Genomic DNA, 112,729 nt, shown 5'->3' with positions numbered 1-112,729 from the left:
TCGGCTGGACCGTCGGCTTCGGGCTGCTCGGCCTGGTGCTCGGCGGGGCGGCGGACGCGGCGGGCGACGCCGTGCAGGGCAACCGGCAGATCGCCGAGATCCTGGCTCGGCTCGGCGGCAGCTCCGCGCTGGCCGAGGCGTACCTCGGTGGGACGCTGAGCCTGACCGCGTTGGCGGCTGCCGGGTACGGCATCCAGGCCGCGCTGCGGGCGCGGACGGAGGAGAAGGCCGGGCGGGCCGAGCCAATCCTGGCCACGGCCGTGAGCCGGTCGCGGTGGCTGGCGGCACACCTGGCCTTCGCGCTGCTCGGCCCGGCGGTGGTGCTGGCGGTGACTGGTCTCGCCGCCGGGCTGGCGTACGGCCTGAGCGTCGGTGACGTCGGTGGCGAGCTGCCCCGGCTGTTCGGCGCAGCCCTGGCCCAGGTGCCGGCGACCTGGGTGCTGGCCGCGCTGGCGGCGCTACTGGTCGGCTGGCTGCCCCGGTTCTCGGCCGGCGCGTGGGTGGTGCTCGCCGGGTGCCTGCTGCTCGGTCAGTTAGGCGCGGTGCTGAAGCTGAACCATTGGGCGCTGGACCTCTCCCCGTTCACCCACACACCTGAGGTCCTGGCCCGAACCTGGACCCCAACCCCCCTGGTCGCCCTCACAACCCTGGCCGCCGCCCAACTAACCCTGGCCCTCAAGACCCTCCAAGCCCGCAACCTCCCCACCGCCTGACCCCCCGCCGGAGGGGGGTCAGCCGGTGGGTTGGTCGTTGCGGATCATCAGGGCGCTGCGGAGGCCGGTGATGTCCAGGACGCGGATGAGGAAGTCGCCCACGTGGGTGAGCATCAGCAGGCTCTGCGCGTGGCTGGCTTTGCGGCTGAGCACGACCAGGGTGCCCAGGCCCTGCGAGTCGCAGAAGGTGACACCGCCCAGGTCGAGCACGATCTTCGGGGGCGGGTCGGCCAGCACCTCGTTGACGACCGTGGAGAGCTGGGCGGCCGTGAGCATGTCGATCTCACCGGCCAGGCGCAGCACTGCTTCGTCGCCCGTTCGGTGTAGCGTGATGGACAGTTCGGCACGATCCACCCGGTCAGCCTATCGCGATCCGGGCGGCCCGGCCTGTCGAGGTCGCGAGCCGCCTGCCGGTGCCGCTGCCGGGCACCCGAGGCGCGTGAGCCGGGTAACCCCGGCCCGGGGTGGCTGCGGCCTGACCGGCCGGCGCTGACACAATGGTGGCATCGTGACCGACACCTTTCCCGCCGGATCTGGCCGTTACCCGGCCGACGCGCCGGCCTCCGAGGCCCTGTTCGACCGCGCCCGCGCTCTCGTGCCGGGCGGGGTGAACTCCCCCGTGCGCGCCTTCCAGGCGGTTGGTGGCACCCCGCGTTTCATGGTCCGGGGCGAGGGCCCGTGGCTGTACGACGCCGACGGTCGCCGCTACGTCGACCTGGTCTGCTCCTGGGGTCCCCTGATCCTCGGGCACGCCCACCCGGAGGTGGTGGACGCCGTGCAGGCCGCCGCCGCCCGGGGCACCAGCTTCGGCACCCCCACCCCCGCCGAGGTGGAGCTGGCCGCCGAGATCGTCGACCGGACGCCGGTGGAGCAGGTCCGCCTGGTCAACTCGGGCACCGAGGCGACCATGTCGGCGATCCGGTTGGCCCGTGGCTTCACCGGCCGCTCCAAGATCGTCAAGTTCGCCGGCTGCTACCACGGGCACGTCGACGCGCTGCTCGCCTCCGCCGGCTCCGGCGTGGCCACCCTGGGCCTGCCCGACTCGCCCGGCGTCACCGGCGCGGCTGCCAGCGAGACGATCGTGCTGCCCTACAACGACATCACGGCGGTCGAGGAGGCCTTCGCCGCCGAGGGTCCGCACATCGCCGCGGTGATCACCGAGGCCGCCGCCGGAAACATGGGCGTGGTCGCCCCGCGGAACGACTTCAACTCCCAGCTCGCCCGGATCGCGCACGCGCACGGCGCGCTGCTCGTCGTGGACGAGGTGATGACCGGGTTCCGGGTCTCCCGCGCCGGCTGGCACGGCCTCGACGCGTCCGATGCCGACCTGTGGACGTACGGCAAGGTCATGGGTGGTGGCCTGCCCGCCGCGGCCTTCGGCGGGCGTGCCGAGATCATGGCGCGGCTGGCCCCGGCCGGCCCGGTCTACCAGGCCGGCACGCTCTCCGGTAACCCGCTCGCCTGCGCCGCCGGCCTGGCCACCCTGCGGCTGGCCGACGACGCGCTGTACCGCCGGCTCGACGAGACGGCCGCCGTGGTGGGCAAGCTCGCCGCCGACGCGCTGGCCGCCGCCGGCGTCCCGCACCGGCTGTCGTACGCGGGAAACATGTTCTCGATCTTCTTCACCGACGCCGACGTGGTCGACTACGACAGCGCCCGCACCCAGCAGGTGCCGGCGTTCAAGGCGTTCTTCCACGCGATGCTCGCCGCCGGCGTGTACCTGCCGCCGAGCGCGTTCGAGTCGTGGTTCGTGTCGGCGGCGATCGACGACGCCGCTCTGGAGCACATCGCCGCCGCGCTGCCGACGGCGGCGAACGCGGCGGCGGCGGCTGGTCACGGGGGGTAGTGGTGAGCGCGAGGAGTGAGCCGGTTCTGCGAGCCCCGCAGTCGCGAACGAAGGGGGTGCGGCGGTGAGCAAGACGGTGGTCCACGTGCTGCGGCACGGCGAGGTGCACAACCCCGACCGGATCCTCTACGGTCGGCTGCCCGGTTTCCGCCTGTCCGAGCTTGGCGTGCAGATGGCCAAGGCCGCCGCTCAGGGGCTGGCCGAGCGGGAGGTCGTGCACGTGGTGGCCAGCCCGCTGGAGCGCGCCCAGCAGACCGCGGAGCCGATCGCCGCCCAGTTCGGGCTGCCGGTCGGGGTGGACGAGCGGCTGATCGAGAGCGCCAACTGGTTCGAGGGCAAGAAGGTGTCCCCGGGTGACGGGTCGTTCCGCGACCCGCGCAACTGGTGGGTGCTGCGCGACCCGGTGACCCCGTCGTGGGGTGAGGCCTACCAGGCCATCGCCGAGCGGATGTTCGCCGCCGTGCACGCCGCCCGGGTCGCCGCCGAGGGGCGTGAGGCGGTGCTGGTCTCGCACCAGTTGCCGATCTGGACGCTGCGCCGCTACGTCGAACGCAAGCGTCTCTGGCACGACCCGCGCAAGCGGCAGTGCGGGTTGGCCAGCCTCACCTCGCTGCACTTCGACGGCGCCAAGGTGGTCGGCATCGGTTACAGCGAACCGGCCGCGCACCTGATCGCCCTCTCCGCGACCGCCCGGACGGCCAAGGGGGCCTGACATGAACTCCCGGAGGTGGACCGCGGGTCTGCTCGCCACCGTCGCCGCGGTGGCGCTGGTCGGCTGCACGTCGCAGGGCCGGGAGAAGACCTGCACGACCACCTCCGACGGGGTCATCGAATGCGCACCGGATGAGCGCTCGGCACCCCCGAAGCTCGCCGGGGAGCTGCTCGCCGGCGGCAGCTACGACGTCAGCCAGGCGCGCGGTCAGGTGGTGGTGCTCAACTTCTGGGCCTCCTGGTGCGCGCCGTGCCGCGCCGAGGCGGACGACCTGGAGGCCGTCTACCAGGCCACCAAGGGCTCCGGGGTGACCTTCCTCGGTGCCAACATCCAGGATCAGCGGGACAAGGCCGAGGCGTTCGAGGAGGGCCGGGTCACCTATCCGAGCCTCTTCGACCCGCCGAGCAAGCTGGCGCTGGCCCTGGACATCCCACCGAACAGCATCCCGGCGACGGTGGTGCTCGACCGGGAGGGCCGGATCGCCGCGGTGATCCGGGCCGCGGTCAAGCAGGAGGGTCTGCAACCGATCGTCGAGCGGATCGCCGCCGAGCAACCGGCGTCCCGCTGATGGGCGAGACCTTCCGGGAGCTGGCCCTGAGCGGGCCGCTGCTGCTCGCCATCGGCGCGGCGGCGCTCGCCGGCCTGGTGAGCTTCCTGTCCCCGTGCGTGCTCCCGCTGGTGCCCGGCTACCTCTCGTACGTGACCGGCCTCGCCGGCGCCGACCTGGACGGCAGGCGGCCGGTGGACGATCCCGCGCCGGGCGGCGCCACCGGCGGTGTCGCGGTTCGGAATCGGGTCGCGCGGGTCGGCGCGGTCAAGGGACGGGTGCTCGCCGGGACGCTGCTCTTCATCGCCGGCTTCACCGTCGTCTTCGTGGCCACCGCGATCCTGTTCGCCAGCGTCGGCCGGGTCTTCTTCGACTACGAGCGGCAGCTGGAAATCGTGATCGGCGTGTTGATCATCGTGCTCGGTCTGGGCTATCTCGGGATGATCCCCGCCCTGCAACGGGAGTTCCGGATCTCCCGGCTGCCGTCGGCCGGTCTGCTCGGCGCACCGGTCGTCGGCGCGGTCTTCGCGCTCAGTTGGGTGCCCTGCACCGGTCCCACCCTCGGCGCGGTGATGGGCATGGCCACCGCGTCCGGTCAGAGCGACCGCGCCGTGGTGCTCGCCGTGGCGTACTGCCTCGGGTTGGGGATACCGTTCGTCGTCTTCGGGCTGGGCTTCCAGCGCCTGCTCGGGGTCTTCCGCGCCGTTCGGCGTAACAGCCGCTGGGTCACCCGGGTCGGCGGCGCCCTGCTTCTCCTGATCGGCCTCGCGCTGGTCACCGGCGGGTGGCAGAGCTTCGTGATCTGGTTGCAGACCACCGTCGGAGTGGGCGAGGTGAGCATCTGATGACGGTCCTGGACGACCGACCGGAGACCACGGCACCCGCGCCCCGGCGCCGGCCCAACCGGCTGCTGGCCCTGTTGCGCAACTCGTGGCGGCAGCTCACCAGCATGCGTACGGCGCTGATCCTGCTCTTCCTGCTGGCGGTCGCCGCGATCCCCGGCTCGGTGCTGCCGCAGCGTGGGATCAGCCCGGAGAGGGTCAACGAGTACTTCGTCAACCACCCGGACCTGGCCCCTCGGCTGGACTCGATCGGGGCGTTCGAGGTCTTCGGCTCGGTCTGGTTCTCCGCGATCTACCTGCTGCTGTTCAGCTCCCTGATCGGCTGCATCACGCCCCGGCTGCGCGACCACTTCCGGGCACTGCGGTCCCGGCCGCCGGCCGCGCCGAAGCGGCTGGAGCGGCTGCCACAGCACGCCGTGCTGCCCGCGCCGGTCGGTGGCGCGTCGGCGATCGCCGAGGTGCTGCGCAAGCGGCGCTGGCGGGTGGAGGTCCGCGGCGACGAGGTCTCCGCCGAGAAGGGGTACCTCAAGGAGACCGGCAACCTGCTGTTCCACCTCTCGCTGATCGCCGTGCTGATCGGCGTCGCGCTCGGCTCCTGGTACGGCTGGAGCGGCAACCGCCTGCTGGTGGCTGGCGCTGACAACACCTTCTGCAACACCCGTCAGCAGTTCGCCGAGGCGAAGCTCGGCCCGCGGGTGGACAGCGCGGACCTGCCCCGCTTCTGCCTGCGGCTGGACGATTTCCAGGCCCGGTTCCTGCCGTCGGGCCAACCGGAGTTCTTCAAGGCCACGGTGACCGTCGACGGCCCCGACGAGCCGACCCGCAGCGCCGACTTCTCGGTCAACTCGCCGCTGCGGCTGAACGGGGCGAGCGTCTACCTGCTCGGCCACGGGTACGCGCCGGTGATCCGTTACACCGACCGCTTCGGCAACAGTCAGGTCAGCGACGAGCCGTTCCTCACCACCGGCGACATGGGCCTGACCAGCGAGGGTCTGGCCGCCTTCCCGGACGCGAACATGGACCCGGCCACCGGCCAGCGCGCACCGAACGAGCAGATGGCGTTCACCGGCATCTACCTGCCCACCGCGCCGCAACAGGGGCCGTTCGCCCGCTCCGAGTACCCGACCGAGCGGAACCCGGCGCTGAACCTGGTCGCCTACCGGGGCAACCTCGGCCTGGACGCCGGCATCCCCGGCTCGATCTACCAGCTCGACCAGCGGCAGGTGCGGACCGGCAAGGTCAAGGATGTCGGCACCAAGCTGCTCCGTAAGGGCGAGACCTGGACGTTGGACGACGGCAGCAAGGTCGAGTTCCTCGGCACCGAGCGGTACGTCACCCTCTCCGTCCGACACGATCCCGGCTCGACGATCCTGCTGATCAGCTGCGGGTTCCTGCTGGTCGGGCTGATGGGCTCGCTGTTCGGGCGGCGCCGACGGATCTTCTTCCGGGTGCTGCCGACCGACCCCGCGGAAGGATCTCCGACGGGCGGTAGTAGCTTGGTGGAGGTTGGTGGCCTGCCGCGTACCGACTATCCAGGGTTCGCCGACGAGTTCGCCCAGCTCGTAGCCGCCGTTCGTGGCGAGGAACGGGCGGTCAGTGACCGGGGCGGCGCGCGAGAAGGGACCGAGTGATGTCCGCACTCTCCGACAATCTGGTGCTCTTCGCGACCCTGGTGTACCTGGTCGCGATGATCAGCCACGCCGTGGAGTACGCGCTCGGCAACGCCCGTACCCGGGTTGCCGCGCCTCCCGTCCGTGAGCTGGTGGGCGCCGGTGGCGGCGCCATTCCGGCACCGCCCGCGCCGGTCGTGTCGACGGTCGAGGCTGAGCGCCCCGCGCACCGGGCCCGGCTCGCCGGCCTGATCGCGGTGGGCGCCACCGCGCTCGCCGCCGGGCTGCACCTCGCGGCGCTGGTCACCCGCGGTCTCGCCGCCGACCGGATGCCCTGGGGCAACATGTACGAGTTCGTGCTCACGGTGACGTTCATCGGGGTCGCGGCCTGGCTCGTGGTGCTCTGGAAGCGGCCCTCGCTGCGCAAGCTCGGGCTGTTCCTCACCCTGGTGATGGTGCTGCTGGTCGCCACCGCCGAGCTGGTGCTCTACGTGCCGATCGTTCCGCTGGTGCCGGCCCTGAACTCGTACTGGTTCGTCATCCACGTCTCGACCATCGTGTTCGCGTCCGGCATCTTCCTGCTCGGTGCGGTGCCGGCGGTCGGCTACCTGATGCGCGCCGGGTACGAGCGAGGCAAGCGGAGCTTCCCGTACACCCTGGCCAAGCGGCTGCCGGCGGCGGTCAGCCTGGAGCGGCTGACCTTCGCGCTGCACGCCTTCGCCTTCCCGATCTTCACCTTCGCGGTGATCGCCGGGGCGATCTGGGCCGAGGCGGCCTGGGGGCGGCCGTGGGGCTGGGACCCGAAGGAGACCTGGGCGTTCATCTCCTGGGTGGTGTACGCGGGCTACCTGCACGCCCGCGCCACTCCCACCGTGAAGCGCAACGTGGCCACCTGGCTCGCCGTGCTCGGCTTCCTGACCATGCTGATGAACCTGTTCGGCGTGAACATCTTCTTCACCGGCCTGCACTCGTACGGCGGCCTCGACTGACCCTCGCCTGGCGGAATGCTCAGGCCGCCCCGAGGAAGTCGCGCAGCAGGGCGAGCATCTCGTCCGGGCGCTCCTCGTACAGCCAGTGCCCGCAGTCCTCGACCACCTCGCCGCGGACCGAGTCGGCGTACCGGCGAACCTGTTCGGCGACCTGCCCACCGAGGCTGGCCGCCGCACCGACGGCCAGCACCGGCATCGTCAGCTTCGTGGCCCGGTACGTCGCGTTGTCGGCGAGGTCCCGATCGAACGCGCGAAAGTAGGCGAAGCTGGCCCGCAGATGCGCCGGGTCGCGCAGGTGGCTGGCGAACTCCTCGATGTCGGGCGCGGCGATGCTGCCCTTGCGCACCATCAGGGCGTCGGTGAACCGGTCGACCCAGAGCGACTCCCGCCCACTGACCAACTCCTCCGGAAGCCCGTTGCCGATGGAGAAGAAGCCGAAGTTCCACACCCCCGGCCCGGCCGAGGTGAGCGCGGGAAACGTGTAGACGCTCTCGTCGGGGATCGGGGCCTCGCTGAGCACCAACCGGCTCACCCGCTGCGGATGGGCGGCGGCGTACGCGTACGCCACCATGGTCCCCAGGTCGTGCCCGACGATCCGGAGGTCACTGGCCAGGCCGAGCTGGTCGAGCAGCCCGTGCAGATCGGCGGCGACCGTCTTCTTGTCGTACCCGCCGGCCGGAGCGTCGCTGTCCCCGAAGCCCCGCAGGTCGGGCGCGACCACGTCGAAGGAGCGGCCCAACTCCGGCAGCAGGTGCCGCCACATGTGCCAGCACTGCGGATACCCGTGCAGCAGTACCAGTGGCGGACCGCTGCCGCCACGGACGTAGTTCATCGCGATCTGGCCGACCCGCGCTCGTTGCTCGGTGAAACCCGCCGGAACCCGCTGCCCGCCCATCGGCGCCTCCGTCCGCAGGCTGCCCGGGTACCCACTCAACCGTTCGCCACGCCCGCCGGATGGAGGGCACTGCCTCCCACGCCGGCCCCGGCCATCGCGGGCGTCACACCACCCGGCCTGGGTCACCCGGGACCCGGTGCGGGAGACTGGGCGACATGGCGGCTCGTGGCTTCCCGTACACCGATCTCAAGGACTTCCTCGCGGCGCTGGAGCGCGCGGGGGAGCTGCGCCGCGTCGACGTGCCGGTCGACCCCACCCTGGAGATCAGCGAGGTGGTCACCCGCACGGTCCGCGCCGACGGGCCGGCGCTGCTCTTCGAGCGTCCGACCCGGGGCGAGATGCCGATCGCGATCAACCTGTTCGGCACCGAGAAGCGGATGGCGATGGCCCTCGGCGTCGACTCGCTCGACGAGATCGGTGCCCGGATCGGCGCGCTGATCAAGCCGGAGCTGCCGGTCGGCTGGTCCGGCATCCGCGAGGGCCTGGGCAAGGTCATGCAGCTCAGGTCGGTGCCGCCGCGCAAGGTGAAGACCGCGCCCTGCCAGGAAGTGGTCTACCGGGGCGAGGACGTCGACCTGAATCGGCTGCCCGGCCTGCAGGTCTGGCCCGGCGACGGCGGGATCTTCCACAATTACGGGCTGACCCACACCAAGCACCCGGAGACCGGCAAGCGCAACCTCGGCCTGTACCGGCTCCAGCAGCACGGCCGCAACACCCTGGGCATGCACTGGCAGATCCACAAGGACTCGACGGCCCACCACGCGGTCGCCGAGCGGCTCGGGCAGCGCCTGCCGGTCGCGGTCGCGATCGGCTGCGACCCGGTCGTCTCGTACGCGGCCAGCGCTCCCCTGCCCAGTGACATCGACGAGTACCTGTTCGCCGGATTCCTGCGTGGTGAGCGGGTCGAGATGGTCGACTGCCTGACCGTGCCGTTGCAGGTGCCGGCGCACGCGCAGATCGTGCTGGAGGGCTATCTGGAGCCCGGCGAGCGGCTGCCCGAGGGGCCGTTCGGAGACCACACCGGTTTCTACACGCCGGTCGAGCCGTTCCCGGTGCTGCACATCGAGGCGATGACCATGCAGCGCAAGCCGGTGTACCACTCGATCATCACCTCCAAGCCGCCGCAGGAGGACCACGGCCTCGGCAAGGCCACCGAGCGGATCTTCCAGCCGCTGCTCAAGCTGCTGATCCCGGACATCGTCGACTACGACCTGCCGGCCGCAGGCGTCTTCCACAACTGCGCGATCGTGTCGATCCGCAAGCGCTACCCCAAGCACGCGCAGAAGGTGATGAACGCGATCTGGGGCGCGCACCTCATGTCGCTGACCAAGCTGATCGTGATCGTCGATGAGGACTGCGATGTGCACGACTACAACGAGGTCGCGTTCCGCGCCTTCGGCAACGTCGACTACGCGCGCGACCTGCTGCTCACCGAGGGTCCGGTGGACCACCTCGACCACTCGTCCTACCAGCAGTTCTGGGGCGGCAAGGTGGGCGTCGACGCGACCCGCAAGCTGGTGGGCGAGGGCTACACCCGCGGTTGGCCGGAGGAGATGACCATGGCGCCCGAGGTGGTTTCGCTGGTCGACAAGCGTTGGAAGGAGTACGGCATCTGATGGCGGTCATCGACGCGCCGGCCGAGAATCCGGGCCGGGTGAAGTCCTTCCTCAAGCTGGTGGCGATCGAGCACTCGGTGTTCGCGCTGCCCTTCGCGTACCTGTCGGCGCTGACCGCGATGCAGGTCAACGGCGGGCGGGTGCGCTGGCTCGACCTGCTGCTGATCACCGTCGCGATGGTCGGTGCGCGGACGTTCGCGATGGCCGCCAACCGGATCCTCGACCGGCGCATCGACGCGCGGAATCCGCGTACCGCGGGCCGGGAACTGGTCACCGGGGCGGTGAGCGTGCGGACGGCCTGGACCGGCGCGGCCGTCGCGCTGGTGGTCTTCCTGGCCGCCGCCGCCCTGCTCAACCCGCTCTGCCTGGTGCTGGCGCCGCTGGCCGTGGTGCCGTTGGTGGTCTACCCGTACGCCAAGAGGTTCACCAACTGGCCGCACGCCATCCTCGGGGTGGCCCAGGCGGTCGGGCCGGTCGGCGCCTGGCTCGCCGTCACCGGCACCCTGCACGGCTCCTGGCCGGCCTGGCTGCTGGGCGCGGCCGTCGGGCTGTGGATCGGCGGCTTCGACCTGATCTACGCCTGTCAGGACTCGGAGATCGACCAGGAGATCGGCGTGCACAGCGTGCCGGCCCGGTACGGTCGACGCTTCGCGTTGCACGCCTCCACCGTGGCGCACGTGGTGACCTTCGGGCTCTTCGTCTGGTTCGGGGCGCTGGTCGGGTTCGGCTGGCTCTGGTGGGTGGGCCTGGCGCTGACCGCCGTCGCGTTCGGCTACCAGCACCTGGTGGTCACCCCGACCGACCTGAGCAAGGTCAACCGGGCCTTCTTCACCGCCAACGGCTTCGTCGGCATCGCGTTGTTCGTCTTCGCCCTGCTCGACCTGGTGATCCGCCTCGACCTGCGACCCTGACCGGTCCGCTTCGCGCCGATCTCCGCTCCGACCCGTCTGCGTAGCCCGACCCGCGTCCTGACCCGCCCGTTGCGGCGCGGTCAGGGCCGGGACGTGCCGGCGGGCTCGGGACGCCCGGTGGGGTAGCGGCCACTCTCCAACGTCCACTCGATGGTGCCGCGTACCGCGTTGGCCACCCCGTCGAGATGCTCGGTGACCGCCGCGTCCAACGTCGGGCCGAACGACGGCACCGCGGCCCGCGCTTCGACGAAGTGGCCCATCGACTCCCGCCAGCGCTCCGCCACCCGGTCGACCGCCGTCGCGGGCGACAGGCCCCACTCGTCCTGCACGGCCAGCACCACGTTGTGCCCGCCCGCGGTGGCCCGGTCCCGATCCAGCGAGGCCAGGTCGTTGTACCAGGAGAGCAGGTCGTTGCCGGTGCTGGCCACCTCGCGCAGCAGCGGATGGTGGTAGACCGGATCGGGCAACGGCCGGCCGCTGACGAACTCGACGAGCGGATAGGACACGTCGGCCGCTGACGTGGCGCGACGCAGCTCGATGTACTCCGTGACGCCGGGTCGGTGGCCGGCCTCCTTGTTGACCGCCTCACGCCAGGTGCCGTCGAGATGCCGGGCCACCGCCTCGGCGAAGCGCATCCGCCACCGGACCGGCATGCGGCGGCGCGGTTCCCGCCAGGCCAGCACCAGCAACCGTCGCAGCGGACCGGTCAGCCCGGTGTGCCGTGCCCGGGGGCCGTCGTGCAGCAGGGCCAGCGTGCCGTTGCGCAGCGCCCGGATCTGGTCCGGGGCGAGCCGGTCCGGCCCGTCGCAGGCGTCGTCGACCAGGAAGAACCAGGTGAACAGGGCGGTCAGCACCCGCAGGTCGGCCTCGTCCGCGCCCGGGTAGAGGCGGCCCGCGTACCGCGCGAAGCCCGCCCTGGCCAGCCGCTGCAGGGCGGCGTCGTCCAGTGGCAGGCCCAGCTCGGGCAGCAGGCCGAGCAACCACGCCTGCACCCGATCGGCGTACGGCGACAGCCGGGCCGGAATCGGACACTCGGCGCGGAGCGTCCAGAGGACCTCGCCGGTCGTCACCGATGCCTCCTGTGCGATCTGCTCCCGGTGCCAATCGCCATCGGAAGCATTTCAGGTCGACGGGAGAAGCAAATGCCCGGCGGACAACTCGGGCGGCCGGCCCGGCGGCTGATGCCGGGGGTGCCCGCCGGCGCGCGCGCCTGACCAGGCAGGCTGGACGGCATGCGGGAACCATGGGTGGTCGGAGTGTCCGGGGCCTCCGGAACGCCGTACGCGGCGGCCGTGCTCGGCGGGCTGCTCGACGCCGGCGAGGCGGTGGACCTGATCGTGTCCCGCGCGGCGCGGCTCACCGTGCTCGACGAGACCGGCCGGCCGTTCCGCGACGCGCACTGGGCTGAGGACCTCGCCGCCTGGCTCGGCCGTGACCTGACCGGCGCGGACGTGCGGCACTGGCCGGCCGGCGACCTGGCAGCCGGGCCGAGCAGCGGTTCCTACCGGGTACGCGGGATGGCCGTCGTGCCCGCCAGCACGGCGGCCTGCGCCGGCATCGCCATCGGCCTGTCCAAGGATCTGCTGCAGCGGGCCGCCGAGGTCAACCTCAAGGAGCGCCGGCCCGTGGTGGTGACCCCCCGGGAGACGCCGGTGACCCGTAGCCACCTGGAACATCTGATCGCGCTGCACGATGCCGGGGCGGTGGTGCTGCCAGCCAGCCCCGGCTTCTACGGCGCGGGCGCGTCGGCCAGCGCCCAGCAGTTGGTCGACTTCGTGGCCGGCAAGGTGTTGGACGCGCTCGGCGTCCCGCACACCCTGTTCCGACGGTGGTCCGGCCAGCTCGGCGCGGCCCGCGGCTGAGCGGTTCGCTCAGCCCGCCAGGTCATGCCGCCGGGCGGCCGTCTCGTAGTGGGACGCGGACCGGACTGATGCCCGGTCCGCGTGGCGTTGTCCGCACCAGTTCAATACATGCCGGCATTGGCCGGACCCGGCCCGGTGGAGGCGGCAGGACCCACATTGCGTGGCTTCCCGACCTCGTCCACCTCGTCCAGCATGCCCTCCCCCTCAAGCAGGGCTCGCACCTCGGATTCCCGAAACCGGCGATGCCCGCCTGGAGTCCGGATGCTTCCTATCCGGCCGGCCGCCGCCCATCTCGTCACAGTCTTCGGGTCCACCCGAAACAGCGCGGCGACCTCACCCGGTGTCAGCAGGCGATCTCCAGTGTCCACAGCCCCCTCCTCGCGTCGACGAAGCCCCTGGCTGAACACACTGCCCCCGGCTGGTGCGAGCCCAGAGCCGTCATGAGGGACGTATGGCAATTACAGCACCAGGGACCTGGCCTGTCCGCCAAACGCGAAAAAAGCACTGACTGGGAAGTTAGTAAATGGTACTGGTGCAACACCTACCTTGACCGTCGGTTTGTGAACAGTTACTCACTGCCAGGTCCAACGGATGCCGGAGGCATCGCGTAACGCCCAACCGGTTAAGGTCACTCTCCGTGGACGCCATCGACCTGAGCCTCGTCGACCTGCTGCGCGGTAACGCCCGCCTCTCGTACGCCGAGTTGGCCCGGCAGGTGGGCCTCTCCGCCCCGGCCGTGCACGAGCGGGTCGGCAAGCTCGAAACGAGCGGCGTGATCCGTGGCTACCGCGCGGACGTGGCGCCGGAGGCGATCGGGCTGGGCGTCACGGCGCTGATCGGCATCGTCGAGGATTCGGGCGCGGACAGCGACGACATGCTCGAGTCGCTCCGGGTGCTGCCCGAGATCGAATCGTGCTACTTCATGGCCGGAGTGGAGTCGTTCCTGCTCAAGGCGCGGGTCGGCACGATCGCCGAGCTGGAGCAGTTGATCGTGCGGCTGAACCGGACACCCGGCGTCGCCTCCACCCGCACCGCCATCGCGCTCTCCACGAAGTGGGAGAACCGCCCCCAGCCGGTCGGCTCGCCGCCGGCCTGACCCCGCGTGGCGCCCGCGTACCCCCAGGCTCGTGCGCGCTGGTCCGGCCGGTCGGCCCTGGTGCGCCCAACCCGACCGGCGGTAGCGTGCGCCATGACCTCGCCCGGACGTGGAACGGCCGTGGTGACCGGGGCCGCCGGCGGCCTGGGCCGCGCGGTCGCCGCTGCACTGCACGCCGATGGTTGGTCGGTGCTGCTCACCGACCTCGACCCGGACGCGGTGGCCGCCGCCGCCGCGCCGCTCGGCGGTTGGTCCGCCGCGCTGGACGTCCGGGACGAGGACGCCTGCGCCGAGATCGCCGCGACCGCCGCGAGCCCGGGCGGCCTCGGCCTCTGGGTCAACAACGCCGGCATCCTGGTCACCGGTCCCGCCTGGGAGCACGACGGCCCGACCCGCCGCCGGGTGCTCGACGTCAACGCGCTCGGCGCGATGAACGGCACCCTCGCCGCGCTCGCGGTGATGCGCGAGCAGGAGCACGGCCACGTGCTGAACATCGTCTCGCTGGCCGGGCTGGTCGCCGCGCCCGGCGAGACGGTGTACGCAGCCAGCAAGCACGCGCTGCTGGCGTTCAGCCTCGGCACGCTGTCCGACCTGCGGATGGCCGGCCACCGGCGGGTGCACGTCTCCTGCCTCTGCCCCGACGGGATCTGGACCCCGATGCTGCACCACCGGCTGGACGATCCGGGGGCGCTGGCCTCGTTCACCGGCTCGATGCTGACTCCGCAGCGGGTGGCCGCCCGGGCGGTCCGGCTGGCCCGCCGACCACGCCCGGTGGTCAGCATGCCGCGCTGGCGGGGAGCGCAGGTCCGACTCCTGGACACCCTGCCTCGGCTGGCCGTCAGGCTGACCCCGCTCGTCCAGGCCGTCGGCCGGGCCGGTCAGCGCCGGCAACTGCGCCGGGCCACGCCCCCGGACCGGGGCTGACCAGCCGAGGGCTGCTTGCTAGGTTTCCCGGCGTGACTCATCTCGACCGGTGCGACGAGGCCAGCCGGACCTGGGTGACCGAGGCGATCGCCACCGTCGAGGCGGACGCGAACCGCTCGGCCGACACCCACCTGCTGCCCTTCCCGCTGCCCCGGGCCTGGGGGATCGACCTCTACCTCAAGGACGAGTCGTCACACCCGACCGGCTCGCTGAAGCACCGGCTGGCCCGCTCGCTGTTCCTCTACGGCCTCTGCAACGGCTGGATCGGGCCGCGCACCACCATCGTCGAGGCGTCATCCGGCTCGACTGCGGTGTCCGAGGCGTACTTCGCCCGGATGCTGGGGCTGCCCTTCATCGCGGTGATGCCCGCCTCAACCTCGCCGGAGAAGATCGCGCAGATCGAGTTCCAGGGCGGCCGGTGCCACCTGGTGAACGACCCCGCAACCGTGGTGATCGAGGCCCGTTGGCTGGCCGAGGACACCGGCGGCCACTTCATGGACCAGTTCACCTATGCCGAACGGGCCACCGACTGGCGGGGCAACAACAACATCGCCGAGTCGATCTACGCGCAGCTGAGGCTGGAGCGGCATCCGATCCCCACCTGGGTCGTGGTGGGCGCCGGCACCGGCGGCACCAGCGCCACCATCGGCCGGTACGCCAGGTATCGCCGTCTCGTCACGAAGCTCTGCGTGGTGGACCCGGAGAACTCCGCGTTCTACCCGGCCTGGCTGGCCGCCGACTGGTCGGTACGTACCGGAAAGGGATCCCGGATCGAGGGGATCGGCCGTCCGGGCGTCGAGGCGTCCTTCCTGCCGTCGGTGGTGGACCGGATGGTCCAGGTGCCGGACGCCGCGTCGCTGGCCGCGATGCGGGCCGGCTCGGCCGTGCTCGGCCGCCGGGTTGGCGGCTCCACCGGCACCAACTTGTGGGGTGCGTTCGGTCTGATCGCCGGGATGCTCGCCGAGGGCCGGGCCGGCTCGGTGGTCACCCTGATCTGCGACGCGGGTGACCGGTACGCCGACACGTACTACGACGACGGCTGGGTGAGCGCCCAGGGCCTCGACCTCGCGCCGCACCTGGCCACCGTCGAGGCGTTCCTGAGCAACGGCGTGTGGCCAGCCTGACCTCGACGGGCCGCCTCCGACGGCCCGGCCCTCGCCTGGGCCACGCTCAGCGCGGGTCGATCCGTTCGGCCAGGCCGGGATAACGCACCACGTAGCCGTCGGCGTCGAGGTCGATGTCGGCGGTGAAGGTGTCGCTGGCGTACCGCACCCTGCCCGGCCCGAGCCCGCTGTAGACCTGCTCGGCCGGCACCACCTCGAGGCTGGGAAGCAGCACCCACGCGACGGTGATCCGGTGCGGCAGGTCGGCCGGCTTGGCGGCGAGCCCGAGCCGGTGGACCGGGAGAGAGTTGAACAGCGGCGACCCGCCCAGGTCCACGTCGAGCGCGTCGGCCAACCGGTCCGGGTCGTCGGTGCCGGGCAGACCCGCCCGGGGGTGCCCGGCCGCGATCAGCGCCGCGTCCAGGTCGCCCTGCTCCGCGGTCGTCACCCGCCACCGGGCCGCGGCCCGCTCGAGCGTCACCCGACGCAGCCAGCCCGACCCCTCGACCTCGACCTCCACCCGACCGGTGGTCCAGTCCGGAGCTGTCGTCAGCTGGTAACGGGCGGTCCAGGGAATCGGGTCCACGGCGAGCATGGTGCCTCGGGCGGTCAACCCGTGACCGTCCTCGAGCAGGGCGTGCTCGCTGCCGGCGGTGTCCGTTCGGGACCAGAAGATCGACTTCGGCATGGTCGCCATGGGCCGCACGTTACGCGACCGGGCCGACATCGGGGCGGTCATGCGCGAACGCCGCCGCGAAGCCTGGGCTCCGCGACGGCGTTCGATGGGTCAGTGGGTCAGTGGGTCAGTGGGTCCGGGCCGGCGGCCGCCCGCCGAAGCCACGCCGGTCGTCACTCGGCCGGTCGTCCCGACCACGGCTGTCGGAGCGGAAGCCACCGCGTGAGTCCCGGTCCGCGAAACGCCGCTCACTGGTCGGCCGGTCGCCGAATCGGCGCTCGTCGGCGGGCCGGTCACCCTGCGGCCGGTCGCCGAAGCGCCGCTCGCCCTGCGGTCGGTCGCCGTACTGCCGCTCGCCCTGCGGTCGGTCGCCGTACTGCCGGTCGCCCTGCGGTCGGTCGCCGTAGCGCCGCTCGCCCTGCGGTCGGTCGCCGTAGCGGCGCTCGCCGGTCGGCCGGTCACTCCGGCTGTCCCGCTCGCCGAACTGCGGCCGGTCGGAGAACCTGCGCTCGCCCTGCGGGCGGTCGCCGTGACCGCGAGTGTCGCGATCGGGGTAGCGGCGCTCGCCGGTCGGACGGTCCCCGTAGCCCCGGTCGCCGGCCGGACGGTCGCCGTACTGCCGGTCGCCCGTCGGGCGATCGCCGTAACGCCGCTCACCGGTCGGGCGGTCGCCGTACTGCCGGTCGCCGGTCGGGCGGTCGCCGTAACGCCGCTCACCGGTCGGGCGGTCGCCGAAGCGGCGGTCGCCACTCGGGCGGTCACCGAAGCGGCGCGGGCCTCCGGACCGGTCGTCGTAGCGGCGCGAGCCGCCGGACCGGTCGCCGAAGCCGCGAGGCTCGGCCTCCACGCGAACCGGGACGCCGCTCGGCTCGCGGGCACCGATCAGCTCGGCCAACACCGGGTCGCCGGCCTTGACCCGGGTCTCGGCCGGCGCGACGCCGGCCTTCTCCAGCATGGCCAGGGTGGTGCGGCGCTGCTTGGGCAGCACCAGTGTGGCGACCGCACCAGACTCGCCGGCCCGGGCGGTACGCCCTGCGCGGTGCAGGTAGTCCTTGGGGTCCTTCGGCGGGTCCACGTGCAGCACCAGCGTGACACCGTCGACGTGGATGCCGCGAGCCGCCACGTCGGTGGCGACCAGGACGTTCATCCGGCCCTCACGGAACTCGGCCAGGGTCTTGGTGCGCATCCGCTGGGTCTTGCCACCGTGCAGACCACCGGCGCGTACGCCGACCGCTGCGAGCTGCTCGACCAGGCGGTCCACGCCCAACTGGGTGCGGGCGAAGACCATGGTCCGGCCGTCCCGGGCGGCGATCGAGGCGGCCACCGGGAACTTGTCGTGCGGCGGGATCAACAGCATGTGGTGATCCATGGTGGACACCGAGGCGGTGGACGGCGCCGTGGAGTGGGTCACCGGGTCGGTCATGAACCGCCTGACCAACGCGTCGACGTCCCCGTCCAGGGTGGCCGAGAAGAGCAGCCGCTGACCGTTCGCCGGCGTCTTGGCCAGCAGGTCGGTCACCTCGGGCAGGAAGCCCATGTCGGCCATCTGGTCGGCCTCGTCGAGCACCGTCACCTCGATGTCGTCGAGCTGGCAGATGCCCCGCTCGATCAGGTCGCCGAGCCGGCCCGGTGTCGCCACGATGATCTCCACGCCGCGTCGCAGCGCGTCGATCTGGCGGTCGTACGGGACACCGCCGACGGCGGTCTTCAGGAAGACGTTGAGCGCCTTGCCCAGCGGCAGCAGGGCGTCGTTGACCTGCATGGCCAACTCCCGGGTCGGCACCAGGATGAGGGCGCGCGGACGCATCGGCCGGGCCGGCTTGGCGGCGGCGACCCGGGCCAGCAGCGGCAGGCCGAACGCGAGCGTCTTGCCCGACCCGGTCTGCCCGCGGCCGAGCACGTCCCGACCGGCGAGCGCGTCCGGAACGGTGGCCCGCTGGATCTCGAACGGGGTGGTGATGCCCTGCCGTGCCAGTGCACGGACCAGGGGCTCGGGCAGGCCGAGCGCGGCGAAGTCGATCGCCTCGGCGGTCTCCGCCGGAGCGGCCGCCGGCTCGATCTGCTCGGCGTCGAGGGTCTCCGGGGCGATGTCGGCCGCCACCGGGACGGGGTTGGAAACGGACGGAACGATGCTGGGGTCAGCAGAGGTGGTCAACAAATGCCTCTCGAGCGGGGCGCATCTTCGCGATGGCCCGCCGCGGCTGTACCGCCGGATCGCCCGCAAGATCGCCCGTGGGCGCGCACCACGCGCGCCGGGTCAGTGATCTCGACCAGTGTACGGCGGTCTGCCAGAGTCGCCAGCCGGTTGCGCGGCGGTAGTGGGCCGACTCACCGTCGGCTCAGCCGCTGAGCACGCTGCCCACGAGACCGTCCAGTGCGTCGTTGGCGAGCAGGACGACCAGCACGCTGATCGCCACCAGCAGCCCCAGTGCGGCGGCGAGGACGATCACCACGCGAGCGGTCCTGGAACGCTCAACCGGTGCGTCCGACCAGCCCTGGGCCAGGATGTGTCCGGTCAGCGACCCGGAGTTCTCCACCGCGCTGGCCGGTAGCGCGATGGTGGAGAAGCCCGGCCCGTCCCCGCCTGCGTAGACGGTGCCGGCCAGGTCACTGCCGCCGTCGTACCGCCCGCTGCCGGTGCCGGCCGCGACCCGGCCGCCCGCCGGAGTGGCCAGCGGAAAGGTCTGCCCCGTCGGCGTGGCCGACGGCAGAGTCGGCCCTGCCAGCGTTGCCGACGGGAAGGTCGGCCGGGACCCGCCGGCGCCGCCTGCGGCCGGAGGGGCAGCGCCGCTGGTGGAGGGCGGCCAGACCGGCAGCGCGGGCGCCGGCACCACCGGCGGGGCGGAAATGGGCGCCTCGGCCCGTCCGCCGTCGGGGGACGGCTGGGCCGCGACGGCCGGGGACAGCCAACCGGCCGGCGGCGCGGAGACCGACGCGGTGGCCCGCACGCCGTGCGCAGCGCTGGGCATCGCCGGTGGCGGCGGAAACGGTGGTGCCGGCATCGGGCCGGGCAGCGGTGGCGGCGCGGGCACCGGGGGACCGGGCGGCGGCACCGGTGGGCCGGGCACCGGCGGCGTCGGTGGCCCCGGGATGGGTGGCACCGGCGAGGGCGGCGGGATGGGGGGCCCCGGGACGGGCGGGACCGGGCCGGGTGGCGGCGTCGGGCGGGGTCCCGGCGTCGGCACCGGGCCGGGCGGCGACGGCTCCGGGCTGGGCGCCGGCATCGGCTCGGGTCGCGGAGTCGGTGCGGGCTCCGGCTCGGGTCGGGACGGTGGAGTCGGCCCCGGCCCGGGTGGCGCGGGGGCCGGCTCAGGCTCCGGGGTCGGCGGCGCGGGCGGCTGGGCGGGCTCCGGAGGCCGCACCGGCTCGGGCGGCTCGGGGCTCACCGGACCGGACCGGTAGACGACGGGCGCGCTCGCCCGGGAATCCGGGGTGCCCGCCGCGCCGGCCGTGACCCGGCTGCTGGCAGGCACCGTGGCGCTGGCCCTGGCCGGAACGGTCGAGCCGTCCCGCTGCCCGGGCGGCGGAGTGCCGAACGGACCGGCGGAACCGGTGCCCCGGTAGGTGGTCGTGGTGGCCGGAGCACGTGTCGGGCGGTCACCGGGCTGAGCTGCGGCGGTCGGGACACTGGCCCGGGCACGCACCGGGGCGGCGGCCGCCTCATGGTGGGCGCCGCCGGACGCCGGCTGCCCGCCGTCGGCCTCCGGGGTCTCGGTGGCGACGCTGGTGGAGGTGGCGCGCAGGTCGTCGGCGGACGGATCGGCGTCGCTGGCGAGCGCCGGGTCTGCGGGCTCCGGTGGGTCGACCCGGTCGACGGAGACCGGGTCGCCAGTCTCCGCCGGATCACTCTGCTCGGCCATCTCCGCCCTCCGTGCCACGCTCGCACCCGGAGCCGCGACGTCGGGCCGGGTGTGCCTGGATGTCACGGTGCCACAGATCGCCCCGAGCTGACAGCCGGAGCCGGTCGTGGCGGCTCAGCGGCCGGTGCTCGGGCTGCCCGTCGTGCTCGCGGCCGGGCTGTGACTGGCCACTCCGCTCCGGCTGGCCGACGGCAGGTTGGCCGGGGACGAGGTGGCCGGGGACGAGGTGGCCGGCGCACTGGTCGGCGGCGTGCTGGTCGGCGGCGGCGGGGGGGTCGTGGGCGTCTGCGTCGGGCGCGGCGAGGCGCTGCCGGTCGGCGTCGGCGTCGTGCTGCCGGTCGGGGTCGGGGTCGGGGTGGCCGAACCGGTCGGCTTCGGCGTCGGCGTGGTGGTCGGCTTCGGGGTGGGCGGCGCGCTGGGCGTCGGGACTGGCACGACCGGGGCCGGCACGACCGGGGCCGGCACCGCGCCGATCACCCGGGTGGCGGCGTAGAGCCGGGACCAGGGAACGACCGAGATCTTGACGACGTCGCCGGTGGTGGGCGCCTGCACCATCTTGCCGCTGCCGATGTACATGCCGACGTGGTGGATCGTGGTGTAGCTGCTGCCGGAGGCGAAGAAGAGCAGGTCGCCGGGGAGCAGCGCGGTCTGCGGCACGGTGCGCGTCCGGGTGGCGGCGTACTGGTCGCGGGAGACCCGGGGCAGGTCGAAGTAGTCGGCGCCCGGGGACCGGTACGCCGCCCACATCAAGCCGGAGCAGTCGAACCGGTCCGGCCCCTCCTCCGACCACTTGTACGGGTCGCCGAGCTGGGCGAGGGCGTACGCGACCGCGGCCAGCGCCCGCGGGTGCGCGGCCATTCCGCTGATGCTCTGGCCGGTGACGTAGCCGGCGCCGAGCTGCTGCTCGACGGCCTCCTGCTGCCGCTCGATCACGATCAGCTGCGCGGCGTTGTCCCGGCGCAGCTTGAGCAGGTTGGCCTCGGCGGTGCGGAGCGCCGTCTCGCCCGCGGTGAACTCCGCCCCGGCGGCGGCGAGCAGATCCTTGGCCTGGGTGTGCTTCTGGTAGGCGTCCTGCTCCTCGGCACGGGCACGGGACAGCTCACCGGCCACCCCGGTGGTGCCGCCGTCGACCTTCTCGCCCCTGGTGATCTGCTGGAGGCGGCTGAGCCCACGGATGTCCCGGGCAAGGTCGCCGGGCGGCAGGGCGGCGGCTGCCTTGACGGCGTCCGCGGCGGCGACGTCGGCCGCCTGCTGGGCGCGGAGCAGGGCGTCCTGCGTGGTCGCGAGCACCTTGCCGGCCGCCTCGAGCTGCGCCTGTGCGTCGGTGCGTTTCTGCCGGCTCACCAGCAACGCGTCGCCGAGCGCACCGACCTGGATCTCGCCAGCGGCGATGGCGGCGGCCAGCGGGCCCGTGCCGACGTTGACGACCGGCGGGACGGGCACGCCGGCGGTGGGAGCGCCGCCGGGTAGTTGGATTGTGCTGATGGCCGGCGGTCGCGAGCCGGTGTCCGGCACGGTGGTCGGCAGTCCTGGCTCGGCGTACGCGGGGGTGGCCAGCACGGCGGCGGCGATCGCGCCGAGCAGGGCGGCCCAGAGCTTCGGCCGTAGCACCGGCGAGATCACCGGGCTCCGTCGTCGCTGCCGTCGCCCGCGCCCGCTGTCGACCATTCCGCTCCCCGTCCCGCAGCCCGTTCGCCGCGCTCGGTGGGCGCGGCGGTCGGGACGGTACCAGTGTGTGTTCCGCCCCGTTCTGTCTTACCTCACCCCGGCAGTGATGTCGATGCGTGGCCGGGTTACGGGAGGCTGAGAGTTCGGTGAAGTGGGTCGCTGCCGGCGACCGTGCCGCCGTGGCTGTCGGCGTCCCGACGTACGCTCCAGGAGGACCGCAGGTGGAAGGGACGTGCCATGGACGCCGGACTCAAGCGTGAGCTCGAAGCGAAGGTGTACGCCGGTGAGCGGCTGACCCGGGAGGACGGGGTCGCCCTCTACGACAGCGACGACCTCACCTGGCTGGGGCGGCTGGCTCACCACCGGCGCACCGAACTCAACGGCGACCGGGTGATGTTCAACGTCAATCGGCACCTCAACCTGACCAACGTCTGCTCGGCGTCGTGTGCGTACTGCTCGTTCCAGCGCAAGCCGGGCGAGAAGGACGCGTACACGATGCGCATCGACGAGGCGGTCCGCAAGGCCAAGGAGATGGAGGACGAGCAGCTCACCGAGCTGCACATCGTCAACGGCCTGCACCCGACGCTGCCCTGGCGCTACTACCCCAAGGTGCTGCGCGAGCTGAAGGCGGCGCTGCCGAACGTCAAGCTCAAGTGCTTCACGGCGACCGAGGTGCAGTGGTTCGAGAAGATCAGCGGGCTGACCGCCGACGAGATCCTCGACGAGTTGATGGACGCCGGCCTGGAGTCGCTGACCGGCGGCGGCGCGGAGATCTTCGACTGGGAGGTCCGCCAGCACATCGTGGACCACGCCTGCCACTGGGAGGACTGGTCGCGCATCCACGCCCTGGCGCACCGCAAGGGCATGAAGACCCCGGCAACCATGCTGTACGGCCACATCGAGGAGCCCCGGCACCGGGTCGACCACGTTCTGCGGCTGCGCGAGCTGCAGGACGAGACCAACGGCTTCGCGGTCTTCATCCCGCTGCGGTACCAGCACGACTTCGTGGACTCAGCGGACGGCAAGATCCGTAACCGGATCCAGGCGCGTACGACGATGGCCTCGCCGGCCGAGTCGCTGAAGACGTTCGCGGTCTCCCGGCTGCTCTTCGACAACGTCCCGCACGTGAAGAACTTCTGGGTGATGCACGGGCTCTCGGTGGCTCAGCTCTCGCTGAACTTCGGCGTGGACGACCTGGACGGCTCGGTGGTCGAATACAAGATCACCCATGACGCCGACTCGTACGGCACCCCGAACACCATGCACCGGGACGACCTGCTGCACCTGATCTGGGACGCCGGTTTCCAGCCGGTCGAGCGGGACACCCGTTACAACGTGGTCCGGGAGTACGACAAGGCCCCGTCGCTGGCCGAGCGCCGCGCCGAGCCGCAGCAGGTGTGGGCCTGAGCGGCCGCGTACCCTCGCAGTCGATGACCGAGCAGCACGGATCCGAGCAGCAGGGCGGCTTTCCCCGGCGGGACGCCGAGGGGCGTGTCGCCAGCCTGGGCGACCTGCTCGGGGTGTGTCTGGCGGGTCTGGTCATCGGCGCGTTGGCGCTCGTGCTGTTCGAGTGGGCGTTCGCCTCGATCGGCGACGGTGACTTCGGGCAGACCAACGGCTGGTTGGCGGTGATCCTGCCGGCCTGGCTGTTCTGGGACGACTTCCGAGCCTGGGACTTCGGCGCCGCCCGGGTGGTGGCGGCACTGGTCGCCACCGCCGTGGGAGTGTCTGCCGGTCTGCTGATCGCCGGTCTGGGCGCCGGGTTGCCACCGCTGCTCTCCGGAGCGCTGGGGGCGGCGGCGTTCACCGTGGTGTACGCGGCGGTCTGGTTTCCGGGCGTCCGCTGGCTGGCCCGCCGGACCGGCTGACCCCGACCGCCCGCCGGGCGGGTCGATCCTTCCGCCGGCACCGGCGGGCGACGGAGTGAACGGAGTGGTGCAGGTGAGCGCGGCGGTCAAGTACACGCTGGGCCGGATCGGGCTGTTCGTCGCCGTGTTGGCGGGCCTGTGGCTGATCGACATGAACGTGTTCCTGAAGCTGATGCTGGCGCTGGTCTTCTCCGCCGCGCTCTCCTTCTTCCTGCTGCGCGGCTGGCGGGACGAGATGGCCGAGGAGATGGCCGGTGCGGCAGAGCGTCGCCGCACCGAGAAGGAGCGCCTCCGCTCTGCCCTGGCCGGCGACGAGAACCAACCCCCCACCCCCGACCCACCGCGTTGATCATGAAGTTATTGCGGCGACACGCCGCGGCGAGTGGCAATAACTTCATGATCAACCGCGAGCACCCCCGGGGTTACCAGTTGGTGGAGCCTGCGATTCGGGGCCAGGGCTTCCACAGCGGCTTGATCAGGTAGGCGACGCCGCCCGAGCCGCCGGAGACACCACCGGTCGCGTTGGTGCGCTTGGTCCGCAGCCAGATCTGCTCGAACTGCTCCCGTGGATAGACGTTGCGCACCACGTCGTTGCTGGACGAGGCGGGGTCGTTGACGATCACGTCGCCGTCGGCGGTGAAGCCGACCACCACGAACAGGTGCCCCGAGGTGCCGTAGCCCGCCCCTTCCAGCTCGCTGGCGAGGAAGGACTGGCTGGTCACCACCGGGATACCGGCGGCGATGAAGCGCTCCACCTCGTCCAGTGAGTGCAGGCGGGTCACCCGGCCCTCCAGCCCGGGGAAGCTGGCCGCGTACGCGGTGTTGAAGGGCCAGTTGCCGGCGCCGTCGTACGTGTAGTCGTAGGTCATCCGCGCGGCGTGGTTGACCGTCGGGTCGGGGTAGGTCGGGTCCACCCAGGAGGTGTCGGCCTTCGACGGCTGACGGCCCCAGTACTCGACCACCATCTCGGTGGAGGTGGGGGAGCACCACGCCTCGCCGCCGCCGTCGTACTCGGGGTAGTGCCCGGCGTGCACGTTCTGCGAGTAGCGCGGCACCGGCAGCTCGCGGCCCCAGGCGATGTGCCCGGCGCTCGGCGCGACGGTGAACCGGTCCGGTACGGCGGAACTCATGGCACCGAGCATCCGGACCACGGGCGCGGCGGTCTGCCCGGGCGCCCGGTAGAGGGTCAGCCGCAGCTGGTAGGAGCGCAGCAGCACCCCTGCGGCGGCGTCGTCGATGCTGAAGGTGTCGGTCCAGATCGTCGACCAGGGGTCGCCCTGCCGGTTGACGCTGGTCCGCTTGATGTCGCTGTCACCGGACGCCCAGCGGCCCATGACGTACCAGGGTGTCTGGTCGCCACTGGTGTAGCTGCCCTGCATCTCGACCTGGATCCAGGTGCCGGCGGGGGTCTCCGCGTTCCAGGAGGCGATCAGCTCGGTGGCGTCGAATCCGATCCGGGTCACCGGTGAGGTCCAGGTGCCGTACTCCCAGCTGCGGGTGGTGCCGGTGTGCGGGTCGGCGTACTCGACGGTGCCGGCCGGGCGGGCCAGGGTGACGCCGGCGCGCAGGCCGGGCACCACGCGGGTGCCGGCCCGGCTGCCCCGGTGCCAGTCGACGGGCCCGGACCAGTCCTGGAAGGTGATCTGTTCGTCGTGGGCTGTGGTGGGCGGTCGGCCGCCGGCGGACGGCCGGGCGGCTGCCGCGGGCGCGGCGGTGGCGAGCAGGGTGAGCGCGGTGACGCCGGCGAGGGCGGCCGCGTGCAGGCGATATCTGGCCATGGGTGCTCCGCGGTGTCGAGGGGGCATCGTCGCCGGTCAGTGTCGCGCGTGGAAGGAAGTTTCGCCAGATGTCGACGGATGGAAAAGCATTGCCGCCGCGATGGTCAACATGGGATGAACAAGCTAATGACAAATATTGATATGACCATGTGACTGATGGTGAAGTGTCCTCCACCGAGCGGGATCTCCCGCCTCTCGAGGAGGTAGTCCATGGCCCTCCGCACGCCCATCCCTCTCCGCCGCGTCCTGGTGCTCGCCGTCGTCACCGGGCTGGGACTCGTCACCGTCGCCGCCAGTCCGGTCGCCGCCCGGCCGGCACCGGACCGGACCGCCGAGCAGGCCGCCTCCGGCTACCGGGTGCTCGGCCCCCGGACGTCCGCCGACCGTACGGCGGTGGCCCGCACCGGGGCCGCCATCGACTACTCCGAACACGGCGTGCTGCACATCTCGGCCACCACCACCGAGGCCGCGGCGATCAGCCGGCTCGGCTTCCGGCTGGAACCGCTCGCCCCGCCGCCGAGCGCCGAGCGCGGCGCCAGCGACGTGGGCGCGTTGGCCTTCCCGCCCGCCGACTCCAACTACCACGACTATGCCGAGCTGACGGCCGTGGTGAACCAGGCCGTCGCCGACCATCCGGCCATCGCCCGCAAGATCAGCATCGGTACGTCGTACGAGGGCCGCGACCTGGTGGCGGTGAAGATCTCCGACAACGTGGGCACCGACGAGGGCGAGCCGGAGATCCTGTTCAACGCCCAGCAGCACGCCCGCGAGCACCTGACCGTCGAGATGGCGATCTACCTGCTCAACCTGTTCACCGACAACTACGGCAGCGACTCCCGGATCACCAACATCGTCAACAGCCGGGAGATCTGGATCGTGCCGACGGTCAACCCCGACGGCAGCGAGTACGACATCGCCACCGGGTCGTACCGGTCCTGGCGCAAGAACCGGCAACCCAACAGCGGCTCGTCCAACGTGGGCACCGACCTCAACCGCAACTGGTCCTACCAGTGGGGCTGCTGTGGTGGGTCGTCCGGAACCACCTCGTCGGACACCTACCGCGGCCCGTCGGCGTTCTCCGCTCCCGAGACGTCCGCGCTGCGCAACTTCGTCAACAGCCGGGTGGTCGGCGGCGTCCAGCAGATCAAGGCGAACATCGACTTCCACACGTACTCGGAGCTGGTGCTCTGGCCGTTCGGCTACACCACCGCGAACAACCCCGCCGGGATGAGCGCGGACCAGTACAACACCTTCTCCACCATCGGCCAGCAGTTGGCGGCCACCAACAACTACACCCCGGAGCAGTCCAGCGACCTCTACATCGCCGACGGCACCAGCATCGACTGGATGTGGGCCACCCACAACATCTGGGCGTACACCTTCGAGATGTACCCGGGCTCGTCAGGCGGCGGCGGTTTCTACCCGCCCGACGAGGTGATCCCCGCGCAGACCAGCCGCAACCGCGAGGCCGTGCTGCTGCTCAGCGAGTACGCCGACTGCCCGTACCGGGCCATCGGCAAGCAGGCGCAGTACTGCGGCGGCGGCGGTGGCACCACGGTCTTCTCGGACACCTTCGAGACCGCGACCGGGTGGACCACCAACCCGGCCGGCACCGACACGGCCACCCTCGGGGCGTGGGAACGGGGTGCCGCCCAGGCGACCACCTCCTCCGGCGCCAAGCAGCTCACCCCGTACGCCGGCGCCAACGACCTGGTGACCGGACGGCTCGCGGGATCGGCGGCCGGTGACTACGACGTCGACGGTGGCGTGACCAGCGCGCGGTCCCCGGCGGTGACGCTGCCGTCGGCCGGCACGCTGACCCTCTCGCTGGCCTGGTACCTGGCACACGGCTCGAACGCCTCCTCGGCCGACTACTTCCGGGTGAGCGTGGTGCACAACGGAGGCACCACGGCGCTGCTCACCCAGGCCGGTGCGGCGGCCAACCGCAACGGGAGCTGGGCGGTGGCCAACCTCAACCTCACCCCGTACGCCGGTCAGTCGGTCCGCATCCTCGTCGAGGCGGCCGACGCCTCCGGCGCCAGCCTGCTGGAGGCGGCTGTGGACAACGTCACCATCACGTCCTCCTAACCCCGTGGGGCCCCGTCCGCCCCCACGGGGCCCCACCCCCACCCCCCACCCCGCGCTGATCTAGGGCATATCGTCGTTGCGAGAGATCTACTCATGGCGATATGCCCTAGATCAACGAGGGTTGTCTTGGCGGTGCGCTACCGTTTCAGCGACCACTCCGCAGCGAAGCCGGTGCGAAACCCGGCGCTGTCCCGCAACTGTGATGCCCCGTCCCGGTGACGGGGATGAGCCAGGTCGCCTGCGGATGGGTCGCGACACGCGCTCTCGAGGAAGGGCGCCTCGTGGGCGGGCGTACGAAAGTCCCTGTCGGCGAAGCACCACATTCCTCGACCGACAGGAGGACCCATGTCCGCACGTACCCCCCGGCTCTTCGCCGCGACTCTCGCGGTCGCCGCGCTCGCCCTCGGCGCGTGCGCCGAGAAGACCGACGACCAGCCGGCGGCCGGCGGCAGCTCCGCGACCGTCGCCTACCCCGTCACGGTCGGCCCGCTCACCCTCGACAAGCGCCCCGAGAAGATCGTCTCGCTCTCGCCCACGGCCACCGAGATGCTCTTCGCGATCGGTGCCGGCCCGCAGGTGACGGCGGCGGACGACAACTCCAACTACCCGGCCGAGGCGCCCAAGACCAACCTGTCCGGCTTCCAGCCCAACGCCGAGGCGATCGCCGCCAAGAGCCCCGACCTGGTGGTGCTCTCCAACGACACCAACAAGATCGTCGATCAGCTCGACAAGCTCAAGATCCCGGTCTACCTGACCCCGGCGGCCACCACGCTGGACGACTCGTACCGGCAGATCACCGAACTGGGCGCACTGACCGGCCACGCCGACCAGTCGACCGACGTCACGAGCCGGATGAAGGACGACATCGCCAAGCTGGTCAAGGACCTGCCGCAGCGCGCCGAGAAGCTCACCTACTACCACGAGCTGGGCCCCGAGCTGTACAGCGCGACCAGCAAGACCTTCATCGGCTCGCTCTACAGCCAGGTCGGCCTGACCAACATCGCCGACCCGGCCGACGCGGACGGCAAGAACGGCGGCTACCCGCAGCTGTCCCAGGAGTTCATCGTCAAGGCCAACCCGGACTTCGTCTTCCTGTCCGACACCAAGTGCTGCCAGCAGAACGCCGACTCGATCAAGGCTCGCAGCGGCTGGGCTGGGCTGACCGCGGTGAAGAACAGTCAGATCGTCGCGTTGGACGACGACGTCGCCTCCCGCTGGGGCCCGCGCGTCGTGGACCTGCTTCGGGTGATCATCGACGCGGTCGCCAAGGTGCCCGCGTGACCGTCATCCCTCGGTGAGCGAAGCACCACCGGTGGACGCCACGACACCGCCACCCCGGCCCGCCGGGGCGACGCCACCAACCGCCGGGGCGACGCCGTCAACCCGGCCCGCCGAGGCGACGCCACCAACCCGGCCCGCCGGGGCGGCGCCGCCGTCCCGGCCGGCCGGGCTGCCGTCCGCGGCCCGACCCGCCGGCCTGCGCAAGCGCTGGGTGGTCGCCGGCGTGTTCGCGGTGCTCGTCGCGTTGGTCGCCGGGGTCTCGTTCGGCCCGGTCAGCCTGCCACCCGGCAGCGTCGCCGCCGAGCTGCTCAACCTGATCCCCGGAGTGCACCTGGACAGCGGGCTCACCGAGCGGGAGATCGCCATCGTCACCGAGCTGAGGCTGCCCCGGGTGGTGCTGGGCCTGCTCGTCGGCGGCCTCCTCGCCCTGGCCGGCGGCTGCTACCAGGGCGTGTTCCGCAACCCGCTGGCCGACCCGTACCTGCTCGGGGTCGCCGCCGGCGCCGGGCTCGCGGTCACCGCGGTGATCGCTCTCGGCGGTGTCGGCCGGGAGGGCTCGATCACCGGGCTGCCGGTGACGATCCCGCTGGCCGCGTTCGCCGGCTCGCTGCTCGCCGTGACGATGACCTACCTGCTCGGTGCCGCCGGCGGCCGGAGTCGTTCCCCGGCGATGCTGATCCTGGCCGGGGTGGCGGTCTCCGCGTTCCTCTCCGCCGGTCAGACGTACCTGCTGCAACGGCACTCCGACAGCATCCAGCCGGTCTACTCGTGGCTGCTCGGTCGGCTGGCCACCGCCGGTTGGCACGACGTGCTGCTGGTGCTGCCGTACGCCGTGCTGACCACCGTGGTGGTGCTGCTGCACCGCCGCGAACTGGACGTCCTCGCGGTCGGTGACGACGAGGCGACGAGCCTGGGGCTGCATCCGCAGCGCACCCGCTACCTGCTGATCGCCGCCGCCTCGCTGGGCACCGCCGCGGCGGTCTCCGCGACCGGCCTGATCGGCTTCGTCGGCATCATCGTGCCGCACACCGTGCGGCTGCTCGCCGGGTCGAGCTACCGGGTGATCCTGCCGCTGTCGCTGCTGTTCGGCGGCGCGTTCCTGGCGCTGACCGACGTGGTGGCCCGCACCGCCGCCGCACCGGCCGAGATCCCGATCGGGGTGGTCACCGCCCTGCTCGGCGGCCCGTTCTTCGTGCTCGTGCTGCGGACCGCCCGACGGGTGCTCACGTGAGCACCGAGCCCGCGGTAGCGGCCGTCGAGGTCCGAGGGCTGCACGTCAGCCTGGACCGCACGCCCATCCTCACCGGCGTCGACCTCACGGTCGCCGTCGGGGAGTGGGTCACCGTGATCGGCCCGAACGGCGCCGGCAAATCGACCCTGCTGCGCGCCGTCGGCGGGCTGCTGCCCGCGCCGGGAGCGATCACCCTGTTCGGTACGCCGAGCGGCGCGCTGCGCCGACGCGACCGCGCCCGGGTCGTGGCCACGGTGGCGCAGTCCCCGGTCGTCCCGCCCGGCATGTCGGTGCTGGACTACGTGCTGCTCGGCCGCACCCCGTACATTGCGCCGCTGGGTAGAGAGTCGGCCGCCGACGTCGACGCCGTGCACGAGGTGCTGGACCGGTTGGACCTGACCGGCTTCCACCGCCGCGAGCTGGCCACCCTCTCCGGCGGCGAACGGCAGCGGGTCTTCCTCGCCCGGGCGTTGGCCCAGGGTGCCACGCTGCTGCTGCTGGACGAGCCGACCAGCGCCCTGGACATCGGTCACCAGCAGGACGTGCTGGAGCTGGTCGACCAGTTGCGCCGCGAGCACGGCTTCACCGTGCTCGCCACCATGCACGACCTCTCCCTGGCCGGCGAGTACGCGGACCGGATGGTGCTGCTCGCCGACGGCCGGGTGGCGGCCGTCGGGACCCCCCACGAGGTGTTGACCGAACACCTGCTCGCCACCCACTACCGGGCCAGCGTCCGGGTCGTCCCCGGCACCCACGGCCCCCTGGTGGTCCCCGTCCGCCCCCGGCTGAGCCCGGTCAGTCGCCGTCCGGCCCCAGGTCGATGACGGAGAAGAGAGCGCCCTGGGGGTCGCGTAGGGCGGCGAACCGCCCGGCCGGGTTGTCGCGGGGCGGCACCAGGATCGTTCCGCCCAGCTCGGCGGCCCGCGCCGCGGCGGCGTCCGCGTCGGCGACGGCGAAGTACACCGTCCAGTACGCCGGCAGGTCGGCCGGAAAGTCGTCGGCGAACGGTGGCATCATCCCGGCGACGATCCGCGCCCCGAGCCGCCACCCGGTGTAGGTCATCCCGCCGACCGGCTGGTCGTCCGGCTGCCAACCGAACACCAGCTCGTAGAAGACCTTCGCGCCCTCCGGGTCCGGGGTGACCAGCTCGTTCCAGCTCATCGCGCCCGGCACGTTGAACACCCCGGCACCCGGCATCGCCTGCGGCTGCCAGACGCTGAAGGTGGCGCCCGCCGGGTCGGCGAAGACCGCCATCCGGCCCCGGTCGAAGACCTCGAACGGCGGAACGACGACCTGCCCGCCGGCCCGTTCGACCCGCCCGGCGACCAGTTCGGCGTCGTCGGTGGCGAGGTACGTCGACCAGATCGGCACCTGGTCCGGAATGGCCGGCGGCCCGGCGCCGGCGACCGGCTGTCCGTCGAGCAGGAAGACGGTGTAACCGCCGGCCTCGGGCTCCGGATTCACCCGGCCGGTCCAGCCGAACAACTCCGGGTAGAAGCGCCGGGCGTCGGTCAGATCCGGGGTGGCCAGGTCGGCCCAGCAGGGCGTACCCGGCGGGACGGTGCTCACGGTCAAGACCCCTCTCGCCCCCGGCGGCCACCACGGCCCCCTGCCGGAATCCTGGCACCGTCCCGCTGCGGCCCGGGGCGGAAACGGACGAATCGTCAGCTGAACCGGCGACCCTCGTCCCGCCGGTAGGCCCAGCCGGCGACGAGGGCCAGCAGCACCACCCAGACCCCGAGCATGATCAGTGCCAGCGGCTCGACCCGGTAGTCTCCGACGGCCGCCCACATCAGCTCGGCGGCACCCCGGGTGGGCAGGAACGGCGCGATCGTCTCGATGAACCCGGGCGCCTCGCCGGGTGCGGAGAGCAGGCCGCCGCCGAACGCGAGCGGCAGGAAGACCACCTGCGCGACGACGATCGCCGCCTTGCTCGGCCACGAGTAGCCGATGGCGAGCCCCATCAGCGTGAACGGCACCGAGATGACGGCCACTGTGACGGTGGTCAGCAGGAACGCCGCCAGGCTGACGCGGGCCGGGGTCAGCGTCGCGCCGATCACCACGACCGGGATCAGCGAGAGGTACGTTAGTGCCAGGCCGGCCAGCACCCGGCCGGCGAACCGGGGCACCGACCCGGCCGGCAGGGTCCGGGTGTACGGATTCCAGGGCTGGGCGCGGTCCTCGGCGACGCCGACTCCGTACTGGAAGATGTTGGCGCTCATGACCGAGAAGGTGACCATCGACGCGGTGGCGAAGGTGGCACCGGCCGGGTCGTCGCCGGCGAACGGCACCACGAAGAAGATCATGGCGGCGGCCGGGAAGAAGGCGCTGCCGAAGACCGCCACCGGAATCCGGATGGTCTCCAGGAGCTGGTAGCGGGCGTGGACCAGGGCGAGTTGCACGGGTCGCTCCTCAGACGGTGGTGGGTCGGCCGCCGGCAGTGGCGGTGGTGGGCTGGTCTCCGGCGCTGGGCTGCTCCCCGACCGGGGACAGGTTTGTGGGGATGGGCTCTCCGGAGGTGATGGCGAGGAACGCCTCCTCCAGCGAGGTCGGCCGTACCTCCAGGTCGGTGAAGGGGGTCCGGGCCGTGACCAGCGCCCGGACCAGCTCGTCGGCGTCGGTGGTGAGCAGGTGCAACCGGCCGTCGATCCGTTCGGTGCGGACCACCCCGGGCAGCTCGGGCACCTCGTCCGCGACGAGGCTGACCCGTCGTACGCCGGCGATGCCGCGCACCGCCTGCACCGTGTCGTCGGCGAGCACCCGGCCCTGCCCGATCACCACCACCCGGCGGGCCAGGGCCTCCACCTCCTCCAGGTAGTGGCTGCTCAACAGGACCGTCCCGCCGTCGTCGTGGAACGCCCGGATCGCGTCCCACAACGTCCGCCGGGCGGCCACGTCCAGGCCGGTGGTCGGCTCGTCGAGCAGCACCAGCCGGGGTCGGCCCACGAATGCCAGCGCCACCGCCAGCCGACGGCGCTGCCCGCCGGAGAGGCCACCGGTCTGTCGCCGGGGCAGATCGCCCAGACCGAAGCGGTCGAGCAGCTCGCCGCGGGGCACCGGGTCCGGGTAGTGCGCGGAGACGTAGTCGACGACCTCGCCGACGCGCAGCGTGCCGGGCAGGCCGGTCTCCTGGGGGGTCACCCCGATCTGTCGCCGCGACGCCGGGTCGCGCGGGTCGCCCCCGAACAGTTCCACCCGTCCCGAGCTGGGTCGACGGAGACCAACCAGCAGGTTCAGAAGGGTGCTCTTACCGGCGCCGTTGGGGCCGAGCAGGCCCACCAGCTCACCCGCCCGGACTTCGAGGTCGACGCGGTCGAGGGCCAGGACGTCGCCGTACCGGCGGCTGACCTGGTCGGCGCGGGCGAGGATCATGACTGCTCCTTCGGCGAGGTGGGGTCGAGCAGGCTGCGGATGGCCTCTGTGTACTCCTCGAACGCCAACCGGCCCCGCCGGCTGAGCCGGATCAGGGTGGCCGGGGTGCGTCCGCGGTGGGTCTTGCTGACGTCGACGTAGCCGGCATCCTCGAGTTTGCGCAGGTGCACGGAGAGGTTGCCGGCGGTCATCGCGAGCAGCTCCTGGAGCCGGGGGAAGGTGATCCGGTCGCCGTCGCCGAGTGTGGACAGGGTGGCGACCACCCGCAGCCGCGCCTGCGCGTGGATGACCGGGTCGAGGTCGGTCACGGCCGGTGCCGCTGTCGGAGTCGGGCCATCGCGCCGGCGACCAGGATCCCGCCGCCGCCGGCCACGGCGACGACCAGCGCGTGCCAGCCCGGCCCGGCGAACGTACCGGCCAGGTTGATGACGCTGATCCAGACGCCCAGTCTGAACAGGTCCCGGTCGAGCCAGATGGCGCCGCCGGCCATGTGCAGCGCGGCGGTCAGCCCGACGGCGGTCGCCGACCAGAGCAGCGCCGCCTGGTCGTGCGGCAGGTGGTCGGAGACCCGGGCGAGCCCCGCGTAGACGCTCACCGGACCCAGGGCCCAGGCACAGCCGTACCAGCGTCCGCGCCGGGCCGAGTCCCCGGTCACCTGGCCGTACGCCCGCGCGCCGGCCACGGCCTGGATCACCGCCGCGACCCCGAGCAGGACGAAGAGAACGGTCAGCGGCAGCCAGTCCGGCAGCCGGAGCAGGACCCGACCGTCGGGGGAGAAGCGCAGGAAGAACAGCCCGAAACCGACCAGCCAGGCGACACCCCACGGCCAGTAGAGCAGCCGGGCGTCCGGCTGGAGCCGACGGGCCGTCGCGACCTGCTGCTCGCGGATCAGGTCGAGCGCCGCCGCGGCGTCGGGGGGAGGCAGATCGTCGTCGGGGTTCACGCAAACAACTTTAAAACACAAAGTCAATATTCACTGTCCCCTGGTGACGTCGCCCGGGATACCGGCGGCATCGCGGAGTGCCTATGGTGGGAAGTCGCGGCGGCTGACCCGCTGCACAGGCCACAGGGGAGGCTCCGTGTCAGGCCCGAGCAACGAGCTGGAGGTCCAGCCAGAGGCTCTGAAGGCATTCGCTGCGGCGTCGAACGATCGGGCGGCCCGCTTTCGCGAGCTGCACCGCTCGTTCGGTGACGGGCACGTGCCACGGCACGCCTTCGGGGTGATGCCAGCGTCCTTCAGTCTCGCGGCGACGTACGCCGAGCAGTTCGAGGCGTGCCTGCAGGGGCTCGCCGACGGAGCCGAGGTGATGGCGGACATCGCGGAGGGGCTCAGCGACACCGCCGACGCCTACACCGGCACCGACGTGGCCAGCACCGACCTGTTCGTGCCGGGCCGCCCGCCAGCTCCCGACGTCCTCGCGCCCGGCCCGTGGTCGGGCGGCACCGCTGGCACGAACGGGCAGGCGCAGCTGTGAGCACGGAGGCGTTGCAGCGCAACAAGACCTACTTCGAGCAGATCGTCTCGGGCACGCCCGACCCGTTCAAGCCACTGTCCAACGCGGTGCTCTGGCCCTTCGAGCAGCTGCTCGAGCTGGTAGCCGGCGAGCCGGACGAGCTGATGAACGCCGCCCAGCTCTGCCTGAGCACCGGTGAGGCGGTCCGCGCCATCGCCGGCGAGCAGATCCAGGATCGGGCCCGTCTGCGGGGCGCCTGGACGGGCGATGCCGCCGAGAGCTTCCACGCCTCGATGGATTCGGTGGAGGAGGCAATCGAGGAGCTTGCCCGCGGGTTGGACGGCACCAAGGAGGTGCTGGTCGACGCGGCCAATGCCGCGGTCGACGCGTTCAACCTGCTGGTCGAGCTGATCCTCGAGTTCCTGCTCTGGTTCCTCACCGAGGTGATCATCGCGGCGGTGGCGGCGGCTCTCAGCGCCGGCATCTCGCTCGCGGCGACGGTCGTCCGGGTCCTGGCCAAGCTCGCCACCACCGTCGGTCGGATGGTCAAGATCGTCGCGCGGTTCGCCGAGATCCTGACGAAGCTGGCCGCCAAGATGCAGAAGGTCGCCGAGTTGCTGATGCGCTACCGCCGCGCGGTGCTGGAGATCCGCAAGGCGAAGAAGGCGTACCGGATGTGGAACAAGTCCGGGTGGTCGGCCGAGGCCAGGGCGTTCCAGATCGAGAAGTTCAAGACGCTCTTCCCGGGCAAGTTCCTGATCAACCACACGTCCCCGGTCAACATCCCCGGCGTCGGCGGCGCCCTCCTGGACACCGGCGTCGGGCTGCACGACATCTCCGACGGCACCAAGGACCGCAACTACCTGGTGGACGGCACGTACCGCGAGGATCTGGGCCCGTACACCAGGGGCGTGCAGAATATCTTCGACTCCATCCTGACCTGAGAGGGACCACCATGACCTTTCCCGGTCTGGACCGCATCGAGGCGCTCGCCCGCAATCTGGACGGCTGGCAGCGCGAGCTGGCCAGCAAGATGACCGAGCTCGAGCAGAGCAGCGCCGAGGGCGTGAGCGACTCCGGCCTGGTCCGCGTCACCGCCGCGGCGGACGGCACGATCGTCTCGTCCGAGATCAACGCCAGGGCGATGCGCCTCGACTCGTTCACCCTGGCCGAGGAGTTCACCGCCGCTGCCCGCCGCGCGCAGGAGGCGGCCGCCGCCCGCGTACGCGAACTGGTGGGCGAGGTGATCGGTGACGCTCCCGGCGCCGGCCGGTCGGCCGACGACCACTCGGACCGGTACTGAGCCGATGGCCGACATCAGCTACCGGGAACGGCTCGCGCAGCTCGTCGAGCCGGGTGAACAGGTGCTCGCCGTCGCGAAGACGGAGATCGCCCAGGGGGTCCTGCCCTCCGACCCACCGCAGCAGGAGCAGGCCGTCGCGACCGGCACCGGCGGGGTCTCCGGCGTACTGCTCAACCTGCTCTCACCGCTGGTCTCCTTTCCGGCGGGGGATCGGATCGTCGACCGCCTCACCCACGGGGTGGCCGGCCGCGGAGCCCCCGGCTCGGCCGCCTCCACCCTGCAACACGCCCGACGGCCGGTGCCTCCGGCGACCACGCTCACCGACACCATCCTCGCCGTCACCGACCAACGGTTGCTGGTCTGCGCGTCCGGGCCGGTGAAGCTCTGGTCGAGCCAGGCCGACGACGCGCGGGCGCTTGCCGACACGCGGGTCGTCTGGTCGACGCCCCGGGCGACGGTGGCCGACGCGCGGGTCGGCTGGCACCGGCTCAATCCGAAGCGCCTCCGGATCGAGTTCGTCGACGGCTCCTGGTTGGCCTTCACGGTGCCGATCGCCGAGCCCGGCACACCGCTGCGCGAGATCGCCTCAGCTCTCTCCGGCCGCTGACGGCGTCAGGAGCGGCGCGGGCAGGGGCTCGCGGTGCAGCACCGCGAGCCGGGACACCGCCCGGGTGAGCACCACGTACAACCGGTGCAGGCCGCGCGGCTCGGCCGCGACGATCGCGGCCGGCTCGACCACCACCACGTGGTCGTACTCCAGGCCCTTGACCAGCGTCGCGGGCACCGCGGTGACCCGCGCCAGAGTGGCCACGTCGTCGGCGGTCGCGGTCGCGACGCCGACATCGGCCAGCGCCGCTCGCAGCCCGTCGACCGCGTCGTCGGCGGCGATCACGCCGACCGAGCCGTCGTGCGCGAGCGCCGCCCGCACCTCGGCCACCGTCGCCGCGGTCAGGTCGGTCACCGTACGGACGTCCAGGTCGCCGTCGCGGCGCAGGGACTCGGCCGGCGGTACGTTCACCGCGAGCGCGGGCAACAGTTGGTTGGCGAACGCGACCACCGCGGCGGGCACCCGGAAACCGACCGTCAGCGGGACCACCACGGCATCCGGCTTGCCCAGGTGGGCCAGCGACTCCCGCCAGTCGGTGGCCGCCCACGGCGCGGTGCCCTGTGCCAGGTCACCGAGGAGGGTGACCGAGCCGTGCTCGCTGCGCCGGGCGATGGCCCGGCACTGCATCGGAGAGAGGTCCTGCGCCTCGTCCACCACGACGTGCCCGAACCCGGAGGGCCGTTCCAACAGCCCGGTCGCCTCGTCGACCAGCACCGCGTCGGCGGCGGTCCAGCGGGTCGCCCTCGCCGTACGGGCCGGCTTGGCCCAGGTCAGCAGTGCCTGCTCGGCGTCGCTGAACAGCCCGTCGGCCGCGGCGGCGAGCCGGGCCGGGTCGGACAGCAGGCCGTACACCACCCCCTCGGGGGTGAGCGCCGGCCAGACCGCGTCCAGGAGGTCCGTGACGGGTCGGCACCGGCCCATCCGGCGCAGCCACGCGTCGCTGGGCGACTCTGCCCGGCGCGCCTCGGCCTGCCGTTGCAGGAGGCTCAGCACCCGCGCTCGGACCCGCTCCCGGCCGGTCCCGTACGGCAGCTTCTCCTGGCGGGTCTCCTCGACGATCCGGTGCAGCGGGTCCACCCCGATCCGCCACCGGAACGAACCGTCCGACACGGTGATCGGGTCGCTCGGCGTGCCGATCTGCGCCCGTACCGCGCGCTGCAGCACGGCGGCCATCCGTACGTCGTGCTTGAGCGCGGCGACCGCCGACGGCTCGACCGCCCGGACCGGCACCCGGGAGATCAGCTCCTCCACCGTGGCCTGCTCGACCTCGACCTCGCCGAGCGCCGGCAGCACTGCCGCGATGTACGACAGGAACGCCCGGTTCGGCCCGACGATCAGCACACCCGCCCGCCGCAACCGCTCCCGGTGCAGGTAGAGCAGGTACGCGGCCCGGTGCAGACCGACCGCGGTCTTTCCGGTGCCCGGTGCCCCCTGCACGCAGATCGAGTCGGCCAGGTCCGCCCGGACCAGCTCGTCCTGCTCGGGTTGGATCGTGGCGACGATGTCCCGCATCGGCCCCACGCGCGGCCGCTCGATCTCCGAGGTGAGGATCCGGCTCGTCGTGCCCAGCTCCTCGCCCCGGTCCAGCCGCTCATCCTCGAAGCTGGTCAGCAACCCGTTGCTGAATCCGAACCGTCGCCGGATCGCCACCCCCTGCGGATCCCGCGCACTGGCTCGGTAGAACGACCGGGAGACCGGCGCCCGCCAATCCAGCACCAACGGCTCACCACGCTCATCGGTGACGTGCCGCCGGCCCACGTGGTAGCGCCGCCCGGCATGATCGCTGCTGCCGTCCTCGCCGTCGCCGTCGCCGCCCGTGGCCGTGCCGCCGCCCGTGGCCGTGCCGCCGGTCGTGTTGCCTGTGCTGTCTGCGGCTCCGAAGTCGAGGCGGCCGAAGAAGAGCGGTGTGGTCGGGTCGTCGGCCAGTTCGGCCACCCGACGGGCCAGCGTGCGGCCGAGCGTCTCTGCGGCGTACGCGTCGCCGGCCACCTGATCGCCGGTCGAGAAGAGGGCTTCGGCCCGCTCCCGCATCCGCCGCAGCGCCTCCCGCGATCTGGCCAGGTGTGCGCGCTCGGCGATCAGATCAGAGTCGAGGTGGGTGTCGAGGTCGAGTGCGGGCATGCTGACGTCCCATCGGTCACATCTGCTGCGCGCTCGCGTGTCCGGGGGCGGATGGCCGGCCACCCGGCGCGGGGACGTCCGTTCCGGTGCAGCTCACCTCGGCCGTCGAGCGGCCTGCAACTTTACGCTCCCACGCCCGATCCTTCCAGCGAATTACCCACGCGACCACCCGTTGGAGACGGCGTGGCGCCGGATGGCGTCGCCAGTCGCCGATCAACTCCGGGCCGCGTTTCCGCCGCGAGCTGGGAATACCGGCGTCCGAGGCGGTGCCACACCGTGCCGGCGCCACCGCCGAGCTGCTTGTCAGTGGTCACTGGCCGAGTGGGGGTGATGGCGGCTCGCGCGGCTGGCCGGGATCATGGGGTCATGACCGAGGCCCGTCCCGACTCGCGTCGGATGACCATCAGCGACCCGCAGGTGATGCGGGCACTGGCCCATCCGGCCCGGATCGCGATCATGGAATACCTGAGTTCGCGGGAGGGCGGCGCGACCGCCACCGACTGCGCGGAGATCGTTCAGCTGTCGCCGAGCGCGACCAGCTACCACCTGCGAGCGCTGGCGAAGTTCGGCCTGGTGCAACACGCGCCGAGTAGAGGCGACGCGCGAGAACGGCTGTGGCAGACGGTCAGCCCGAGCTACACCGTGGATTCTGGCCCGTCAGCCAGTTCCGAGACGCGGGCGGCCGAGCTGGCGTTGATCGAGGCGCACACCGTCCGGGACGCGCAGCGCACCAGGGAGTGGATCCGGCGGGCACACGACGAGCCGGCCGAGTGGTACGAGGCCGCCTGGTTGAGTGACACCCTGCTCTTGATAACCGCCGAGGAGTTGGCGGAGCTGAACGTCGCCTTCCAGGACCTGCTGGCCCCGTACCGCAAGCGGGGGCGAGCCGATCCGCCGCCCGGTGCCCGTTCCGTCGCGGTGCAGTATCGGTCACTTCCCGTCGACTGACGCGCGAGGGTTGCCTCACCAAGTGTGAAGCATTATCTTCGAAGTATGTCCTTCACATCTGCCCCGTCGCGCTGGTCGGACGTCTGGCTCGTCACCGTCTCCCGCGGCATCTCCAGTTGCGGAGACTTCCTTGCCGCGAGCGCACTGACGCTGGCGCTCCAGTCGGCCGGTGCAGGTGGGATGGCCGTCTCCGGGCTGCTCCTCGCAGCGAGCCTGCCGCTGGTCGTCCTCGCCCCGCTGACCGGGCGGCTCGCCGACCGGATCGACAGCCGGACCTTGCTGGTGGCCGCCGGGCTGGCCCAGGCCGCGATCTGTGTCGGACTGGCGTACGCGGGTCACCCTGCCCTGGTGATCGGCTTGGTGGCGCTGCTCGCCAGCGGCTTGGCCGTCACCCAACCCGTGCTGGCGGCCCTGGTGCCGGCCATGGTCCGGGCCGACGATCTGCCCCGGGCCAGCGCGCTGCACCAGACCGCCGGCACGCTGGGCGCGCTCGCCGGCCCGGCGCTCGCCGGGCTGCTGGTGGGTGGATTCGGCGTTCGGGTGCCGCTCCTGGTCGACGCCGTCAGCTACCTCGCGCTGGTCGCGGCCGGGCTGTTGATCCGTACCCGACGAGGGGGTGCCCGGCGCGCGGACCCGGCGGTAGCCCACAGCCCGTCCGCCCCCCGGGACGCAGGCGCGCCGACCTGGCGCCTGCGCCGGGACCCGCTGCTCGTCGCGATGGTGGCCACGGTCGGCGGGGTGATCGCCGCGGTCGGGGCCATCAACGTGGTCGAGGTCTTCTTCATCCGTGAGACGTTGAACAGCTCCGCCACCGTGTACGGATTGGTCACCGGCTCCTGGACGCTGGGCATCCTGGTGGGCGCGTGGGCGTTCGCCCGGCTGGCCCGCAGGCTCAGTGACGACGGCGCACTGCTCGGGACCGGCCTCGCCCTGCTCGGCGGCTGCTGTCTGATGGTCCTGGCCTCAGCGGCGGTGCCGTCCGCGATGCTGCTGGTGCCCATCTGGCTCGTCGGTGGGGTGGGAAACGGAGGCAGCAACATCTTCAACACCATGCTCCTGGCCCGGCGGGTGCCGGCAGTTGCGCGAGGTCGGGCGTTCGCGGTCTTCGGCGCGGCGACCCAGGGGGCCTCGATGGTGGGCTTCCTGGTCGGTGGACTGCTGTTGGAGGTGGCCGACCCCCGGCCGCTGGTTGCTGCCTGTGGGTTGGCCGGGCTGTTGGTCGTCGCCGCCGTCGCCGCGCTGGTCCGCCGGGTGGCCCGCGCCGAACGGCCGGCCGCCGCGATGACGACCACCAGCGGTACGACGACACCTGCCGTCGCCGACGCGAATGCGGGCTTGGACACTCCGGGCCGACCCGCCGAGCCGAAGCCGGCGGCCGGGGATACGGTCGGGTCATGGCAGAGCGCATCGCACGTCCCCGGGTCGGGCACATCCAGTTCCTGAACTGCCTGCCGATCTACTGGGGTCTGATGCGCTCCGGTGCCCTGCTCGACGTCGACCTGCACAAGGATTCACCGGACCGGTTGAGCGCCGCGCTGATCGCCGGTGACCTGGACATCGGCCCGATCACCGTCGTCGAGTACCTGAAGCACGCCGACGAGCTGCTACTCCTGCCGGACCTGGCGGTGGGCAGCGACGGACCGGTGCTGTCGGTCAACATCGTCTCCACGAAGCCCCTCGCCGAGCTGGACGGCGCGCGGGTGGCGCTCGGCTCGACCTCACGGACCGGTGTGATGCTGGCCCAGCTGCTGCTCGCCGAGCAGTACGACGTTCGTCCCGACTACTTCCGCTGCCCGCCGGACCTGACCCAGATGCTGCTGGAGGCCGACGCCGGGGTGCTGATCGGGGACGTGGCGCTGCGGGCGCTGTACGAGGCACCGCAGAGAGGTCTCACGGTCACCGACCTCGGGCAGGCGTGGCGGGAGTGGACCGGCCTGCCGATGGTCTTCGCGGTGTGGGCGGTCCGTCGCGACTTCGCCGTCGCGCACCCGGGTCTGGTCAAGGAGGTGCACGAGGCGTTCCTGCGCTCGCGTGACCTCTGCCTGGCCGAGCTGGACCAGGTGGCCGAGGCGGCGGCCCGCTGGGAGACCTTCGACGCCGCGACGCTGGCCACGTACTTCCGGACGCTCGACTTCTCGCTCGGCGACCGGCAGGTCGCCGGCCTGCGGGAGTTCGCCCGACGGGCCGCCGCGCTCGGTGAGGTCCCGGACCTGCCCGACGGTGGCCCGGAGTTCTTCGCCGGCTGAGCCGGCCGCTGGGCGGAGGGTCAGACGCCGGGACGCAGCAGCGCTTCGGTGATCTTCTGGCAGTTCTCCATGCCGTAGTCGTAGCCCATGCCGATCGGGTACTTCACCATCACGCCCATCGTCCAGGTGTCGCCGATGGCCAGGCAGTTGACGTGCATCTCCTGCTCCTTGGTCCGGTCGATCCACCCGTTCTTGATGGCGATCTGCTTCTGCTCGGCGGGCGGGAACGCCTTACGGATGCCGAAGTCACCGGCGCCACGGACCAGCTTCATCTCGTTGAGCAGCCAGCCGGTCCACTTCGGGCCGGCGGCGGTGCCGGTGGCGATGCAGTTGCCGAGGCGTGCGGTGTCGCGCGGGGAGAGAGCCGTCCGGCTCCAGCCGCCGTCGGGGGCGACGCTGCTGTCAGTCAGCTTGCACATCGAGATCAGCCGTTTGATCGAGGCGGACCGACCGACCGAGTCGTAGAACTGCTCGGCCAGCGTGTTGTCGCTGTCCCGGATGATCTTCGTGGCCTCACCGAGCTTCGCGTCGCTCGGCGTCTGCCCGGCGTCGGCCGCGCGGCGCAGGTAGTCGGCGACGACCCAGGACTTGATCATCGAGGCGGTGGTGCTGGTCTCGTTCATGTTCTTCGAACCGATGATCTTCCCGGTCCGGCGGTCCAGCACGCTCCAGGAGTACCAGCCCTGGATGTCCAGGTTGAGGTCCTTGGCCTGGAACGGCAGCGGCTCCAGCGAGGGAGTGGGACTGGGGTTCGTCGGCGGGGCCGGCTGGCGGGCGCTGCGGTCGGTGGCCGAACCGGTCGACCGGTCGCCGACCGTGCCGGAGTCGCCCCATGTGGCGGCGGCGGACGACTCGAACGGCGACCCGGGCAGCAGCCGCAGCGACACCAGCACCAGCCCGATGAGGATGACCGCTACGGCGATCAGCCGCAGCGGGGACGCCTCGGCACCACCACTGCGACCCGCCCGACGGTTGGCGGCCATCAGAGCTTCCCAACCGGCTGCTGCGGCACCTTCAGCGCGGCGCCCGGCTGCGGGGTGACCAACTGGGTGGCCACGCTGGCGCAGGTCTGCGCGCCGTAGCTCAACGGCATGCTGGCCGGGTACCGCATCATCACCGCGAGGCTCCACTTGTCGGTGACGGCGAGGCAGTTGACGTGCCAGTTGTTGTCGTAGACCAGTCTGGTCCAACCGTTCTTCATGCTGACCGGACCCTGGGCGAGGATCGACTTCGGCAGGCCGTCGATGATTCCCCAGCGACCGCCACCGGACTTGAGCTGCTGGTCCTTGTCCGCGGTGCTGCCCTGGACCTTGCTCATCTCGTCCAGCAGATAGGCGGTGTACGTCTGGCCGGCCGCCTTGCCGTCGCCGATGCAGTCACCGAGCCGGACCGCGTCCCGGGGGGACATCCGGGTGAAACTCCACCAGCCGACGTACTTGGCGGGAACGTTGCCGCGCGAGGCGTTGGTCAGCGCAGCGGTGTCGGTCAGCCCGCAGGTGCTGACCAGTCGCTTGATCGTGGCGGACTTGCCGTCCGCCGCGTAGAGGGCGTTCGCCGCGTCGTCGTTGCTGTTCCGGATGGCCGCCGCGATGTTCTTCTTCATCGCCGCCGGGATCGGCTTGCCGCCGAGCTGGCGCAGGTAGTCGGCGGCGAACCACGACTTGATCATCGACTCGGTGGAGTTGGTCGAGGTCATGTTCGGCGAGCCGGAGACCTTGCCGGTCTGCCGGTCCATCAGCGCCCACGAGAAGAACTGGCCCTTGAAGGCCACCGACACCGGGCCGGCGGCCAGTGTGGGCGGCGGCGGTGGGGTGGGCTTGGGTGCGGCGACACTCTCGGCGCCGCCACCGCCGCCTCCGCTGCTGTCGTCGCCGGCGAGCCGGGCGTACGCGGCGGGGACCAGAAGGACGCCGCCGAGCAGCACCGCCACGACGGCGAACACCATGATCACGCGAGATCGCATGAGTTGGGTGAGCTCCAGATGTCAGGGCCGGGGGGACCGGCTTGTTGTCCGGGGCGACCGGTGCGATCGCCGAGGCCGGGGGAGATGGCCTCTGTGGAGACGGCGGGCTGGCAGCCGGTCGGGTGACCGGCAGAAGTCTACGTCCGGTCCGGCCGACCAGCAGAGCCCGACACCTGTGGAGGTGTAATAAAGGCGGGATATCGGGACGGTATGCGGCTTCTAAGGGGATTCATCTTCGGGCAGTGAGCCACGTCATAGTCAACCTGGTTGCAATGGGTGACGAACAACCGCCCATCCGTGACGGAAGGTGACGCGGGTTTCCTGTTACACCCCCTAGTGCTTCGAGGCGCAAGCTGTAACACTTGTCCTCATGTATGGCAACGACTTCTCGCCACCGGACGACGCAACCGGCAGTGGACTCCTCGGCGAGGTCGAGGCGGCCGAGGCAGAGCTTCGCGCCGCCGCCGCCCGTTCGCGGCGCGGTGGCCCCGCGCCCGACGAGGACCTGGCGACGTACTTCACCGAGGTGGTCGGCGCGGAGCAGAAGATCGAGCCACGTGACTGGATGCCGGAGGCGTACCGCAAGACGCTGATCCGGCAGATCGCCCAGCACGCCCACTCCGAGATCATCGGCATGCAGCCGGAGGGGAACTGGATCAGCCGGGCGCCGTCGCTCAAGCGCAAGGCGATCCTGCTGGCCAAGGTGCAGGACGAGGCGGGTCACGGCCTCTACCTCTACGCCGCGGCCGAGACCCTCGGCATCAGCCGTGACGAGCTGGTCCGGTTGCTGCTCGACGGACGGCAGAAATACAGCTCGATCTTCAACTACCCCACGCTAACCTGGGCCGACATGGGCGCGATCGGCTGGCTGGTGGACGGCGCGGCGATCGTCAACCAGGTGCCTCTGTGCCGCTGCTCCTACGGCCCGTACGCCCGGGCGATGATCCGGGTCTGCAAGGAGGAGTCGTTCCACCAGCGCCAGGGCTTCGAGATCCTGCACACCCTGGCGCACGGCACCCCCGCCCAGCAGGCGATGGCCCAGGACGCGCTGGACCGCTGGTGGTACCCGTCGCTGGCCATGTTCGGCCCGCCGGACGGCGACTCCACGCACTCCGCCCAGTCGATGGCCTGGAAGATCAAGCGCTTCTCGAACGACGACCTGCGCCAGCGCTTCGTGGACATGTGCGTCCAACAGGCGGAGATCCTCGGACTGCGCATTCCCGACGACGACCTGCGCTGGAACGAGGAGCGGCAGGCGTACGACTACACCCAGCCGGACTACGACGAACTGATGCGGGTGATCAAGGGCGACGGGCCGTGCAACCGGGAGCGGATGGCGCACCGGCGGGCCGCCCACACCGACGGCGCATGGGTACGCGAGGCCGCCGCGGCGTACGCCGCCAAGCGCGTCGAGAAGGAGAAGGTCAGCGCATGAGCCAGGAACAAACCCCGCTGTGGGAGGTCTTCGTGCGGGCCCGGCGCGGGCTGTCGCACACCCACGTCGGGAGCCTGCACGCCCCCGACGCCGAGCTGGCCCTGCGTAACGCCCGGGACCTCTACACCCGACGGCAGGAGGGCGTCTCGATCTGGGTGGTCCCGGCCGGTGCGATCACCGCGTCCAGCCCGGACGAGAAGGACTCCTTCTTCGACCCGGCCGCCGACAAGGTCTACCGCCACCCCACCTTCTACGAGGTGCCGGACGGGGTGGCCCACCTGTGAACGGCCCCTTCGACTTCGCCCTCGGCCTCGGCGACGACGCGTTGATCGCCGCGCAGCGGCTGGCCGAGTGGACCACCCGCGCACCGGAGATGGAAGAGGACATCGCGCTAATCAACATCGCCCTCGACCAGCTCGGCGCGGCCCGCCTGCTGCTGTCGTACGCGGGCGAGCTGGAGGGCGCCGGCCGGGACGAGGACGCACTGGCCTACCTGCGCGACGACCGCGAGTTCCGCAACGTCCTGCTGGTCGAGCAGCCCAACGACGACTTCGCGGTGACCGTGGCGAAGCTGTTCTTCCTGGCGGCGTACCAGCTGCCGCTGTACACCGCGCTGGCCGGGTGCCCCGACGAGCGGTTGGCCGCGATCGGCGCCAAGGCGCGCAAGGAGTCGGCGTACCACCTGGACCACGGCGCACTGTGGGTGAAGCGGCTCGGCGACGGCACCGAGGAGTCGCACCGCCGGATGCAGGCGGCCGTCGACCAGGTCTGGCCGTACACGCATGAGCTGTTCGCCGCCGATCCTTCGGCGCCGGTCGACCCGTCCACCCTGCGATCCGCCTTCGACGACACCGTCGGCCCGGTGCTGGCCGAGGCGACGCTCACCCGGCCGGACAGCGCGTGGGCGCCGGCTGGCGGGCGAACAGGCGTCCACACCGAGCACCTGTCCTACCTGCTGGCCGAGATGCAGGTGCTGCACCGCGCCCACCCCGGAGCGCAATGGTGAGCGCGAGAGACGCCGTCGCCGCCGTGGTGGACCCGGAGATCCGGGTGATCACCATCGACGAGCTGGGCATTCTGCGCGCGGTCGAGGAGGATCCGGGCAGCGGCCGGGTCACCGTCACCATCACCCCGACCTACACCGGCTGCCCGGCGATGGACGTGATCCGGACCGACATCCGCCGCGCGCTGGCGGTCGCCGGCCACCCGGACGCCGAGGTCCGGACGGTCTACAGCCCGCCGTGGAGCACCGACTGGATCACCGACGCCGGGCGGGCCAAGCTCGCCGCCGCCGGGATCGCCCCGCCGGCCCCGGTGCGCGCCGCTGGGGTGGTGACGCTGACCCTCGCGGTCCGCTGCCCGCACTGCGGCTCACCGGAGACCGAGCAGATCAGCCGGTTCGGCTCCACGGCGTGCAAGGCCCTGTGGCGCTGCCGTTCCTGCGCCGAACCCTTCGACAACCTGAAGGCGCTGTGACAGTCACCATCACCCGTCCGGTCCGCCGCCGGCCGGCCTTCCACAAACTGCCGGTCACCGTGGTCGACCGGCTCACCGACGACGCCGTGGCGGTCACCTTCGCCGTACCCGAGGAACTGCGGGAAACCTTCGCGTTCCGCGCGGGCCAGCACCTCACCGTGCGTCGGGTGGCCGAGGACGGCGACGACGTGCGCCGGTCGTACTCGATCTGCTCCACTCCCGACGACCTGGCCCGGCACGGCCGGTTGCGGATCGGCGTGCGGGAGATCCCGGGCGGCGCGTTCTCGGCGTTCGCGTGCGGCGCGCTGCGCGGCGGCGACACGGTCGAGGTCCTGCCGCCACTGGGGACCTTCAGCACGGCCTTCGCGCCGGACCGGGCGCGGCACTACGGCGCGGTCGTCGCCGGCTCCGGCATCACCCCGGTGCTCGCGCTGGTCGCGACGGCCCTGGCCGTCGAGCCGGCCAGCACCTTCACCCTGGTGTACGGCAACCGCACGGCGAACACGGTCATGTTCGGCGAGGAGTTGGCCGACCTGAAGGACCGGTATCCCACCCGGCTGCAGCTGGTGCACGTGCTCTCCCGGGAGCAGGGTGAGTCTCCGCTGCTCTCCGGTCGCATCGACACCGAGCGGCTGAGCCGCCTACTGGGCACCATCGTGCCGGTCGACGTCATCGAAGAGTGGTTCCTCTGCGGCCCGTACGCCATGGTGCTGGACGTCCGGGCCGTGCTGACCGCGCGTGGGTTGCCCGAGTCGGCGGTGCACACCGAGCTGTTCCACGTCGACGCGCCGCCGGAACCGGTGCGTCGTCCCGCCGACCAGCCGGGCGCGGGAGCCGAGGTCACCATCGTGCTGGACGGCAGGTCGTCGAACTTCACGATGGGCCGCGAGGAGCGGGTGCTGGACGCCGCGCTGAAGGTGCGCGGCGAACTGCCGTACGCCTGCAAGGGGGGTGTCTGCTCGACCTGCAAGGCGAAGGTCGTCGACGGCGCGGTCTCGATGGCCCGCAACTATGCCCTGGAGCCCGACGAGCTGGCCGCCGGCTACGTCCTGACCTGTCAGTCCAGCCCGACCACCGACAGGCTCACGGTCGACTACGACGCGTGAACACACCTCGTGCAGATCTTGGACACTTCCCGTCCTGACGTGACGGTAAGTGTCCAAGATCTGGCTGCTGGACGGGGAGCAGTCCCGGACGGCGGGTAGGCAGAATGCGGGTGCCGCGGTGGGGTGCGCGTCACGGGCGATGGAGGGGCGTGCCTGCCGTCGGGCAGGCGACGTAGGCTCGGAGTGTGACGGTGAGCCGGGAGATCGACGACATCCTGCAGCGCGGCGCGGACGGCGGGCGGATCACGCCCGAGGAGGCCCTGCTGCTCTACACCGAGGCGCCGTTCCACGCCCTCGGCGAGGCGGCGGACGCGGTCCGCCGGCGGCGCTACCCGGACAACATCGTCACGTACCTGATCGATCGCAACATCAACTACACGAACGTCTGTGTGACGGCGTGCAAGTTCTGCGCCTTCTACCGCGCGCCCAAGCACACGGAAGGGTGGACCCACCCGACCGAGGAGATCCTGCGCCGCTGCGGCGAGGCGGTCGAGCTGGGCGCGACCCAGGTGATGCTCCAGGGCGGGCACCACCCGGACTACGGCGTCGAGTACTACGAGGAGCTGTTCTCCTCGGTGAAGCAGGCGTACCCGCAGCTGGTGATCCACTCGATCGGGCCGAGCGAGATCCTGCACATGGCCAAGGTCTCCGGCGTGAGCCTCGACGAGGCCATCGCCCGGATCAAGGCTGCCGGTCTGGACTCGATCGCCGGCGCCGGGGCCGAGATGCTGCCCGAGCGGCCCCGTAAGGCCATCGCCCCGCTCAAGGAGTCGGGTGAGCGCTGGCTGGAGGTCATGGAGTTGGCCCACCGGCAGGGCATCGAGTCGACCGCCACCATGATGATGGGCACCGGCGAGACGCACGCCGAGCGGATCGAGCACCTGCGCATGATCCGCGACGTGCAGGACCGCACAGGTGGGTTCCGGTCCTTCATCCCGTGGACGTACCAGCCGGAGAACAACCACCTCAAGGGCCGCACCCAGGCGACGACGCTGGAATACCTGCGGCTGGTCGCGGTGGCCCGGCTCTTCTTCGAGACCGTGCCGCACCTGCAGGCGTCCTGGCTGACCACCGGCAAGGACGTCGGGCAGCTCGCGCTGCACATGGGCGTGGACGACCTCGGCTCGATCATGCTGGAGGAGAACGTGATCTCCTCGGCGGGCGCCCGGCACCGCTCCAACCTGCACGAGTTGATCGGGATGATCCGCTCCGCGGACCGGATCCCGGCGCAGCGGGACACCCTCTACCACCGGCTTGCCGTGCACCACACGCCGGCCGACGACCCGACCGACGAGCGGGTGGTCTCGCACTTCTCCTCGATCGCGCTGCCCGGCGGCGGCGCCGGCCGGTCCCTGCCGCTGGTCGAGGTCAACTGAGGCTCGTCGCACCCCGGCCGTTCGGCTGAACGGGGCTCGTGCTCCCGCCGGCACGCCCTCGGCGGTACGGGTGGTCCCGTCCGCTGTGACGTCCAAGCTGCCCGCTCGGGGGTGGTGCAGAAGATCGCCGGCCGCTAGCGTCCCGCCTCGTATCCGTCGCCACCACGCGTCGACCCGCCGGTTCGGATCGGTGGAATCGGCGCGGCAGTGCTGGTGGCGGGTGTCTGATGGTCCTGGTCACGCGGCATGACGGCGTCCTCCATCGGCCCGTGAGGGTCGTTCATATAACGCACGGCGGTACGGGCGGGATGGGTGACCATCCCGCCCGTACCGTCTGCGCACTTCGAGCCGGACGGATGAAAGCGACCCCGCGCGCTGGCGCGGGAGATCGACGTCCGATAACGTCCGCTCGTTCCCGCAACCACTCTTTCTTCCCTACCCCCGGGGGACCGATGACACCGCTCCACCGTTCGGCCCTGGCCCGTGTGGGCACCGTGGCCCTGCTCGCGGCCGGTGGCCTGGCCACCGTGGCCGCTCCGGCGCTGGCCGTCGACACCGCCGAGATCAGCCTGATCCCGATCAGTACGACGCTCGCCAGTGGCGTGGAAGCGGCGCAGGCGAAGCCGTTCAAGTTCACCGTGACCAACTCGGGCACGGCAGATGCCAGGAACGTCGCCGTCGGGGTGGACGCCCGCGAGCTGGACCACAAGCGCGTCGGTTTCGTCATCCCGGTCGGCTGCGTGCAGAACACCCCGGGGATCTACAGCTGCCTCCTCGGTGACCTGCGGGCCGGCACCAGCGAAGATTTCGGCATTCCGCTCTTCGGCGCGGGCAACGCGGGGGACGGCGGCGTGCTGGTCGTCGGCGTCACCACCGAAACCCCGCAGGGTGACCCCGAGGTCGACTCCGTTGAGGTGCCGATCACGGTGTCCCGGCCCGGTTACGACCTGACCGCCTGGGTGCAGGACGTTCAGGCCAACGTCGTCGTCAACGGCGCGGCCAGCGACGAGCCGGACCTGAAGCCGGTCCGCCGCGGGGAGACGGTGCCGCTCGACTGGGCCGTCTACAACGACGGCAGCCGCGAGGCGACGGGCGTCTTCTACGGTCTGACCGTGCCGGCCGGCGTCACCTTCGTGCAGAAGCCGCAGGGCTGCGTCGAGCAGGAGTTCCTGGGCAAGCCGCAACTGTTCTGCGAAGACTCCGGTGCGGTCGTCAAGCCCGGGCAGTACTACACCGCCGACGTCACGGTCAGGATCGGCAACGACGTGACCACGCCGGTGCTGAGGGAGGGCGACCTCTTCGCGTACGGACTGGACGGCGCCGAGGGTCGGCCGGAGGAGCAGCCGGAGGTGGCCACCTCGAAGCAGCGCAAGGCGTTCACCGAGGTCGACGAGCCGGACAACCACACCACCTTCGAGGCCTTCGTCGACCTGACCGTGCAGCCCACGCCCACACCCACTCCGACGGCCACGCCCACGCCGACCGCGACGCCCACGCCGACCCCGACCGGATCGGGGACGACCCCGACGCCGACCACCGGTGGTGGCGGCGCAGGGGGCGGCGGGCTGCCGGTGACCGGTGTGCAGGTCGGCCTGATCGGCGGCATCGGAGCCATCGTCCTGCTCGTGGGCGGGGCGCTGCTGGTGCTCTCCCGCCGGCGCAAGGTCGTCCTGGTCACCCCGGGCGACGAGAAGTCGACCGACTGACCGGGCGCGACGTGAGGGCGGGGTGGGCGACCATCCCGCCCTTTCGCGTTCGTGGGTGTGCCCGCGACACCCAGCGCTCGTCGGTCCGACGGCGGCTGGCAGAGTGGAGGGGTGAGCCGTACCCCGCAGGGCCAGCGCGCCAGCCTGGACAAGCAGCCGCACGAGGTCGCCGCGATGTTCGACGGCGTGGCGGAGCGCTACGACCTGACCAACACGGTGCTCTCCTTCGGCCAGGACCGTTCCTGGCGTCGGTCCACCCGGGCGGCGCTCGGCCTGCGGCCGGGCGAGCGTGTGCTGGACGTCGGTGCGGGCACCGGTGTCTCGACGCGGGAGCTGGCCCAGTCCGGGGCGTACGCGGTGGGCGCCGACCTGTCGCTGGGCATGCTGTACGCCGGCAAGCGGGCCCGGCCCGAGGTGCCACTGCTGGCGGGAGACGCTCTGCGGCTGCCGTTCGCCGACGCCAGCTTCGACGCGGTGACCATCTCGTTCGCGCTGCGCAACGTCAACGACACCGACGCGGCCCTGCGCGAGCTGGCCCGGGTGACCCGGCCCGGTGGCCGGCTGGTGGTCTGCGAGTTCAGCACCCCGGTCAACCCGGCCTTCCGCACGGTCTACCTGTCGTACCTGATGCGGTCGCTGCCGGCGGTGGCCCGCACGGTGTCCAGCAACCCCGAGGCGTACGTCTATCTGGCCGAGTCGATCCGTGCCTGGCCGGACCAGGCCGCGCTGGCCGGGCGTGTCGCCGCGGCCGGCTGGGGGCGGGTGGCCTGGCGCAACCTGACCGGTGGCGTGGTGGCCCTGCACCGGGGGATCCGCGAGTAACGGCGTCCAGCCGGTGCACATGGACAAAGCTCAGGTTTCGTGAATATCAGGCTTTAGTCCACTTTGCCCGGTAGTCTCGTCCGCATGACCGGAGCAGACCCGGCGGACCCGGTGGCCGCCACCGACGACGACGCGGCCGAACTCATCGCGGAGTTGCGCGCGTTGGCCGGCGCCGACCCGGCCGAGGTCCGGCAGGTCGTCGCCGAGGTGTTGGCGGCACTGGATCGGGCCGCCGGAGGCGCGCTGCGCGAGCACCTGCCGGAGACCATCCGCATCGACGCCGGCCTGGACGCACCCAGCCCGGCCTGACACAAGGCCGCTCTCGGCCTGACACCAGGCCGCTGTGGACGGTCGTCAGGTGTCACATCGGCGAGTTAGGTACCCCTGATCCTGCGCTGGTATGACGCCGGTCATACACTCGACCCGTCTGGCTTGTGAAGCATTTCACGAGCGTGCGGGAGGAGGCGCGGATGACCGCGGTGGAGCACGATGCCGACGTCATCGTCGTCGGCGCCGGTCCCGGTGGATCGGCGACGGCGTACCACCTGGCCCGGCACGGCGTACGGGTGCTGCTGTTGGAGAAGACCGAGTTCCCCCGGGAGAAGGTCTGCGGCGACGGGTTGACCCCGCGCGCGGTGCGCCAGCTCATCCGGATGGGCGTGGACACCTCGCCCGAGGCCGGCTGGCTGCACAACCGGGGCCTGCGGGTGATCGGCGGCGGCGTACGCCTCGAGCTCGACTGGCCCGACCTCGCCAGCTTCCCCAACTACGGTCTGGTGCGTACCCGACTGGACTTCGACGACCTGCTCGCCCAGCGGGCGGTGGCCGCCGGCGCCAAGCTGCAGACGAACGTCAACGTGCTGGGCCCGGTGCTCGACGGTGACGGCCGGGTGACCGGTGTCGAGGCGGAGGTGGGCCCGGACAAGGCGCCCGCCACCTTCTCCGCTCCGCTGGTCGTGGCGGCCGACGGGGTCTCCGGCCGGTTCCCGCTCGCCCTCGGCCTGGCCAAACGGGAGGACCGGCCGATCGGTGTGGCCGTCCGCCGCTACTACCGCTCGCCGGCCAAGCACGACGACAACTACCTGGAGTCCTGGCTGGAGCTGCGCAGCAGGGCCAGTGGCGACAACCTGCTGCCCGGGTACGGCTGGATCTTCGGGCTCGGTGACGGACGGGTCAACGTCGGCCTCGGCGTGCTCAACTCGTCGTCGGCGTTCGGCAAGACCAACTACCGTCGGCTGCTCACCGACTGGCTGGCGAACACGCCCGCCGACTGGGGGATGACCGACGAGACCAACGCCGACGGTCCGATCCTCGGCGCAGCCCTGCCGATGGGCTTCAACCGGGTTCCGCACTACACCCGTGGTGTGCTGCTGGTCGGTGACTCCGGCGGCATGGTCAACCCGTTCAACGGCGAGGGCATCGCGTACGCCATGGAGTCCGGCGAGCTGGCCGCGGAGGTGGCGGTGCAGGCCCTCGCGCGACCGGCCGGCCCGGAGCGGGAGCGGGCGCTGATGGCGTACCCGAACGAGCTGAAGGCCCGGCTCGGCGGCTACTACCGGTTGGGCGGCATCTTCGTGAAGCTGATCGGCCGTCCGGAGATCATGCGGATCGCCACCAAGCACGGCATGCCGCACCCGACACTGATGCGCTTCGTCCTCAAGCTGCTGGCCAACCTGACCGACCCCCGTGGCGGGGACGCGATGGACCGGGTCATCAACGCGATGACGAAGGCGGCGCCAGCCGTCTAGGAGTTACCACATCGGGGCTGGTCACAGCCCTGGGGTGGACAGAGATCGACCCCCGCCGGCAGCCACCGCGAGGGACGTGAATAGTGTGATTTTCGTCAAGCACCGAGGGCAGGGAAGGACGAGCAGGAGAATACGATGTCGCTCTCGCCTTATGCACCGATCATCGGGCTGTTCGCCCTCGCCGCGGCGTTCTCGCTGTTCTCCGTTGGCGCCGCCCGCTTCGCCGGTCCCCATCGATACAACAAGGCCAAACTCGAGGCTTACGAGTGCGGCATCGAGCCCAGCCCCCAGCCGGTCGGCGGTGGGCGGTTCCCGATCAAGTTCTACCTGACGGCGATGCTCTTCATCGTCTTCGACATCGAGATCATCTTCCTCTACCCCTGGGCGGTCTCGTTCGACGCCCTGCCGATCTTCGGCTTCGTGGAGATGGTCCTGTTCATCGTCGCGGTCTTCGTCGCGTACGCCTACGTGTGGCGGCGCGGCGGCCTGGACTGGGACTGAGGAAGGAACGTCAGATGGGCATCGAGGAGAAGCTTCCCGCCGGCGTCCTGCTCACCTCGGTGGAGAAGCTGGTCAACTGGTCCCGAAAGTCGTCCGTCTGGGGCGCAACCTTCGGCCTGGCCTGCTGCGCCATCGAGATGATGGCCGCCGGCGGCCCCCACTACGACATGGGCCGCTGGGGCATGGAGGTCTTCCGGGCGTCGCCCCGGCAGGCCGACCTGATGATCGTGGCGGGCCGGGTGAGTCAGAAGATGGCGCCGGTGCTGCGCCAGATCTACGACCAGATGGCCGAGCCCCGCTGGGTGCTCTCGATGGGCGTCTGCGCCAGCAGCGGCGGCATGTTCAACAACTACGCGATCGTGCAGGGCGTCGATCACGTGGTGCCGGTCGACATGTACCTGCCCGGCTGCCCGCCGCGCCCGGAGATGCTCATCGACGCGATCCTCAAGCTCCGCGAGAAGATCATGTACGAGCCGCTGGGCCCGACCGGCCGCAAGATGCTGGCGGCCCGTCAGGAGCGCGGTGACATTCCCGTCGTGCCCTACGGCTCGATGCCGTCCTCGTACCGCAACGACAAGGCCCGGCGTGCCGAGTGGACCCAGGCGGTCCGCGAGGGGCGCGAGGAGCAGCTGCGAATCGAGAACTGGATGAACGCCCAGAACCACCTCCACCCGCAGGCAGGTCCCAAATGAGCGACAAGCCCGACGACGGCGGCGTGCCGCTGCCGGTGGTGCCGGCCGGCGCCACCAGTGGCGCGCCCGCCGAACTGCCGCCGGCCAGCCCGGCCGGGCGTGGCATGTTCGGCAACCAGGGCACCGGCGACGTGTCCGGCTACGGCGGCCTGGTCCGCCAGCGGCAGCCGATCGAGGAGGCCGCCCGGCCGTACGGCGGCTACTTCGACGAGGTGCGCGACGCGCTGGAGGAGGCGTACCCGGCCTTCGGTGACGCCATCGAGAAGGTCGTGGTCGACCGGGGTGAGTTGACCCTGCACGTACGCCCGGAGCGGATCGCCGAGGTCTGCCAGGTGCTGCGGGACGACCTCGCGCTGCGCTTCGAGCTGTGCTCCTCGGTGTCCGGTGCGGACTACCTCGGTGCCGACGAGCGCAGGCTGCACGTGGTCTACCTGCTCACGTCGATGACCTACCGGCGCCGGGTCCGGCTGGAGGCCGCGGTCTCCGTGGAAAACCCGCACCTGCCCAGCGTCACCGCCATCTACCCGACCGCCGACTGGCAGGAGCGGGAGGCGTACGACATGTTCGGCGTCGTCTTCGACGGCCACCCCAACCTGACCCGGATCCTGATGCCGGACGACTGGGAGGGCCACCCGCAGCGCAAGGACTACCCGCTCGGCGGCGTTCCCGTCGAGTACAAAGGCGCGGAGATCGCCCCGCCGGACCGACGGAGGTCGTACCAGTGACGACGTCGAACTACGCGACCGAGCGCGAGACCACCGAGGGCAGGGTCTTCACCGTCACCGGTGGGGACTGGGACACGATCGTCTCGGGCACCGACCCGATCAACGACGAGCGGATCGTCGTCAACATGGGTCCGCAGCACCCGTCCACGCACGGGGTGCTGCGGTTGATCCTCGAGCTGGAGGGCGAGACGGTCCGCGAGGCCCGCTCGGTCATCGGCTACCTGCACACCGGCATCGAGAAGAACCTCGAGTACCGCAACTGGGTGCAGGGTTCGACCTTCGTGACCCGGATGGACTACCTCGCGCCGCTGTTCAACGAGACGGCGTACGCGTTGGCGGTCGAGAAGCTGCTCGGCATCACCGACGACATCACCGAGCGGGCCACCACCATCCGCGTGCTCATGATGGAGCTCAACCGGATCTCCTCGCACCTGGTCTGGCTGGCCACCACCGGCATGGAGCTCGGCGCGATCTCGATCATGCTGTACGGCTTCCGCGAGCGGGAGTACATCCTCGACATCTTCGAGACCATCACCGGTCTGCGGATGAACCACGCGTACGTCCGGCCGGGCGGCGTGGCGCAGGACGTGCCGGACGAGGCGATCGTCAAGATCCGCAACTTCCTCGCCATGATGCCGAAGAAGCTCAAGGAGTACGAGGACCTGCTGTCCGGTCAGCCGATCTGGATCGAGCGCACCAAGAACGTCGCGGTGCTGGACGTCACCGGCTGCGTCGCGCTCGGCATCACCGGGCCGGTCCTCCGCTCCGCCGGCCTGGCCTGGGACCTGCGCAAGACCATGCCGTACTGCGGCTACGAGACGTACGAGTTCGACGTGCCGACCCACCCCGACGGTGACGTGTGGGGCCGCTACCAGGTCCGGCTCGCCGAGATCCGCGAGTCGATGAAGCTGGTCGAGCAGGCACTGGACCGGCTCCGGCCGGGCCCGGTGATGGTCGCCGACCGCAAGATCGCCTGGCCGGCGCAGCTGGCCATCGGTGTCGACGGCATGGGCAACTCGCTGGAGCACGTCGCGAAGATCATGGGTCAGTCGATGGAGTCGCTGATCCACCACTTCAAACTGGTCACCGAGGGCTTCCGGGTCCCACCCGGCCAGGTGTACGTCGGCATCGAGTCGCCCCGCGGCGAGTTGGGCGTACACGCGGTCTCCGACGGTGGCACCCGGCCGTACCGCGTGCACTACCGCGAGCCGAGCTTCGTCAACCTCCAGGCCCTCCCGGCGATGGCCGAGGGCGGCCTGATCGCCGACGTGATCGCCGGCGGCGCCTCGCTGGACCCGGTGATGGGTGGGTGTGACAGGTGAGCGCGAAAAGTGAGCTTGCGAGCCCCAGCCGCCTGCGCGAGGAGCGAGCGGAGCGAGCCCCGCAGTCGCCGGCAGACGCCAGCCCAGTCGCGAACGGAAGGCGACGCAGATGACGACTTTCACTGACGAGACCCGGGAGCGGGCGCGCGAGATCATCGCGCGTTACCCGGCGGACCGCTCCCGCTCGGCGCTGCTGCCGCTGCTGCACCTCGTCCAGGCGGAGGAGGGGTACGTCTCGCCGGCCGGCGTCACGTTCTGCGCCGAGGTGCTCGGCCTGAACAAGGCCCAGGTCGGCGCGGTGGCCACCTTCTACACGATGTACAAGCGCAAGCCGACCGGTGACTTCCTGGTCAGCGTCTGCACCAACACCATGTGCAACGTGCTCGGCGGCCAGGAGGTCTACGACTCCCTCGCCGAGCACCTCGGCGTCGGGCACGACGAGACCACCGCCGACGGAAAGATCACCCTGGAGCACGCCGAGTGCCTGGCCGCCTGCGACTACGGCCCGGTGATGACCGTCAACTACGACTTCTTCGACGGTGTGGACTCGACCACCGCCGTCGGGGTGGTCGATGAACTGCGTACCGGTGGACGCCCGATGCCGACCCGTGGCGCCCGGCTCTGCACGCTGAAGGAGATGGCCGTGCAGCTCGCCGGCTTCGCCGACGACCGGGACGGCGCGGTCGCCGACGGCGGGCCGGGCGAGCCGACCCTGCGCGGGCTGCGGCTGGCACAGCAGCACGGTGTGTCGGTGTCGGGCTTCGACCCGAACACCCCCATCCGCAGCAAGGCGGAGGCCGACCGGGCCGCCGCCGAGGCGAAGGCGAAGGCGGAGGCCGCCAAGCCCGCTCCGGCCGAGGCCGCCGCGGCGCCGGTCAAGGGCAGCGACGGCGCGTCCGCCCCGACCGGTGCGGGCACCGCCCCGGGCGTGACGGCACCGGAGGAGACGTCACCCCAGGTGCGTACCGCCGAGACCCGGCAGCCGGATGCGGCGACGTCCGCGCCGGACGCACCCGGGACCACGGTTCCGGTGGACCACACCGCGCCGGCGGCCGGTGACGCGCGGGCGGCCGAGGCCGCCGGCGTGGCGTCCAACCCGCCGGCCGGCGACGGCAAGCCCGCCGGCGACGAGGCCGGTGCACAGCAGCGCAACCTCACCGAGGCGAAAGCCGGTACGGACGCCGACGGCGGCGGCCCGGCGGACGCGAGCGAAACGGGGGCCCAGAAGTGACCACTCCCCGAGCGGAGACGCTGGCCAAGCTGACGCCGGTGCTGACCAAGCGCTGGCTGTCGCCGGACGCCTGGCGGATCGGCACCTACGAGCAGCTCGACGGCTACGCCGCCCTGCGCAAGGCGCTCAAGGCCCACCCGGACGACCTCATCCAGCTCATCAAGGACTCCGGGCTGCGCGGCAGGGGCGGTGCGGGCTTCCCCACCGGTCTCAAGTGGGGCTTCATCCCGCAGGGTGACGGCAAGCCGCACTACCTGGTGGTCAACGCGGACGAGGGCGAGCCGGGCACCTGCAAGGACCTCCCGCTGATGACCCACGACCCGCACGCGCTGGTCGAGGGCGTCATCATCGCGTCGTACGCGATCCGGGCCAGCCGCGCGTACATCTACATCCGGGGCGAGGCGGTGCACGCCGCGCGCCGGCTGCGCAACGCCGTCCAGGAGGCGTACGACAGGGGCTACCTCGGGCGGAACATCCTGCGCACCGGCTACGACCTGGAACTGGTGGTGCACTCCGGCGCCGGGGCGTACATCTGCGGCGAGGAGACGGCGCTGCTGGACTCGCTGGAGGGGTTCCGGGGGCAGCCCCGGCTGCGCCCGCCGTTCCCGGCCACCCACGGCCTGTACGCCAGCCCCACGGTGGTCAACAACGTCGGCACCATCGCCAGCGTGCCGCCGATCGTGCTCGGTGGGGCCGACTGGTGGAAGACCATGGGCACCGAGAAGTCCTCCGGGCCGATGATCTACTCGCTCTCCGGGCGGATCGTCAACCCGGGCCAGTACGAGTGCTCGATGGGCGTCACACTGCGTGAGCTGCTGGAGCTTGCCGGCGGGATGCAGCCCGGCCACAGTCTGAGGTTCTGGACCCCGGGCGGCTCCTCCACGCCGCTGCTCGCCGCGGAGCACCTGGACGTGCCGCTGGACTTCGAGGGAGTGGCGGCGGCCGGCTCGATCCTCGGCACCACGGCCACGCAGATCTTCTCCGACCAGGACTGCCCGGTCTACGCGACCTACCGGTGGCTGGAGTTCTACCACCACGAGTCGTGCGGCAAGTGCACCCCGTGCCGCGAGGGCAACTACTGGATGGTCCGGGTCTACCGGCGGATCCTCGCAGGTCAGGGCACCCACGAGGACCTGGACACCCTGTTGGACACCTGCGACAACATCCTCGGCCGCTCGTTCTGCGGCCTGGGTGACGGCGCGACCAGCTCGGTCACCTCGTCACTGAAGTACTTCAAGCAGGACTACCTCGACTACATCGAGGGACGTACCGCGCCGAAGCTGTCGGAGAAGACCTTGGTGGGAGCCCACTAATGACCGACGTAGCCAAGAAGACCGACACGGTCACCCTCACCATCGACGGCGTCGAGGTCACCGCCCCCAAGGGAACGTTGCTGATCCGGGTCGCCGAGCAGATGGGCACCGAGATCCCCCGGTTCTGCGACCACCCGCTGCTGGCCCCGGCCGGCGCCTGCCGGCAGTGCCTCGTCGAGGTGGAGGGGCAGCGCAAGCCCGTTGCGTCCTGCACCCAGACCGTCGCCGACGGCATGGTGGTCCGTACCCAGATCACCTCCCCGGTGGCCAAGAAGGCGCAGGAGGGGGTGATGGAGCTGCTGCTGCTCAACCACCCTCTGGACTGCCCGATGTGTGACAAGGGCGGCGAGTGCCCGCTCCAGAACCAGGCGATGTCCACCGGCCGCACCGACTCCCGCTTCCACGAGCACAAGCGGGAGTACGAGAAGCCGATGGCGATCAGCAGCCAGGTGCTGCTGGACCGCGAGCGTTGTGTGCTCTGTCAGCGCTGTACCCGGTTCTCCGAGGAGATCGCCGGCGACAAGTTCATCGACCTGATGGGCCGGTCGTCCGCCGAGGAGATCAACATCTACCGGGACGACGCGTACGGCGAGCAGGGCGACACCGGGGACGTGCCGTTCAACTCCTACTTCTCGGGCAACACCGTGCAGATCTGCCCGGTGGGTGCGCTGACCGGATCCCAGTACCGGTTCCGGGCCCGCCCGTTCGACCTGGTGTCCAGCCCGAGCGTCTGCGAGCACTGCTCGGCCGGCTGCGGGCAGCGCACCGACTGGCGGCGCGGCAAGGTGCTGCGGCGGCTGGCCGGCGACGAGCCGGCGATCAACGAGGAGTGGAACTGCGACAAGGGCCGGTGGGGCTTCCAGTACGCCCGGGCGACCGATCGGTTGACCACCCCGCTGGTCCGCGACCAGGGCACCGGTGAGCTGCGCGAGGCGTCCTGGAGTGAGGCGCTCACCGTGGCCGCCGAGGGGCTGCACGCCGCACGCGAGGGCGGGCTCGGCTCGGCGGTGCTCACCGGTGGTCGGCTGACCGTCGAGGACGCCTACGCGTACGCGAAATTCGCCCGGGTCGCCCTGAACACCAACGACATCGACTTCCGGGCCCGGCCGGTCTCCCGCGAGGAGGCCGACTTCCTGGCCAGCTCGGTCGCCGGGGTCACCGACGTCACCTACACAGACGTGGAGAACGCGCCGGCCGTGGTGCTGGTGGGCCTGGAGCCGGAGGAGGAGTGCCCGATCCTCTTCCTGCGGCTGCGTAAGGCGTACCTGAAGAAGACCCTGACGGTGTACGCGCTGGCGCCGTTCGCCACCCGCGGCCTGGAGAAGCTCGGGGCCAAGCTGGCCCGGGTGGTGCCGGGCGAGGAGGCCAGCGTGCTCGCCGAGCACGCCACGGTCGCCGAGGCGCTGAGCGCACCGGGTGCGATCCTGATCGTCGGCGAGCGGCTGGCCAGCGTGCCGGGCGGGCTCTCCGCGGCGGCGGACGTGGCCCGGCGTACCGGCGCGAAGCTGGTCTGGGTGCCGCGGCGCGCGGGTGACCGCGGCGCGGTCGACGCGGGCTGCCTGCCCAACCTGCTTCCCGGTGGACGGCTGGTGACCGAGCCGGCCGCTCGGGCCGAGCTGGGTGAGGCGTGGGACATTCCTGCCGGGGTGATCCCGAGCCAGGCCGGTCGGGACACCGACCAGATCCTGTCGGCCGCGGCCAACGGGCAGCTCGGCGCGCTGGTGGTCGGCGGTGTGGACCCGGCCGATCTGGCCGACCCGCGCCTGGCCGAGGCTGCCCTGGACGCGGTGCCGTTCCTGGTCAGCCTGGAGCTGCGCGGTAGCGCGGTGACCCGTCGGGCGGACGTGGTGCTCCCGATCGCCCCGGTGGTCGAGAAGGCCGGCAGCTTCCTCGACTGGGAGGGCCGTCTGCGTCCCTTCGAGGCGGTGCTGCAGACCGCCGCGATGACCGACGGACGGGTGCTCGACGCGCTGGCCGCGCTGCTCGACGTGCGACTCGGCACCGCGGACGTGCCGAGCGTGCGCCGCGAGCTGGGCACGCTGCCGGCGACGCGCACCCAGCGGCCGGCCGCGCCGTCGGTGGCGCCCGGCACCGCGCCGCACCCGGGCGCCGGCGAGGCCGTCCTGGCCACCTGGCACCAGCTGGTCGACCTGGGCACGCTGACCGACGGCGACGAGAACCTCGCCGGCACCGCCCGCCCGCCAGTCGTCCGGCTGGGCAAGGGCACCGCGGAGGCGCTCGGCGTGACCGACGGCGACGCGGTCACGGTGGGCACCGACCGGGGGGCGCTGACCCTGCCGGCGGAACTCACCGAGATGCCGGACGGCGTGGTCTGGCTGCCCACCAACTCACCGGGCTCGACCGTGCGACGAAGCCTCGGGGCGACGTCCGGCGCGGTCGTCCGGATCTCCGTCCCCGCATCGGGTACGGCCGTTCCGGCCGGACGCGTGGCGGCGGACGAGACCGGCCTCCCGGGTCCGCTCCTCAACACCGGGAGTAACCAGTGAATCCGTCCTACCTGGCACAGGACCCGACGCTTGCCGACTTCGGCCGGGATCCGTGGTGGCTGGTCCTCATCAAGATTGTCTTCGCGTTCGCCTTCGGTCTGCTGGCCACCCTGCTGGGTGTCTGGTTCGAGCGGCGCGTGGTGGGCTACATGCAGGTGCGGCCCGGCCCCAACCAGGTTGGCCCGTTCGGCCTGCTGCAGACGCTCGCCGACGGTCTGAAGATGGCCTTCAAGGAGGACATCCTGCCGAAGTCGGCCGACAAGGTCGTCTACTTCTTCGCACCGACCATCTCGGTGATCTGCGCGGTCACCGCGTTGTCGGTGGTGCCGTTCGGCCCGATGGTGAGCATCTTCGGCCACCACACGCCGCTGCAGGTCACCGACGTGCCGGTGGCGGTGCTCGTGCTGCTGGCCTGCTCCTCGATGGGCGTCTACGGCATCGTGCTGGGCGGGTGGGCCTCCGGCTCGACGTACCCGCTGCTCGGTGGACTGCGCTCGAGCGCCCAGATGATCTCCTACGAGGTCGCCATGGGGCTCTCCATCGTGGCGGTGTTCATGACCGCCGGCACGATGAGCACCAGCGGGATCGTCGCCGCCCAAGGCGACGGCACCCAGCTGAGCATCTTCGGCCAGTCGATCCCGGCACCGGGCTGGTACGCGATCCTGCTGCTGCCCAGCTTCGTCATCTTCTTCATCTCCACCGTGGGCGAGACCAACCGGGCGCCGTTCGACCTGCCCGAGGCCGAGTCCGAGCTGGTCGCCGGCTTCATGACCGAGTACAGCTCGCTGAAGTTCGCGCTCTTCATGCTCAGTGAGTACGTCGCCATGGTGACCATGTCCGCGGTCACCACCACGCTGTTCCTCGGCGGCTGGCGGGCACCGTGGCCGATCACCATCTGGGAGGGCGCCAACTCCGGGTGGTGGCCGATGCTCTGGTTCTTCGGCAAGGTGATCGCGCTGGTCTTCGTCTTCGTGTGGTTGCGCGGCACGCTGCCCCGGCTGCGCTACGACCAGTTCATGCGCTTCGGCTGGAAGGTTCTGCTGCCGATCAACCTGGTCTGGATCCTGGTGCTGTCCGGCCTGCGCTCCATCGAGGACTTCGCGCCTCGGGACCGCCTGATCTGGACCTCGATCGGCGCCGGCGCCCTGCTGCTGGTCATGCTTCTCTGGCCGACCCGCAAGCCGCAGCCGAAACCGACCGCGCAGGAACAGGCGGACAGCCGTCCGTACGGCAGCTTCCCGCTGCCACCGATGGATCTACAGGTACCACCGAGCCCGCGTATCACGCGCGTGGTCGCCGAGCGGGAGCCGGCCACCATCGTCGCCGGCTCGGACTCCAGGGAGGTGTGACGTGGGCGCGATCACCGGAACGTTCAAAGGATTCGGGGTCACCTTCTCGCACATGTTCAGGAAGGTCGTCACCACCGACTACCCGTTCAAGCCGCCGGTGTCGGCGCCGCGCTACCACGGGCGGCACATCCTCAACCGGCACCCGGACGGCCTGGAGAAGTGCATCGGCTGTGAGCTGTGCGCCTGGGCCTGCCCGGCGGACGCGATCTTCGTCGAGGGTGGCGACAACACCGACGAGCAGCGCTTCTCACCGGGTGAGCGGTACGCCAGCGTCTATCAGATCAACTACGCCCGGTGCATCTTCTGCGGGCTGTGCATCGAGGCCTGCCCGACCCGTTCGCTGACCATGAGCAACGAGTACGAGCTGGCCCGGGACAACCGGCAGGATCTGATCTTCACCAAGGAGCAGCTGCTCGCACCGCTGCTGCAGGGCATGGAGCAGCCGCCGCACCCGATGCGACTGGGCGACAGCGAGAAGGACTACTACGTCGGCGCGCTGGACAACCCGGGCACCTCCGCCGGGGCCGAGACGTCCGCGATGGGTCCCGGCCGCTACCAGGTCGACGAGCACCCCGGCGTGACGTTCCCGGGCGCCGAGCAGGCGGCCCAGCGAGCCGACGCGGGCAAGGGAGAGGGAGCATGACCACGTCCACGGTGCTCGCCGCGGCGGCCTCGGTGCCCGTCGGCGAGGCGGTCACCTTCTGGATCCTCGCCCCGCTCGCGCTGATCGGCGGGATCGGCATGGTGGCCGCGCGCAACGCCGTGCACTCGGCGCTCTGGCTGGTGCTGACCATGCTCTGTCTGGGCGTGTTCTACGTGCTCCAGGCAGGTCCGTTCATCGGCATGGTGCAGATCATCGTCTACACCGGCGCGATCATGATGCTCTTCCTCTTCGTGTTGATGCTGGTCGGCCGGGACGCCTCCGACTCACTGATCGAGACGCTCCGCGGCCAGCGGGTCGCCGCGATCGTGCTCGGGCTGGGCTTCGCCGGCCTGGTCGGCAGCGGTCTCTACCACGCGGTCGAGAAGACCACTGCGGTCGGCCTGCAGCAGCCCAACGCGGAGGGCAACGTGCAGGGCATCGCCCGGCTGCTGTTCACCAAGTACGTCTTCGCGTTCGAGCTGACCTCGGCACTGCTGATCACCGCGGCGGTCGGCGCCATGGTGCTGGCGCACGTCGAGCGGCGCAAGCAGGACAAGATCGACCAGCCGTCGACGATGCTGGCCCGCTTCGCTCCCGGCAACTACCCCGGCCCGAAGCCCGGCCCGGGCGTCTTCGCCACCTCGTCCTCGGTGGCCACTCCGGCCCGGCTGCCCGACGGCCGCCTGACCGACCGCAGCACCCCGGCGATCCTTCCGCAGCGCGAGCTGACCGCCGAGGAGACCTCCCTGAAGGGCACGGACCGGTGAGCGCGAGGAGTGCAGCGAAGCGGAGCCCCGCAGTCGCGAACGAAAGGCGGGCATCGGTGAGCGCGAGGAGTGCAGCGAAGCGGAGCCCCGCAGTCGCGAACGGAAGGCGGGCACCGGTGAGCGCGAGGAGTGCAGCGAAGCGGAGCCCCGCAGTCGCGAACGAAAGGCAGGCCCGCTGATGGGCAGTTTCTTCTCGGTCGAGCCGAACTACTACCTGGTCCTCGCCGCGGTGCTGTTCACCATCGGCGCGGCCGGCGTGCTCATCCGACGCAACGCAATCGTGCTGTTCATGTGCGTGGAGCTGATGCTCAACGCAGCCAACCTGACCCTGGTCACCTTCAGCCGGATCAACGGCGACCTCAACGGTCAGATCATGGCGTTCTTCGTGATGGTGGTGGCGGCGGCCGAGGTCGTGGTCGGGCTCGCGATCATCATGTCGATCTTCCGGACACGACGCTCGGCGAGCGTCGACGACGCCAACCTGCTGAAGTACTGAGGGGTCACCGGTGCAAGAGATTCTGACGTACGCCCAGGCCGAGCCGGCCGGCACCGTCGCCTACGCGCCGGCCGGTGGCCTGCTCAGCAGCGTCTGGCTGCTGGTGGCGATCCCGCTGGTCAGCGCGGCGATCCTGCTGCTGCTCGGCCGGCGGGCCGACCGCTGGGGGCACTGGCTGGGCGTCGCCGCCATCGGCGCGGCGTTCGTGCTGGGCCTGTCGTCCTTCCTCCAGCTCCGGGGCCTGGAGAACAAGTCGGTCGAGCTGAGCCTCTGGGACTTCATCGCCGTCGGTGACCTGCGGGTCGACTTCGGCCTACTGTTCGACCCGCTGGCCGCGGTGTTCGTACTTCTGATCACCGGGGTGGGCTTTCTGATCCACCTGTACGCGGTGGAGTACATGGCGCACGACGCGGGTCGACGCCGGTTCTTCGCGTACTTCAACCTTTTCGTCGCGGCCATGCTGCTGCTGGTGCTCGGCAACAACTACGTGATGCTGTACTTCGGCTGGGAGGGCGTCGGTCTGGCGTCGTACCTGCTGATCTCCTTCTGGTACGAGCGGCCCAGCGCGGCCACCGCCGGCAAGAAGGCGTTCCTGATGAACCGGGTCGGCGACACGGGCCTGGCCATCGGCATCTTCATCATGTTCGCGACCCTGGGCACCACCCAGTACGACGAGGTGTTCAACGGCGTCGGCGCGCTCGGCGGCTCGACCGTGCTGGTGCTCGGCCTGCTGCTGCTGCTCGGCGCGGCCGGCAAGTCCGGCCAGTTCCCGCTGCAGGCGTGGCTGCCGGACGCCATGGAGGGCCCCACTCCGGTGTCGGCGCTCATCCACGCCGCCACCATGGTCACCGCGGGCGTCTACCTCGTCGCCCGGTCCAACCCGATCTTCTCCGCCGACTCGACGCTCCAGCTGGTGGTGGTCAGCGTCGGCGCGCTCACCCTGCTGATGGGCTGCATCATCGGCGCGGCCAAGGACGACATCAAGCGGGTACTCGCCTGGTCGACGGTGAGCCAGATCGGCTACATGTTCCTCGGCGTCGGGCTCGGCGGCGGGGCGTACGCCCTGGCCATCGTGCACCTGCTGGCGCACGGCTTCTTCAAGGCCAACATGTTCCTGGGTGCCGGCTCGGTCATGCACGGCATGAAGGACCAGGTGGACATCCGCCGCTTCGGCGGGCTGTCGAAGTACATGAAGATCACCTGGTTGACCTTCATGATGGGCTGGCTGGCCATCATCGGCATGTTCCCGTTCTCGGGCTTCTTCTCGAAGGAGCCGATCATCGTGGCCGCCTTCGAGCGGGCGGACTGGACGGCCTGGCTCTTCGGCGGTGCGGCGTTGCTCGGCGCCGGGCTGACCGCGTTCTACATGACCCGGCTCTTCGTCCTCACGTTCCACGGGCCGAAGCGGTGGACCGAGGACATCGAGCACCCGCACGAGTCGCCGAAGCTGATGACCATTCCGCTGATCCTGCTGGCGGTCGGCTCGGTCGGCGCCGGTTTCCTGCTCTCCACGTCCGTACCGGACTGGCTGACGGCGACCGCAGGGCTGGGCGGCGAGCAGGCCGAGCACGAGGCGGTCCTCCCGCACGCCGTGATCACCACGTTGTCGCTGCTGGTGACCGTGCTCGGCGCCGGGCTGGCCTGGTTCCTGTTCCGGGCCGGTACGGCCACCGCGCCGCAGCCGGCCGGGGTGCTGGTCACCGCCGCGCGGCGCAACCTCTACACCGATGCGGTGAACGAGGCGGTCTTCGAGAAGCCGGGCATCTTCCTCACCCGGGCGCTGGTCTTCCTCGACAACCGGGGCATCGACGGGCTGGTCAACGGGCTCGCCGCCGCCGTCGGTGGTGGCTCGGGTCGTCTCCGGCGGCTGCAGACCGGCTTCGTCCGCTCGTACGCCACCTCGATCCTGGCCGGCGCGCTGCTGGTGATGGCGGCGTTCCTGGCCGTGCAGGCCGGGTGGTTGGCGTGATCGACCTCGTTCCGGCCGCCCCCGCCGGCGGACTACGCATCCACGACGGAGGTAAGGCCGCATAATGTCCAACTTCCCGTTCCTCTCGGTGCTCACCGTGGCGCCCCTGGTCGGCGCCCTCGTGGTGGCCTTCCTGCCGCGCCACCGGCCGGAGCTGGCCAAGCAGGTGGCGTTCGTCTGGTCGCTGCTGGTGCTGGTGCTCTCGGTGGTGATGTGGGTCAGCTTCAAGGCAGGCGGTGACCGGTTCCAGTTCCGCGAGTCGTACTCGTGGATCCCGAACTGGGGGGTCAGATTCACCTTCGCCGCCGACGGCATCGCGCTGGTGATGCTGATGCTGATCGCGGTGCTGGTGCCGCTGGTGATCCTGGCGTCCTGGCACGACGCCGAGTCGTCGAAGCGGTCGGTGCCCGTCTACTTCGCACTGCTGCTGGTCCTCGAGTGCACGATGATCGGCGTCTTCGCGGCCGCCGACGTCTTCCTGTTCTACGTGTTCTTCGAGGTCATGCTGGTGCCGATGTACTTCCTGATCGGCAGCTACGGCGGCCACCAGCGGCAGTACGCGGCGGTGAAGTTCTTCCTCTACTCGCTCGTCGGCGGTCTGTTCATGCTGGCCGCGGTGATCGGGCTGTGGGTGGTCGGCGGAAAGACCTTCGACTGGGAGGCGTTGTCGAAGGTCGACATCAGCACCGGCACCGGGCGTTGGCTGTTCCTCGGCTTCTTCCTGGCGTTCGCCATCAAGGCACCGTTCTTCCCGTTCCACACCTGGCTGCCGGACGCCGGTGGCGCCGCCCCCGCGGGGGCCGCAGCGCTGCTGGTGGGCGTGCTCGACAAGGTCGGTACGTTCGGCATCCTGCGCTACTGCCTGCCGCTGTTCCCCGAGGCGTCGAAGTGGTTCGCACCGTGGGCCCTGGCGCTGGGCGTGATCGGCATCGTGTACGCCGCGCTGCTGGCGGTCGGTCAGAACGACCTCAAGCGGCTGGTGTCGTACACCTCGATCGCGCACTTCGGCTTCATCGGCGTCGGCATCTTCGCCTTCACCAGCCAGGCGGGCACCGGCGCGGTTCTCTACATGCTCAACCACGGGCTGGCCACCGGCCTGCTCTTCCTGGTGGTGGGCATGCTGATCAGCCGGCGCGGCTCGGCGCTGATCACGGACTTCGGTGGAGCCGGCAAGCTGGTTCCGGTGCTCGCCGGGGTGCTGTTCTTCGCGGGTCTCGCCTCGCTCGCGCTGCCCGGGACCGCGCCGTTCATCTCCGAGTTCCTGGTGCTGATCGGCACGTTCACGGTGAACAAGCCGGTCGCGGTCGTCGCCACGCTCGGCATCATCCTGGCCGCCGCGTACGTGCTGTGGATGGTGCAGCGCACCACCCAGGGCACGCTCAATCCGGCGCTGACCGAGGTCGAGGGGATGCGCCGGGACCTCAACCTGCGCGAGAAGGTGGTGGTCGCCCCACTGGTCGCGCTGATCCTGCTGCTCGGCTTCTATCCCAAGCCGGTCACTGACGTGATCAACCCCGCCGTCCAGGCGACCATGGACGACGTCGGCAGGACCGACCCCGCCCCGTCGGTGGGCACCGTTCAGGAGGCGGCCAAATGAGTGAGTTGAAACTGCCGTCGCTGGACTACGCGGCGCTCGCCCCAATCATGATCATGCTGGGTGCCGCGCTGTTCGGCGTGCTGGTCGAGGCCTTCGTGCCCCGGCGGCTGCGGCACGTGGTGCAGCTGACGATGGCCCTGCTGGCCGTCCTCGCGGCGCTGACCATGGTGGTGCTCAACGCCGACGACCGGCTCATCACCGCCGGCCAGTCCATCTCGGTGGACGGGCCGACGCTCTTCCTCCAGGGCGCGATCCTGGTGTTGGCCGCGATGGCGCTGCTGCTGATCGGTGACCGGTCGGTGGAGCGGGGTGGGGCGTTCGTGGCCCAGGCCGCGGTGACCGCCGAGTCGGCCGACGACCGGCGCCAGGCCGAGGGGCGCAACGGCCTCACCGAGGTCTACCCGCTCACCACGTTCGCGATCGGCGGGATGCTGATCTTCGTGGCGGCCAATGACCTGCTGACCATGTTCATCGCGCTGGAAGTCTTCTCGCTGCCGTTGTATCTGCTCTGCGCGCTGGCCCGTCGCCGGCGACTGCTGAGCCAGGAGGCGGCGATGAAGTACTTCCTGCTCGGGGCGTACGCCTCGGCGTTCTTCCTGTTCGGGGTGGCCCTGATCTACGGCTTCACCTCGGGGATCCCGGGCCGTGGTGCCGGGGTCGACTTCGCCACGATCAACGCGGCGGTGCTCGAATCGCCGGCCAGCCCGGTGCTGCTCTTCGCCGGTATGGCGCTGCTCGCCATCGGTCTGCTCTTCAAGGCCGCGGCCGCTCCGTTCCACGTCTGGACGCCGGACGTCTACCAGGGCGCGCCGACTCCGGTCACGGGTTTCATGGCCGCCTGCACCAAGGTCGCCGCGTTCGGCGCGCTGCTGCGCGTGTTCCACGTGGCGTTCGCCGGCGCCGCCTGGGACTTCACGCCTGTGCTCGGCGCGGTGGCGGTGCTGACCATGCTGGTCGGCGCGGTGCTCGCGGTCACCCAGACCGACATCAAGCGGCTGCTCGCGTACTCCTCGATCGCCAACGCCGGCTACCTGCTGGTGGGTGTGCTGTCGCCGAGCCGCGACGGGCTGTCCGGGACCATGTTCTACCTGGTCGCGTACGGCTTCTCGGTGCTGGCCGCGTTCGCGGTCGTCACCCTGGTCCGGGACGACGACGGGGAGGCCACCCACCTGTCCCGCTGGGCCGGGCTGGGCCGTCGCTCGCCGTTCTACGCCGGTCTGTTCACGTTCATCCTGCTGGCATTCGCCGGCATTCCGCTCACCAGTGGCTTCACCAGCAAGTTCGCGGTCTTCGGGCCGGCGCTGGACGGTGGTCACGCCTGGCTGGTGATCGCCGGCGTGCTGACCAGCATGGTGCTGGCCTTCCCGTACCTGCGGGTCGTGGTGATGATGTGGCTCTCCGAGCCGGGCGAGTCCACCCCGACGGTCACCGTGCCCGGTGGGCTCACCTCCGCCGCGCTCATGATCGGCGTACTGGCCACACTGGTGCTGGGTGTCGCACCGGCGCCGCTGCTCGACCTGGCCACCGGAGCCGCCGAATTCGTGCGCTGAGGAGAGCTTCGGCGAAGCGGGGGTCGGCACGGGTCACCGTGCCGACCCCCGGTGCACATCCCCGATCGGGGCAGGTCGAACGGGTGTGGCATGGTTGATAGCGTGGTGATTCCGGCTGGCGAGCGTTCAGGTGCCACCGGTTCCGGCGGTCGCCGGGGTCGGGCGAGCACAAGTCAGTTCGGCGCGCTCGGCCTCCATCTCGCCGATCCCCGCGTCGAGGCATCCGTGCTGGGTCTGCTGGAGGCGGTCGAGGTCGACCTGCGAGCCAGTGTGACCAGCGCCGACCCGTTCGTCACCGAGGCTGCCCGGCACCTCGTCGAGGCCGGTGGAAAGCGGTTCCGGCCGCTGCTGGTGGCGCTGGGCGCCCAGTTCGGTGACCCGAACTCCCCGCAGGTGGTGCCGGCGGCCGTGGTGATGGAGCTCACCCACCTGGCAACCCTCTACCACGACGACGTGATGGACGAGGCCGCCGTGCGGCGGGGGGCGCCGAGCGCCAACTCCCGCTGGACCAACTCGGTCGCCATCCTGGTCGGCGACTACCTCTTCGCCCGGGCTGCGGACATCGCGGCCGACCTGGGCCCCGAGGCGGTCCGGTTGCAGGCGCGCACCTTCGCCCGGCTGGTGCACGGGCAGATCGCGGAGACCGTGGGCCCCCGCGCCGGCGACGATCCGGTCGCGCACTACCTGCACGTGATCGCCGAGAAGACCGGCTCGCTGATCGCCACCTCGGTCCGGTTCGGCGGCATGTTCGGTGGCGCCGACGCCGAGCACATCGAGGCGCTGGCCGGATACGGCGAGACCATCGGCGTCGCCTTCCAACTCACCGACGACCTGCTGGACATCGCCTCGGAGTCGACGCAGTCGGGCAAGACCCCCGGCACCGACCTGCGCGAGGGTGTTCCGACGCTGCCGGTGCTCTACGCCCGCGCGGCGGACGACTCCGACGCCGCCTCGGTGCGGCTGCGGGAGATCCTGGCCACCGGCCCGCTCACCGACGACGCGCTGCACGCCGAGGCGCTGGGGCTGCTCCGGGAGAGCCCGGCGCTCAAGCGGGCCCAGGAGACCGTTCGCAGCTACGCCGAGGAGGCCCGCGCGCGCCTGGCCCCGCTCCCGACCGGCCCGTCCCGCCGCGCCCTCGAGTCGCTCTGCGACTACATCGCCGACCGCACCAGCTGATCCCCATCCCGGCCCGTCTCGACGGGACGGGTCAACAGGCGGCTGCCGACGAGCATGAGGGCGGCGGCGAGCAGCATCGCCACCGCTGCCGTGGTCCACATCGTCGGATAGCCGAGGTGGGCCGCGAGCGGGCCTAGACTCAGCGGCCCGAGGCAGCCGCCCGCGTACACCCCGGTCTGGGTGATCGAGGTGGCGGCGGCCGGGGCCTGCGGGTGCAGCCGAACCACCGCGAAGTTCATCAGACCGGGCCAGGCCCATCCGAGGCCGAAGCCGAGCACGACACCCGCCACCAGCGGCACCGCGCCGGTCAGGGCGAGCAGGCCCAGCCCGACGGCACCGACCACCAGCATGGCCGCGATCAGCGCCACGTGGCCGCTGGAGCGCCGGTCGGCCATCCAGCCGGCACCGACCCGGGCCAGCACGCAGATCGCGCTGCCCAGGGTCAGGGTGAGGCCGGCGAGGCCCGGTGACAGGCCCCGGGCGGCCGCGGAGTCCACCAAAAAGGTGCCGAGCGCGTTGGCCGCGCCCGCGGCCAACGTCGCCGCCGCACCGACCACCACCAGCGCCGCCGTGGCCCGGCCCGCCCGCTCGGAAACGGTCCGCCGGGAAGGGCCGGAGTGCTGCCGTCCCACCGAGGGCAGTGCCGTCAGTGCCGCCGCGGCGGCCGCCACGAACGCCCAGCGCCAGCCGGCGGTGAGCGCGATGGTGGGCACCGCCACCCCGGCCAACAGGGTGGACACCGGGATGGCCGCCTGCTTGACGCCGAAGGACAAGCCCTGCCGGCGGGCGGGGACGTGCTGTGCCAGCGCCGCGTTGCTGGCCAGCTGGCCGGAGGCGTTCGCGGCGGCGCTCAACGCCAGCAGCCCTACCAGCACCGGGTAGGACCGGGCGAGCGCCGCGACGGCCAGCATCGAGCCGGCGGACAGCAGGATGGCGCACCGGGCCACCACGGCCGACCCGTAGCGTTCGACCAGGCGGCCGGAGGGCACCGAGGCCAGTGCGCTGACCCCGAAGTAGACGGCCACGGCGAGGCCGAGGCCGGCCGGGGAGAAGCCGAGGTCCGCGCCCATCTGCACAGCGAGGCCACCCAGCAGGAAGACGGGCAGTACGCAGGCGATGGTGGTGGCGACGGCGCCGACGCTGACCCGGATCGTGCGGGTCGGGACGGGGGCGGGAATGGTGTCGGTCATCGTCCGGCAAACCTACGTGAAATCTCTCAGACCACTCCGTGTGACCGACGGGGCACAAGGCGTGGGCCGTGATCTGGCATCCTCGACCCGAACAGGCATATCGCACCCGGCCTGTATTTCATATGGTGTAAGTCCCCGGCGGCGGAGGTGGTTGTGCGCGACCCCTTGGCAGAACCTTCGGACCTGATCCGAAGCGTGTCCCGAGCGTTACGGGTCCTGGAGTCGGTCGGTCGCGCCCCGAAGGGCCTGACCGTCAAGCAGATCGCCCGGCGGTGCGAGCTGACCGTCGCCACCACGTACCACCTCGTCCGCACACTCGCCTACGAGGGCTACGTGATCCGTCGGGAGGACGGCACGTACATCGTGGGGTTGGAGGTGGCCGACCGCTACCGTGAGTTGGTCACCGCCTTCCGTGGCCCGCCGGCGGTCGGTGAGACCCTGCGCAGGGCCGCCGCCGACACCGGCTTCAGCCACTACCTCGGTCGCTTCGTGGGCGGTCAGGTGGCCCTCACGGCGGTCGCCGAGGGGCACCGCTCGCCCTACCTGGAGGATCTGGTCCCCGGCTTCGACGAGGGGGCGCACGCCACCGCCCTCGGCAAGTCGCTGCTCGCCACCCTCACCGCCGAACAACGCTTCCGCTACCTGCGCGAATACGGCATGCGCCCGTTCACCACCTCCACCCTGACCAGCACCGAGTCGTTCGAAGCCGACCTGGCCGCCGGCGACCGGCGCGGGATGCAGATGGAGATGGGCCAGTTCCGCCAGGGGGTCGCCTGCGCGGCGGTGCTGGTCACACCGGACAAGGACATGGAACGGCGGGTCGTGCTGGCCTGCGCGCTGCCGGCCGGCGAGATGATGACCTCCGCCAGGGTGGTCCGGGCCAAGCTGCTCACGGTCGCCCGCGCCGTCGCCGACGGCATCGCCGCCGACCACTGACCCGCGACGCCCGGAGGCCCTCTCCCGGGCTGGGAGAGGGCCTCCGGGGCCGGACCGCCGAAAGGAACGTCAGCTGCCCACCGGGCCGCCGTCGAGACGCCAGGTGACCACCACGCCCGGCTTGGCGAAGTCGCCGTCCGGCCAGTTGGAGGCCGGGTTCTCCACCGACGCGCCGGTGATCTCACCCGGGTGCTGCACGGCGACGAAGACCGAGCGGTTGTCCCCGGTGATGAACGGGCCGCAGGTCTCGGCACCGAGCGGCACGGTCAGGAACTGCTTGAGGTGACCGCGCTCCGGGCCCTCCACGGCGGTGGCGAAGAGGCCGTCGTTGCTGCCCAGCGCGTTGCCGTCCGTAGAGATCCACAGGTTGCCGGTGGCGTCGAAGGCGACGTTGTCCGGGCAGGAGATCGGGGAGACCTTCGTCTTGTCGTACCCGGCGAAGAAGGTCGACGGGTCGGTCGGGTCGCCGCAGACGATCGGCAGCGACCAGGCGAAGCTCTCGGCGGTGTTGTCGCCGCGGTCCTCGACGAGTTCCAGGATCTGCCCGTGCTTGTTGGCGATCCGCGGGTTGGCCTCGTCCGGCTTCGGGAAGCTGGCGACGCCCCGGTTGGTGTTGTTCGTCAACGCCACGTACACCTTGCCGGTGAGCAGGCTCGGCTCGACGTCCTCCGGGCGGTCCATCTTGGTCGCCCCGACCTTGTCACCGGCCAGCCGGGTGAAGGTGAGCACGTCCGCGGCGGTCATCCCGTCGACGAACGAACGGTTGCCGCTGACCAGCTTGATCCAACGGCCGCGGCCGTTGAACGCGCCGTCGGCGGGAAGCTTGCCCGAGCCGTCGATCTCACCGGCGCTGGTCTGGTCGAGCTGCGCGACATAGAGCGTGCCGGACTCCAACAGCGTCAGGTTGTGCTTGCGGGCGGCCCAGGAGTTGCCCTTCAGGAACTTCTGGTCCGACACGAACTTGTAGAGGTAGTCGAACCGCTCGTCGTCGCCCATGTACGCGACCACGTGTCCGTCCCTGGCGACGATGACGTTGGCGCCCTCGTGCTTGAAGCGGCCCATCGCGGTGTGCTTGCGCGGGCGGCTCTCCGGGTCGAACGGGTCGATCTCGACGATCCAACCGAACCGGTGCGCCTCGTTCGGGTGCTTCGCCAGATCGAAACGCTCGTCGGCGCGCTCCCACTTGCGGCTGCCACTCGGGTAGCGCGCGGCGGTGCTGATCCCGTACCGGTCCAGCCTCGGCTTCAGCTCGGCCGGGGCGCCGTCGGCACCGACGAAGTACTGGTTGAAGTTCTCCTCGCCGGAGAGCACGGTGCCCCACGGGGTCACGCCACCGGAGCAGTTGTTCAGCGTTCCGACGACCGTACGGCCCTTCGGGTCGGCGGCGGTCCTCAGCCACGCCGATCCGGCGGCCGGCCCGGTCAGGTCGAACTTCGTGCCCAGCGCGGTGACCCGCCGGTTGTACGGCCGCCGACCGTGGTCGACCGGCTGCCACTGCCCGGTGCCGGCGACCCGCTCCAGCTCGACCACGGACATGCCGTGCGCGGCCATCGCGGTGCGCAGCTGCTCCACCGACAGCCCGTCCAGGCCCGGGAAGCCCGGGAACATCAGGTCCTCGTTGGTGTACTCGTGGTTGACCACGAGCAGCGCCCGCCTGCCCCGCTTGTCCAGCGGCAGCACACCGACGAAGTCGTTGTTGTAGCCGAACTGCCGGGACTGCGCCGCGGCGGTCTGGGAGTGCACGTCGAACTCGGGCGCGCCCGGCACCACCGGGTCACCCCACTTGATCACCACGGCGTGGTCGTACCCGTTGGGCACGACCAGGGTGTCCAGCTTGTTCGGCGGGATCGGCTTGAAGCTCAGCTTGCCGCTGCCGACGCCGGTGGTGGGGCGCCCGAAGCCGAACGCCTCCGGGACGTCCGGGAGTGCCGGTGCGGCGGGGGCCGCCACGGCCGGCGCGGCGCCAGCCAGCGCACCGGCCGCGGCGCCACCGAAACCGAGCACCAGCGCGCCGACCGCGCCGGCCCGGACCACGCCGCGCCGGGAGACCTCCGCGTCGACGACGTCTCCGAAGTACGCGTTGTCGGAGGTGTTCGGGACCGGGTGGTCGCAGGCGTTTCCACAGCGGTAGAGACAGGTCATGGCGTCACGGGTGCCGTGGCGGTTGGCACCCAGGAGCGGGAGCAGCCGGGGGCGATCGCTCATGGGAGAGGCCTCCTGGAAGGTCGGTGGCACGGCTGGGTCAGGCATCGTCGGGCGTACGTGCCGGACGCTAGGAGGACGCGGTGAGCGGTCGTCGGCCGCGATGTGAACCAGGCGTGAACAAGTGGGCCGTCGCCCGTCGGCGAGCAGCCGGTCTGAGCTCGTGCTGAACCGATCGGCCTGACCAGACGTACTTTTGGGCGGACGCACCGCCGGACGCGCGCCGGAAGTGAGGAGACCGCCATCAGCGACCATGACGCCCAACTGCTGCGCGCGCTGCACGACGAGCACGCTGAGGCGCTGTACGCACACGCCCTGCGGTTGGTCAACGGGGACCGGCAGCGGGCCGAGGACCTGGTGCAGGAGACGCTGCTGCGGGCCTGGCGACACCCGGAGTCGCTCGACCCGCGTCGCGGCTCGGTGCGGGCCTGGCTCTTCACCACCGCCCGCCACCTGGCCATCGACGCCTGGCGGCGCCGATCCACCCGGGTCGGCGAGGTGTTCACCGACGAGCTACCCGAACCGCCGGAGGTGGTCGACGAGGCCGAGCGCGCCGTCGAGGCGTGGACGGTCGCCGAGGCGCTGAACAGGCTCAGTCCGACCCACCGGGAGGTGCTGGTCGAGTGCTTCTACCAGGGGCGGTCGGTGGCCGAGGCGGCATCCCGGCTGGGTGTGCCACCGGGAACGGTGAAGTCCCGCACCCACTACGCGCTGCGGTCACTACGGTTGGTCCTGGCTGAGATGGGAGTGACGGGATGACCCGGTGCGAGTTCGCGCACGACGATGGCGCGTACGTGCTGGGTGCGCTGGCTCCCGCCGAGCGGGCGGCGTACGAGCGGCACCTCGCCGGCTGCGCCTCCTGCCGCGACGCGGTCGCCGAGATCGCCGTCCTGCCCGGCCTGCTCGGCCGCCTCGACCCGTCGGGGTTGGAGCAGTTCCTCCCACCACCAACCCCGCCCCGGGCGCCCGCGCTGATCGAGGAGGCCGGCAAGCGGCGGCGCCGCGAGCGCTCGGCGACCCGCCAGCGGTACGTGGTGACCACGCTGGCTGCCGCCGCGCTGGCGCTGGTGGTCGGTGTCGGTGCGGCTGCGGTGCTGCGCGACACGCCAGGCGGTTCCGGCCCGGGGACTCCGGGCCCACAGGTGTCGATGGTCGCCATGCGGCCGGTGGCCGACGCCGGGCCGGTGCACGCCGAGCTGGGGCTGGAGGGCACCAAGTGGGGCACCGAGGTGACGATGCGCTGCGGGTACGACCCGCGAACCGGCTACGGCAAGGCCTACACGTTCCGGCTGGTGGCACGCGGCGCGAACGGCACCACCGAACAGATCGGCTCCTGGCTCGCCGCGCCCGGGGACGACCTCCGCGTCACCGGCGCCACCCGCTTCACCGACGCCGAGCTGGTCAGCGTGGAGCTCCAGCGAGCCGACGGCACCCCCATCCTCTCCTACGCGGTCCCCTGACCCCGAGCTCCGGCTCAGGAGGTGGGGACGGGTTCCAGGGCCTGGGCCTGGGTGGCGGTGCGGGTGCGGTGGGACTGGCGGATGGCGTCGGCGGTGAAGACGATCAGTGCCAGCCATACCAGGGCGAAACCGGCGAGGCGGGCCGGTGGCATCGGCTCGTGGAAGATCAGCACGCCGCAGCCGAGCTGGAGGATCGGCGCCAGATACTGGATCATGCCGAGACTGGACAGCGGCAGCCGGTTGGCGGCTCCGGCGAAGAGCAGCAGCGGGATCGCGGTGGCCGCGCCGGCCAGCACCAGCAGCGCGGTGTGGCCGGCCGAGACGTGCCCGAAGGTCGATTCGGCGCGGCGGGTCAGCCAGGCCAGGTAGCCCAGCGCGGGCAGCGCCAGCACCGCCGACTCGACGAACAGCCCCTCCGCGGGAGGCAGCCCGAGTCGCTTCTTGACCAGGCCGTAGCCGGCGAAGCTGAAGGCCAGGGTCAGTGCCAGCCAGGGCAGCCGGCCGTAGTCCACGGCGAGCACCGCCACCGCCGACGCGCCGATGCCCAACGCCACCCACTGCGCCGGGCGCAACCGCTCCCGCAGCACCGTCACCCCGAGCAGCACCACCACCAGCGGGTTGATGAAGTAGCCGAGCGCCGTCTCCACCACCCGGTCGGAGTTGACCCCGTAGATGTAGGTCCCCCAGTTGACCGCGATCAGCGCGGCGGCGGCGACGATCCCGGCCACCGTCCAGGGCCTTCGCAGCAGCGCCCGCAGGAAACCGATGTTGCGCAGCGCGGCCAACAGAAGGGCCACGAAGACGACCGACCAGACGATCCGGTGGGCCAGGATCTCCAGTGGGCCGGCTGGTCGCAGCAGCTTGAGGTAGAGCGGAAAGAAACCCCAGAGCAGGTACGCGCCGAGGCCGTAGAGGTATCCCAGGCGGAGTGACGTCACACCCTCACCGTAAGGGGTCAACTGCCGTCTTGTTCCTTTCCGGTGATCGGCGTCACCGGAGGCCGCCGATCGAGCTGCATCCACCGCTCCGGGGCGTCCAGGGGCGTGAACCCGATCCGGGCGTACACCCCGTGCGCGTCGTTGGTGGCCAGCAGGATCCGGCGTACGCCCAGCTCGGCCAGGTGGTCACGGATCGCGCCGGCGAGCCAGCCGCCCAACCCGTTGCCCCGGGCGGGGCGGGCCACGTAGACGTCGCAGAGCCAGGCGAAGGTCGCGCCGTCGGTGACCGCCCGGGCCACCGCGACCTGGTGGCCGTCGGGTCGGTAGACGCCGAACGGCAGCGAGCCGGCGAACGCCCGGGTGACCGTCGCCCGGTCCCGTCCCAGCGCCCAGTACGCGTCGGTGGACAGCCAGTGGTGCACCCGGTCCAGGTCGAGCCGAGCGGGATCGGTGCTGATCAGGTGGCCGTCGGCGCGGCTCAGCGAGAACACGTCGGCGACGCTAGCCGACCCGAGTGGCCTGCGCGCCGGCCAATTCCCGCATTCTGGTCACCGCACCGCCCGGGGCTCCGGTCGCGGCCGGGGCCCCGGGCGGGCCGGGTCGGTGCTGGTCGGTCGCCGGTCAGTCCCGGTCGAGAACCGCGCCGAGGATCCAGGTCACGATGCTCACGAACAGGGCGCCCAGTACGGCCGCGGGCCAGAAGCCGTCGACCGAGAACCCCAGCCCGGCCTGGTCGGCGATCCAACTGGTGAGCAGGAACAGCAGGCCGTTGACCACGAGCGCGATGAGACCCAGGGTCAGCAGGTAGAAGCCACAGCCGACGGTCTTGATGATCGGCTGGAGCACCGCGTTGACCACGCCGAAGATCGCCGCCACCAGGATCAGCGTGGTGACCGTCTTGACGGCGGAGGTCGTGTCCAGAGTGATGCCGGGAATGAGCAGTGTGGCCAGCCAGAAGGCCAGCGCCGTGGAGGCCAGCCGAATCAGCAGCCCTTTCAGAAAACCCATGGCGGGGATCGTGCCACGGACGGGCCACCGGCGTAACCCGCCACGTGACCACCGAAACGGCTCAGCCGCGGGCCGGGCGTCCGATCAACTGCGACTCGATCGGAGTGGGGGAGAGCAGCGCCCAGCGCAACGCCCGCCGATTCACCACGGCCACCATGTCGTCCCGGATCCGGGTCAACCACTCGGCCGAGCCACCCAGACCCAGCGCGGCGCCGGCCAACGCGGCCTCGGCGGCGTCCAGCGGTTGCAGCACCGCCAGGTCGGCCCGGCTCAGCGTGTCCGCGTCCGCCGGGGTCAGCTCGTCCCGGACCACGAGAGTGGAACGCCACGGTGCTCCCGGCCCAGCCTCGGCCGGCACCGGCCCGGCGTCGACCACCAGCAGCAACGGGCGCAGCGCGGTGCCCACCCCGTCGGCTACCGGTCGACCCGGCGGGATCAGTGGAATCGTTCCGCCGGGCGCGCCCACCCCCCGGACGAACGGCTCCCAGGCGCGCGGGCGCGCGGTCTGCACCACCACGAGAGCGCCCAGCGCCATCGCGCGCAGCGCCAGCAACTGGGCGACGCGCACCCCGCCGACCAGCAGCAGGCGGGTGCTCTCGGGTCGGAACAGCCGCACGGTGACCGCACCGCCGTGCCGGTTCGTGCCGACCAGCATTCCGGCCTCACCCAGGGTCAGCTCCCAGCCGTCCACCGCCGGCCGGGGCTGGGCCCCCTGGGCCGCGAGCGCGAGCGGCAGGGTGCCCGCCAGCCCGTCGAGGTGCGCACCGTCGAGCCGGCGTACGGCCCCGCCCAGGCCGGCCACCAGCCGTTCCAGGGCCTCGGCGGCCGCGGTCAGCTCCGTCGCCGTCCCGGCGGCCAGGCGTACGGTCAGCTCGGTCGGCACCCCACCGGCCGAGAAGGGGCCAGCGCAGAGTGACACCGTCGTCGCGGTCGCCGGCAGGGCGAGCAGCCGTGCCACCAGCCGCCGTGCGCCTGCGCTCCCGGCGTCCGGCCACTGGACCAGGCGGAAGGTTGCCTGCAGCAGTGCCCCGGACCTCAGCAGGGGCCAGGACTCCCGTACCGGCTGGCCCTCGTGGTGGGCCAGCTCGCCGAGGACGCGCAGCGCCGCGGGTACGCCGAGCGGCCGCGCGGTCAGCGGCCCGAGCCGGCGGACGATCCGGCGTACGGTGCCGGCAAGCACCCGCCGCAGGTCCTCCTCCGACCAGCCGTCCACCCGTAGCACCCGCACCGCCACCACAGCCCGCTCCCGCCCGGCGAGACGCCCGTCGGTGAGCTGCCGGTACGACGTGCCGACAGTCCCGCCCGCCGCCGGCACCGGCGCCGGCGTCCCGGCGAGCAGCAGTTGGATCCGCAACGGCGGTGCGTCCGGCCCGGGCGGGGGCAGCAGCGCCGACGGCGCCGGGATCGCCCGGGACACGTCGCCGAGCAGGTCACCGGGGTCGCCGAGCTCCAGCAGCGCCACCAGGCCGGTGGTGTCCTCCAACACTGCGGCCGGCCCGCCGGGCAGCTCGGTCGATCGGACCACGGCACCCGGGGCGACCAGCTCCAGCAGCGCGGTCGGGCCGACCGGCACGTGCAACGCGCGGCGACGCGTCAGGTGCCCCGCGGCGGTGCCCAGCCACTCGAACAGCCACCGGCCCCGGACCCGGACCCAGGCGGTCGCCACCAGCAGAACAGCCGCCAGCGCGACCGCGACGGTGACCGGCGCTCCCCGACCCAGGGAGGCGAGGACGAGCGCCACCGCGACCTGCCCGGCGACAAGTTGACCGGCGCGCATCCCGAGGCCCACGTGCCGGCCGAGCGTTGCCCAGCGGGTGCGGGGCGGCGGTGCCTGGGACGTGGCAAGGCCCGTGCCGGTGTCGGCGAGCCCGTCCGGCCCGCTCACCGGGGAAACGACACCCGGCCCGCGGGCGGTCGACGGCTGCGGTGCTCCGGTGGTCACAGCCGGCATCGCGCCTCCTCGACCAGTGTGGACCGGGTCGGACGCCGGCCGCTCCGGCGGCCCGTCACGCGCCGCGACGCGGCTGCGGCACATCGTAAGCGACCGATGGGTGCCGTGGTTGTCCACAGGGGAGGTGAGTGGGGTAGCAGAACCGCTACCGGGCCGCTACCGTCAGCCACGAAGTGCTCGCTGATCCGCGTCCACCGGGCTCGACGGTCGGGCTCGACGGTCGGGCGACGCGAGCGGCGCGCTCTCAGGACGGGCGCGTCGACGGCCAGTTCCGATCGAGGAGACGAGGTGACGTCCGGGTGTCCCAGACCCAGGCAGAAGCCGCGGTCATGCAACAGACCGCCGCGAAGTTCGAGCAGGTGGACCAGTCGTTGCAGTCCATGCTGACCGGCCTGTTGACCGAGCTGGAGGTGTTGCAGCAGGCCTGGCGTGGTGCCGGCGGGCGGTCGTTCGAGCAGGTCAAGCAGCAGTGGTCGCAGGACCAGGCGGCGCTGCACCGGGCGCTGCGGGAGACCGCCGGCGCGATCCGCACCGCCGGCCGGCAGTACGACGTCTCGGACGACGAGGCGGCCAGCCGGGTGGCCGGCACCAACCGCGGCGGCATCCAACTGCCGCTCTGATCCCAATCGGGAGGGAAGATCCGATGGACCACGGTGTGCTGGTCGTCAACTTCGCCGCGCTTTCACAGGCCGGCACGGACATCCAGAAGGCGCTGAACACGCTCGACTCGCAGCTCGGCCAACTCGAACGGGACGCAGCGCCGCTGGTGGCGAGCTGGACGGGTGAGGCCCGGGAGTCCTATGAACAGCGCCAGGCGCGGTGGCGCTCCGCCTCACAGGACCTCCAGTCGATGCTGCGCGACATCAGGCTGGCGGTTAACGACTCCGCCACCGACTATCTGGACACCGAAAAGAAGAACACCGGGCTGTTCCAGTGAATCCCCTGGGCCGGGAGCGCTGACCGTGTCCGGGTCGGCGCCCCGGCCGCGCCTGGTCGGGGAGCGGGCCGGAGGGCCGGCCGGGTCAGACCGGGTCGGCCGGGCGCCACCGCCGGCGCGCACCGCGGGGCAGCACCAGGGCGAGCAGCACCACGGCAACCACAGTCGTGCCGATCGCCGCACCGACCAGCAGTGCCCGGTCCCGGGCTGTCGCCCGCCGAGTCTGGCGGGCTACGAGCGCCGGGTCGGCCCGAGCGTCGGCGAGGGCACCGACCGGCCGTGGGCTGGCCGGTCGGCGACCATTGCCGGTCTCGGTGACCGCTCGGTAGGGGTTCAGCACGCCGGCGCCGTACCCGCCGCCCTGCCCTGTGCCGGGTGCCGGATCGGCGGTGTCGACGATGCGTTCAGCCACCTGGGCAGCGGTCAACTCTGGCCGATACTCGCGCAGGAGCGCCGCGGTGGCGGCCACGAACGGCGCCGCGTAGCTGGTTCCCTCGACCTTCTGGTGGCCCTGACCCGGCGCGGCGGCCAGCACCTCGCTGCCCGGAGCGACCAGGTCGACGTACGCGCCGGTCTGCGAGAAGGCCGCCCGCCCGCCGTCCGCCCCGATCGCACCCACCCCGAGCACCCCGTCGTAGGCGGCGGGAAACGGGCGCGGATCCCCGTTGTCGTGCAGGTTGCCGGCGGCGGCCACCAGCACCACGTTGTGGTCGACCGCGTACCGCACGGCGGCGTGCACCGCCGCGTCGTCGGCGTACAGCACGACGGAGAGGTTCACCACCTCGGCGTCATGGTCGACGGCCCAGCGGATGGCCCGGGCGAACTCGGCGGCGCTGACCGTACGCCCCGACTCCCGCCCCTGTACCACCTGCTGCTCACTCACCCGCACCGGCAGAATCCGGGCATCCGGTGCCAGGCCGTGGAAGGCGACGCCCGGTCGGGGCGCCGCCGCGATGATGCTCGCCACACCGGTGCCGTGGCCGGCGCAGTCCCGCGTGCCGTCCCCGCCCGGGTCGAGCAGATCGGTGCCGGCCAGCACGTGCCCGGTCAGCTGCGGGTGCACCCGGTCGACCCCGGAGTCGACCACCGCCACCGTCACACCGGCACCGGTGGCCAGTGGCGCGAGCCGCGCCGGGTCGTACCGCTGCTGCGCCCACGGCAGGGCCGTGACCGGCCGGACGGGGGCGAGCGGGCTCGCGCAGGCCGGCGCCGCCCGGAGCGCGACAGTCCCGGCGACCGCCGGGGCTGCCGTGCCGGTGAGCAGTGTGGCCGTCAGACCTGCGAGGATCGGGCGCGCAAACGACCGGGACATCGACGGCCTCCGTATCGTGTCGGCTCCGGAACGGGATGTTATCGCCTCGCCGGCACCGGGGCGGACCGCCGCCGGCCAGCCATTGTGATCTTGGTACCACCTTGTAGGTTGTACGCGATACCTGTGGCCTGTTCTCGGAAGGAGAGGTGGCCGTGACCGAATGGGAGCCGGCCACGGAGGCCGAGGTGGCGATGCGGGACGCGCTGCGCGCCAACGACCAGGAGCTCTACTTCCGGCTCCTTTCCCGGACCGACCTGCTGTTGCCGGTCGCCGCGCCGGCGCTGCCCGGTCAGGCACCGTCCGGCTGGGGCACGTGGACCACCGGCGGCCGCACCCACGTGCTGGCCTTCACCTCCGCCGCCGCGCTGCGGGCCTGCCTCGGCGACCACCCCGGCAGCAACCGACGGGTCCCGTTCTCCGACCTCGCTGTCGGCTGGCCCAACCAGGAATGGTGGCTGGCGGTCAACCCGGGGTTACCCGTCGAGGGCTACCTGCCGCCCTGGTTCGTCTCACAGCTCTCCCGGGGCGACGTCCGGCTGCCCGGCCGTTCCATGGGTGCCCGCGCCCGCCTGGAGCGAGCCGAGACCCTGTCCCGCACCCGACCCGGTGCGTCCGGCCGCGACGTCCCCGCCAGCACGGGGCCGGCTGCCGTTCCCGGGTCGACGTCGCCCGGATTCGACCCGGCGACCCCGTCCGGGCCGTCCTCGCTGCCGCGTGGCCCGGCCCCGCGGGTGTCCGGTGCGGCGGCACCGGGCACGTCACCTCGGGTGCCCGGCCCCGGTGACCTGTCCCGCAGCGCCGACGGCGAGGACGTGCCCGCCGCCGGTCAGCGGTACCCGACCGGTCCTACCCGACCCGGCAGGCCCGGCGATCCCGTACCCGGCGGGGGCCGGCCGGTCGCGTCCCGGTTCACGCCGCTGACGCCTGCCGAGCGCCCCCGCGTCACCCCCGCCGACCAGCCCGGTGCCGGTGCGGCGGGCTGGCCGCCCGCGAGTCGACCGGGTGCCGGCACCGAGGGCCCGCCCGCCGACAACGGCAGCGCCGAGAGCGGCCGACGATCCTTCTTCGAACCGGCGTCCGGCAGGGACCGGGCATCCGGCCTGAATGCGGGCGGCGGCCGGTCCGGTGACCGCGCGGTGCCGCCGTCCCGGTTCGCCCGCGGCGGCCAACCCTTCCCGCGCCGCCGCCCGGCCGACGGGCCGCTCGGCGAGGGCGCGACCCGGGCCTTTCCCATGCCGGATGCGGACGCCACCCGTCCCCTCCGGCCGCCGGCTGCCGACCCGGGTGCGTCGCGGCGGGTCCGAACGCCCGCACCGGACACCGAAGCCACCCAGCCCCTGCCACCCCGAGGGCCCGATCCGCTGGCGGACGAGCCCACCCGTGCCTTCCGGATGCCGGGTTGGCCCACCGCTGAACCGCCGCTGACCCGGCTCGGGCCGTCCGACCTCTCGGCGGACGAGACCCAGGCGATTCCGCGCGGCCAACCGGTCGAACCGGGCCGGTTCGAGCCGTTGGAGGAGCTGCCCCCGTCCATCGCCGAACCGGTCTCCGGCCCGCCCGCGCCGCGCCGCGGCTTCACGCCCATCGTCATCGAGGGCACCATCATCGAGTCCCGCGACCTCACCGAACCGGCGCCCTTCGGCCCGGCCGAGGCCGGCGTGCGTGGCGGCCCGGCCGAGACCGGCGTGCGTGGCGGCCCGGCCGAGGCCGGCGTGCGCGGCGGCCCGGCGGACGGTGACTTAGGTGCCGTACGCGTCGACGACCGGCTCAACGCGGATCGCGCCGACGGCGCCCAGCCGCCGGTCGGCCTGAACGGCGCGGATCGGGCCGGCGGCGCACCCGATGGCGGCGGTGTCACGAGGCCGGCGCCGCGACCTCGGCCGGACGACGACGCCGAGCCGGAGCATCCCGGTGCCGACGACAACGCGGTCGCCAGTGGTGCCGATCCGGTGCCGGTCGAGTTCCTGCCCGCCAACACGGTCGAGGAGGACCTGCTCAACGCGGCCGGCGCCGGCAGCACGGACACTTTCCTGTCCACGCTGCTGTTGGCCCGGGTCCTGCTGCCGGCCGCCCCGGACTCGGTGCGGGGCAGCCGCCCCGGCGACCCGGGCTTCGTCTGGCGCACCGCCCAGTTGGACGACGAGACGTACGTCGTGGTCTACACCTCCCCGGAGCGCCTCGCGGACCACGCCGAAGGCGACGTCGACACGGTCGGGGTGAAGTTCGCCCAACTGATCCGCCGCTGGCCGGACGAGGACTGGTCGTTCGCCGTCAACCCGGGTACCCCGGTCGGTGCCAAGCTGCCCGGCGAGCAGATCGTCGCCCTGGCCAACTGGGCCGCGGAGGTGGGGCTCGGCGACGACCTGGAGGTGGACCCGGAGGAGCCGCTGGTCGTGGCGGAGCCCGCCGCCCGCCCCCGGTATGCTCCGGCCGCGGTCGACCCGGCCCGACCGACCGTCATGCAGAAGGCGATCGCGCCCAGCCAGCTCGCCTACTACCTGGAGCGGGGGTACGACCGGGTCTCCGGGTTCGTGCACCGGGCCGGTGAGTTGGCCCACCTGACCACGCCCGGTCAGTTGCACGAGGCGCTCGGGCTCAGCTACCCGGATTCGCCGTTCGCCCGGGACGCCGAGGAGATCTACGTGCTGCGGTGGCCGGCGCACCGGCCGAGCCTCTACCGGATTCCGTACGGCGGTCAGAACGAGCCGGCGATGCGGGCCATGGAGGGCTGGGTCATCGAGCGCCCGCCGTTCCGCGGCAACGGCTTCGCTCCTGGCGAGAGCAGCGACGTGGTGGCCGAGTTCAAGGTGGACAGCGCCCGGTTGCCGCACGGTGCGCAGCTCTGGCGGATCGGCGTGGACGGCACCGAGCGGGTGGTCGCGGTGCTCGACACGGACACGGTGTCGTGGCGACAGGTCGGTGAGGCGTGATGCGCGACGGCTACGTGGCCCGGTGGCAGGGCCGGGAATACCAGGCCAGCCCGGACGGCGATGACATCCGGCTGTACCAGCCGGAGCCTGCCGAGGGCTTCGAGGAGGTCCGCTCCGGCCGGTACGTGCGGGTGCTGCCGGTCAGCGACATCGAGGACCTGGCGTACGTGCGAACCACCTGCACCTGGCAGGGGCAGCCGTTCATCGTCCTCGGCGAGCACGATGCCTGGCTGCGGGTGGAGTACACCGGTGGTCGCTGGCCGGTCGCCGAGGCCATGCGGCTGGAGGTGTTCGACTTCGGTGTCTACCAGGGTTGGGCGCCGACCGCCGAGGTCACCGACCTGCGGGAGCAGCGGGTCTGAGGAGCGCTCAGGACTTGGCCCACCGCAGGATCTCGCCGAGCACCAGTTCCGGGGCCTCCAGATGCGGAAAGTGCCCGACCCCGTCGAGCAGCCGCCACTCGTAGGGTGCGACGACGTACCGGCCGGAGCCCAGTGCGGTACGCGGCAGGGCTGCGACGTCCAGCGCGCCGTGCAGTTGAAGGGTCGGAGTGGCCAGCGGCTTCTGCATCAGCCGGACGAAACGGTAGCCGTGCAGCCGCAGCAGCGAGCGGAACGCCCACCGGTATCCCTCCAGCGCGCAGAAGGCGGCCTGCGGGATGCCCATCGCCTCTCTGCACCGCTGCGCGTACGCCTCGAAGGCCGGCCCGGTCACCCAGCGCGGCCCGCCCCAGCGGCGCAGGATCTCCCCCACCGCCGCGGCGCCGTCCCGGGTCAGCACGTGTTCGTAGCGGGGGAGCTGGAACTTCAGCGCGGGGGTGGAGGCGGCGAACTGTCCGCGTGGGTCGGCGAAGATGCCGGCACGGAGCCGCAGCGGGTGTGGGGCTCCCAGCACCACCAGCCGCCGGACCAGGGACGGGTGGAACGAGGCAACCGTCCAGGCGACCATGCCGCCGACGCCGCTACCAACCAGCGTCGCCGACCGTTCGCCGAGTGCGCGGATCAGTCCGGCCATGTCCGCGGCGAGCGTGTAGCCGTCGTACCCCCGGGGTGGTTTGTCGCTGGCGCCGTAACCGCGCAGGTCGACGGCGACCGCGCGGAAGCCGGCGTCGGCGACCGCCGGCAGCATCTCGTGCCACGCCCACCAGTGCTCGGGAAAGCCGTGCAGGAAGAGCACCATCGGCCCGGTGCCGGCCTCGACCACGTGGAACCGGGTGCCGTTGGCGCCGACGAATCGGTGCGTCCACGGCCCCTCGGTGAGGACGCAGGACTCGTCGACGGCTCCGCCGCGCTGGTCGGTCATGGCTGACAGCCTAGGACCTGCCCGTGGGCGGACCGCCCGTGCGAGCCGGTCCGCGACCCGAACCGCCCGGCAGTGCCGTTTCGGTGGCCGCGTGGGCGGCGGCGACAGGGCGGAGCCGGGCGGCGGCCCGGGGGCCGGAGATGTCGCTCCTCCGGCCCCCGGGCCGTTGTCCCGCTACTTCAGGTAGTTGCCGAAGACGCGGTTGGCGACCGCGTCACCGGTGCTCATGCCGGCGTCGGCGTCCCACTGGTAGTGCACGCCCAGGTAGATCCGGCTGGCCGCGTTCTCGGTGGCAGCCGCGCTGAAGCTGCTGAACGAGCGGGTGACCCCGGCGGCGTTGGGGTCGTCGGTGCCGCCGGTGAAGCTGACCGCGTCGGTGCCGTAGTACCGCTTCATGACTCCGGCCCAGGCGCCAGCGAAGATGGCGTGCCCGGACACGTACGCGGGAAAGGGTGGGGAGAAGCGGACGCCGTTGCGGTTGACAGAGAGCGGCCGCCAGGCCGGGTCGGGGGTGGTGGCCGCGTTGCCGTCGCTCTGCGGCTCAGCGATAGCCGTTTCCGGGCGCCACAGGTCGATACTGGTGTTGTATTTGGCGTCCCAGCCCGCGATGGCGGCGTCCGCCAGCGCCATCGCCACCAGGGCGAAGAGCCGAACCGTCTCGGTGGGCCGCTGTGCCGCCACGACCTGGGTGTGCGCGAAGAGCTGACCCGGCGGCTTGTAGGTGCCGCCGGCGTCGTTGGCCCAGAAGAACGCCAACCGGGTCTGGTCGGTGGTCCGGTCGGTGGGCGAGGCGTTGGCCGAACCCTTCCTCCGCACGTCGTTGACCTGGGTCGCGTACTGAGGGCTGCTCAGCATCGCGCCGACGGTCGAGAAGCCGCCCGGCAGCGGTGGGCGGAACTGCGAGCCGGACGTGAGCGCGAACGGTTTCACCGAACCCCAGTTGGGGCTGGCCGCCGCGCCCGAGCCGGTCGGCCGCCACTGCCCGGCGGTGATGCTGGCCGTGTACGGCGCGTTGTTGGTGGAACCGTCGTTGGCGCGGGCGCTGATGATGTTCTGTGCGGCACCGTCGCCCACGCTGGTGCTGTAACCCTCCGGGCCGGGGTTGCCGATCGGCGGGTACACACGCGAACCGGAGTAGGCCGCATCGAAGTTGAGGCCGGGGAACACGGCGCGCAGAACCCGGACCGCAGCGGCGTCCAGGTTCCAGTCTCGGTCGTAGTTGTAGTTCGGGATCTTGGCGACCGTGGCGATGTAGGGGGCGCCGGCTGTGCCGAGCGACACGGCGGTGTCGTACATGGCCAGGTGCATCATGGCGCCCGCCCGGCTCAACACCGTCGGCGGCAGGTCGGTGGCCCGGTAGGCGTCCAGCAGTACGTTGTTCCAGTAGACGACGTGGTCGAAGCCCGGCGGCACGGCGGCTGCCGGCCTCGGGGCGGTGGTGACGGTGGCGCCGACGGTGATCGCCGCGAGGAATGCGGTAGCCGTTCGACCCAGTTCTCGTCTGTTCAATGCGGTCCTTCCCCCGTGTGGCCGCTGCGAGGCGACCCACCGATGGAACTCCCATCGGCTTGGGTCGATTATTTGATCAGGGTCTGCGGACCACCAGGGCGAAGCGGCACGCAGTCCGCAACCTGCAAGATCAGATCCAGCTGCGCCGGACAGCGGCGATCCCGAGGGTGATCCGGTTGGTCGCTCCCAGCCGCTCCTCCAGGATCTCGAACTGCCGGCGCACCCAGCGGGTGCTGCGACCCAGGCTGCGCGCTATCGACTCGTCCTTCATCCCGAGGGCGGCCAGCCGGAGGATCTGGAGTTGCAGGTCGGACGGCCCGTCGGTCATCGGTCGTGGGCCCGTTCGCAGGGGCAGCGCCTGGCGCCAGAGCGCGTCGAACCAGTGGATCAGCAGTTCGATCAGGGCCGGGTGGCGGATCAGCAACCCGTGCTGCTCGTGATCCGGCCCGCGCGCCGGCAGCAGAGCCCGTCCGTTGGCCAGCAGCAGCGACAACGGAGCCGCAGGCAGCACCCGCAGTCGCGCCCCCGAATGCTCGGCGACCTCGCGGTAGCTGTGATCCTCGAGTAGCGTCCGGGCGCAGAGGGTGCGCCCGGACGGCGGGCGCACGGGCAGCTCACCGTTGACCCGGGCGAGGACGTCGAGCTCGGCGTGGATGCTGCGGCACCCCTCCCCGGCCTCGGCCACCAGATCGCGCGCCATGCGCCGGAGTTCGTCCGGGTCGCTGACGGGCTCCACTCCGACCGACGCGCCGTCCCAATCGGTGACGTGGCCGCGTTCGAGACGTTCGAGGAGCACGTGGTGCTCGATGATCCGGCGCTGAGTGACCAGCAGTTGCTGCTGGCTGGCAGCGAGCAGGCGTCTCACCTCCACCGGCGATACCGGAGTGCCACCCGGCCCCAGGGCCGGTACGGGATGCTCGGGAACGACGGACAGGAATTGACGTGACAACTGGACTACCCCCGTGGCCGCTGCGTCGTCGTGCCCGGGTGCGTTCACAGAATCGACAGCGGCCCGCGTGGAACTCCGAGCCGCGACCCGGCATCCGCAAGCCTCGCCGGAGCCAACGACTGCCGTCAATCGACCGTACCGGCGTTGCTTGCCGAGCGGCGATATGCACGCGGCCAGGAACACGTCGCGATCGGAGGATGGCGGGTGGGTCAGGGCGTGACGATGGAGCGCGCGATGCCGGGGCCGCAGTCGACAGGTGAGGTGGGTGGTGCCACCCGCAGGGTGACGAAGCTGCCCGTGGCCAGTTCGCCGGCAGCGGTGCCGTGCAGCGCGTACTCGATGCCGTCGAGAGTGGTCAGGCCGTAGCAGGGTCCGGTGCCGCCCCGGGTGATCCGTCCGGCGATCACGTCCGTCGGGCGGTTGTCGGTGGGCTCCTTGGGCAGGGTGGGGATTCGCGGCTTCGGCGACAGGATCCGGGACAGCGGGGTGGGTCGGTCAGCCGAGGGGACCGGCGCACCGCTCGGGCTGGCGGCCGGATCAGCCGGCTCGGAGGGGGCCCGGCTCACGGGTGAGTCGGCGGCAGGTGGGGTGCGGTCCTCGGCCACGATGTCTCCGTTCTCTCGGGCACAGCCGGCCAGCGGCATCAGCAGTGCCAGCGCCATCAACAGAGCCAGCGGCATCGGCACTGCCGGCGGCATCGGCCCTGCCGGCGGGAGATGACGGGTCATGGCGGCGGATCGTCGGTTCACGTGAGTCTGACTCGGTGCCGGACGGTTCGGTTCCCCACCGGCCCCTCGAAACGGGGCGATGCCCGGGCAGTTGGCCTGCCCGGGCATCGCGGTGGTGCTGGTGCGCTGACCCGGAGGTCAGGAGATGCGGACCTTCGCGGACGTCCCGTTCTGATCCAGAACCCGGATCTTGATCCCGTTGTTCGGGACCTTGACGCCGTGGTTCGGCAGCTCCGGGTACCAGTACTGCTTGCTGTCGTCGAACAGCGGAGCAGCGGCCTGGCCGCGGACGTACTGCGGCTGGCTGTTCACGTGGAGGGTGAACGAGTCGGCCTTCTTGAGGCTGAACGGAGCGTCGTAGACCTGGACACGAGCTCGCCACGCGTTGCCGGTGAGGTTGTACGACGGCCTCGGGCGGGAGTCGATGTTCAGGTTACGGCCCTCACCCGGGTGACCACCGGGGTTCAGGTCCTTGTCGTACGGCATGGTGTTGTTGTCCGCCCACCTGCTGTTCAGGTAGGTGATCAGCACACCCTCCTGGTACGCGTAGTGGTCCACGTAGTCCGGGCGGGTGTTCTGGTACCCGAAGAAGTACGGACCGGTCTTCAGGTACTTGTCGTACGAGACGTACGAGCGGTTGGCCACGACGTAGAAGTTCTCGAACTTCTTGGTGTACGTCTCGGCCTCGATGCGGAAGCCGTCGGCACCGGCGAACGTCCAGCCGTTGGCGCCCGTCTCGGCACCGTCGGCGAGGACGGTCTGGCCGTCCGCGGTCACCGTGATGGCGTCGCCGAAGAAGCCACCCGCGGAGACACCGCCGTCGGTGATGTAGTGGAAGCGGAACTGCACGACCTTGCCCGCGGCCACGTCCATCGGCACGGTCAGGTCGACCCAGTCGGGCTCGCCGTCGCCGTTGGTGTCGCTGTCGCCGTCGAGGGCGTTACGACCGTTGCCGTCCGTCTTCGGCGTGCCGTTGACCAGGAACGGCAGCTGAGCCCAGGTGCTGCCACCGTCAAGGGACGCCTCGAAGTACACGTAGTCGTAGTCGGTCTCGATGTTGTAGCGAGCCTTCATCGACAGCGAGGCGGTGGACTTCCCGGTGAAGTCGAACGTCCGGGTCATCGTGGTGTTGAGGTCGTCGTCGTTGCCGGAGAAGTACTGCTTGGTGCCCTCCGCCGGCTTGCCGTTGTTGAAGGAGTACTCCCGTGGGGGCAGTACGACAACGGCGGCCTGCGCCTTGTCGGTGTTGTACTCCGACGGGCCGAGGTCGAGGGTGACCGGGTCCTGCTTGTCCGGCACGACCGTCTCGTGGTCCAGCCAGCCCAGCTGGAGCTTGTTCCAGGCACCGAGGTCGGCACCGCGCTCGCCGATGCCAGCGTCGTTCTTGGCGCTGACCCGGCTCTGGGCCATCAGGGTCCAGTGCTCGTTACTGTTGTCACCGCTGGTGCCGGTGTTGTAGTCGTCCGGCAGACCGAGGTCGTGGCCGTACTCGTGGTAGAAGACGCTCCGGCCGCCGTTCTCCGGCTGCACGGTGTAGTCGCCGATCCAGATCCCGGTGGTGCCGATCTGGGTGCCGCCCAGAGGGGCGTTCGGCGGACCGGTCTGGCCCTGGTCGGTGGCGTACGCGTACCACCGGTGGCTCCAGATCGCGTCCTCGCCCTGGTAGGGGTCGCCGTCGGCCTGGTCGCCGCCGGAGTGGACGATCTGGAAGTGGTCGATGTAGCCGTCGGACTCGTTGAAGTTGCCGTCACCGTCGACGTCGTAACGGTCCCACTGGTCGAAGGACTTCACGTCGGCGGCGATCTGTGCGTCGGTCCGGCCGGCGGCCTTCTGGTCGGCCACCCACTGGTTGGCGGCGTCCCGGACCAGCGCCCAGGTGTTCTGGCAGGTGGTCTGGGCGCAGACAGCCGGGTCGTCGCCGTTGGCGTCGGTCGGGTTGTCGTTTGACCGACCGTAGCGGGCCTCGTTGTACTGGACCTTGACCCAGTCGGTGACCTCGCCCTCGACCGAGTAGCGACCCGAGGACTGGGCCTCGTAGTACTGCTTCAGCGACTCGTCGCCCGGGTTGGTGCCGAAGTACAGCTGCCGGTAGTGGTCGGCGTTGTAGTCCGGCTGCCAGACCGTCGAGTTGTCGACCGCCCGGTTCGGCTGGTCGATCTCGTTGTGCAGCGGCCCGTCGAACCGGTTCGGACCCGGGGTCAGCGGGTCGATGTCCTTGTCCGGGTAGGACGGGTGCCGCTGGTTGCCGAACTCCGCCAGGATGACGAAGATCCGGTCCGTCTTCTGCCGCTCCAGCTCGACGTACTGGTCCGTACGGCTGGCCTCGGCGCTGCGCGCCGAACGGGTGTTCTCGCCGGCGGCGTTGGTCGCGGTCTTGCCGACCTTGACGACCGTGCTGCCGTTGATCCGCTCTGCCTTGGCCTTGCCGGTCAGGACCTCGTTGAGGCCCTCCTGGCGCAGCGCCCGCCGCTTCTCCTCCAGCGGGTTGGGCAGATCGTGTTCCACAAGGGCAGGCTCGGACGCCGACGGCGCTGCCGTCGGCGCCTTGGGCTGGGGCGCCGCGCTGGCGGACGTGCCCGCCAGCAGCCCCGTCGCCGTCAGCGACAGCCCGAGCAGACCCACTGCGACTTTGCGCACGTGGTACCTCCGGTGTGAGGGAACCGGCCCAACGGGGGTACGGGCCGGTGACAGATCGATCCCACTAGTGGGACCAATGGTGAACATAGACACTGCCGAGACATGTGGGAAGATGCACGCGTCGATTTGTTGCAAGATTTTGTTGAGAATGCTTTCTGCCGTCACACCCCAGCGCTTCATCTGCGACGCTGACCAGGCTGGATCGCTCAGTTACGCATTGCAGTGACACCGTTCGATTAACATGATCGGGCGTGTGGACTCGTCGCCGGCGGCAATCTCCCACCGTCCCCGTCGTACCCGTAGGAAATGACGGAGGGTGGCGGCCCGCGCGGGCCGCCACCCTCCGGTGTGTACGTCTGTCGTCAGTCCTCGTCGGACTTCGTACCGCTCATCCCCGACGAGATCAGCTCCATCACGGACGAGTCCTGCAGAGTGGTCACGTCGCCCAGCGACCGGTTCTCCGCGACGTCCCGCAGCAGCCGGCGCATGATCTTGCCCGAGCGGGTCTTCGGCAGTTCCGGGACGAGCATGATCTGCCGGGGCTTGGCGATCGGGCCGAGTGCCTTGGCCACGTGGTTGCGCAACTCCGCGATCAGCTTCTCGCCCGCCTCGCCGGCCACGTCCGCGCTGCCCCGCGGGATCGCGAACGCGACGATCGCCTGACCCGTCGTCGGGTCCGTCGCGCCCACCACCGCCGCCTCGGCCACCGACGGGTGCGACACCAGCGCCGACTCCACCTCCGTCGTGGAGATGTTGTGCCCGGACACCAGCATCACGTCGTCCACCCGGCCGAGCAGCCAGATGTGCCCGTCGTCGTCCTTCTTCGCTCCGTCACCGGCGAAGTACATCCCCTCGAACCGGGACCAGTACGTCTCGATGAACCGGTCGTCGTCGCCCCAGATGGTGCGCAGCATCGACGGCCACGGCTCGCGCAGCACCAGGTAACCGCCGCCGCCGTTGGGCACCGACTGGCCCTGGTCGTCCACCACGTCCGCCACGATGCCCGGCAGTGGGGCCATCGCCGAGCCGGGCTTGGCCGCGGTCACCCCGGGCAGCGGGGAGATCATCATGGCGCCGGTCTCGGTCTGCCACCAGGTGTCCACCACGGGCAGTTCGCCCCCGCCGACGTGCTGCCTGTACCAGATCCACGCCTCCGGGTTGATCGGCTCACCGACGCTGCCCAGCAGTCGCAGCGACGACAGGTCGAAGCCGGCGGGGATGTCCTCGCCCCACTTCATCATCGTCCGGATCAGGGTGGGAGCGGTGTAGAGGATCGTCACGCCGTACCGGTCGACGATCTCCCAGAACCGGCCCTTGTGCGGGGTGTCCGGGGTGCCCTCGTACATCACCTGGGTGACGCCGTTGGAGAGCGGGCCGTACACGATGTAGGAGTGCCCGGTGACCCAGCCGATGTCGGCGGTGCACCAGTAGACGTCCGTCTCCGGCTTCAGGTCGAAGACCGCGTGCGCGGTGTACGACGCCTGGGTGAGGTAGCCGCCGGTGGTGTGCAGGATGCCCTTCGGCCGGGCCGTGGTGCCGCTGGTGTAGAGGATGAACAGCGGGTGCTCGGCGTCGAACGGCTGCGCCGTGTGCTCGGCCGAGGCCGTCTCCACCGTCTCGTGCCACCAGTGGTCCCGGTCCGTCCAGGCCACCTCCTCGCCGGTACGGCGGACCACCAGCACGTGCTCGATCGACGGGCAGTTCGCCACCGCCTCGTCCACGGTCGGCTTCAGCGCCGACGGCTTGCCCCGCCGGTAGCCGCCATCCGCGGTGATCACCACCTTGGCACTGGCGTCCTGGATCCGGTTGCTCAGCGAGTCGGCGGAGAAGCCGCCGAAGACCACGCTGTGCGCCGCGCCGATCCGGGCGCAGGCCAGCATCGCGACCGCCGCCTCCGGAATCATCGGCAGGTAGATCGCGACCCGGTCACCGGCCGTCACGCCCAGGTCGGTCAGCGCGTTCGCCGCGCGGCAGGTCAGCTCGTGCAGCTCGGCGTAGGTGATGGTGCGGGTGTCGCCGGGCTCGCCCTCCCAGTGGATCGCGACCTTGTCGCCGCGGCCCGCCTCGACGTGCCGGTCCAGGCAGTTGTACGCCACGTTGAGCTGCCCACCGACGAACCACTTCGCGAACGGCGGGTTCGACCAGTCGAGCACCTCGTCCCACTTCTTCGACCAGGCCAACCGGTCGGCCTGCTTCGCCCAGAACGCGAGCCGGTCGGCGTCGGCCTCGGCGTACGCGTCGGCGGTGACGTTGGCGTGCGCGGCGAGTTCGGCCGGCGGGGGGAACTGGCGCGTCTCGTTCAGCAGATTTGCCAATGCCTCGCTCATGCCGTGACTCCTCGTCCTCGGGTGACCTACGTCTCGCTGGGCCCGAGGGTAGTCGCGGGGCCCGCGACCGGCGACGGCTGCCCGCGCCGTCGCGCCGAGCGGCCCCCGTCGCGCGCCCGACGGCCGTGGTTGCGGGCGGGTGCGGCCCGGACGGCCGAGCCGGGTCGCTAGCGTGACGGGGTGACGACCGACCCGCTGTCCCCGCTGCTCGCGCTCGCCGACATTCCCGCCGCCGTCGAACGGGCGCGCGAGCGGTTCGACCAGGCGCTCGGGCACCGCGCGCTGCGCCGGCACGGCGGCCAGGTCGCGGCCGAGGTCAGCCTCCGGTCCGCGGTGGCCAGCGCCGCTCTCGAGGGGTACGCCCACGAGCGCGAGGCCGTCCGCGCCGGCACGGTCACCGAGCCGGTGCTCCAGGGGGCGCTACGGGTCGCCGGGGCACTGCCCGGGCTGAGCGAGCTCTGGCCGAAGGCCCCCCGGCAGGCCCTCGCGAAGCTGCACGTGCTCGCCGCCCGGGACATCGTGGCGCAGGACGAACTGGGCCGTCCGGTCGCCGACCCGGTGGTCGCCGCCCGGCTGGACGGCCTCGCCGGCCTGGTCGCCGGCGGCACGAAGGCCTCTCCGCTGGTGCTCGCCGCCGTCGTCCACGGGGAGCTGCTGAACCTGCGCCCGTTCGCCGGCCCGTCCGGCGTGGTGGCCCGGGGCGCCGCGCGTCTGGTGCTGCTCGCCAGTGGCCTCGACCCGCGTGGCCTGCTCGCCGTCGACGTCGGCCACCACGAGCGGGAGCCCGAGTACGTCGGCTCGGCCGGCGCCTTCGCCACCGGCACCCCGGACGGGCTGCGCTCCTGGCTGCGCCACTACATGTCGGCCGTGGAGGTGGGCGCCGACCAGCTCACCGCCATCGGCGACGACATCCTCGCCGCCGCCTGAGTCGCGCTCAGTCCCTGGCCGGGTCAGGCGTTGGCGGCGGCGCGGGTCCGACGGTGCCGGCCGTACCAGGCGATGCCGATCGCCACACCCACCCCGACCCCCAGGGCCGCCGCGGCGACCGGAACGGCAGGCCGCTCCCGCAGTCGACGGCCCAGCGGGATCGGGTGCCGGAACTCCAGCACCGGCCAGGCGTTCTCCGACGCCAGCCTGCGCAGCTGCCGGTCCGGGTTGACCACGCTCGGATGCCCGACGCACTCCAAGAGGGGGCGGTCGCTGTACGAGTCGGAGTAGGCGTACGAGTCAGCCAGGTCGTAGCCGCGAGCGGCCGCCAACTCGTTGACGGCCTCGACCTTGCTCGGGCCGGCAGCGTAGAACTCGACCTCACCGCTGTACCGGCCGTCCCGCACCGTCATCCGGGTGGCGATCACGTCGGTCACCCCGAGCAGCTCGCCGATCGGCCGGACCATCTCCTCGCCGGAAGCGGAGACCAGCACGACGTCCCGACCGGCCGCCTGGTGCTCCTCGATCAGCGCGGCGGCCTCGGCGTACACATAAGGGTTGATCAGCTCGTGGAGTGTCTCCGCGACGATCTGGCGGACCTGCTCCACCTGCCAGCCCTTACAGAGCGCGGCCAGATAGTCCCGTGTCCTGGCCATGGTCTGCTCGTCGGTGCCGCCCAGCCGGAACATCAGCTGCGCGTACGCCGACTTGACCACGTCACGCCGGGTGATCAGCCCGTCCCGGTAGAACGGCCGACCGAACGCCAGGGCGCTCGACTTGGCGATGACGGTCTTGTCCAGATCGAAGAAAGCGGCACTTCGGCCCACGGCGCGAAAGTCTAGCCGGATGGTCTATCGTCGGCGGGTGCCCGGGGTCAGGCCACCCCTCGGACCTGCGGGCCGGCGCCACCACCTCCACTCGGCGTGACCGCGTTCACACCCGTGAAGAGATTTTCGCAGTGAGTGGGGTCGACACCACTCGACGTGACGGGCCCGCTCAGGCAGACTTGTCCGCACGATGAGTTTTCATATCCCAGAAAACAGACAGACCCTCGGCGGTTGCACCCCCCGTAACCGCTGAGTGGTTCGGCTCGACCCCCCCGGAGCCGAACCTTCGACGACCCCCGTCTCCCCCCGACGGGGGTCGTCCCTTTCCGGTGGGAGCGCGCCACCGCGCTGGGAGTGAACGGCCCCGAGTCGTCACCGGCGAACCTGTCGAGGTGAGCCTCCAGTCGTCTTGCGCAACCTGCAGTACGAGGGTGATGGACCGCGTGCTCTGGCAGTAGGACAGCAATCCTGGCTCTCCTCGTCAGGCATGACCGAACGTCGGATCTTGATCGGATGCGGAACCACTAGCATCGGCACGATTCCCGGTCCAGGAAACGGAGACGCAGTGCAGCAGAAGCTTCAAACCCGTGCGTTCGAGCAGGTGGCGCCGATCCTGCAGCCCGGTGAGGAGCCGGTAGCGGCGACTCGGGCCATGGTCGGAAAGTTCTCGTCCAGTCGAGTCGGGACGGTCGTCAGCCAGGCGATCAGGCTCGAGGTCGGCGGAGCGTTGTTGGGTGCGGTACTCGCGTCGACCCGCAAGCAGTTCGTCGTGCTCACCGACCGTCGACTGATCTTCCTGACGCAGACGTTTCTGGGCGGCCCCGGAAAGAAGGTTCTCGGTGAGGTCTCCCGCGAACAGGTTTCGCTGGCCGAGGCCAAGATGGGGGTCGTGAGTCTGCTGCGCGTCGCGTTCGGCGCGCAGGGCGACGGTGTAGCCCTCACCTTCCCCCGCGTGGACAAGAAGAACGCCGAGGCTCTCGCGGATGCGCTGCGGCAAGGGCCGGCCGCCTGACCGCAGGGCACGCACCGCGCCGCGACGCCGCGTCGCGCCGCAGGTGATCAGGCACGAATGATGGTGGCGGCCCGGCTCTGCTGGGTCGCCACCTCCGCCTCTGCTCGCGCAGCCCGCCACCGCTGGTACGCCAGCCTGCCGGCAGGGCTACCGACGAAGTCAGCCGGTCCGGTCAGTCGCGGGCGTCAGGGCTGCATCCGGTCCGGGTCGTCGAGAACGGCTTCCGCCAGCCGCTCCGGGAACATCCGCCGCACACTGTCGGCGTGGGCGATCCCGTCGAGCGGCTGCGTCACCAGGTCGCCGTCGACCCGTACCGGCAGGGACACACCGGAGGTCAAGCCCGGCTCCGGTGTGCCTTCGCAGCGCGCCCAGGCGTACGACGAGGAGCCTTCCCGGCCGAGCAGCCGGACCTTGCACGTGCCGGGTCCGTCGAGCAGTTCGCCGGGCAGGAGTGCGGCCAGACGTTCCTCCTCAGCCTGGACCGCGGCAGTGCTCCGGTCAGGCAACGCGTAGGGCGGCTCGGAGCAGCCAACCAGTAGTCCGACTGCCAACCCGAGCCAGCCAACATGTCGAACAGTCACCTGCCGAGCATCCCACCCCGCTTGCAGGTGCGCTGGGGCTGGCCCTGCGCTTAGCAGATCAACTGTCTTGCCGGGAGTTGTCCACAGCTCGCGGAGTTGTCCACAGACAGCGCGGTCGGGACGGTTTGCGGGGCGGAACCCGAGCAGGGTCGGCGGCACACCCGACCCCGCTGGAGGCCGCGATGGCACCCCGTACCTCCGTTCCGACGATCCGACGACTTCCCCTGGTCGTCACCGAGGACGGCGACCTGCTCGACGATCTGCTCCGGCTCGCCGCCGCAGGCGGGACCGAGGTGGAACTCGCCGCCGACCCTACGGCCGCGCGCACCCGCTGGCTTCCCGCGCCTCTGGTGCTCCTCGGCGCCGACCAGGCGCAGCCGTGCCTGCGCGCGCGACTGCCGCACCGGCCACGGCTGGTGCTGGTCGGCCGGGCCGGCCAGATCGACCCCGGCTGGCAGATCGCCGAGCTGATCGGTGCCGAACACGTCGCCGCGCTTCCCGCCGCCGAGCCGTGGCTCGTGGATCGGTTCGCCGAGCAGACCACGGATCGCCCGGACGGCTCTGGCGCCCGGATCGTCGCTCTGCTCGGCGGGCGAGGCGGCGCCGGGGCGAGCGTGCTCGCCGGCGGGCTCGCCGTGACCGCTGCCCGGGCCCGACTCCGCACCCTGCTCGTCGACGCCGACCCGCTCGGCGGTGGCCTCGACCTCGTGCTCGGCTGGGAGCAGCTGGAAGGGCTGCGCTGGCCCTCGTTGACCGGAGCGGACGGGAGGGTCGACGCACCGGCACTGGTCCGGGCGCTGCCCAGCCGCGGTGACCTGGTGGTGCTCTCCTGGGACCGCGGCGACCTGATGGCGCTGCCCGCGGCAGCGATGGCGGCGACCGTGGACGCGGCCCGGCGCGGCCGCGACTTCGTGGTCATCGACCTGCCTCGGCAGCTGGACGACGCTGCCGTGATCGCGTTGCAGGCGGCCGATCAGGCGTTCGTCGTCGTTCCGGCCGAGCTGCGGGCCACCGCGGCGGCCGCGCGGGTGGTCGCCGCCGCCGTACCGCACTGCGGCGCACTCTCGGTGGTGGTGCGCGGTCCCGCTCCGGGTCGGCTGGGCGCGGCCGAGGTGGCGCGAGCCCTCGGGCTTCCCCTCGCCGGCACGCTGCGCCCCGAGCCGGGGCTCTGCCGGGGGTTGGAGCGGGGCGAGGCCCCGGCCGCCGCCGGCAAGGGTCCGCTGGCCGCGCTCTGCCAGCGGATCGTCAGCGAGCTCACCGGCGTACCGGCCACGGGTGCGGCATGACTGGCCGGCCGGAGGACGCCACCCTCGCCGCACGGGTACGGCAGCGCATCGCCGCGGCCACCACACCGGTCACGTCAGCGGCGATCGTCTCCGCGGTGCGGGCCGAGCCCACCGCCGCGGTGCTGGGTGACAACGCCGTGCTGCGGATCGCCGACCGAGTCCACGACGACCTTGTCGGCGCCGGGCCGCTGGCCCCGCTGCTGGCCGATCCTGAGGTTACGGACGTACTGGTCAACGAGACCCGGGTCTGGGTCGACCGGGGGGCGGGCCTGCACCAGGTCGCCGTCCCGGTGGGCTCGGTGGAGGACGTCCGCCGACTGGCGCAGCGACTGATCGCCAGCGCTGGTCGGCGGCTCGACGACGGTTCGCCGTACGCCGACGCCCGGCTTCCCGACGGCACCCGACTGCACGCCGTGCTGCCGCCGGTGGCGACCGAGGGTCCGTACCTGTCCCTGCGAACCTTCCGGCACCGGCCGTTCACGCTCGACGAGCTGGTGCGCCAGGGCACCGTCCCGCGACCGGTGGCACCAGTGCTCGCCGCCGTGGTCGCGGCCCGGCTGGCGTACCTGGTCACCGGCGGCACGGGGTCGGGCAAGACGACTTTGCTCAACACGTTGCTCGGGCTGGTGCCCGCCACCGAGCGGATCGTGTTGGTCGAGGATGCCGCCGAGCTACGTCCGGCGCACCCGCACGTGGTGGGGCTGCAGGCGCGGACCGCCAATGTGGAGGGATCGGGCGTGGTGAGCCTCGGCGACCTGGTCCGGCAGGCGTTGCGGATGCGCCCGGACCGCCTGGTGGTCGGGGAGTGCCGGGGCGGCGAGGTGGTCGACCTGCTGGCCGCTCTGAACACGGGTCACGACGGTGGTGCGGGCACGCTGCACGCCAACAATCCGTCGGATGTGCCGGCCCGGCTGGAGGCGCTCGGCATGCTGGGTGGGTTGCCCCGCACCGCGCTGCACGCCCAGGTGATCGCCGCGTTGCAGGTGCTGTTCCAGGTGCGCCGAGGCGACCGAGGGCGAGTCCTGGAGTCGATCTGCCTGCTCCTTCCGGAAGGGCCCGACCGGTTGGTGACCGTGGTGCCCGCCTGGGTGCGCGGTCACGGGCTCGGGCTGGCCGCTCGCGCGTTCGGGGCGCTGTTGAGAGACCGTGGCGTGGCGGTACCGCCGATCCTCGGCGAGCCGTGGCCCGGATCGGCGGGTCCGGCATGAACGGCGGGGCGGTGCTGGTGGTGGCGCTGCTGCTGGCCGCCGCTGCACTCGTGGCCTGGCCCGTGCACAGCATCCGAGGCCGCCGCCGTCGGGTGCTGCCAGCGGCGGGGCGTGCAACGGCGCGGACGGAACCGGACGACCCGCTGGTGGCCTGGGTCACCGAACTCAGCCGGCCCCTGGACGACCCGGTCGACGGGTTCAACGGTAGGCAGTCGCCGGTTGGTTGGCCCACGCGGGATGTCGCCGGCGGCCAACCCTGGCCGTGGGCGACGAGCGCGCCGGCCGGGTCCACCCGACCGGCTGGTTCGGCACGCCCGCCGACCCGTCGGGACTCCCGTCGACCGGCCGGCACCGACCGGCCATCTGCCGGCACCTCGGCGTCCGCGCAGCGGCCCGGGACGGCCGTCGCCGTGCCGACCATCGACGCTGACGGCCCGGACGTGGCGCGTCGGGGGAACGCGGCCGGCATGGCCACCGCTGAGGCTCCCGGCGACGTCGACCGACGTCGGTACGAGCCCGTCGGCCATCCGGACACCAAGGCCGGCGGGCAGCCGAGGGCGACTGCCCCGGCGCGCGTGCTGCTGCTGGTGGGCCTGGCGGGAGCCGGTGCCGGTGCCGCGCTCGCCGGGCCGGTGGCCGCCGTCGCGGTGGGTGGCTACGGCACCCTGGCGGTGCGGGGGCTGCTGCGCTGGCGGACGAACCGACACGTCGAGCGGATTCGTCGGCGCGGGTTGGACCAGCTGTGCGGTCTCGCGGCGGATCTCCGGGCGGGCCTGCCCGTTCCGCCGGTCGTCGAGATCGCCTCCGCCGGTGGGCCGGACCGACTTCGCCAACTGACCTCGGCCGCGGTGCGGCTGGCGGACCGGACGGGTGCGCCACTGGCGGACCTCATCGAGCGCATCGAGGCGGACGCGCGGGCCACCGACCGAGGGCTGGCCGCCGCGGCGGCCCAGGCGGCTGGCGCGCGGGCCACCGCCTGGTTACTGGCGGCCCTGCCGGTCGGCGGGATCGGGCTCGGATACGGCATCGGTGTGGATCCGTTGGCGGTGCTCCTGCACAGCAGGGTCGGCGGGGTCTGCGCGGTCCTTGCGGTCGTCCTGCAGATCGTCGGTCTGCTCTGGGCCGAACGCCTGGGGGCGACCCCGGGGCGGCCCGGTTGATGCCCCGGACGGCTCCGAGCGCGGGATCGAAGGCGTCACCCGGTCGCCTGCGGCCGGACACCATCCGGCTCGCTGCCGCTCTGGGCGGGCTCGCCGTCGCCGTGGTGGTCGGAGGCTGGTTCGGGCTGCTCGGCGCGGTACCGACCGCGTTTTGCCTGGACCGGCTGCTGCGGCGGATCGAGTCGCCGGCTGCGCGCAGGCGACGGCTTCGGGAGGCCGGCGACCTACCGCTCGCCGCCGACCTGCTGGCCGCCGCCATGCGTGCGGGCGCCCCGGTGGACCGCTCGGTGCTGGCCGTCGCGGACGCCTTGGACGGCCCGCTCGCCGACCGGCTCGCCCGGGTCGGCCGCATCCTGCTGCTCGGCGGCGGCCCGACGGAGGCGTGGTCCGTGCTGGACGGGGTGCCGGGAGCTGAGCGGCTGGCCGCCGCCGCGTTCCGCTCGGCCACCAGCGGGGCGGCTCTGGCCGGCGCGCTGGCCCGGCTCGCCGACGACCTGCGCGCCGACCGGGCCACCGCCGCCGAGGCGTCCGCGCGGCGAGCGGGCGTGCTCATCGTCCTGCCGCTGGGGCTCTGTTTCCTCCCGGCGTTCATTCTCGCCGGCCTGGTGCCGGTGATCGTCGCCGTCCTCGGCGACGTGCTCTGACCCATCGAGAAGGGACATCAGTCATGCGCAAACTCATCGCCCGCCTGCGCGGCGACGCCGGGATGAACACCGCCGAGTACGCCGTGGGCACTCTCGCCGCCGTGGCCTTCGCCGGAATCCTGCTGAAGGTGTTGACCTCCGGCAACGTCCAGTCGGCGCTGACTGCCGTCATCGACCGGGCACTCAAGTGATCGGGCGCCGGCAGGCCGGCTGTCATCGGAGGTGCGGCATCGTCAGGTGGACGACGGCTGGCCGTCCGAGGTTCGGCATGGTCGACCGGCCCGGTGACGCCGACCGGGGGTCGTTCACGGCCGAACTGGGGGCCGGCCTGCCGGCGCTGCTCCTGCTCCTGCTCGCCGGCCTGACCGCGGTCAACGCCGTCAGCACCCGGGCGAGCTGCCTGCACGTGGCCCGGGAGGCGGCGTTGGCCGCCGCCCGGGGCGCGGACGGCGGCGGCGGGGCTGCGGCACCGCCGGGGGCGGTGGTGTCGGTGTCGATCGACGGCGACAGGGCCCAGGCGACCGTACGGGCACCCGTGCGCACACTGGGCGGTCGGCTGCCGCGGATGACCGTCCAGGCCACCGCCGTCGCGGCCGTCGAACCCGGAGCCACGCAGGGGAGCGGGTGAACCGGCGGCAGGGCAGGCCGGGCTGCCGGGTCAGGACCGGTTCACCACCTTTGCGTCAGAAGCGGCCCGGCGCCGGATGGCTGCATCGTGACCGCGGTGGAGCAACGGTGCTCCTGCTGGCGGTGGGACTGGTCTTCGTGCTGGTCGGAACGTTCGGTGCCGCCGTCGCAGCGACCGCCATGGCGGCTCAGCGGGCGGCGGTGGCAGCCGACCTGGGCGCGCTGGCGGGGGCCAGCAGGGCGTTCGACGGTGAGGCGGCGGCCTGCGCTTCCGGCGCGGACATCGCTGGTCGCAACGGGAGCCGGATGGTCGACTGTCGTCTCGACGGGCTGGACGTGTTGGTGACGGTCGAGGTGGCGGTAACGCCCCTGCCCGGCCTGACCCGGGTAGCGGTGTCCACGGCCCGCGCCGGCCCCGTGCGCGGCTGAACGGCTCCACCTCGAACGGTCACCGCGATGCCCGGGGCATTGTCCGGCACATGGGGTGCTGGGTCGCGCGCCCGGCGCGATGTCCATGAAGCGGGTGCGGGTGCGGGTGCGGTGCGGTGCGGTGCGGGTGCGCTGTGGGTGCGGTGCGGTGCGGTGCGGTGCGGTGCGACGGGCCTGTGGAGCTGAATCGTTGACGACATCAGTTCCGATTCGTTTGCGGCATCAGCTCCATAGGGGTCGCGATCCACCACAGGGCCGCGAAACGAGCCCGTAGCGAACCGACCTCGCCGCGCGGCCAGTCCGCCGCGGGCAGCCCCGCCGCGGGCAGCCCCGCCGCGGGCAGCCCCGCCGCGGGCAGCCCGGCGCGGACAGCCCGTGGCGCGGCCAGTCCGCCGCCGATCATGCGGCCGCAGCATGCTGGCCGGGACGTGGGCTCGCAACCCACGTCCCGGCCACGGCTGACCAGGCCGGCGGCTGAGCGGCAAGTGCCGATCGGGCCGGGTGCGTCAGCGGGCCTGGAGCGCGTCCAGAGCAATGGCCATCGCGATGACAAGACGCCGGTCGATCTGCGGGTTGTGCACCTCGACGATGTACTTGTCACGCAGGCCCCACTTCTTCACCACGGAGAAGACCGTCTGGCCGCCGGCGACGAAGTCGAAGTGGTATGGCAACCAGGACAGCGAGTCGACGAACCGACGCAGCAGTGCCACCGGCAGGCTGCGCTCCTGACCCGTCACCTGCGGCAGGCCGGCCTGCTCGACGTGCCAGGTGGAGCGGAGCAGCGACTGAGCGAAGTCCTTGCGGAACAGGCCGATCGGGTTGCTGGCGGCGTCGGTGACGTCGTACGTGGCACCGAGGTCGATGCGCTGGCGGGCCTTGAAGCCGAGCAGGGTCTGCTGCTTGGAGTCGTCGGTGTAGATCGTCACCTGTTCCTTGAAGGCGAGCCGCTTCTGCTGCGCGAAGGCCAGCAGCTCACCCTCGGTGCCGTCCGACGCGACCGCCCGGACCTCGTACTGGTTGACCATCATCCGCAGTCGCTGGCGGATGTGGAACTGCTGCAGGGTCTGCAAGTTGTCGAGCTGCATCTGGTCTCCTCAGGGGTTTGGTGCGCCGGAGTCTCGCACAGCCCGACACGTACGGCAGGCCCGCGTCCCCCGGCGCGCCCGCGGTGACAGATTCACCCCGTCCGATCAGTATTCGTCAGGGTCAGCGGCCGTCGACGGTGGCGCGCAGCGCCCAGCCGTTGAGGACCTGGTGGATAACGCGCAGCCGTTCGTTGATCTGCTCAAGCCGTTCCGCCTGGGCCAGGGTGGCCAGCGCGGACCCGAGCGCGATCTGCTGGTCGGGGGTGAGTTTCTCCTGGTCGATGCTGTAGAGCAGGTCGACGGTCTCGGTGATGGTGTCGGCCACGGCTCCTCCTCTGGCGGTGGGGTAACGGCAAGATGCAGATCTATGGAAGCGCTCCCAAGCCCTTTGTGCCCACTGCGCCGTCGAATCATGCAGGACTTCAGGCGGGCAGGTTCGCCAGCACCACGTCGAGGACCCGGATCGCGCCCGGCTTCGAGAGCGGATTGTTGCCGTTGCCGCACTTCGGCGACTGCACGCAGGACGGGCAGCCGGTCTCGCAGCCGCACTCCGCGATCGCATCCCGGGTGGCCCGTAGCCACGCCGACGCCGTCCCGTACGCCCGCTCGGCGAAGCCGGCGCCCCCCGGGTGGCCGTCGTAGACGAAGACGGTCGGCGCCTCGGTGTCCGGATGCACCGCGGTGGATAGTCCGCCGATGTCCCACCGGTCGCAGGTGGCCATCAGCGGCAGCAGGCCGATCGCGGAGTGTTCGGCGGCGTGCAGTGCCCCCGGCACGTCGGCCGACTGGACACCGGCGGAAGCCAAGGACTGCGGTGACAGGGTGAACCAGACCGCCACCGTGCGCAGTTCCCGGGTGGGCAGGTCGAGCGGCCGGGTGTCGATCACCTCGCCGGTGGCGATTCGACGCCGCTGGTACGACACGACCTGACTGGTCACGTCGACCTCGCCGAGGAACATGCCCACGGGGCCGGCGTCCACGTAGGAGCGTACGGACACCACGGACAGGTCGGTGACGTCCCGGGCGTGGGTGGACCAGTCCGGCTCCTCGGCGTGCACCAGCGCGCAGCCGTCGGCGAGGTCGAGCTCGTCGACCACGTACGAGACGCCCTGGTGCAGATAGACAGCCCCGGCGTGAAGCAGGAAGTGGGAGGAGCCGCCGTCCACCGTGCCGAGCAGGCGGCCGGTGGCCGACTCCACCACGCAGACCGGAGCGCCGCCCTCACCTCGCAGGTCCACCTCGGGGCGCTCCCGGTGCCGCCAGTACCAACCGGTGGGTCGCTGCCGCAGCGCACCCGCAGCCACCAGCTCGTCGATCGCCTCCTTGGCCCCGTCGCCGAAGAGCGCCAGGTCGGCCGAGGTGAGCGGCGCTTCGACGGCGGCGCAGGCCAACTGCGGGGCCAGCACGTACGGGTTGGCCGGGTCGAGCACCGTCGCCTCCACCGGTGCTCCGAAGATGGCCTCCGGGTGGTGCACCAGATAGGTGTCCAGCGGGTCGTCCCGGGCCACCAGCACGGCGAGGGCCTCCTGCCCGGAGCGCCCGGCGCGGCCCGCCTGCTGCCAGAGCGACGCCCGGGTGCCCGGATAGCCGCAGATCAGCACCGCGTCCAGCCCGATCAGGTCGACACCCAGTTCCAGCGCGTTGGTGGAGGCCAGACCGAGCAGGTCACCGTGCAGCAGGGCGCGCTCCAGCTCGCGTCGCTCCTCACGCAGGTAACCGCCCCGGTAGGCGGCCACCCGGTCGCCGAGCCCCGGCACCGCGTCGTCCAGTGCCCGGCGGGCGTTGGCGGCCACCACCTCGGCGCCCTTGCGGGAGCGGACGAACGCGAGCGTGCGTACCCCCTCGGCGACCGTGTCGGCGAGCAGGTCTGCGGTCTCCCGCAGCGCCGACCGGCGGACCTGGACGAGGTCCGGGGCGTCGTCGTGCCCGCCTGTCGCCTGCGCGGGCACCGAGGCGGCAGCCGAGGAGTCGGATGGGAGCAGCGGCGGTTCCCAGAGAGCGAAGGTCACCCCGCCGCGCGGTGAGGCGTCCTCGGTGACCGCGGTCACCGGCAGGCCGGTCAGTCGCCCGGCCGCGGTCGCCGGGTCGCCGGACGTCGCCGAGGCGAGGACGAACACCGGGCTGGCCCCGAACCGGGCGCACTGCCGGCGAAGCCGACGCAGCACGTGCGCCACGTGGGAGCCGAAGACCCCCCGGTAGGTGTGGCACTCGTCGACGACCACGTACGCCAGGCGGCGCAGGAAGCCGGACCACTGGGCGTGCCCGGGCAGGATGCTGTGGTGCAGCATGTCCGGGTTGGTCAGCACGAAGCGGGAGTGCCGGCGGATCCACTCCCGCTCGGCGCGCGGGGTGTCCCCGTCGTAGCAGGCGGGGCGTACCCCGTCGAGCTCCAGTGCGGCGACGGCCCGCAGTTGGTCGGCGGCGAGCGCCTTGGTCGGGGCCAGGTAGAGCACGGTGGCCCGGGGGTCGGCGCTCAGGGTGGCCAGCGCCGGGAGCTGGTAGGCCAGCGACTTGCCGGACGCGGTGCCGGTGGCGAGGACCACGTGCCCGCCGTCGTACGCCAGGTTGGCCGCCTCGGCCTGGTGCTTCCAGGGCGCGACCACGCCGCGGCGGGCGAACGCGGCGCGCAGCTCCGTCGGTGCCCACGTCGGCCACGGCGCGGGTATCCCGGCGCGGGCCGGCACCCGCTCGACGTGGGTGACCGGGTCGCCGGCGCCGCGCGCACGCAGCCGGCCCAGCAGGTCGGTCGGCGACGGCCCGGGATCGGGGCTCGCGGATACGGTGGTCACGGACGACGGCTCCAGGTCGTGGCCGGGCGACAGGCGCGCCGGGCCGAAGCTGTCGTCAGTCACGTCCTGCACTCTCGCACTGGTGTTCGGAGATGAAAAGTCTGGCCCGGGGGTAAGGGGAAGCCTCCGCCGGTGACCGCAGGGTGCTCCGGCGGTAGTGGTTAGATGCCCCAGGAGAGTTTACGGCTCTGGCGAGGAGGACCCGATGGAGCTGTCGCTGGCGACCCGTACCGTGGGCGAGCACACGGTGCTCGAGGTCGGCGGTGAGGTGGACGTCTACACCGCGCCCCGGCTCCGCGAACGGCTTCTCGAACTGATCGACGGTGGCGCCCGACACGTGGTGGTCGACCTCTATCGGGTGGACTTCCTCGACTCAACCGGGTTGGGCGTGCTGGTCGGCGCGCTCAAGCGGCTCCGTACGGCCGGCGGCTCGTTCGCCCTGGTCTGCGACAAGGAGCCCCTGCTCAAGATCTTCCGCATCACCGCGTTGGACCAGGTGTTTCCGTTGCACCCCACGGTCGATGCCGCCGTCGGCGCGGAGCCGACCGGCGCCACCGCGTGATGGCGACGGTCCGGCTCTCCTTCTCCCCGGCGCCGGTGCACGTGCGCACCGCACGGCTGGTCGGCGTCGCCGTCGCCCGGCGTGCCGGGGTCCGGGAAGACCTGCTGGACGAGGTTCGCCTGGCCATCGGTGAGGCGTGCACCCGGGCGGTGGCGCTGCACCGCCAGTACGGTCTGGCCGACCCGGTGCTGGTGGAGATGTCCGACGCCGGGTCGTACTCGGTGCGGGTGGTGGACCGCGCCCCGATCGAGGCTGGTATCGGGCTGGCCGCGTTGCCGCCGGACGAGCTGGCCAACGAGTCGCTCACCGACGAGGCGCTGACCACGGGCGTCGGCTTCGCGTTGCTCGCCGGTTTCGTCGAGGACCTTCAGGTGCGTCCCGTCGACGAGGGCGTCGGCACCGAGGTGCGGATGGTGTGGCCGGTCGGCCGCTGACCCCCGCTGTGCCACAGGCCGCATCCCCAGGGGGTGCGGCCTTTCGTCATGGACCGGTCCCTATATCAGATTTCGTTTCATAACACAGCGACGAAGATCATCGAGACACGGTGCCACCTCGGTGTGACCTCCGACACTGCCGAGGGCTACAGTACCCGGGTTGTCAGCAAGTGATCCATCTCGTAGCCAGCGGGTATGGGTGGTCATCGCTGGTCCGCTGGGGTGGGTTGGCGCGCGCTTGCGAGTCCGCATTTCAGGCGCTGGTGGGTGCGTCTCCACTGACCGGCGCGCGTGTTCGGTATCAGGAGGACACAGATGTCCGAGACCTTGGCCGCCGACAGCGGCGCGCTATCCCTAACCGGGGCCAATGCCAGGTACGTCATCATCGCGGCGGTCATCGCGTTGGTGGCGCTCGCCTTCGCCGCCGCCCTGACCAAGGCGGTGCTGGCGGCCGGCAAGGGCACCACCAACATGCAGGAGATCTCCGGCGCGGTCCAGGAGGGCGCCTCGGCGTACCTGCTCCGGCAGTTCCGCACCCTGGCGATCTTCGTGGTGATCGCGGTGATCCTGCTCTTCCTGCTGCCGGTGCACGACACCGACGGCAGCGAGATGGCCGTGAAGCTCGGCCGGTCGGCGTTCTTCGTGGTGGGCGCGGTGTTCAGCGCGTTCATCGGTGGCGCCGGTATGTGGCTGGCCACCCGGGCCAACCTGCGGGTTGCCGCCGCCGCCCGGGAGCGGGCAGGCGGCCGCGAGGCGGCCATGAAGATCGCCTTCCGGACCGGCGGCGTGGTCGGGTTCCTCACCGTGGGCCTCGGCCTCTTCGGCGCCGCGCTGGTCGTCATCCTCTTCGAAGGTGACGCCCCGACGGTGCTGGAGGGCTTCGGCTTCGGCGCCGCCCTGCTCGCGATGTTCATGCGGGTCGGCGGCGGTATCTTCACCAAGGCCGCCGACGTGGGCGCCGACCTGGTCGGCAAGGTCGAGCAGGGCATCCCCGAGGACGACCCGCGCAACGCCGCCACCATCGCCGACAACGTGGGCGACAACGTCGGTGACTGCGCCGGCATGGCCGCCGACCTGTTCGAGTCGTACGCGGTCACCCTGGTCGCCGCACTGATCCTCGGACGCGCCGCGTTCGGCGAGGACGGCCTGGTCTTCCCGCTGATCATCTCCACCATCGGCGTGCTGGTCGCGATCTTCGGTGTCTTCGTCACGCGGCTGCGCGCGTCCGACCGCAACGCCCTGACCGCGATCAACCGGGCCTTCTACATCTCGGCGGTGCTCTCCGCGGTGCTGGTGGCGATCGCTGCCTACGTCTATCTGCCGGCGACCTTCGCCGAGTTGGAGGGCGGGCTCACCGACGTCGACCGCAACCCGAGGCTCGTGGCCATCGGCGCGGTGATCATCGGTATCGTGCTGGCCGCCGCGATCCAGGCACTGACCGGCTACTTCACCGAGACCAACCGGCGTCCGGTGCAGGACATCGGCAAGAGTTCGCAGACCGGTGCGGCCACCGTCATCCTCGCCGGCATCAGCATCGGTCTGGAGTCGGCCGTCTACTCGGCGCTGCTGATCGGCGCCGGTGTCTTCGGCGCGTTCCTGCTCGGTGGCACCTCCATCACGCTGTCACTGTTCGCGGTGGCGCTGGCCGGCACCGGCCTGCTCACCACGGTCGGTGTGATCGTCGCGATGGACACCTTCGGGCCGATCTCCGACAACGCCCAGGGCATCGCCGAGATGTCCGGTGACATCGACGAGCACGGCGCCCGGACGCTCACCGAGCTGGACGCGGTCGGCAACACCACCAAGGCGATCACCAAGGGCATCGCGATCGCCACGGCGGTGCTCGCGGCGACCGCGCTGTTCGGGTCGTACACCGACTCGCTGCGCACCGCGTACGCGGACGCCGGCGTGGGTGACGTCGGTACGGAGATCCTCAACTCGCTGAACGTGGCGAACCCGCGCAACCTGGTCGGCCTGATCATCGGCGCGGCGGTGGTCTTCCTCTTCTCCGGGCTGGCCATCAACGCGGTGTCCCGCTCGGCCGGCGCCGTGGTCATGGAGGTCCGCCGGCAGTTCCGTGAACTGCCCGGCATCATGGACCGCACCCAGCGCCCGGAGTACGGCAAGGTCGTGGACATCTGCACCCGGGACGCGCAGCGTGAGCTGCTGACCCCCGGTCTGCTCGCCATCCTGGCGCCGATCGCGGTCGGCTTCGGTCTCGGGCCCGGCGCGCTCGCGTCGTACCTGGCCGGGGCGATCGGGGCCGGCACGCTGATGGCGGTCTTCCTGGCCAACTCCGGTGGTGCCTGGGACAACGCCAAGAAGCTGGTGGAGGACGGCGCGTACGGGGGCAAGGGCTCCGAGGCGCACGCCGCGACGGTCATCGGCGACACGGTCGGCGACCCGTTCAAGGACACCGCCGGCCCGGCCATCAACCCGCTGCTCAAGGTGATGAACCTGGTGTCGTTGCTGATCGCGCCGGCCGTGGTGGCGTTCAGTGTCGGCGACGACCGGAACACCGCCCTGCGGGTGGGCATCGCGGTGGTCGCCACGCTGATCATCGTGGCGTCGGTGGTGTTCAGCAAGCGCAACGGCATCGCGATGGACGACTCCGACACCGGTGCGGGCAGCACGGACCAGCGGCCGGAGGCGGTCAACGCCTGACGGCCCTCGGCACCGGGTCCCCGGTCGGTGAAGTCACGCCGACCGGGGACCGCCGGTTCCGGGCCGTCCTGACCGGTGCCACACCCGCCCGAAGGTCGTACGCTGCAACGCATGCGTACGTGCCGGGCGTCAGCCGCCGGAAGGTTCACGGTGGTCCTGGCCACGTTCGTCGTCGTGCTCTCCGGCTGCGGTGGCGGCCCCAGCCCACGGGCCTGGGCGGCCTCGGTCTGCGGTGCGCTCACCCCGTGGCGCTCGGAGATCAGCAAGTTGACCAGCAGCACCGACGAGCAGATGAGTGCGCAGACCACGCCGGCGCAGGCCAAGGAGAACCTGGTGCGGCTCTTCGGTGGGGCGGAGCAGGCCAGCGAGACCGCGCGCCGCAAGGTGGAGCAGGCCGGCATCCCGGAGACGGCCAACGGCGAGGCCGTCTCCGTCGGCTTCCGCAGCTCACTGGAGAAGATGCGGGACGCGTACGGTCGGGCCCGGGACAGCATCGACGGGCTGGGCACCGGCGAGCCGACCGTCTTCTACGACGGCGTGC

General features: G+C 71.7%; 107 protein-coding genes and 1 riboswitch (2 of these 108 only partly in view). Of the genes, 72 read left to right on the top strand and 35 right to left on the bottom strand.

The window, feature by feature from the left end; all coding sequences use genetic code 11:
- On the top strand, positions 1–713 hold the final stretch of the coding sequence (locus tag ACLJN9_RS07460) for an ABC transporter permease (protein WP_410810358.1). 901 nt of this gene lie to the left of the window's left edge; the window shows 713 of its 1,614 coding nt (coding positions 902–1,614); its start codon lies beyond the left edge, outside the window; it ends in the stop codon at positions 711–713.
- A gap of 18 nt (positions 714–731) precedes the next feature.
- Here the strand turns inward: ACLJN9_RS07460 and ACLJN9_RS07455 are convergent, their stop codons facing one another.
- The gene (locus tag ACLJN9_RS07455) at positions 732–1,067 is read right to left on the bottom strand and encodes an STAS domain-containing protein (RefSeq protein ID WP_088951070.1); all 336 of its coding nucleotides are present in this window, start codon (positions 1,065–1,067) and stop codon (positions 732–734) included.
- A gap of 154 nt (positions 1,068–1,221) precedes the next feature.
- On the opposite strand from ACLJN9_RS07455, the gene hemL reads away from it, so the two are divergent.
- From hemL to ccsB, 6 genes are all read left to right on the top strand, one after another.
- Positions 1,222–2,559 (top strand): glutamate-1-semialdehyde 2,1-aminomutase, encoded by a 1,338-nt coding sequence (gene hemL, locus ACLJN9_RS07450; RefSeq protein WP_410810357.1) that lies wholly within the window; start codon positions 1,222–1,224, stop codon positions 2,557–2,559.
- Between the two features lie 64 nt (positions 2,560–2,623).
- The gene (locus ACLJN9_RS07445) at positions 2,624–3,271 is read left to right on the top strand and encodes a histidine phosphatase family protein (protein WP_410810356.1); all 648 of its coding nucleotides are present in this window, start codon (positions 2,624–2,626) and stop codon (positions 3,269–3,271) included.
- A gap of 1 nt (position 3,272) precedes the next feature.
- The gene (locus ACLJN9_RS07440; RefSeq protein WP_410810355.1) at positions 3,273–3,839 is read left to right on the top strand and encodes a TlpA family protein disulfide reductase; all 567 of its coding nucleotides are present in this window, start codon (positions 3,273–3,275) and stop codon (positions 3,837–3,839) included.
- Positions 3,839–4,663 (top strand): cytochrome c biogenesis CcdA family protein, encoded by an 825-nt coding sequence (locus ACLJN9_RS07435; RefSeq protein ID WP_410810354.1) that lies wholly within the window; start codon positions 3,839–3,841, stop codon positions 4,661–4,663. The genes ACLJN9_RS07440 and ACLJN9_RS07435 overlap by 1 nt, the downstream gene beginning before the upstream one ends.
- Positions 4,663–6,291, top strand: coding sequence for a cytochrome c biogenesis protein ResB (locus ACLJN9_RS07430; protein ID WP_410810353.1), 1,629 nt, complete (start codon positions 4,663–4,665; stop codon positions 6,289–6,291). The genes ACLJN9_RS07435 and ACLJN9_RS07430 overlap by 1 nt, the downstream gene beginning before the upstream one ends.
- Positions 6,291–7,259, top strand: a complete 969-nt coding sequence (ccsB, locus tag ACLJN9_RS07425) for a c-type cytochrome biogenesis protein CcsB (protein ID WP_410810352.1) — start codon at positions 6,291–6,293, stop codon at positions 7,257–7,259. Before ACLJN9_RS07430 ends, ccsB begins: the two co-directional genes overlap by 1 nt.
- Before the next feature lie 19 nt (positions 7,260–7,278).
- Here ccsB and ACLJN9_RS07420 read toward each other — a convergent pair whose 3' ends face one another.
- Positions 7,279–8,154, bottom strand: coding sequence for an alpha/beta fold hydrolase (locus ACLJN9_RS07420; RefSeq protein ID WP_410810351.1), 876 nt, complete (start codon positions 8,152–8,154; stop codon positions 7,279–7,281).
- Positions 8,155–8,309: 155 nt separating this feature from the next.
- Here ACLJN9_RS07420 and ACLJN9_RS07415 point away from each other — a divergent pair, with 155 nt between their 5' ends.
- A complete protein-coding gene (locus ACLJN9_RS07415; protein WP_410810350.1) occupies positions 8,310–9,770 on the top strand; it encodes a menaquinone biosynthesis decarboxylase in 1,461 nt (486 codons plus the stop codon).
- Complete coding sequence (gene mqnP, locus ACLJN9_RS07410) at positions 9,770–10,681, top strand: menaquinone biosynthesis prenyltransferase MqnP (protein ID WP_410810349.1); 912 nt, start codon at positions 9,770–9,772, stop codon at positions 10,679–10,681. The genes ACLJN9_RS07415 and mqnP overlap by 1 nt, the downstream gene beginning before the upstream one ends.
- A gap of 80 nt (positions 10,682–10,761) precedes the next feature.
- Here mqnP and ACLJN9_RS07405 read toward each other — a convergent pair whose 3' ends face one another.
- Positions 10,762–11,751: a terpene synthase family protein gene (locus ACLJN9_RS07405; protein WP_410810348.1), complete on the bottom strand. Its 990-nt coding sequence runs from the start codon at positions 11,749–11,751 to the stop codon at positions 10,762–10,764.
- Between the two features lie 162 nt (positions 11,752–11,913).
- On the opposite strand from ACLJN9_RS07405, the gene ACLJN9_RS07400 reads away from it, so the two are divergent.
- A complete protein-coding gene (locus tag ACLJN9_RS07400; RefSeq protein ID WP_410810347.1) occupies positions 11,914–12,543 on the top strand; it encodes a UbiX family flavin prenyltransferase in 630 nt (209 codons plus the stop codon).
- Between the two features lie 101 nt (positions 12,544–12,644).
- Here the strand turns inward: ACLJN9_RS07400 and ACLJN9_RS07395 are convergent, their stop codons facing one another.
- Positions 12,645–12,911, bottom strand: a complete 267-nt coding sequence (locus ACLJN9_RS07395) for a BldC family transcriptional regulator (protein ID WP_007454516.1) — start codon at positions 12,909–12,911, stop codon at positions 12,645–12,647.
- 269 nt (positions 12,912–13,180) lie between these two features.
- On the opposite strand from ACLJN9_RS07395, the gene ACLJN9_RS07390 reads away from it, so the two are divergent.
- From ACLJN9_RS07390 to ACLJN9_RS07380, 3 genes are all read left to right on the top strand, one after another.
- Positions 13,181–13,639, top strand: coding sequence for an Lrp/AsnC family transcriptional regulator (locus ACLJN9_RS07390; RefSeq protein WP_410810346.1), 459 nt, complete (start codon positions 13,181–13,183; stop codon positions 13,637–13,639).
- Between the two features lie 93 nt (positions 13,640–13,732).
- Positions 13,733–14,563, top strand: a complete 831-nt coding sequence (locus ACLJN9_RS07385) for an SDR family oxidoreductase (protein WP_410810345.1) — start codon at positions 13,733–13,735, stop codon at positions 14,561–14,563.
- Positions 14,564–14,595: 32 nt separating this feature from the next.
- The gene (locus ACLJN9_RS07380; RefSeq protein WP_410810344.1) at positions 14,596–15,687 is read left to right on the top strand and encodes a PLP-dependent cysteine synthase family protein; all 1,092 of its coding nucleotides are present in this window, start codon (positions 14,596–14,598) and stop codon (positions 15,685–15,687) included.
- A gap of 46 nt (positions 15,688–15,733) precedes the next feature.
- Here the strand turns inward: ACLJN9_RS07380 and ACLJN9_RS07375 are convergent, their stop codons facing one another.
- From ACLJN9_RS07375 to ACLJN9_RS07360, 4 genes are all read right to left on the bottom strand, one after another.
- Positions 15,734–16,354 carry a putative glycolipid-binding domain-containing protein gene (locus tag ACLJN9_RS07375; RefSeq protein ID WP_410810793.1) on the bottom strand — a complete coding sequence of 207 codons (621 nt, stop codon included), beginning with the start codon at positions 16,352–16,354 and terminating at the stop codon, positions 15,734–15,736.
- 115 nt (positions 16,355–16,469) lie between these two features.
- Positions 16,470–18,443 carry a DEAD/DEAH box helicase gene (locus ACLJN9_RS07370; RefSeq protein ID WP_410810792.1) on the bottom strand — a complete coding sequence of 658 codons (1,974 nt, stop codon included), beginning with the start codon at positions 18,441–18,443 and terminating at the stop codon, positions 16,470–16,472.
- 238 nt (positions 18,444–18,681) lie between these two features.
- Positions 18,682–20,202: a hypothetical protein gene (locus tag ACLJN9_RS07365; RefSeq protein WP_410810343.1), complete on the bottom strand. Its 1,521-nt coding sequence runs from the start codon at positions 20,200–20,202 to the stop codon at positions 18,682–18,684.
- 114 nt (positions 20,203–20,316) lie between these two features.
- Positions 20,317–21,870 (bottom strand): C40 family peptidase, encoded by a 1,554-nt coding sequence (locus tag ACLJN9_RS07360; protein ID WP_410810342.1) that lies wholly within the window; start codon positions 21,868–21,870, stop codon positions 20,317–20,319.
- A 237-nt stretch (positions 21,871–22,107) separates the two neighbouring features.
- On the opposite strand from ACLJN9_RS07360, the gene mqnE reads away from it, so the two are divergent.
- From mqnE to ACLJN9_RS07345, 3 genes are all read left to right on the top strand, one after another.
- Complete coding sequence (gene mqnE, locus ACLJN9_RS07355; RefSeq protein WP_410810341.1) at positions 22,108–23,277, top strand: aminofutalosine synthase MqnE; 1,170 nt, start codon at positions 22,108–22,110, stop codon at positions 23,275–23,277.
- A 23-nt stretch (positions 23,278–23,300) separates the two neighbouring features.
- Positions 23,301–23,738 (top strand): hypothetical protein, encoded by a 438-nt coding sequence (locus ACLJN9_RS07350; RefSeq protein WP_410810340.1) that lies wholly within the window; start codon positions 23,301–23,303, stop codon positions 23,736–23,738.
- 73 nt (positions 23,739–23,811) lie between these two features.
- The gene (locus tag ACLJN9_RS07345; protein ID WP_410810339.1) at positions 23,812–24,087 is read left to right on the top strand and encodes a DUF4229 domain-containing protein; all 276 of its coding nucleotides are present in this window, start codon (positions 23,812–23,814) and stop codon (positions 24,085–24,087) included.
- 73 nt (positions 24,088–24,160) lie between these two features.
- Here ACLJN9_RS07345 and ACLJN9_RS07340 read toward each other — a convergent pair whose 3' ends face one another.
- Positions 24,161–25,516, bottom strand: coding sequence for a C39 family peptidase (locus ACLJN9_RS07340; protein WP_410810338.1), 1,356 nt, complete (start codon positions 25,514–25,516; stop codon positions 24,161–24,163).
- 210 nt (positions 25,517–25,726) lie between these two features.
- Between ACLJN9_RS07340 and ACLJN9_RS07335 the strand changes: the two genes are divergently transcribed.
- From ACLJN9_RS07335 to ACLJN9_RS07320, 4 genes are all read left to right on the top strand, one after another.
- On the top strand, positions 25,727–27,604 hold the full coding sequence (locus ACLJN9_RS07335) for a M14 family zinc carboxypeptidase (protein ID WP_410810337.1): 1,878 nt from the start codon (positions 25,727–25,729) through the stop codon (positions 27,602–27,604).
- A 113-nt stretch (positions 27,605–27,717) separates the two neighbouring features.
- Positions 27,718–27,858: riboswitch (cobalamin riboswitch) on the top strand.
- 91 nt (positions 27,859–27,949) lie between these two features.
- The gene (locus tag ACLJN9_RS07330) at positions 27,950–28,885 is read left to right on the top strand and encodes an ABC transporter substrate-binding protein (RefSeq protein ID WP_410810336.1); all 936 of its coding nucleotides are present in this window, start codon (positions 27,950–27,952) and stop codon (positions 28,883–28,885) included.
- 169 nt (positions 28,886–29,054) lie between these two features.
- Entirely contained in the window at positions 29,055–30,116 is a 1,062-nt protein-coding gene (locus ACLJN9_RS07325; protein ID WP_410810791.1) for a FecCD family ABC transporter permease, read from the top strand.
- Positions 30,113–30,940, top strand: a complete 828-nt coding sequence (locus tag ACLJN9_RS07320; RefSeq protein WP_410810335.1) for an ABC transporter ATP-binding protein — start codon at positions 30,113–30,115, stop codon at positions 30,938–30,940. The genes ACLJN9_RS07325 and ACLJN9_RS07320 overlap by 4 nt, the downstream gene beginning before the upstream one ends.
- Here the strand turns inward: ACLJN9_RS07320 and ACLJN9_RS07315 are convergent.
- From ACLJN9_RS07315 to ACLJN9_RS07295, 5 genes are all read right to left on the bottom strand, one after another.
- Positions 30,912–31,685, bottom strand: a complete 774-nt coding sequence (locus ACLJN9_RS07315; protein ID WP_410810334.1) for a VOC family protein — start codon at positions 31,683–31,685, stop codon at positions 30,912–30,914. The two genes, ACLJN9_RS07320 and ACLJN9_RS07315, sit on opposite strands and share 29 nt — an antisense overlap.
- 95 nt (positions 31,686–31,780) lie before the next feature.
- The gene (locus ACLJN9_RS07310) at positions 31,781–32,518 is read right to left on the bottom strand and encodes an ABC transporter permease (protein WP_410810333.1); all 738 of its coding nucleotides are present in this window, start codon (positions 32,516–32,518) and stop codon (positions 31,781–31,783) included.
- A gap of 10 nt (positions 32,519–32,528) precedes the next feature.
- Positions 32,529–33,488 carry an ABC transporter ATP-binding protein gene (locus ACLJN9_RS07305; RefSeq protein WP_410810332.1) on the bottom strand — a complete coding sequence of 320 codons (960 nt, stop codon included), beginning with the start codon at positions 33,486–33,488 and terminating at the stop codon, positions 32,529–32,531.
- Positions 33,485–33,796, bottom strand: a complete 312-nt coding sequence (locus tag ACLJN9_RS07300; RefSeq protein ID WP_410810331.1) for a transcriptional regulator — start codon at positions 33,794–33,796, stop codon at positions 33,485–33,487. The genes ACLJN9_RS07305 and ACLJN9_RS07300 overlap by 4 nt, the downstream gene beginning before the upstream one ends.
- Complete coding sequence (locus ACLJN9_RS07295) at positions 33,793–34,431, bottom strand: transporter (RefSeq protein ID WP_410810330.1); 639 nt, start codon at positions 34,429–34,431, stop codon at positions 33,793–33,795. The genes ACLJN9_RS07300 and ACLJN9_RS07295 overlap by 4 nt, the downstream gene beginning before the upstream one ends.
- Positions 34,432–34,567: 136 nt before the next feature.
- On the opposite strand from ACLJN9_RS07295, the gene ACLJN9_RS07290 reads away from it, so the two are divergent.
- The 4 genes from ACLJN9_RS07290 to ACLJN9_RS07275 are packed head-to-tail and all read left to right on the top strand — an operon-like array spanning position 34,568 to position 36,852.
- A complete protein-coding gene (locus tag ACLJN9_RS07290) occupies positions 34,568–34,963 on the top strand; it encodes a type VII secretion target (protein WP_410810329.1) in 396 nt (131 codons plus the stop codon).
- Entirely contained in the window at positions 34,960–35,886 is a 927-nt protein-coding gene (locus ACLJN9_RS07285) for a WXG100 family type VII secretion target (RefSeq protein WP_410810328.1), read from the top strand. The genes ACLJN9_RS07290 and ACLJN9_RS07285 overlap by 4 nt, the downstream gene beginning before the upstream one ends.
- A gap of 11 nt (positions 35,887–35,897) precedes the next feature.
- A complete protein-coding gene (locus ACLJN9_RS07280) occupies positions 35,898–36,245 on the top strand; it encodes a YbaB/EbfC family nucleoid-associated protein (protein WP_410810327.1) in 348 nt (115 codons plus the stop codon).
- A gap of 4 nt (positions 36,246–36,249) precedes the next feature.
- Positions 36,250–36,852 carry a hypothetical protein gene (locus tag ACLJN9_RS07275; RefSeq protein ID WP_410810326.1) on the top strand — a complete coding sequence of 201 codons (603 nt, stop codon included), beginning with the start codon at positions 36,250–36,252 and terminating at the stop codon, positions 36,850–36,852.
- Here the strand turns inward: ACLJN9_RS07275 and ACLJN9_RS07270 are convergent.
- Positions 36,832–38,973, bottom strand: coding sequence for a HelD family protein (locus tag ACLJN9_RS07270; protein WP_410810325.1), 2,142 nt, complete (start codon positions 38,971–38,973; stop codon positions 36,832–36,834). The genes ACLJN9_RS07275 and ACLJN9_RS07270 overlap by 21 nt on opposite strands.
- Positions 38,974–39,339: 366 nt before the next feature.
- Here ACLJN9_RS07270 and ACLJN9_RS07265 point away from each other — a divergent pair, with 366 nt between their 5' ends.
- Genes ACLJN9_RS07265 through ACLJN9_RS07255 form a run of 3 tightly spaced genes read left to right on the top strand, consistent with a single transcriptional unit; the run spans position 39,340 to position 42,167 of the window.
- The gene (locus tag ACLJN9_RS07265) at positions 39,340–39,921 is read left to right on the top strand and encodes an ArsR/SmtB family transcription factor (protein WP_410810324.1); all 582 of its coding nucleotides are present in this window, start codon (positions 39,340–39,342) and stop codon (positions 39,919–39,921) included.
- A gap of 45 nt (positions 39,922–39,966) precedes the next feature.
- Positions 39,967–41,364 carry an MFS transporter gene (locus ACLJN9_RS07260; protein WP_410810323.1) on the top strand — a complete coding sequence of 466 codons (1,398 nt, stop codon included), beginning with the start codon at positions 39,967–39,969 and terminating at the stop codon, positions 41,362–41,364.
- Positions 41,316–42,167 (top strand): menaquinone biosynthetic enzyme MqnA/MqnD family protein, encoded by an 852-nt coding sequence (locus ACLJN9_RS07255; protein ID WP_410810322.1) that lies wholly within the window; start codon positions 41,316–41,318, stop codon positions 42,165–42,167. The genes ACLJN9_RS07260 and ACLJN9_RS07255 overlap by 49 nt, the downstream gene beginning before the upstream one ends.
- A gap of 20 nt (positions 42,168–42,187) precedes the next feature.
- Here the strand turns inward: ACLJN9_RS07255 and ACLJN9_RS07250 are convergent, their stop codons facing one another.
- Positions 42,188–43,150, bottom strand: a complete 963-nt coding sequence (locus tag ACLJN9_RS07250; RefSeq protein ID WP_410810321.1) for a hypothetical protein — start codon at positions 43,148–43,150, stop codon at positions 42,188–42,190.
- Positions 43,150–44,130 carry a hypothetical protein gene (locus ACLJN9_RS07245; RefSeq protein ID WP_410810320.1) on the bottom strand — a complete coding sequence of 327 codons (981 nt, stop codon included), beginning with the start codon at positions 44,128–44,130 and terminating at the stop codon, positions 43,150–43,152. The genes ACLJN9_RS07250 and ACLJN9_RS07245 overlap by 1 nt, the downstream gene beginning before the upstream one ends.
- A gap of 370 nt (positions 44,131–44,500) precedes the next feature.
- Here ACLJN9_RS07245 and paaA point away from each other — a divergent pair, with 370 nt between their 5' ends.
- The 25 genes from paaA (at position 44,501) to ACLJN9_RS07120 (ending at position 71,637) form a co-directional block, all read left to right on the top strand.
- Positions 44,501–45,565 (top strand): 1,2-phenylacetyl-CoA epoxidase subunit PaaA, encoded by a 1,065-nt coding sequence (gene paaA, locus ACLJN9_RS07240; protein WP_410810319.1) that lies wholly within the window; start codon positions 44,501–44,503, stop codon positions 45,563–45,565.
- Positions 45,562–45,849, top strand: coding sequence for a 1,2-phenylacetyl-CoA epoxidase subunit PaaB (paaB, locus tag ACLJN9_RS07235; protein ID WP_410810318.1), 288 nt, complete (start codon positions 45,562–45,564; stop codon positions 45,847–45,849). The genes paaA and paaB overlap by 4 nt, the downstream gene beginning before the upstream one ends.
- Positions 45,846–46,571, top strand: coding sequence for a 1,2-phenylacetyl-CoA epoxidase subunit PaaC (paaC, locus tag ACLJN9_RS07230; protein WP_410810317.1), 726 nt, complete (start codon positions 45,846–45,848; stop codon positions 46,569–46,571). The genes paaB and paaC overlap by 4 nt, the downstream gene beginning before the upstream one ends.
- Complete coding sequence (paaD, locus tag ACLJN9_RS07225) at positions 46,565–47,041, top strand: 1,2-phenylacetyl-CoA epoxidase subunit PaaD (RefSeq protein ID WP_410810316.1); 477 nt, start codon at positions 46,565–46,567, stop codon at positions 47,039–47,041. Before paaC ends, paaD begins: the two co-directional genes overlap by 7 nt.
- Positions 47,038–48,147, top strand: coding sequence for a 1,2-phenylacetyl-CoA epoxidase subunit PaaE (gene paaE / locus ACLJN9_RS07220; protein WP_410810315.1), 1,110 nt, complete (start codon positions 47,038–47,040; stop codon positions 48,145–48,147). Before paaD ends, paaE begins: the two co-directional genes overlap by 4 nt.
- A 185-nt stretch (positions 48,148–48,332) precedes the next feature.
- On the top strand, positions 48,333–49,523 hold the full coding sequence (gene mqnC, locus ACLJN9_RS07215) for a cyclic dehypoxanthinyl futalosine synthase (RefSeq protein ID WP_410810314.1): 1,191 nt from the start codon (positions 48,333–48,335) through the stop codon (positions 49,521–49,523).
- Between the two features lie 452 nt (positions 49,524–49,975).
- Positions 49,976–51,229 (top strand): cell wall anchor protein, encoded by a 1,254-nt coding sequence (locus tag ACLJN9_RS07210; protein WP_410810313.1) that lies wholly within the window; start codon positions 49,976–49,978, stop codon positions 51,227–51,229.
- 111 nt (positions 51,230–51,340) lie between these two features.
- Positions 51,341–52,051 carry a demethylmenaquinone methyltransferase gene (locus tag ACLJN9_RS07205; protein ID WP_410810312.1) on the top strand — a complete coding sequence of 237 codons (711 nt, stop codon included), beginning with the start codon at positions 51,341–51,343 and terminating at the stop codon, positions 52,049–52,051.
- 84 nt (positions 52,052–52,135) lie between these two features.
- On the top strand, positions 52,136–52,360 hold the full coding sequence (locus ACLJN9_RS07200) for a hypothetical protein (RefSeq protein WP_410810311.1): 225 nt from the start codon (positions 52,136–52,138) through the stop codon (positions 52,358–52,360).
- Positions 52,361–52,521: 161 nt separating this feature from the next.
- Positions 52,522–53,799 (top strand): geranylgeranyl reductase family protein, encoded by a 1,278-nt coding sequence (locus ACLJN9_RS07195; RefSeq protein ID WP_410810310.1) that lies wholly within the window; start codon positions 52,522–52,524, stop codon positions 53,797–53,799.
- Between the two features lie 135 nt (positions 53,800–53,934).
- Positions 53,935–54,300 (top strand): NADH-quinone oxidoreductase subunit A, encoded by a 366-nt coding sequence (locus ACLJN9_RS07190; RefSeq protein WP_121655464.1) that lies wholly within the window; start codon positions 53,935–53,937, stop codon positions 54,298–54,300.
- Between the two features lie 14 nt (positions 54,301–54,314).
- On the top strand, positions 54,315–54,992 hold the full coding sequence (locus ACLJN9_RS07185; protein WP_410810309.1) for a NuoB/complex I 20 kDa subunit family protein: 678 nt from the start codon (positions 54,315–54,317) through the stop codon (positions 54,990–54,992).
- Entirely contained in the window at positions 54,989–55,717 is a 729-nt protein-coding gene (locus tag ACLJN9_RS07180; protein WP_410810308.1) for an NADH-quinone oxidoreductase subunit C, read from the top strand. The genes ACLJN9_RS07185 and ACLJN9_RS07180 overlap by 4 nt, the downstream gene beginning before the upstream one ends.
- Positions 55,714–57,039, top strand: a complete 1,326-nt coding sequence (locus ACLJN9_RS07175) for an NADH-quinone oxidoreductase subunit D (RefSeq protein WP_410810307.1) — start codon at positions 55,714–55,716, stop codon at positions 57,037–57,039. Before ACLJN9_RS07180 ends, ACLJN9_RS07175 begins: the two co-directional genes overlap by 4 nt.
- A gap of 109 nt (positions 57,040–57,148) precedes the next feature.
- On the top strand, positions 57,149–58,270 hold the full coding sequence (gene nuoE / locus ACLJN9_RS07170; protein WP_410810306.1) for an NADH-quinone oxidoreductase subunit NuoE: 1,122 nt from the start codon (positions 57,149–57,151) through the stop codon (positions 58,268–58,270).
- Positions 58,267–59,583, top strand: a complete 1,317-nt coding sequence (gene nuoF / locus ACLJN9_RS07165) for an NADH-quinone oxidoreductase subunit NuoF (RefSeq protein ID WP_410810305.1) — start codon at positions 58,267–58,269, stop codon at positions 59,581–59,583. Before nuoE ends, nuoF begins: the two co-directional genes overlap by 4 nt.
- A complete protein-coding gene (locus ACLJN9_RS07160) occupies positions 59,583–62,090 on the top strand; it encodes an NADH-quinone oxidoreductase subunit G (RefSeq protein WP_410810304.1) in 2,508 nt (835 codons plus the stop codon). Before nuoF ends, ACLJN9_RS07160 begins: the two co-directional genes overlap by 1 nt.
- On the top strand, positions 62,087–63,439 hold the full coding sequence (gene nuoH / locus ACLJN9_RS07155) for an NADH-quinone oxidoreductase subunit NuoH (protein WP_410810303.1): 1,353 nt from the start codon (positions 62,087–62,089) through the stop codon (positions 63,437–63,439). The genes ACLJN9_RS07160 and nuoH overlap by 4 nt, the downstream gene beginning before the upstream one ends.
- 1 nt (position 63,440) lies before the next feature.
- Complete coding sequence (nuoI, locus tag ACLJN9_RS07150; RefSeq protein WP_410810302.1) at positions 63,441–64,082, top strand: NADH-quinone oxidoreductase subunit NuoI; 642 nt, start codon at positions 63,441–63,443, stop codon at positions 64,080–64,082.
- Positions 64,079–64,849 (top strand): NADH-quinone oxidoreductase subunit J, encoded by a 771-nt coding sequence (locus ACLJN9_RS07145; protein ID WP_410810301.1) that lies wholly within the window; start codon positions 64,079–64,081, stop codon positions 64,847–64,849. Before nuoI ends, ACLJN9_RS07145 begins: the two co-directional genes overlap by 4 nt.
- A 178-nt stretch (positions 64,850–65,027) precedes the next feature.
- Complete coding sequence (gene nuoK, locus ACLJN9_RS07140; RefSeq protein WP_347663518.1) at positions 65,028–65,345, top strand: NADH-quinone oxidoreductase subunit NuoK; 318 nt, start codon at positions 65,028–65,030, stop codon at positions 65,343–65,345.
- Between the two features lie 10 nt (positions 65,346–65,355).
- Positions 65,356–67,314 carry an NADH-quinone oxidoreductase subunit L gene (gene nuoL, locus ACLJN9_RS07135; RefSeq protein ID WP_410810300.1) on the top strand — a complete coding sequence of 653 codons (1,959 nt, stop codon included), beginning with the start codon at positions 65,356–65,358 and terminating at the stop codon, positions 67,312–67,314.
- A 64-nt stretch (positions 67,315–67,378) separates the two neighbouring features.
- A complete protein-coding gene (locus tag ACLJN9_RS07130; protein WP_410810299.1) occupies positions 67,379–68,911 on the top strand; it encodes an NADH-quinone oxidoreductase subunit M in 1,533 nt (510 codons plus the stop codon).
- A complete protein-coding gene (nuoN, locus tag ACLJN9_RS07125; RefSeq protein WP_410810298.1) occupies positions 68,908–70,461 on the top strand; it encodes an NADH-quinone oxidoreductase subunit NuoN in 1,554 nt (517 codons plus the stop codon). The genes ACLJN9_RS07130 and nuoN overlap by 4 nt, the downstream gene beginning before the upstream one ends.
- Positions 70,462–70,551: 90 nt before the next feature.
- Positions 70,552–71,637, top strand: coding sequence for a polyprenyl synthetase family protein (locus ACLJN9_RS07120; RefSeq protein ID WP_410810297.1), 1,086 nt, complete (start codon positions 70,552–70,554; stop codon positions 71,635–71,637).
- Here the strand turns inward: ACLJN9_RS07120 and ACLJN9_RS07115 are convergent.
- Positions 71,613–72,827 (bottom strand): MFS transporter, encoded by a 1,215-nt coding sequence (locus ACLJN9_RS07115; protein WP_410810296.1) that lies wholly within the window; start codon positions 72,825–72,827, stop codon positions 71,613–71,615. The genes ACLJN9_RS07120 and ACLJN9_RS07115 overlap by 25 nt on opposite strands.
- Positions 72,828–72,980: 153 nt before the next feature.
- Between ACLJN9_RS07115 and ACLJN9_RS07110 the strand changes: the two genes are divergently transcribed.
- Positions 72,981–73,763 (top strand): IclR family transcriptional regulator, encoded by a 783-nt coding sequence (locus tag ACLJN9_RS07110; RefSeq protein WP_410810295.1) that lies wholly within the window; start codon positions 72,981–72,983, stop codon positions 73,761–73,763.
- Between the two features lie 69 nt (positions 73,764–73,832).
- On the opposite strand, the gene ACLJN9_RS07105 is transcribed toward ACLJN9_RS07110, so the two are convergent.
- On the bottom strand, positions 73,833–75,968 hold the full coding sequence (locus ACLJN9_RS07105) for a PhoX family protein (protein WP_410810294.1): 2,136 nt from the start codon (positions 75,966–75,968) through the stop codon (positions 73,833–73,835).
- 240 nt (positions 75,969–76,208) lie between these two features.
- Here ACLJN9_RS07105 and ACLJN9_RS07100 point away from each other — a divergent pair, with 240 nt between their 5' ends.
- A complete protein-coding gene (locus tag ACLJN9_RS07100; RefSeq protein ID WP_410810790.1) occupies positions 76,209–76,724 on the top strand; it encodes a sigma-70 family RNA polymerase sigma factor in 516 nt (171 codons plus the stop codon).
- Positions 76,721–77,425 (top strand): anti-sigma factor family protein, encoded by a 705-nt coding sequence (locus ACLJN9_RS07095; protein WP_410810293.1) that lies wholly within the window; start codon positions 76,721–76,723, stop codon positions 77,423–77,425. Before ACLJN9_RS07100 ends, ACLJN9_RS07095 begins: the two co-directional genes overlap by 4 nt.
- A 14-nt stretch (positions 77,426–77,439) precedes the next feature.
- On the opposite strand, the gene rarD is transcribed toward ACLJN9_RS07095, so the two are convergent.
- From rarD to eccE, 4 genes are all read right to left on the bottom strand, one after another.
- Positions 77,440–78,363: an EamA family transporter RarD gene (gene rarD, locus ACLJN9_RS07090; RefSeq protein WP_410810292.1), complete on the bottom strand. Its 924-nt coding sequence runs from the start codon at positions 78,361–78,363 to the stop codon at positions 77,440–77,442.
- A 17-nt stretch (positions 78,364–78,380) separates the two neighbouring features.
- Positions 78,381–78,854, bottom strand: coding sequence for a GNAT family N-acetyltransferase (locus ACLJN9_RS07085; RefSeq protein ID WP_410810291.1), 474 nt, complete (start codon positions 78,852–78,854; stop codon positions 78,381–78,383).
- Positions 78,855–78,984: 130 nt separating this feature from the next.
- Complete coding sequence (locus tag ACLJN9_RS07080; protein WP_410810290.1) at positions 78,985–79,371, bottom strand: phage holin family protein; 387 nt, start codon at positions 79,369–79,371, stop codon at positions 78,985–78,987.
- Between the two features lie 61 nt (positions 79,372–79,432).
- The gene (eccE, locus tag ACLJN9_RS07075) at positions 79,433–81,322 is read right to left on the bottom strand and encodes a type VII secretion protein EccE (RefSeq protein WP_410810289.1); all 1,890 of its coding nucleotides are present in this window, start codon (positions 81,320–81,322) and stop codon (positions 79,433–79,435) included.
- Positions 81,323–81,621: 299 nt separating this feature from the next.
- On the opposite strand from eccE, the gene ACLJN9_RS07070 reads away from it, so the two are divergent.
- Both ACLJN9_RS07070 and ACLJN9_RS07065 read left to right on the top strand, forming a co-directional pair.
- Positions 81,622–81,942, top strand: coding sequence for a WXG100 family type VII secretion target (locus ACLJN9_RS07070; RefSeq protein WP_410810288.1), 321 nt, complete (start codon positions 81,622–81,624; stop codon positions 81,940–81,942).
- 23 nt (positions 81,943–81,965) lie between these two features.
- Positions 81,966–82,259: a WXG100 family type VII secretion target gene (locus tag ACLJN9_RS07065; RefSeq protein ID WP_410810287.1), complete on the top strand. Its 294-nt coding sequence runs from the start codon at positions 81,966–81,968 to the stop codon at positions 82,257–82,259.
- An 85-nt stretch (positions 82,260–82,344) separates the two neighbouring features.
- Here the strand turns inward: ACLJN9_RS07065 and mycP are convergent, their stop codons facing one another.
- Positions 82,345–83,571 (bottom strand): type VII secretion-associated serine protease mycosin, encoded by a 1,227-nt coding sequence (mycP, locus tag ACLJN9_RS07060; RefSeq protein ID WP_410810286.1) that lies wholly within the window; start codon positions 83,569–83,571, stop codon positions 82,345–82,347.
- A gap of 152 nt (positions 83,572–83,723) precedes the next feature.
- Here mycP and ACLJN9_RS07055 point away from each other — a divergent pair, with 152 nt between their 5' ends.
- Together ACLJN9_RS07055 and ACLJN9_RS07050 are read left to right on the top strand one after the other, a co-directional pair.
- Positions 83,724–86,501 carry an SseB family protein gene (locus tag ACLJN9_RS07055; protein ID WP_410810285.1) on the top strand — a complete coding sequence of 926 codons (2,778 nt, stop codon included), beginning with the start codon at positions 83,724–83,726 and terminating at the stop codon, positions 86,499–86,501.
- Entirely contained in the window at positions 86,498–86,863 is a 366-nt protein-coding gene (locus ACLJN9_RS07050) for a hypothetical protein (RefSeq protein ID WP_410810284.1), read from the top strand. Before ACLJN9_RS07055 ends, ACLJN9_RS07050 begins: the two co-directional genes overlap by 4 nt.
- A 7-nt stretch (positions 86,864–86,870) precedes the next feature.
- Here ACLJN9_RS07050 and ACLJN9_RS07045 read toward each other — a convergent pair whose 3' ends face one another.
- The 6 genes from ACLJN9_RS07045 to acs form a co-directional block, all read right to left on the bottom strand.
- Positions 86,871–87,803, bottom strand: a complete 933-nt coding sequence (locus tag ACLJN9_RS07045) for an alpha/beta fold hydrolase (protein ID WP_410810283.1) — start codon at positions 87,801–87,803, stop codon at positions 86,871–86,873.
- Positions 87,804–87,977: 174 nt separating this feature from the next.
- Positions 87,978–89,312 (bottom strand): vanadium-dependent haloperoxidase, encoded by a 1,335-nt coding sequence (locus ACLJN9_RS07040; protein WP_410810282.1) that lies wholly within the window; start codon positions 89,310–89,312, stop codon positions 87,978–87,980.
- Positions 89,313–89,442: 130 nt separating this feature from the next.
- Complete coding sequence (locus ACLJN9_RS07035) at positions 89,443–90,183, bottom strand: helix-turn-helix transcriptional regulator (protein ID WP_410810281.1); 741 nt, start codon at positions 90,181–90,183, stop codon at positions 89,443–89,445.
- A 287-nt stretch (positions 90,184–90,470) separates the two neighbouring features.
- Positions 90,471–90,989: a hypothetical protein gene (locus ACLJN9_RS07030; RefSeq protein ID WP_410810280.1), complete on the bottom strand. Its 519-nt coding sequence runs from the start codon at positions 90,987–90,989 to the stop codon at positions 90,471–90,473.
- Between the two features lie 138 nt (positions 90,990–91,127).
- The gene (locus ACLJN9_RS07025; RefSeq protein ID WP_410810789.1) at positions 91,128–93,611 is read right to left on the bottom strand and encodes an immune inhibitor A domain-containing protein; all 2,484 of its coding nucleotides are present in this window, start codon (positions 93,609–93,611) and stop codon (positions 91,128–91,130) included.
- A 377-nt stretch (positions 93,612–93,988) separates the two neighbouring features.
- Complete coding sequence (gene acs / locus ACLJN9_RS07020) at positions 93,989–95,953, bottom strand: acetate--CoA ligase (RefSeq protein WP_410810279.1); 1,965 nt, start codon at positions 95,951–95,953, stop codon at positions 93,989–93,991.
- 180 nt (positions 95,954–96,133) lie between these two features.
- On the opposite strand from acs, the gene ACLJN9_RS07015 reads away from it, so the two are divergent.
- Positions 96,134–96,880 carry an oxidoreductase gene (locus ACLJN9_RS07015; protein WP_410810278.1) on the top strand — a complete coding sequence of 249 codons (747 nt, stop codon included), beginning with the start codon at positions 96,134–96,136 and terminating at the stop codon, positions 96,878–96,880.
- 23 nt (positions 96,881–96,903) lie between these two features.
- Here ACLJN9_RS07015 and ACLJN9_RS07010 read toward each other — a convergent pair whose 3' ends face one another.
- Positions 96,904–97,707: an HAD family hydrolase gene (locus ACLJN9_RS07010; protein ID WP_410810277.1), complete on the bottom strand. Its 804-nt coding sequence runs from the start codon at positions 97,705–97,707 to the stop codon at positions 96,904–96,906.
- A 565-nt stretch (positions 97,708–98,272) separates the two neighbouring features.
- Here ACLJN9_RS07010 and ACLJN9_RS07005 point away from each other — a divergent pair.
- Positions 98,273–98,719, top strand: coding sequence for a hypothetical protein (locus tag ACLJN9_RS07005; protein ID WP_410810276.1), 447 nt, complete (start codon positions 98,273–98,275; stop codon positions 98,717–98,719).
- 185 nt (positions 98,720–98,904) lie between these two features.
- Here ACLJN9_RS07005 and ACLJN9_RS07000 read toward each other — a convergent pair whose 3' ends face one another.
- Complete coding sequence (locus ACLJN9_RS07000; RefSeq protein ID WP_410810275.1) at positions 98,905–99,300, bottom strand: hypothetical protein; 396 nt, start codon at positions 99,298–99,300, stop codon at positions 98,905–98,907.
- A 182-nt stretch (positions 99,301–99,482) separates the two neighbouring features.
- On the opposite strand from ACLJN9_RS07000, the gene ssd reads away from it, so the two are divergent.
- The 7 genes from ssd to ACLJN9_RS06965 all read left to right on the top strand — a co-directional run bounded on the left by ssd (position 99,483) and on the right by ACLJN9_RS06965 (position 104,654).
- Positions 99,483–100,586, top strand: a complete 1,104-nt coding sequence (gene ssd / locus ACLJN9_RS06995; RefSeq protein ID WP_410810274.1) for a septum site-determining protein Ssd — start codon at positions 99,483–99,485, stop codon at positions 100,584–100,586.
- Positions 100,583–101,794 carry a TadA family conjugal transfer-associated ATPase gene (locus tag ACLJN9_RS06990; protein WP_410810273.1) on the top strand — a complete coding sequence of 404 codons (1,212 nt, stop codon included), beginning with the start codon at positions 100,583–100,585 and terminating at the stop codon, positions 101,792–101,794. The genes ssd and ACLJN9_RS06990 overlap by 4 nt, the downstream gene beginning before the upstream one ends.
- The gene (locus tag ACLJN9_RS06985; protein WP_410810272.1) at positions 101,767–102,954 is read left to right on the top strand and encodes a hypothetical protein; all 1,188 of its coding nucleotides are present in this window, start codon (positions 101,767–101,769) and stop codon (positions 102,952–102,954) included. The genes ACLJN9_RS06990 and ACLJN9_RS06985 overlap by 28 nt, the downstream gene beginning before the upstream one ends.
- A complete protein-coding gene (locus ACLJN9_RS06980; protein ID WP_410810271.1) occupies positions 102,954–103,598 on the top strand; it encodes a type II secretion system F family protein in 645 nt (214 codons plus the stop codon). The genes ACLJN9_RS06985 and ACLJN9_RS06980 overlap by 1 nt, the downstream gene beginning before the upstream one ends.
- Positions 103,599–103,621: 23 nt before the next feature.
- Positions 103,622–103,789, top strand: a complete 168-nt coding sequence (locus ACLJN9_RS06975; protein WP_081883916.1) for a DUF4244 domain-containing protein — start codon at positions 103,622–103,624, stop codon at positions 103,787–103,789.
- A 77-nt stretch (positions 103,790–103,866) separates the two neighbouring features.
- Positions 103,867–104,226 carry a TadE family type IV pilus minor pilin gene (locus ACLJN9_RS06970; protein WP_410810270.1) on the top strand — a complete coding sequence of 120 codons (360 nt, stop codon included), beginning with the start codon at positions 103,867–103,869 and terminating at the stop codon, positions 104,224–104,226.
- Positions 104,227–104,276: 50 nt separating this feature from the next.
- Positions 104,277–104,654 carry an Rv3654c family TadE-like protein gene (locus tag ACLJN9_RS06965; RefSeq protein ID WP_410810269.1) on the top strand — a complete coding sequence of 126 codons (378 nt, stop codon included), beginning with the start codon at positions 104,277–104,279 and terminating at the stop codon, positions 104,652–104,654.
- 506 nt (positions 104,655–105,160) lie between these two features.
- Here the strand turns inward: ACLJN9_RS06965 and ACLJN9_RS06960 are convergent.
- The 3 genes from ACLJN9_RS06960 to ACLJN9_RS06950 all read right to left on the bottom strand — a co-directional run bounded on the left by ACLJN9_RS06960 (position 105,161) and on the right by ACLJN9_RS06950 (position 108,543).
- A complete protein-coding gene (locus ACLJN9_RS06960) occupies positions 105,161–105,739 on the bottom strand; it encodes a hypothetical protein (protein WP_410810268.1) in 579 nt (192 codons plus the stop codon).
- A gap of 121 nt (positions 105,740–105,860) precedes the next feature.
- On the bottom strand, positions 105,861–106,064 hold the full coding sequence (locus tag ACLJN9_RS06955) for a hypothetical protein (RefSeq protein WP_410810267.1): 204 nt from the start codon (positions 106,062–106,064) through the stop codon (positions 105,861–105,863).
- Between the two features lie 97 nt (positions 106,065–106,161).
- Entirely contained in the window at positions 106,162–108,543 is a 2,382-nt protein-coding gene (locus tag ACLJN9_RS06950) for a DEAD/DEAH box helicase (protein WP_410810788.1), read from the bottom strand.
- Positions 108,544–108,733: 190 nt separating this feature from the next.
- Between ACLJN9_RS06950 and ACLJN9_RS06945 the strand changes: the two genes are divergently transcribed.
- The 4 genes from ACLJN9_RS06945 to ACLJN9_RS06930 form a co-directional block, all read left to right on the top strand.
- Positions 108,734–109,090 (top strand): STAS domain-containing protein, encoded by a 357-nt coding sequence (locus tag ACLJN9_RS06945; RefSeq protein ID WP_410810266.1) that lies wholly within the window; start codon positions 108,734–108,736, stop codon positions 109,088–109,090.
- Positions 109,087–109,524, top strand: coding sequence for an ATP-binding protein (locus tag ACLJN9_RS06940; protein WP_363750521.1), 438 nt, complete (start codon positions 109,087–109,089; stop codon positions 109,522–109,524). The genes ACLJN9_RS06945 and ACLJN9_RS06940 overlap by 4 nt, the downstream gene beginning before the upstream one ends.
- 315 nt (positions 109,525–109,839) lie before the next feature.
- Positions 109,840–112,188, top strand: a complete 2,349-nt coding sequence (locus tag ACLJN9_RS06935; RefSeq protein ID WP_410810265.1) for a sodium-translocating pyrophosphatase — start codon at positions 109,840–109,842, stop codon at positions 112,186–112,188.
- 111 nt (positions 112,189–112,299) lie between these two features.
- Positions 112,300–112,729: the 5' portion of a hypothetical protein gene (locus tag ACLJN9_RS06930; protein ID WP_410810264.1), read on the top strand. The gene runs 113 nt beyond the window's last position; the window shows 430 of its 543 coding nt (coding positions 1–430); its start codon is at positions 112,300–112,302; the stop codon falls past the right edge of the window.

It is taken from the genome of Micromonospora sp. 067-2, assembly GCF_046549295.1.
Taxonomy (GTDB): Bacteria; Actinomycetota; Actinomycetes; order Mycobacteriales; family Micromonosporaceae; genus Micromonospora.
This window is presented reverse-complemented; position numbering and strand designations above follow the sequence as displayed.

What these genes read in the sequence shown, in the direction of transcription:
- ACLJN9_RS07440 (WP_410810355.1), top strand. Translation starts at nt 3,273, where the DNA reads ATGAACTCCCGGAGGTGGACCGCGGGTCTGCTCGCCACCGTCGCCGCG.
- ACLJN9_RS07435 (WP_410810354.1), top strand. Translation starts at nt 3,839, where the DNA reads ATGGGCGAGACCTTCCGGGAGCTGGCCCTGAGCGGGCCGCTGCTGCTC.
- ACLJN9_RS07430 (WP_410810353.1), top strand. Translation starts at nt 4,663, where the DNA reads ATGACGGTCCTGGACGACCGACCGGAGACCACGGCACCCGCGCCCCGG.
- ccsB (WP_410810352.1), top strand. Translation starts at nt 6,291, where the DNA reads ATGTCCGCACTCTCCGACAATCTGGTGCTCTTCGCGACCCTGGTGTAC.
- ACLJN9_RS07420 (WP_410810351.1), bottom strand. Translation starts at nt 8,154, where the DNA reads ATGGGCGGGCAGCGGGTTCCGGCGGGTTTCACCGAGCAACGAGCGCGG.
- ACLJN9_RS07415 (WP_410810350.1), top strand. Translation starts at nt 8,310, where the DNA reads ATGGCGGCTCGTGGCTTCCCGTACACCGATCTCAAGGACTTCCTCGCG.
- mqnP (WP_410810349.1), top strand. Translation starts at nt 9,770, where the DNA reads ATGGCGGTCATCGACGCGCCGGCCGAGAATCCGGGCCGGGTGAAGTCC.
- ACLJN9_RS07400 (WP_410810347.1), top strand. Translation starts at nt 11,914, where the DNA reads ATGCGGGAACCATGGGTGGTCGGAGTGTCCGGGGCCTCCGGAACGCCG.
- ACLJN9_RS07385 (WP_410810345.1), top strand. Translation starts at nt 13,733, where the DNA reads ATGACCTCGCCCGGACGTGGAACGGCCGTGGTGACCGGGGCCGCCGGC.
- ACLJN9_RS07375 (WP_410810793.1), bottom strand. Translation starts at nt 16,354, where the DNA reads ATGCCGAAGTCGATCTTCTGGTCCCGAACGGACACCGCCGGCAGCGAG.
- ACLJN9_RS07365 (WP_410810343.1), bottom strand. Translation starts at nt 20,202, where the DNA reads ATGGCCGAGCAGAGTGATCCGGCGGAGACTGGCGACCCGGTCTCCGTC.
- ACLJN9_RS07360 (WP_410810342.1), bottom strand. Translation starts at nt 21,870, where the DNA reads ATGGTCGACAGCGGGCGCGGGCGACGGCAGCGACGACGGAGCCCGGTG.
- mqnE (WP_410810341.1), top strand. Translation starts at nt 22,108, where the DNA reads ATGGACGCCGGACTCAAGCGTGAGCTCGAAGCGAAGGTGTACGCCGGT.
- ACLJN9_RS07350 (WP_410810340.1), top strand. Translation starts at nt 23,301, where the DNA reads ATGACCGAGCAGCACGGATCCGAGCAGCAGGGCGGCTTTCCCCGGCGG.
- ACLJN9_RS07340 (WP_410810338.1), bottom strand. Translation starts at nt 25,516, where the DNA reads ATGGCCAGATATCGCCTGCACGCGGCCGCCCTCGCCGGCGTCACCGCG.
- ACLJN9_RS07335 (WP_410810337.1), top strand. Translation starts at nt 25,727, where the DNA reads ATGGCCCTCCGCACGCCCATCCCTCTCCGCCGCGTCCTGGTGCTCGCC.
- ACLJN9_RS07330 (WP_410810336.1), top strand. Translation starts at nt 27,950, where the DNA reads ATGTCCGCACGTACCCCCCGGCTCTTCGCCGCGACTCTCGCGGTCGCC.
- ACLJN9_RS07305 (WP_410810332.1), bottom strand. Translation starts at nt 33,488, where the DNA reads ATGATCCTCGCCCGCGCCGACCAGGTCAGCCGCCGGTACGGCGACGTC.
- ACLJN9_RS07280 (WP_410810327.1), top strand. Translation starts at nt 35,898, where the DNA reads ATGACCTTTCCCGGTCTGGACCGCATCGAGGCGCTCGCCCGCAATCTG.
- ACLJN9_RS07275 (WP_410810326.1), top strand. Translation starts at nt 36,250, where the DNA reads ATGGCCGACATCAGCTACCGGGAACGGCTCGCGCAGCTCGTCGAGCCG.
- ACLJN9_RS07270 (WP_410810325.1), bottom strand. Translation starts at nt 38,973, where the DNA reads ATGCCCGCACTCGACCTCGACACCCACCTCGACTCTGATCTGATCGCC.
- ACLJN9_RS07265 (WP_410810324.1), top strand. Translation starts at nt 39,340, where the DNA reads ATGACCGAGGCCCGTCCCGACTCGCGTCGGATGACCATCAGCGACCCG.
- ACLJN9_RS07260 (WP_410810323.1), top strand. Translation starts at nt 39,967, where the DNA reads ATGTCCTTCACATCTGCCCCGTCGCGCTGGTCGGACGTCTGGCTCGTC.
- ACLJN9_RS07255 (WP_410810322.1), top strand. Translation starts at nt 41,316, where the DNA reads ATGGCAGAGCGCATCGCACGTCCCCGGGTCGGGCACATCCAGTTCCTG.
- ACLJN9_RS07250 (WP_410810321.1), bottom strand. Translation starts at nt 43,150, where the DNA reads ATGGCCGCCAACCGTCGGGCGGGTCGCAGTGGTGGTGCCGAGGCGTCC.
- ACLJN9_RS07245 (WP_410810320.1), bottom strand. Translation starts at nt 44,130, where the DNA reads ATGCGATCTCGCGTGATCATGGTGTTCGCCGTCGTGGCGGTGCTGCTC.
- paaA (WP_410810319.1), top strand. Translation starts at nt 44,501, where the DNA reads ATGTATGGCAACGACTTCTCGCCACCGGACGACGCAACCGGCAGTGGA.
- paaB (WP_410810318.1), top strand. Translation starts at nt 45,562, where the DNA reads ATGAGCCAGGAACAAACCCCGCTGTGGGAGGTCTTCGTGCGGGCCCGG.
- paaD (WP_410810316.1), top strand. Translation starts at nt 46,565, where the DNA reads ATGGTGAGCGCGAGAGACGCCGTCGCCGCCGTGGTGGACCCGGAGATC.
- ACLJN9_RS07210 (WP_410810313.1), top strand. Translation starts at nt 49,976, where the DNA reads ATGACACCGCTCCACCGTTCGGCCCTGGCCCGTGTGGGCACCGTGGCC.
- ACLJN9_RS07200 (WP_410810311.1), top strand. Translation starts at nt 52,136, where the DNA reads ATGACCGGAGCAGACCCGGCGGACCCGGTGGCCGCCACCGACGACGAC.
- ACLJN9_RS07195 (WP_410810310.1), top strand. Translation starts at nt 52,522, where the DNA reads ATGACCGCGGTGGAGCACGATGCCGACGTCATCGTCGTCGGCGCCGGT.
- ACLJN9_RS07190 (WP_121655464.1), top strand. Translation starts at nt 53,935, where the DNA reads ATGTCGCTCTCGCCTTATGCACCGATCATCGGGCTGTTCGCCCTCGCC.
- ACLJN9_RS07185 (WP_410810309.1), top strand. Translation starts at nt 54,315, where the DNA reads ATGGGCATCGAGGAGAAGCTTCCCGCCGGCGTCCTGCTCACCTCGGTG.
- ACLJN9_RS07180 (WP_410810308.1), top strand. Translation starts at nt 54,989, where the DNA reads ATGAGCGACAAGCCCGACGACGGCGGCGTGCCGCTGCCGGTGGTGCCG.
- nuoE (WP_410810306.1), top strand. Translation starts at nt 57,149, where the DNA reads ATGACGACTTTCACTGACGAGACCCGGGAGCGGGCGCGCGAGATCATC.
- ACLJN9_RS07160 (WP_410810304.1), top strand. Translation starts at nt 59,583, where the DNA reads ATGACCGACGTAGCCAAGAAGACCGACACGGTCACCCTCACCATCGAC.
- ACLJN9_RS07145 (WP_410810301.1), top strand. Translation starts at nt 64,079, where the DNA reads ATGACCACGTCCACGGTGCTCGCCGCGGCGGCCTCGGTGCCCGTCGGC.
- nuoK (WP_347663518.1), top strand. Translation starts at nt 65,028, where the DNA reads ATGGGCAGTTTCTTCTCGGTCGAGCCGAACTACTACCTGGTCCTCGCC.
- ACLJN9_RS07130 (WP_410810299.1), top strand. Translation starts at nt 67,379, where the DNA reads ATGTCCAACTTCCCGTTCCTCTCGGTGCTCACCGTGGCGCCCCTGGTC.
- nuoN (WP_410810298.1), top strand. Translation starts at nt 68,908, where the DNA reads ATGAGTGAGTTGAAACTGCCGTCGCTGGACTACGCGGCGCTCGCCCCA.
- ACLJN9_RS07120 (WP_410810297.1), top strand. Translation starts at nt 70,552, where the DNA reads ATGGTTGATAGCGTGGTGATTCCGGCTGGCGAGCGTTCAGGTGCCACC.
- ACLJN9_RS07115 (WP_410810296.1), bottom strand. Translation starts at nt 72,827, where the DNA reads ATGACCGACACCATTCCCGCCCCCGTCCCGACCCGCACGATCCGGGTC.
- ACLJN9_RS07105 (WP_410810294.1), bottom strand. Translation starts at nt 75,968, where the DNA reads ATGAGCGATCGCCCCCGGCTGCTCCCGCTCCTGGGTGCCAACCGCCAC.
- ACLJN9_RS07095 (WP_410810293.1), top strand. Translation starts at nt 76,721, where the DNA reads ATGACCCGGTGCGAGTTCGCGCACGACGATGGCGCGTACGTGCTGGGT.
- ACLJN9_RS07080 (WP_410810290.1), bottom strand. Translation starts at nt 79,371, where the DNA reads ATGGGTTTTCTGAAAGGGCTGCTGATTCGGCTGGCCTCCACGGCGCTG.
- eccE (WP_410810289.1), bottom strand. Translation starts at nt 81,322, where the DNA reads ATGCCGGCTGTGACCACCGGAGCACCGCAGCCGTCGACCGCCCGCGGG.
- ACLJN9_RS07065 (WP_410810287.1), top strand. Translation starts at nt 81,966, where the DNA reads ATGGACCACGGTGTGCTGGTCGTCAACTTCGCCGCGCTTTCACAGGCC.
- mycP (WP_410810286.1), bottom strand. Translation starts at nt 83,571, where the DNA reads ATGTCCCGGTCGTTTGCGCGCCCGATCCTCGCAGGTCTGACGGCCACA.
- ACLJN9_RS07045 (WP_410810283.1), bottom strand. Translation starts at nt 87,803, where the DNA reads ATGACCGACCAGCGCGGCGGAGCCGTCGACGAGTCCTGCGTCCTCACC.
- ACLJN9_RS07030 (WP_410810280.1), bottom strand. Translation starts at nt 90,989, where the DNA reads ATGACCCGTCATCTCCCGCCGGCAGGGCCGATGCCGCCGGCAGTGCCG.
- acs (WP_410810279.1), bottom strand. Translation starts at nt 95,953, where the DNA reads ATGAGCGAGGCATTGGCAAATCTGCTGAACGAGACGCGCCAGTTCCCC.
- ssd (WP_410810274.1), top strand. Translation starts at nt 99,483, where the DNA reads ATGGCACCCCGTACCTCCGTTCCGACGATCCGACGACTTCCCCTGGTC.
- ACLJN9_RS06990 (WP_410810273.1), top strand. Translation starts at nt 100,583, where the DNA reads ATGACTGGCCGGCCGGAGGACGCCACCCTCGCCGCACGGGTACGGCAG.
- ACLJN9_RS06980 (WP_410810271.1), top strand. Translation starts at nt 102,954, where the DNA reads ATGCCCCGGACGGCTCCGAGCGCGGGATCGAAGGCGTCACCCGGTCGC.
- ACLJN9_RS06975 (WP_081883916.1), top strand. Translation starts at nt 103,622, where the DNA reads ATGCGCAAACTCATCGCCCGCCTGCGCGGCGACGCCGGGATGAACACC.
- ACLJN9_RS06970 (WP_410810270.1), top strand. Translation starts at nt 103,867, where the DNA reads ATGGTCGACCGGCCCGGTGACGCCGACCGGGGGTCGTTCACGGCCGAA.
- ACLJN9_RS06960 (WP_410810268.1), bottom strand. Translation starts at nt 105,739, where the DNA reads ATGCAGCTCGACAACTTGCAGACCCTGCAGCAGTTCCACATCCGCCAG.
- ACLJN9_RS06945 (WP_410810266.1), top strand. Translation starts at nt 108,734, where the DNA reads ATGGAGCTGTCGCTGGCGACCCGTACCGTGGGCGAGCACACGGTGCTC.
- ACLJN9_RS06935 (WP_410810265.1), top strand. Translation starts at nt 109,840, where the DNA reads ATGTCCGAGACCTTGGCCGCCGACAGCGGCGCGCTATCCCTAACCGGG.